The organism is Peribacillus sp. TE19612, from assembly GCF_056279465.1.
On sequence record NZ_JBWCCL010000002.1, the window covers coordinates 346,030 to 461,372 of the forward strand.

Sequence of the window (115,343 nt, forward strand, 5' to 3'; positions counted from 1 at the left end):
CTGGTGCAACAAGAATTGGAGCGAGTGCAGGTGTCTCCATCGTGAAGGGCTTAACAGCTGATTCCGATTATTGATTTTGTAAGGACCGTATAATTCCCTAAAATAAAGCAGGCGGAGAAAAATGAATTATTTTTTCTCCGCCTGTTTTTTATTGATTCCAAAAATAATTCAACTGGCAATTTCCCTTGCCCGTGTATTGGCTTATTTCTTCCATAAAAAAGAGGACCTGTATCATTTTTGGAACCCATACATTCAAAAATAAGTTTATTGTGGATTTAATAGATATTAGGAGGTATCAAACAGGGAGTTAACATGCTTATATTAAATTGGGTTTTCATTTTGAATGGTAAAATTTTACACTTCAATAACCGTTTTATTTATAATGGCAGTAACTGCTTTTTATCTAACATCATTCTCTAATGAAAGTTTGCTGATTTTGATAGTAGCTGTTGTATTATTGAGTGGTTTGAGGTTATTTAACCATAATACTAATTATAGATTAGCTGAAATCGGTTACCGCCCCTAATATCTATGCGTTTAGGTTATATATATCTTATTTATGGCTGTCCCATAGTCAGTTGCCAATGACTTTTGGACAGCCCTTATTTTTTTAAGTGTGGCCGATGCACCAAAAGAATGAGGTTGGAGAATCGCCGTGCGAATGGCAAGACGGCCAAAGAAGTCAAGATATTGAAAATGACACTGGCATGCGCGAGCTGTGTCCCTTTGTTTTCGGTGAAATAGGCAGCCGTACTTTCGAGGATGTCCACAAAAGGCAGGAATGCGGCAACCCCGATGATGTTCAGCCAAATATGTGCATAAGCTGTGAAGGCAGCTTGTCTACCAGAACCGATGCTGGCCATGTATCCGGTGATGCAAGTGCCGATATTCGATCCGAGCATGATGATGATTGCCGAGGACACGGATAACTCCCCATTCATCAAAAAACTCATGGCTATCCCGATGGTTGCAGAACTGGAGTGAATGAGTGCCGTCAATAATAACCCGGCAATCAGGGCATAACTCATATGGCCCTCTATGTACTGGATAAGCGTTTGTATGGATGGATAGGCTGCAATCGGTGTCGAAAGCGTTTTAAAACCGCTCATCGCCGCGAAGATGGCCGAGATTCCGATCAGGGACATTCCTAGGCTTCTCGGCAATGCTTTTGGCATGAAGCAAAGGAAAGCGCCGCTTACGACACCGGGAATGATCCAGCGATCCAAAGAGAAAGTCATGAACTCTGCTGTAAAGGTGGATCCGATATTCGTTCCAAGAATAATCCCGATTGTTTGCGGGAATGTTAAGCTTCCTGCGGAAACAAGGCCGACCGTCATGACCATGACCGCCGAGCTGCTCTGCAGGATCCCGGTAAAGATGGTTCCGGCCAAGAAGCCTTTCCATGGCTTATCCGTAACCTTTGAGAGAAATGTTTTTAATGCTGCACCGGACATATTGAACAGTCCGATTCGTAAAACTGACATACCTGCCAGAAATATCGCAATGAATAAAATGAATAAAAATAGCTCATGCATGACTGTCACCTCATAGTAAGCTTATGGCCATTTAACAGGGGACATGCTATAAATTGGAATTTCATGCAAGTTGAATCATCGCTTAGTGAAAAATTATGATAATAACACGATTATATTCAAAATAAGTTTGATTTTATTGGTTGACCTGCTAAAGATGATATATTATAATTGTTTAGTACATGTATAACATGTTGACAACTTGAGTTAGTGTGTTGTTTTCGGAGGGAGGGAAAGAGATGTCTAAAACCGTCGTTCGTAAAAACGAATCGCTTGAAGATGCTCTTCGTCGTTTCAAACGTACTGTATCTAAAGCAGGATCGCTTCAGGAAGCTAGGAAGCGTGAATTTTATGAAAAACCAAGCGTAAAACGTAAGAAAAAGTCTGAAGCTGCAAGAAAACGTAAATTCTAAGAGAGGGTGGAAAGATGAGTCTTCTCGAGCGTTTAAATAATGATATGAAACAAGCGATGAAGAACAAGGAAAAGGACAAACTATCTGTTATTCGGATGCTGAAAGCTTCTATTCAAAACGAAGCCTTGAAGCAGAGACAAGATTTAACAGATGATGAAGAATTGACAGTGCTCTCTCGCGAATTAAAACAACGCAAAGACTCCCTCCAGGAGTTTGAAAACGCAGGTCGTTCAGATCTCGTGGATAAAGTCCGCACCGAACTAGTATACGTAGAGGCATATATGCCTCAGCAACTTTCAGAAGAAGACATTTCTAAAATCGTTAACGAAACGATTTTAGAAGTCAATGCAACATCCAAAGCAGATATGGGCCGAGTTATGGGAGCTTTAATGCCTAAAGTTAAAGGTAAAGCGGATGGTTCTCTAGTTAACAAATTAGTACAACAACATCTATCTTAAACTCTAAACTTAAAACTCGAAACCTAACCGCAGGCAAATTGCCTGTGGTTTTTGTGTATTTCATGAATTTTATGCGTATATTATTGAAACGAAGCCCAAGATAATTGTCGCACTTTTAATTTTATTTGCTTTTTTTGAAACCTTTTTCATATACATACGTAATAACTAAAGAACAGGGTAAAGGGTTGCTTCAATTGCTCCTTATTCGAATTTTAGTTACGGGCTGAATTTACTGGTAAGTTCCTGGATAATGGGACACTTACCGCGTTTAATACGGGAAAGGGGGCGTTCCGTTGAAAATTTGGCGTTATTTATCTGTACTCCTATTTGGATTGCTGTTCACCATGTCTTCCTTTGGTGGAGCGACGGTATCTGCAAACGAGAAGATCGTTTACCATGTACCCATTGAAGAAACGGTGGAAAAGGGACTCTCGGCCTTTTTGGAACGAGCACTGACCACTGCTAAAGCAGCAGATGCAGATCTTGTCGTTTTCGAGGTGAATACCCCTGGAGGTGCTGTGGATGCAGCAGGGGAAATTGCAAAGTTACTGGCGGATTCACCAATAAAGACAGTTGCCTATGTCAATAACAGGGCTTTATCTGCAGGGGCATACATTTCTTTAAGTGCGGATGAGATCTATATGGTTCCGAGTGCCACCATGGGATCTGCAGCTGTGATTGATTCAACAGGGAACGCTGCAAGTAAGAAAGCGCAATCTTATTGGTTGGCTGCCATGAAGACTGCTGCTGAACAAAATGGACGTGATCCCATATACGCCCAGGCGATGGCGGATGTTGACATCGATCTACCCGAATATGGAGCGGAAAAAGGGAAGTTGCTGACATTTACAGCCGAACAGGCAAAAAAGGCTGGGTATAGCGAAGGCACTGTCTCTGGAAAAGCGGAGCTGTATAGTATACTTGGGGTTGAAGATGCTGATATTCGGTCAATCGAAGAAAGCTTTCCTGAGAAGCTAGCCCGCTTTTTGACCAACCCGATCGTCGTTCCCATTTTATTAACGATAGCGGGAATCGGGATTGTGATGGAATTGTTTTCACCCGGCTTTGGAATTCCGGGCGTAATTGGAATCACCAGTCTTGTCTTATTCTTCTATGGTCATCTTGTCGCCGGTATCACCGGATACGAATCGTTAGCGCTGTTCATCATTGGGGTCATTCTCGTACTAATTGAATTTTTTATCCCAGGGGGGATTATCGGGCTGCTCGGGTTTACAGCGGTAGTGGGGAGTCTATTTCTCGCGACAGGTGATCCGGTCCATATGACGATCTCCTTGCTAATTGCGGTCACCGTATCCATTTTGGTATTCATCCTACTTGTAAAGGTGTTTGGAAAACAGATGAAATTTTTCAGGAAAATGATATTAACCGATGCAACAAAAACGGAACAAGGATATGTCAGCAATCCGAATCGTTTGGATTTATTAGGTGTAGAAGGGAAGGCCCTTACAGATTTGAGGCCTTCAGGAACAGCTTTGGTCAAAGAAGAAAGAGTGGATGTCGTGACCGAAGGAAGCTTTATTTCCAAAGGTTCGACAATCATTATCGTTAAAGTTGAAGGATCAAGGGTAGTCGTCCGGGAAATTCCGGATTCAAATTAAAATTAAAGGATACAGGAAGGATGAATCATTAAGTGATAACTTCAGGAACGGTATTTATTGTACTGGCAGTGATTGCTGCTATCATCGTATTGGCAGTGTTTTTCACATTCGTACCAGTCATGCTATGGATTTCCGCTTTAGCGGCAGGAGTCAAAATCAGTATATTTACATTAGTTGGGATGAGGCTTCGCCGTGTTATACCAAGCAGGGTCGTCAATCCCCTTATCAAGGCCCATAAGGCTGGAATCAATGTTTCAACGAATCAATTGGAGAGCCATTACCTTGCAGGCGGTAATGTCGATCGAGTGGTGAATGCATTAATTGCTGCAGAACGCGCCAATATCACGTTACCTTTCGAACGGGGTGCAGCCATTGACCTTGCCGGTCGTGATGTATTGCAAGCCGTTCAAATGAGCGTTAACCCGAAAGTGATCGAAACTCCATTCATCTCAGGTGTAGCGATGAATGGTATTGAAGTGAAAGCAAAGGCAAGGATCACGGTCCGGGCCAATATTGAACGCCTGGTCGGTGGTGCCGGTGAAGAGACGATCATTGCCCGTGTAGGGGAAGGGATCGTATCGACGATCGGTGCTTCGCAAATGCATACGGATGTACTGGAACATCCCGATTTGATTTCAAGAACGGTTTTATCGAAAGGGTTGGATTCAGGGACGGCATTCGAAATTCTTTCCATTGATATTGCTGAAGTGGATATCGGTAAAAATATCGGGGCCATATTACAGACGGACCAAGCCGAAGCCGATAAGAAAATAGCCCAGGCAAAGGCCGAAGAACGACGTGCGATGGCTGTTGCACTTGAACAGGAAATGGTTGCCCGTGTTCAGGAAATGAGAGCGAAGGTTGTTCAATCCGAAGCGGAAGTTCCGCTGGCCATGGCCGATGCACTTAAAAGCGGAAACCTTGGAGTGATGGATTATATGAATATCCAAAATATCACGGCCGATACGGATATGCGCGGTTCCATCAGTAAAATATCCGAAAATCCAAAAGATAACAACAATAACCATAATAATAATTAGGTCAGGGAAGGAAGGTCTTTAAATGGGAGATTTTATTGATTTCTTTCTCAAGAACCCATTCCTTATCATTGTCTTGATCGGTATTTTAACGTCCATGTTAGGAAAGAAAAAACAGCCTCAAGATCCTAACACCCCTCCGAAAAAGAAATGGCAGGAGGTCATGCAGGAGCTTCAAGGTGAAATGCAGCAAGGGAATCAGCAGCAAACGCCTGCACCTGCTCCTGTAAGGAAAGTCGAACAGCAGGCAGCACAGGCTGCAGAAGTGATCGATGAGACGACGAACGAAGCGAACAAAAGGATTGCGGAGCTTAGACGGCTGCAGCAGAAGTACGATCAAGAGCGTTTGTATCAAAAAGCGAAGGCAGATCAACTTACTTCAACGATTGCTGATAATAACAGTCCGGTCTATCGCAAAGGACCTTCTTTTGGCAAAAAGCAGCTGATTGATGGCATCATCATGTCAGAAGTGCTGGGACCGCCAAGGGCGAAGAGAAGTCTTCAGAGGTCCAGAAGGTGATTCGGAGCTCCGGGCTTTTTTAGACCTTCATTAAATGAGCATGAAAAAATAGACTTTCATTCACTTATAATTTTGTGCTAGAACCCTCTTTCATTTCATACATTGAGATGAAAGGGGGTTCTTTTTTATGGCACGCAATTGGGGAAAAAAAGTGAAACAGCTTATGACCAAAACAATGGACCTTCCGCAAGATGTCATGATGGACCTGCCGCGAATTACAATGATCGGACAATTACATATTTATATTGAAAACCATCGTGGCTTATTGGCTTTTACAGACAGCGAAGTACGATTGATGCTGAAAAATGGGCAGTTGCTGATAAAGGGAAATGCCTTTGTCATAAAGACGATTTTGCCGGAAGAAATCATGCTCGAAGGCAAAATTGACAAGGTTTATTTTATCAATGAATGATCCCGGGAGGTCTCCATGAAAAACCAATGGACAAACTATTATACAGGCTATGTAAAGGTGAAGGCTTATGGAAAAGGTGCAGAACGGTTAATTAATATGCTGACGAGAAGGGGGCTTCATATCTGGGAAGTGAAGCGTGTCGGAAGTGAAGCCCTGATTTTCCATATGGATATCAGGGATATCCCCAAACTACGTCAGGTCATGCGTAAGAGTGATTGTAAAGTAAAGTTCATGCAGGGAAAGGGTTTCCCTTTCCTGATGAAGAGAGTCATGAAAAACAGCGGGTTTTTAGCGGGGATGATCGCTTTCCTGCTATGTATATTTGTACTTTCCAACATGGTATGGGGCATCGAGGTTCAAGATGCCAAACCGGCAACCGAGCATGCCATCCGGAAAGAATTGGACAAGATGGGCGTGAAAATCGGTAAAGTGCAATTCTTTGTTGATGATGTGGATACGATTCAGCGTAAGCTGTCGGACCGGATTGGTGCATTGACATGGGTGGGGGTCGAGCTAAAGGGAACGACATATCATTTTCGGGTTGTGGAAAAACGGCAGCCTAAAGAGGTCGAGAAAACATCTCCACAGAATTTGGTAGCATCAAAAAAAGCGATCATCGCTGATATGTTCGTTGAAAAAGGACAATCTATTGTTAATGTGAATGATTATGTAGGAAAAGGACAACTTCTTGTTTCAGGATTGATTGGTAAAGAGGATAAACAGGAAATTGTATCCGCAAAGGGAGTAATAAAAGGGAAAACGTGGTATAAAGCGAAAGTGGAAGTTCCGTTAAAAACCAAGTTTTCTGTTTTTAACGGAGATGAAACCAGCAAGCACTTTTTGAAAATGGGGGGCTTTTCCCTTCCGGTATGGGGCTTCAAGGATCCGGGATATGAAAAACAGGAAAAGGAAACGACAGTGAGGCCTTTTCACTTTCTTCAATGGGAACTGCCGATTTCTTATAAACAAGTGACCTTAAGGAGCAAGGAAGATATTGTACGAAGCTATACGGAGAAAGAAGCGGTGGAGGAAGGCAGGAAAATGGCTAAAGCGGAATTAAAAAAACATTTAAACGAGGAAGATGAAATCGTCGAAGAAAAAATTTTGCACGGAAGCATGGAGAATGGTAAAGTTAAATTGTCTATACATTACCAAGTTATTGAAGATATAGCGATTGGACAGCCAATCATTCAAGGAGACTAACGAATGGCAGATGATGTGAAAGTAATTAAGCTCGAAATCGAATCACCCAATGAAGCGATCGCGTTATTGGGCAATGGGGATTCAAATGTAAAAGTGCTTGAAGAGGAACTTGGCATTTCCGTCATAACCAGAGGTGAAGCGGTGAGTGTTGCCGGGGATATCGAGCGGGTAACGATGGGGGAAGAGATCCTCAAGGCATTATTGACTGTAGTCAGAAAAGGAATTGCAATCAGTTCCAGAGATGTGCTTTATGCAATTGAATTGGCAAGAAAAGGCACATTGGAGTATTTCGGTGAATTATATGATGAGGAAATCGCCAAAACGGCTAAGGGGAAATCCATTAAAGTCAAAACAATCGGGCAGAGATACTATATCCAGGCAATTAAGAAACAGGATCTTGTATTTGGAATTGGGCCTGCCGGAACCGGGAAGACCTATCTTGCTGTGGTGATGGCCATCAATGCTTTGAAAAATGGACATGTAAAACGGATCATCCTGACACGGCCTGCCGTCGAAGCAGGGGAGAGCCTTGGTTTTCTGCCTGGTGATCTGAAGGAAAAGGTAGATCCTTATCTAAGGCCGCTGTATGACGCTCTCCATGACCTCCTAGGGATGGAACAGACGCAAAGGATGATAGAGCGCGGAACGATCGAAATAGCTCCCCTGGCTTATATGAGGGGCCGTACGCTTGAAGATGCCTTTGTCATATTGGATGAAGCCCAGAATACGACGGAAGCCCAAATGAAGATGTTCTTGACCAGGCTTGGTTTCGGATCGAAAATGGTCATTACGGGAGACCGGACCCAGATTGACCTTCCAAAAGGCATGAAGTCAGGTCTTGTCCGGGTAGAAGAGATATTGAAGAATGTTAAAGGCCTTTCCTTTGTTTATTTTGAACAAAGTGATGTAGTAAGGCATCCGCTTGTCGCTAAAATCATTACTGCTTACGAGCAGGCGAAGTCATAAGAAAAAATCCGCCATTTCAATCGGCGGATTTTTCGTGATGTGTCTAAATGACGAACTTTATGGTGAAAAAGTGGATATGAAATGACAGAACCTTTACATTTATCAATACGAAGGTGAAAATTCATATGAAAACTGTTATGATTTTACATATCTAGAATAATAAACATCATTTTTTTAGGAGGACCTTCCTTGAATCGTATCCAGAAATTTTTCACTCAAATAAAAGGGCTGTTGGTCCATCGTTTTTTTCAAGTGCTTTTGTTCATCATACTTGGTTTGTTTGCGTATGGTTTAATGTTCTCCAATGTGAAGCCGGAAAGGGTTCAAGTAGAGCTTTTTAAGCCTGCGGAACAAACGATCCGATCAACCAAAACTGTGGAAGATACCTATAAGACGGAACAGGAAAAAGAAGAGATTTCAAAACAGGTGGCGGATGTTTATTCTTTAAAAAAAGAATATGCCAAAAATAAAGTCGATCTGATTTCATCCATTTTCGATTCAGCGATTGAGGTGAATAAAGAAACGGACCCCGATGAAGATCATAATGAAGATGGGGATAAAAAAGAGACCGTAAAGACGGATGCTCAAAAAGTTTCGATATTAAAAGAAAAATTGACTGATGAAGTGAATAAAAATATCGAGGAATCCGTTTTCCTTGCATTAGTGCAGGCGGATGAAGATGAGTTGAAAATAGCGAAGGATTCGACCATTACGGCAGTGAATAATGTGATGAGCTCCCGAATCGCTGCAAGTGACGTCGAAAATGCCAAGAAAAAGGTTGTAGAGGAATTAGGGTATATGAGCATTAGCGGCGATATGAAAAAAGCCTCTACTTCCCTTGCGCGTACGGCAATCATTCAGAATGTATTTTTCGATAAGGACAAAACCGAGGAACAGCGAAGGAAAGCGGTTGAAAGCGTGGAGCCAATCAGGATCCTTCAAGGTCAGATCATCGTTGAAGAAAATCAGTTAGTGGACAGAGATGTATATAGGCAGCTTGAACTGGCAGGCTTCTTAAATACGGAGTCTACCATTTACCCGTATATCGGCCTGCTGTTATTCATATTCCTGACTTTTGCCGCTTTTTATTACTATTTCTACTATTCCGTTTCCAAAAAGGATAACAAGTACAATCAGTTATTGATCTTCAGTCTTGTCTTTATCCTTTCAATGGCTACCATGAAAACGGTCAGCATACTGGCAGACCTGAAAAACTCGAACTTGGAATACATTTTTCCGGGTGCCATGGCGGCGATGCTCATCAAGATATTATTGAATGATAGGTTAGCGGTAGCGATGATCATATTGTTAGGTTCGTATGGTACGATTATATTTAATGGTGATACACCTGGAAATCTGGATTTCTCGATGGGGCTTTATATCATTTTCGGGGGATTGACGGCAATCATTATCCTATCCAGGCCAAATTTCAAATCAAAGGTGCTGGTAGCGGGGCTGCTATTGTCTTTAATCAATATGGCATTTGTTTTTTCGCTCATCTTTATTATGGACAGCCATTATACTAGAATGGAGTACTTGTATTATGCTTCTGCTGCCATAGGTTCTGGAGTGGGTGCAGCCGTTTTGACAATGGGCTTGTTACCGTTTTTCGAGGCTGGTTTCGGGATTTTATCATCGATTAAGCTTATCGAGCTCGCGAATCCCAATCATCCGTTATTGCGGAAGATCTTGATTGAGGCTCCGGGGACATATCATCATAGTGTAATGGTCGCCAATTTGGCGGAATCAGCTTGTGAAGCCATCGGCTCGAATGGCTTGCTGGCAAGGGTCGGCAGTTATTATCATGATATCGGTAAAACGAAGCGGCCGCACTTCTTCATCGAAAATCAGATGAGTGAAGAGAACCCGCATGATCGGCTTCAGCCGGAAACGAGCAGGGATATCATCATTTCCCATGCTGTAGATGGCGGGGAAATGCTGCGCAGTCACAAATTCCCGAAAGAGATTGTGGATATTGCAGAGCAGCATCATGGGACCACATTATTGAAATTTTTCTACCATAAGGCAAAAAAACAGGATGAGGCCACACTCGAGGCGGCCTATCGATATCCCGGGCCGAGGGCGTTAATGAAGGAAGTGGCCGTCATCGGCATAGCCGATAGTGTGGAAGCTGCAGTGAGATCGATGAAGCACCCAACTCCGGAGAAGATTGAAGAGCTGGTAAGTTTCATCATTCAGGACAGGATTTCTGATGGTCAATTTGATGAATGTGACATTACTATGAGAGAATTAAGTATCGTGAAGCATTCCTTATGTGAATCGCTGAATGGTATCTTCCACTCCAGGATTGAATATCCGGAGCCGGATAAATTAGGACAGAAGGTGAAAGAATGATTTTAGCTATCGATTTAATGGATGAAACGAATGAAGTAACGGAGGAAGCTCAGCAGCTTGTTGAAAGCATTCTTCAATTTGCGGCAAGAAAAGAAAACATTGAAAAAGACACCGAGCTGTCTGTTTCATTTGTAGACAATGATAGGATTCGGGAAATCAATAAAGAATATCGTCATAAAGATTCAGCTACAGATGTCATTTCTTTTGCGCTTGAAGAAATGGGAGAAGATGAAGTGGAAATTGTCGGAGCGGAAATGCCCCGCATGTTAGGGGATATCATCATTTCCATTGAACGCACGAAAGAACAAGCTGAAGAATATGGTCATTCATTTGACCGGGAACTTGGATTTTTAGCACTGCATGGTTTTCTTCATTTATTGGGATTCGACCACATGAATGAAGAAGATGAAAAGGTGATGTTCACAAAACAAAAGGAGATCTTGGAAGAATATGGACTTTCAAGAGAAGGATAAAAAAAGGTATCCTTTATTAAAAAGTTTCTCTTTTGCCTGTCAGGGAATTTTGGAGGCTGTTCGGACTGAACGCAATATCAAGATTCATTTCGCGTTAACGGCAATCGTCGTATTCTTTGGTTGGCACTTCTCATTGAATGGGATGGAGTGGCTTTTCATTTTGGCGGCCATAGCCGGTACGATTACGTTGGAGCTCGTTAATTCCGCGATTGAAAGGGTAGTGGACCTGGTAACGGACCAAATCCATCCGCTTGCCAAGCAGGCAAAAGATATTGCAGCCGGAGCTGTATTCATATATGCTATATTTTCTATAATAGTTGGATTGATTATCTTTTTGCCTAAGGTTGGCCTGTAGGTTGCCGAAATGGTACTCAATTTGAAAGGAAGATGTGAATTGAATACAAAAGAATTGATTGAGGAAGCTAAAAAAGCAAGGGATAAAGCTTATGTGCCTTACTCCAAGTTTAAGGTGGGTGCAGCCCTTTTAACCGCTGATGGAAAGGTCTATCATGGTTGTAATATAGAAAATGCTGCATACAGCATGTGTAATTGCGCCGAAAGGACAGCTTTATTCAGCGCTTATGCCCATGACGATAAAAAATTCACCAAACTTGCAGTCGTGGCGGATACCGATGGTCCCGTCGCTCCATGCGGGGCATGCAGGCAGGTTATTTCAGAACTGTGCGAAAAGGATATGCCGGTCGTTTTGACCAACTTACATGGGGATATAAAAGAACTAACAGTACAGGAATTGCTTCCAGGAGCTTTTTCACCGGAGGATTTAAATGGATAAACTATTTGACGATACACAAGTAAAAGGTTACAAATCAGGTTTCATTTCAATAATTGGACGACCTAATGTAGGAAAAAGTACATTTCTGAATCGGGTCATCGGTCAAAAGATCGCCATTATGAGTGATAAACCGCAAACTACAAGAAATAAGGTCCAGGGTGTACTTACGCAAAACGATTCACAAATGATTTTCATCGATACACCCGGCATTCATAAACCAAAGCATAAGCTTGGCGACTTCATGATGAAAGTGGCAACGAATACATTGAAGGAAGTCGATTTGATTCTCTTCATGATCAATGCGACTGAAGGATACGGACGCGGGGACGAGTTCATCATCGAAAAACTTCAATCCGTAAAAACGCCTGTTTTCCTGGTCGTAAACAAAATCGATGCGATGCATCCAGATGATTTACTTCCGATCATTGAAAAATACCAACAGCTTTACCCTTTTGCAGCAGTCGTTCCGATTTCTGCGCTTGAAGGAAATAATGTGGATACTCTGCTTGAACAAATCAAAGAGCATCTGCCTGAAGGTCCCCAGTTCTATCCAGCTGACCAAGTGACCGACCATCCGGAACGTTTTATCATTTCCGAATTGGTCCGCGAGAAGGTACTGCACCTGACACGGGAAGAAATTCCACATTCAGTGGCTGTTGTCATCGATTCAATTAAAAAAATGGACAATAGCGACACCATCAATGTCATGGCGACTATCGTTGTCGAACGGGATTCACAAAAAGGCATTGTCATCGGAAAGCAAGGGAAAATGCTTAAAGAAGTCGGCAGCCGTGCCAGGGTGGATATCGAAAACCTATTGGGTTCTAAAGTTTTCTTGGAACTGTGGGTGAAGGTACAGAAGGATTGGCGTAACAAAGCAAGCCAGCTTCGCGATTATGGCTTCAATGAAAGCGAATATTAATTAACAAAATTTACGCATCATGAAAGTTAGGAAAACGGTCAAGCTAATCATATGGTCGGATATTCATATTGCTAGTTAAAAATGAAAGGTGGGCTTTATATGTTGGATTTTACCTGGGAATTATTCTCTGAAACAGGTAATGTGGACACCTATTTGCTGTTTAAGGAGATAGAAGTCGAGAGACAGGAAAGACACTTGGGATTGAATGATGAGCTAGCAGAAATTGATTTTCCTGTTTCATAGGTTAGCCTTGGCGAGCATGGGTGGTGTCTTGGTATGCTCCAAAAATGTGAGGGCATTGTCATAAGGCGAACTGCATATGGAGAAAATAACAAAATCATTACTATATATACCCGTGAGCTAGGGAAAATTGGCGTCATGGCGAGAGGGGCCAGTAAACCTAACAGCAGGCTTTCAGCCGTCACACAGCTTTTTTGCTCCGGGTATTTTCTTGTAACCACATCAACCGGACTCGGCAGTCTTCAGCAAGGCGAAATGGTCGATTCACTCCGTTTCATAAGGGAGGATCTTTTTGCCACCGCTTATGCTTCATATATTGTTGAATTGCTTGATAAAAGCGTCGAGGATAAGAAACCGAATCCATATTTGTATGAATTGCTTTCGCAAACTTTGCATTACATAAACGAGGAATATGACGCGGAGGTTTTGACATTCATTTTTGAAATGAAGATGCTGCCCGTCAATGGGATTAACCCAGTGCTGAATCAGTGTGCAGTATGTGGTGAAACGGAAGGGGAATTCTCTTTCTCGCTTCGGGAAGCGGGCTTTATCTGTCACCGCTGTCTGGGGAAAGACCCTTATCATTTTAAAATTTCACCTGCAGCCGTCAAATTGCTTCGGATTTTTTATTATTTAGATTTATCAAGGCTCGGAAACATTTCCGTCAAGCCTGAAACGAAAAAAGAACTGCGGAAGATCATCGATGCATATTATGAGGAATATTCCGGTCTGCTTTTGAAATCAAAAAAGTTCCTGAAACAGATTGATACGATGAAAGATATGTTTTAGGTCCTGACCTATTGACATTCCATGCTAGTTTGTATAAAATTCTAATCATCAAAATAAGAAGATTGCGTTGATGGAAAAGAGTATCTGTCATTCTCCATAAAAAGCGAACCCGGGACGGTGGAAGCCGGGATATGGATTTACAGGGAAGGGCGTTTCCGGAGCATGTTGCTTTGAAAAGAGGCCGTTTTGTAAACGGCAATTAGGGTGGAACCGCGGGTATACTCTCGTCCCTATGCATTTCGCATAGGGACGGGAGTTTTTTGTTTGCCAAAATGTAATGGGTTTCCGACCTTTAATCTTAAAAAGCCGTTTAAATAACCTGGAGGTGTACGATGAATATTCAAAATATGATTTTAACGTTACAAAAGCATTGGTCTGAACAAGGCTGCATATTGATGAATGCTTATGATGTCGAGAAAGGGGCAGGAACGATGAGCCCATACACGTTCCTGAGAGCCATTGGACCGGAGCCTTGGAGCGTGGCTTACGTAGAGCCTTCCCGCCGTCCTGCTGACGGTCGTTATGGTGAGAACCCTAATCGACTGTATCAGCATCATCAGTTCCAAGTGATCATGAAGCCGTCGCCTGACAATATCCAAGAGTTGTATTTGGATTCATTACGTGCTTTAGGGATAAATCCGCTCGAGCATGATATTCGCTTTGTGGAGGACAATTGGGAAAATCCATCCCTAGGGTGTGCCGGACTCGGTTGGGAAGTGTGGCTTGATGGAATGGAAATCACGCAATTTACATATTTCCAACAAGTGGGCGGCCTTGAGTGTAAACCGGTTTCCGTGGAAATTACATACGGGATCGAACGTCTCGCCTCTTACATTCAAGATAAGGAAAACGTATTTGACCTAGAATGGACAGATGGATTCACTGTTCGCGACATATTTGGTCAGCCGGAATACGAACATTCGAAATATACGTTCGAAACCTCCGACCTTGACATGCTTTTTCAGCTTTTCACGATGTATGAAAAGGAAGCGCATCGACAAATGGAAGAAGGACTTGTACATCCTGCGTATGATTATGTTTTGAAATGTTCCCATACATTTAACCTTTTGGATGCCAAAGGTGCCATCTCGGTGACGGAAAGAACGGGTTATATTGCCCGGTGCCGTAATTTAGCGCGTAAGGTTGCCAAAACCTTCTATGAAGAGCGGGAAAAATTAGGCTTCCCGATCCTGAAAGTGAAAGGGGATAATACAAATGAGCAAGCGTGATTTGTTATTGGAGATTGGATTGGAAGAGCTGCCTGCCCGTTTTGTGACAGCATCAATGAAACAGTTGTCAGATAAAGTGCAGCAATGGCTAACGGAAAAAGCGATAGAATTCGGGACGGTTGAAGCTTTTTCCACACCAAGACGTTTGGCCGTATTGGTGAAGGACGTGGAAGAATCCCAAAAGGATATCGAAGAAGAGGCAAAAGGTCCGGCCAAAAAAATCGCGTTGGACAGCGAAGGCAACTGGTCTAAAGCAGCATTGGGATTCGTCAGGGGTCAAGGCATGACTTCAGAGGACATTTATTTTAAAGAACTCAAGGGTGTGGAATATGTCCATGTGAATAAATTCATAAAAGGACAGCAGACCGTTCAGCTTTTATCTGAGCTTGCTGAAATCATCAGCGGCATGACGTTCCCGAAAAATATGCGCTGGGCCAATCAGGAGCTCCGCTTCGTCCGTCCGATTAAATGGCTGATTGCCTTATTTGGCAATGAAATAGTGCCATTCAGCATTGCTGATGTGGAAACGGGCCGTGAAACAAAAGGACATCGTTTCTTAGGCAATAGCGCCAGCATCGAGCAGCCGCAATGGTACGAAGATACGCTGAAAGAACAATTTGTAATGGCAGATCCAGATAAACGCCGGCAAGTTATATTGGATCAGATTAAAGAGCTTGAGCAGGAGAAAGGCTGGATCATCCCTGTCGATGAAGATCTGCTTGAAGAGGTAAATAATTTGGTAGAGTATCCAACGGTGTTATTTGGACATTTTGAAGAAGAATTCCTTGAGCTTCCTGCTGAGGTACTAATCACATCAATGAAGGAACACCAACGTTATTTCCCAGTTAAAGATCAGGAAGGGAACTTGCTTGCTTACTTTGTAACCGTGCGCAACGGCGATGACCGCCATTTGGATAAGGTTTCTAAAGGTAATGAAAAAGTATTGCGTGCCCGCTTATCGGATGCAGCATTTTTCTATAAAGAAGATCAGAAAAAAGAGATTTCGGATGCTTTGAAAAAGCTTGACAGCATCGTTTATCATGAAGAAATCGGTACATTGGCCGAGAAAACTGCCCGGGTAACTGAAGTGACCGGTGCCCTTGCGGATGCTTTGAATTTAAAGGCGGAAAAAGAAATGGCGCTTCGTACAGCGGCAATTGCCAAGTTCGATTTGGTAAGTAATATGGTTTATGAATTCCCTGAATTGCAAGGGTATATGGGTGAAAAATATGCTCTCTTAAAAGGGGAAGCCAAAGAAGTGGCCGCAGCTATCAATGAACATTATATGCCAAGGCATGCGGATGATGATGTACCGCCTTCAGTCATTGGCGCGGTTGTGAGTTTGGCTGAAAAAATTGATACTTTGTCTTCGTTCTTCGCTATTGGCGTCATTCCGACAGGTTCCCAGGATCCTTACGCATTAAGAAGGCAGGCGAGCGGTGTCGTCCAAATTCTAGCTGAGAAGAAATGGAATATTTCATTAGAGGAGCTTATTGTTTTAGGTCTTAAAGGACCGGAATCAAAAGGTATCTTAAAACGTGATCTTGAAGAAGTTAAAACGGACATGTTCACATTCTTTAAAGCTCGTGTCAAACACATGCTTCAAGAACAGCAAATCCGTTACGATTTGATTGACGCAGTTTTGTTCAATGAGATCGGTTATATCCACTCAATCGTGGAACGTGCACATGTATTGGATGCGAAGAAAGAAGAAGCAGGCTTTAAGGAAAGCCTGGAAGCTTTAAGCCGGGTCATGAACATTGCCGTAAAATGTGACAATCAGGTGACAGTCGATCCTGCTGCCTTTGAAAATGATCAAGAAAATGCGTTATATGTAAAATATCAAAAAGTGGCAATGCGTTATATGGAATCTAAAGATGAGAATGAGCGGTTTGAAGAGCTTGTTTCGCTTCAATCGGAAATAGAGTCATATTTCGAGAATACAATGGTCATGGCAGAGGATGAAGCAATCCGCAACAACCGTTTATCCTTAATGAAGGAAATCAGTGATTTGGTTGCAGGTTTTGCTGCCATGAATAAAATCATCCTTACATGATCGAAAGGGTGTATGGTATCGGAAACCCTTTGAATATGGGTTTCCGATTTCTTAAAAAGATAAATGGTCAATAAATAGGACAAAAATGCCCTAATTATATTATTTAGTATATAATTATTAAATGAATAACTTTTGTTACTTTACTCTGCGAAAGCAGTGGGGTGGTGATTATAATCCAATTGAATAAGCGTCAGGAACAAATTTTACAAATTGTAAAAGAAAACGGACCGATTACTGGAGAACATATTGCGGATAGATTGAATCTTACCAGGGCGACACTTCGCCCGGATTTAGCGATTTTAACGATGGCAGGTTTTCTTGATGCCCGGCCCAGAGTGGGGTATTTCTATACAGGCAGGTCAGGGACACAGCTTTTGACAGATAGCCTTAACCATCTTTATGTACGGGACTACCAATCGATACCTGTCGTCGTTGACGAGGGCATTTCCGTATACGATGCAATCGTCATGATGTTTTTAGAAGATGTCGGAACAATGTTCGTCGTCGATAAGCATGCATTGCTTGTTGGTGTCTTATCAAGGAAAGACTTATTGCGTGCGAGTATTGGGAAACAAGAGCTTAACTCCATTCCAGTCAATATCATCATGACTAGGATGCCCAATATTACAATGTGTTCAAAAGAAGATCTTTTGATTGATGTTGCAAAAAAACTGATTGATAAACAAATCGACTCATTACCGGTCGTCAAAGACACAGAAAAGGGCTATGAAGTAATTGGAAGGATTACAAAAACCAATATTACGAAAGCATTCGTAGCTTTGGCTGATGAAGGCTATTAGGGGGCTTGCAAAAGGAATGACGGAGAATATGAACGGTTCTATTATATATGTTGTATCGGATTCAGTAGGGGAAACAGCGGAATTGGTCACAAAAGCCGCTGCAAGCCAGTTCTCGGGATCTGCTTTTTCAATAAAGAGAATTCCGTATATTGAAGATGAACAAAACGTGGATGAAGTGATATCACTGGCTAAGTTGGACGGGGCTATCATTGCTTATACTCTGGTGAAGCCAGCTATTAGAGCGTATATGAAAGCACAGGTCGAGAAAGAAAACCTGGCTGCTTATGACATTTTAGGGCCGCTCATGGACATCCTTCAGGAAAGGGCGCCAAAAGGGCCGCTTAATGAACCTGGTCTGGTAAGAAAGCTGGATGATGACTATTTCAAGCGTGTGGAAGCCATTGAATTTGCTGTAAAATATGATGATGGACGTGACCCTCGCGGCATTTTACGCGCAGATATCGTCCTTGTGGGTGTTTCACGCACTTCCAAAACGCCATTATCACAATATTTAGCCCACAAACGCTATAAAGTGGCGAACGTACCTTTAGTGCCTGAAGTGGAACCGCCAGAAGAGCTGTTCCTGGTACCTCCTGAAAAATGCATTGGTTTAAAGATCAGCCCGGAAAAGCTGAACCATATTCGTAAAGAACGATTAAAGTCTCTTGGGCTCAATGATCATGCCATTTACGCAAATGTGGAGCGCATAAAAGAAGAATTGACATACTTTGATACAATCATATCAAGGTTGAATTGTCCTATCATTGATGTAACCAATAAAGCTGTTGAAGAAACAGCCAATTTGATCATCAATATCCTTCAAAATAAAAACCGTTGATCCCTAAATTAAGGCAAATCAAAATGTGAGCTAGACACTTTATGTGTCAGCTCACATTTTAATGCCAAGGTCAAATAAGGGATTAATAAGAATAAATTCAAAATAATTACATAAAATTCCTCTTAGTTTCCTCGTGCAAATCCATTGATTTGCATGAAAACACATTCGGAATTTAAATGTTGGCATCTTCTAATTAAATAGACTATAATAAAAAATTGTGAGAAAAAAGTAATCTTAAGGTTTAGACTTAATTAATAAGGAATAAACTAAAGGTTAATGAGATGTCAAGGTTTTTATCATAAAAATAATTCGACATGTTCCGTATAATTCAGGAGGGGCTGGTCTTTTTCAAGGCAAATGAGGTGCTTTCACTTGAATAAACAGGTATTCTTTGAAGAATAATGTTTGCTCCTTTAGAGGGAACGCTCTGAATCAATGCTGGAAATTCACCATATCTTCATAAAGTTTAGGGGAGAAAAAGGATTATGCAGAAAGATGTAGAATTAGAAGGTATGAATAATAAACCTACGATACACGTCGATGCCGATGCATGCCCGGTGAAAGACGAAATCCTTCATTGTGCAAGTTTGCACGAAATTGAAGTCTGTTTTGTTGCATCATATAAAAATATGATGAATAACCCTGAAGGTAAATGGGTATATGTCGATGCAGACAAAGAAGCGGCAGATCTTTATATAGTAAACTCAGTAAAAAAGGGTGATATTGTCGTTACTGCAGATATTGGTTTGGCTGGGACACTGCTTCCTAAAAACGTTTATGTCCTTTCGCCAAGGGGAAAAGAATACACGGAAGAGAATATTTTCATGCTCTTGGATATGCGTTATCAGTCGGCTAAACTCCGCAGGCAGGGTAAGCATACGAAAGGGCCAAAAGCATTCACAAAGGAAGATCGTATATGTTTTACAAATAAACTTATGAAAACATTGTCGAACTTTGCAGGGAATTAGGAAACAGTATCGAATAAGAAACTATCACCAATATTGCAAGGTGGAAAAATGATAAATGGCCGTATAGAAGATGAGAAAATTAATCAAATTCGTGAAGCTGTTGACATTGTTGATTTAATTGGGGAGTATGTCCAGCTGAAGAAGCAGGGACGCAATTACTTTGGCCTATGTCCTTTTCATGGTGAAAACTCGCCCTCGTTTTCCGTTTCAACGGAAAAACAAATCTTTCACTGTTTCGGTTGCGGGGCAGGCGGAAATATTTTTACCTTCTTAATGGATATAGAAGGCTACAGCTTTGTGGAATCTGCAAAAGTTTTAGCTGAAAAAGGAAATGTTCCTTTGGAAGTTGAAATCAATAAGGATTCCAAGCGTTCCAACATGCCGGCAGGCGCTCAGCAAATGGTTGAAGCCCATGACCTGCTGAGGAAGTTTTATCATCATCTCCTCGTTAATACGAAAGAGGGGCAGGATGCTCTCGAATATTTACTTAAACGAGGGTTTACTGAAGAGACGATAGAAAAGTTCCAAATTGGCTACTCTTTGGATTCATGGGACTTCGTGTCCAAGTTTCTTTTAAAACGCGGGTTTCCAGCGGAATACATGGAGCAGGCAGGGCTTATTATTTTCAGGGAAAAAGACGAGTCATATTTTGACCGTTTCAGAAATAGAGTCATGTTTCCAATTATGGATCATCAAGGAAATACGATTGCGTATTCAGGAAGAGCGATGGGGGACGATGAGCCCAAATATTTGAATAGTCCTGAAACGCCAATCTTTAATAAAAGTAAAACTTTATATAATTTCCATCATGCAAGACCACACATACGTAAGAAAGAACAAGCAGTCATTTTTGAAGGCTTTGCCGATTGCATTTCAGCAGTTGGCGCAGGTGTGGAGAATGCGGTCGCTACAATGGGCACTGCCCTGACGGACCAGCATATCCAGCTTTTAAAAAGAAATACTGACCAGATACTTATTTGCTACGATTCGGACTCAGCGGGATTGAACGCTGCCAATCGTGCAGTTAATATGCTACAGGACCATGAGTTTTCCGTGAAAGTCGCTCTCATGCCTGATAACCTGGACCCCGATGACTACATAAAGGAATTCGGTGAAAAAAGCTTTGTTTCTGAAGTAATAGGGGCCAGTTTAACCTACATGGCATTCAAAATGCATTATTTGCGTCGAGGGAAAAATGTAAATAATGAAGGAGATCGAATTCAATATATCGAAGAAGTCCTTAAAGAAATTTCGCGATTGCCAAATGCAGTGGAGAGGGATCATTATCTCCGGCAGCTATCCTCTGAATTTTCCCTTTCATTGGATGCGCTGGAACAGCAGCAGCGTCAGGTGTTCTTTACGGAACGCAAGAAGGGGACATTGCCTCAGCCAGCAGCCCAAAAGAAAATGGCCCTGCAGTATGAGCATAAGTTAAAGCCTGCTCACCATAATGCTGAAATGAAGTTGATTGCCCATATGCTGAAAAGCAGGGATATGACTTTCAAAATTCAGCAGTTGCTTGGGCAAACGGTCTTTCATGTAGATGAACATCAGGCAATCATCACCTATTTATATGCGTTCTATGAAGATGGACACGAACCGGATACAAGCTTTTTCCTTACTTATTTACCGGATCCAAACTTGAGAAGGATCGTTTCGGAAATAGAAATGATGTCAGTGAATGAGGAAGTTACCGATAAAGAACTGACCGATTGTATAAATCAAGTGTTGAAATATGAAAAGTTGTTAAAGATAAAAGAAAAACAAGTTGAAGAAAAAGATGCAGTTAGACGAAGTGATTATGTCACTGCTGCACAAATTGCCATGGAAATCATTAAATTGCGTAAAATGTTGTAGTCGTTTAGGTGTAAGTCCTGGAAGGAGGGGAACTAATGGCTGAAAAACCAGCACGTTCCAAACAAGTTGATAATGAATTTAGCCTTGAACAGGTGAAAGAAAAATTACTAGAGCTAGGTAAAAAACGAGGCTCTTTGACTTTAGAAAAAATCGCTGAAATGATTGGCGGTTTTGAGTTGGATTCCGATCAAATGGATGAGTTCTATGAGGTGTTAGCAGAAAACGGCGTCGAAATACTCACTGATGGTGAGGAAGACGAAGATGAAGATGATCCAGATGAGAAGAAACTTGCAAAAGAAGAAGAGTTTGACTTAAATGATTTAAGTGTTCCTCCTGGCGTAAAAATTAATGACCCAGTACGCATGTATTTAAAGGAAATTGGTCGGGTCGACCTTTTATCGGCAGAAGAGGAAATCTCTTTGGCGACGAGAATTGAAGATGGAGATGAAGAAGCGAAACGCCGTTTGGCAGAAGCTAACCTACGTCTTGTTGTCAGTATCGCCAAGCGTTATGTCGGACGCGGAATGCTTTTCCTTGATTTGATTCAGGAAGGTAATATGGGACTTATCAAAGCTGTGGAAAAATTTGATTATCGCAAGGGATTCAAATTCAGTACGTATGCAACATGGTGGATTCGCCAAGCGATAACCCGTGCCATTGCCGACCAAGCAAGAACGATCCGGATACCGGTGCATATGGTGGAAACCATCAATAAATTGATTCGTGTCCAAAGACAGCTTCTTCAGGATTTAGGACGTGAACCTTCACCGGAAGAAATTGCGGAGGATATGGACCTGACTCCCGAAAAAGTTCGTGAAATCTTGAAAATAGCTCAGGAGCCTGTTTCATTGGAAACGCCAATAGGTGAAGAAGACGATTCACATTTAGGTGATTTCATTGAAGATCAGGATGCGACTTCCCCATCGGAGCATGCAGCATATGAACTATTGAAAGAACAGCTTGAAGACGTATTGGATACTCTTACTGACCGTGAAGAGAACGTCTTGAGACTTCGCTTTGGACTTGATGATGGCCGCACCCGTACACTTGAAGAGGTAGGTAAAGTGTTTGGGGTCACCCGCGAGCGTATCCGTCAAATCGAAGCGAAGGCGCTGCGTAAACTGAGACATCCAAGCCGCAGCAAACGCTTGAAAGATTTCCTTGAATAGAATATATGCCCTTAACAGAGCCCTCTTTGAATGCCCAGCGTTCGGGAGCGGCTCTTTTTTTTATTTCGATGTAAAAATATCCTATTAGGAACAATAGTTATCCATTTTTCCAAATAACAGAAACAAATTTAAGACGTTAAAAAGAAGATCATCATGAGGATGTGAGATTCATGGATGAAATGAGAAAGAAAATCATCATTCAAGAAATATACTCCTGGAAAGAAAGTCGTATGCTTCCGGAGCAATATTGTAATTACCTGCTTGCATTATACGGTCAAGGTGAACTTCCGCCATCAAAATCGAATGATGAGACCGCGAGCAAAAAAAACGACATCTTTTTCGGAATGTTGATTGGAACCTGTTTTGCATTTATTGTATTTTTGAATTATTTTACTGAAATAACCATAAGAATGCAAATGCTTATGACAACAATTTCAATACTTGTCTTTGGGCTGGCAGTCCGCCGCTTAAAAGGCAGGAAGGTCATTTTTCAGATGGCGTTGATGGGGATGGTACTATCATTGCTTTTATTAACTGTCAGTTTGGCGGAATTCATGGCACCCGGCAAAGCGGGTATCCTTTATATTTTCTTATTCATTAATTGCGGGCTCTGGATTTTATTGGGCAATAAGCTGAAGCTGCTCCATTTTTCCATAGCGGGAAGCCTTGGGGCACTGGTCACTCTTTACTTTTTATTAATAGGACATTCCAGCGGTTTTAAATAATGATTTTTGGGTATTATGAAACATATGTAAGAAAAAGTAAAATTGTTTGGAAATATACATAAGTTTTTGACAATTTTAAGAAATTATATAATATCTTCTATTTTTGGGCTTTTACTTGAAACTCTTTTCAAGTAAAATAATATATAGTTGTTTGTATATAATATTAAATATGGTAAGTTTAGGTTCTACATAGGGGAGGAAATACTATGAATCGCAATCCAGTAATGCCTTTTATTATTATCATGGTTTTTGGTATTGGACTTATGTTTTTACTTTCGTTTAAAGGTTTGGGTGATGCCAAAGATCTTGCTAAGGAAAAAGAGGGCGGCGAAAAGACAGAAGAAACAGAAAGTGCCTCAGCATCACCTGAGGACATTTATAAGCAAAACTGTATCTCTTGTCATGGTGACGCCTATCAAGGCGGTGTCGGGCCTGCGCTAAAAGGAGTTGGCGATCGCCTGTCGGTGGACGAGGTTAAAGACGTGATCACTAATGGACGAGGTGCAATGCCGCCAGGTTTAGTCGAAGAACAGAACATTGACGCCATGGCCGAATATATTCATGGACTGAAATAATTCATGAAACTGACTCAAGAAATCGTTGGAAAGCGAACTTTTTGAGTCAGTTTTTCATTTATTCAGAAAAGGAAGAATCCAGATGGCAGTTTTTCTTTTGCCCATGATAGAAAGGACCCTATTTCTCCTTTCTGTAATTTTTCGATTGAACTTGGTATAATCGAATGGGAAAGTAATTATAGCAAGACATTATTTGAATTAAGAGAGTTGATAAATATGAATCATGAAAAACTATCGATGAGATTAGAACGTGTTGCCATACATATACCAAAAGGAAGCATCCTAGCAGACATAGGATCAGACCATGCTTACTTGCCGTGCTATGCGGTGACAAACGGCTTGTGTGACAGCGCCATAGCAGGTGAGGTTGTAGAAGGACCCTATCAGTCAGCACGCAAGCAAGTGGCAATGACGGGTCTTGGAGACAAGATAGAGGTCCGTAAAGGAGATGGGCTTGAAGTATTGAATCCCGATGAAGCGACATGCATTACGATTGCAGGCATGGGAGGGACTTTAATATCAAGTATATTGGAAAGCGGAAAAGCGAAACTCGGCAAGGCAGAAAGGCTAATCCTTCAGCCTAATGTCGGTGCAGCGAATGTTCGCAGCTGGCTAATCGAAAACGGCTGGGAACTTTGTGGAGAGGAGATCCTTGAGGAAGATGGGAAAATCTACGAGATCTTAATTGCCAAAAAAGGAGACCCGCTCCGCCCATATGGTATAAACAAGCAAACGGGCCTCACTTTCGGTCCATTCTTAATAGAGCAATTCAGTGATATTTTCATAAAAAAATGGCAGCTTGAAAAAAAACATCTGGAGAGAATCATCGAACAATTGGATGAAAGCGGAAGAAGCGGACTGGAAACGAAGCGCAATGAATTGAAATCCCAAATTTCAGTAATCGAGGAGGTGCTAAAAGGTTGAAGACAGTGAATGGTCACAAAATCATTGAGATGTTTGAACAATTCTCCCCAAAGCATTATGCAATGGAGGGAGATCCAATCGGGCTGCATGTCGGGCAGCTAAATAAGCCGGTTACTAAAGTGCTGATTGCCCTTGATGTGCTGGAAGAGGTTGTAGACGAAGCGATTGAACATGGCGTGGAATTGATCATCGCCCACCATCCGTTAATTTACAGACCAATGAAAAGGATTGATACAAACACAGCTGGAGGCCGCATCATTGAAAAGCTGATCAAACATGATATCGCTGTTTATGCTGCACATACCAATTTGGATGTTGCTAAGGGCGGAGTGAATGATTTACTTGCCGAAGCGCTTCAATTGCAGGACACAGAGGTATTGATTCCAACCTATGAGACAGCTCTTAAGAAATTGGTCGTATATGTTCCAAAGACCGACGAACAAAAGGTGAGGGAAGCCCTGGGCAAGGCAGGGGCCGGAGCGATCGGGAACTACAGCAATTGTTCGTTTTCAGGGGAAGGTACCGGACGCTTCTTGCCAGGTGAAGGCAGTGAACCGGTTATCGGCTCTAAAGGAAAGCTTGAAGAAGTAGCTGAAATGCGGATTGAAACGATATTCCCGGAAAATATCGAGAAGAAAGTGCTAGCTGCGATGATTAAAGCCCATCCATATGAAGAGGTTGCTCACGATATATATAAACTGGAGAATAAAGGGGAGTCACTTGGCTTAGGAAAGATTGGTGTACTTGCCGAAGAAATGACACTTGAACAATTTTCCGAACATGTGAAGCGGACACTCGATGTTGAAAAGGTGCGTGTCGTTGGAGATCTGCAAAGTCCGATAAAAAAAGTGGCCGTTTTGGGCGGAGACGGCAATAAATACTTTACGACAGCAAAATTCAAGGGTGCCGATGTTTACGTTACAGGTGATATGTATTACCATACAGCCCATGACGCGATGATGATTGGATTGAATATCGTCGATCCCGGCCACAATGTTGAAAAGGTGATGAAAAAAGGGGTGGCACGACTTCTTGAAAGAACGTGCCGCGAAAAGAACTACGATGTGGAATTCATTCCATCCAGGCTGAATACAGACCCATTCCGCTTCATTTGATAAACACGAAAAAGGCAGCCCTAGTGGCTGCCTTTGTATTTGTGCAATCATTTCTTCACTTTAATTTTAGGTAAAATTTTATGCAATGGCGTTTTCTTTTCGGTATTCCAAGTCGATTCATCATTTGCTTTATATTGTTCTAGAAATGCGATAACTTCCTTCGTGATCGGCGTTGGTGTAGAAGCCCCCGAAGTGACGGCAACCGTTTCTGCATCTTTTAGCCATTCAAGGTTCAGCTCGGAAATGTCAGCGATTCGATAAGCTCTCGTGCCGGCAATCTCTTGGGACACTTGTGCAAGACGGTTTGAATTATTACTCTTAGGGTCTCCGACAACGATTAATACATCTGCTTCGCCAGCTTGCTCGGCAACGGCTTCTTGACGAACCTGTGTCGCTAAACAAATTTCCTTATGGACTTCGGCATGTGGAAACTTTTCCTTGACCTTATCCATGATATCCAAAACATCCCATTGGCTCATCGTTGTTTGATTGGTGACGATGATCTTATCACTATTCAAAGTCAAGGCTTCCACATCTTCATCCTTTTGAACCAGGTGAACGACATCGGGAGCAACTCCGACAGCACCCTCAGGTTCCGGATGGCCTTTTTTGCCAATATAAATGATTTGATAGCCTTCCGCTTGTTTTTCCCGAATTAAGTCATGTGTTGCTGTAACATCGGGACATGTTGCATCAAGCGTCACAAGCCCTTTTTTCTCAGCGATCTTCCTGATCTCAGGTGAAACGCCGTGAGCAGTAAAGATGACGGTTCCGCTGTCCACCTGTTCGATGATATCGTTGCGGTTGCTGCCGTCCAACGTGATGATGCCTTCTTCTTCAAACGCATCCGTCACATGTTTGTTATGCACGATCATTCCTAAAATGTAAATGGGACGTGGCAAGGTTTTATCTAAAGCCGCATTTCGGGCGATGACCATGGCATCGACAACGCCATAACAATAGCCGCGCGGGGAAATTTTAATCACTTTCATCTATGTGTCCTCCTTCAAGGCAAGAAACTCTCACTTTTTATACCTTTCTATTATATAAGACCATAGATGATATTACAAAACATCATATTTACATAAAATCAGTTATTGGTAAATTTTTTGTAGCTCTTAAATATAAAGCTTTGGACCTGAGGATCTTTTCCTTTTGGTTTCGGGACGAACTGGGGCGGTGGGGTTAGCTTCTATAGCTTTTTCTTTTTTCTTCGAATCCGTTTTTACCTCACTGTTTTCTTGTGCCCCAACCGCGGGCTCGCTTTCAACGGAAGCTCCCTCGTCCTTGGTCTCATCGGCTGATGATATGCTTCGGAAAACTTTCCACATGGAAGGCAGGTTTTTAATCACTGGTCCGTATTGTTCCACCATAGGCGTGAATTGTTCCGCCGCTTGCAACACCTTTTGCGTGTTGGAAAGCATATTATTAAGGGAATGGGGGTTTTTTAATGTTTCTAAGATACCGCCTCCGCTGCTTCTTGAAGAACTTTGGTTAGTGGAACCCGCTGGCGCAAACAAATTTGGAGAAGCTGCTTTTTGTTTCGACTTACCGAGTATTTTTGACAATAACCCTTCTTTCTTTGCTGGCGGCATTTCCTGCCGCTGCTGTTGGTTGAAAGGGCCGCGGAAACCTTGAGGTCCCTGTGGCACCTGCTGTCTGTTTGGAATCATCGGCCGCTGCATCTGCTGATAAGGATGGGGAATTTGCGGTGACTGCCTGAATGGAGCAGGGGGCTGCTGCCTCCTTCGGCCATTGGGTGGCGGAAAACCGGGTCCGGGTTGACGATTTCTATTTGGGAACATAGGTTTCACCTCCTCAGATATTATATGCTGGTGTTATCTTCTATATAAATTATGCAACTCGACAAAAAAGGTTTGAGGAAAGAGTGACTGGGCAGTTGTGAAGTAACCGGAAAGAAGGTAAGATGGTAACGGTAGTCTTTTAGCTCCATGTCTGCGGGGGATACGCTATGACCAGGACAGGGGCTTTTCGTTTGCAAGAGTCCATTTTAAGAGAACTAACCTCAGCGCTTGCGCTTTTGTGATTAGAGTGAATGGGGATATCGGAAAAGGTGTGACATTCCTATTGGGGGACAATCCCTATTTTCTTCATGAGCAACCCAGGCGCTTGCGCTTTTTGTGTAATCCAGCTTCAGCGCCTAGCTCGATGTGAAAAAGAGGATTGCCCTCACAAGGCAAAAAGCGCCTTATGGGACAATCCCTATTTTCTTCACGAGCAACCCAGGCGCTTGCGCTTTTTGTGTAAAATTTATTATAATAACAGGACATGTCTTATGACTGACAGGATAAAGGGGTTTTTTGATGAAACAAAATCAATTTGAACGATTTAATTTGAAAAGCTACATTCTAGATGCGGTTCGTACTTTAGGGTTCGATAAGCCGACGGAAATTCAAGAGCGCGTGCTTCCGTCGCTTTTAAAGGGAAGTAGCTTAATTGGACAGTCGCAGACAGGTACAGGAAAGACACATTCCTATTTGCTGCCGATCATGAACAGGCTTGATGCTGGTAAAAATGAGGTTCAAGCGATTATTTCCGCACCAACCCGTGAGTTAGCGAACCAAATCTACAAAGAAGCTTTGAAAATTGCTGACCATTTCCCTGAGGATGAGCAGATTCAAGTCCGTTGTTTCATCGGTGGTACTGATAAACAGCGAATGATCGATAAATTGAAGACACAGCCGCAATTGGTAATTGGTACGCCGGGCCGGATCAAGGACTTGGTTGAAGCCCAGGCATTACAGGTGTATACAGCAAAAATGCTTGTGGTCGATGAAGCGGATCTTATGCTAGACATGGGATTCATAGAAGATGTCGATTTATTTGCATCACGTATGGCTGAAAAAATTCAAATGCTTGTCTTTTCGGCAACCATCCCAGAAAAATTGAAGCCGTTTTTGAATAAATATATGGAGAATCCAAAGTATGTACAGGTAAATCCCAAACAGGCGACCGCTTCGAAAATCGAACATGTTCTCGTACCGCTTCGCCACCGGAACAAAGAGCAGTTACTTCATGACATCATCGTTCGTTATAATCCATATTTGGCGATCATTTTCACGAACACAAAGAAAATGGCGGACCATGTGGCTAATTCCTTGATCGAAAAAGGGTTGAATGTCGGCCGTATTCATGGGGATTTAACGCCTCGTGAGCGTAAAAAAATGATGAAGCAAATCAATGATTTGGAGTATCAATTCATCGTTGCGACTGATCTGGCTTCCCGTGGAATCGATATTGAAGGTGTAAGTCATATCATTAACTATGAATTGCCTTCAGATTTGGATTTTTATATCCATAGGACGGGAAGGACGGCTCGTGCAGGATATTCAGGCATTGCCACTACCATTTACGATACTTCCGATGAAGATGCATTGAACCGCCTTGAAAAAATGGGCATCGAGTTCCGTGATGCCGATATCCAAAACGGTGATTGGGTTGATATCGACGAGCGTAATAAACGGAAAAACCGTAAAAAACAAAAATCTGATATCGATGTTAAAGCGAGCAGGCACATTAAGAAGCCAGCTAAAGTCAAGCCAGGATACAAGAAGAAAATTCAACGAGATGTGGAAAACTTTAAAAAACGCGAACGTCGTATACAGAGAAAGAAATAGGGGAGAAATCAGATGCTGAAGATTGGATCGCATGTTTCAATGAGCGGGAAAGGTATGCTTCTTGCTGCGAGTCAGGAAGCGGCTTCGTATGGCTCCAACACATTCATGATCTATACAGGGGCCCCTCAAAACACAAGACGTAAAAAAATCGAGGATTTAAATATCGAAGCCGGAAGATTGCATATGGAGGAAAATGGAATCAGTGATATCGTCGTCCATGCTCCGTATATCATTAATATAGGAAATACCACGAATCCAGCCACATACGAACTTGGAGTCAACTTCTTACGCAGCGAAATCGATCGGACCGAAGCGATTGGTGCAAGGCAGATCGTACTTCATCCAGGTGCGCATGTTGGTGCTGGAAGTGAACTGGGAATCAAGAGAATCATCGAAGGTTTGAATGAAGTGCTGACTGCCGACGATAAAGTTCAGATTGCCCTTGAAACGATGGCGGGTAAGGGTTCCGAATGTGGCAGGTCTTTCGAAGAGCTGGCGATGATCATTGATGGTGTGACCCATAATGAAAAATTATCGGTTTGCTTCGATACTTGCCATACTCACGATGCCGGATATAATATCATCGAGGATTTCGATGGAGTACTGAATGAATTTGATAAAGTGGTCGGTGTTGACCGCATCAAGGTACTTCACATAAACGATAGCAAAAACGAACGCGGCACGCGTAAGGACCGCCATGAAAACATTGGTTTCGGTCATATTGGTTTTAAGGCTTTGAATGATATTGTCCACCATCGGCAATTAAGCTCTGTTCCTAAAATCCTGGAAACACCTTATGTAGGGGAAGACAAAAAAGACAAAAAGGCCCCATATAAATTCGAAATTGATATGTTCAAGAATAAACAATTTGAAGAAGATTTATTGGAAAAGATCAGATTCCAATAATCACAAATAGAAAGGGACGATTCATCGATATGAAGATGAATCGTCCTTTCATTTTGCATTTGGATTAAGTATGCTCAAATAAAGACTGTCGTCAGCAGGCTTGTAATCTTTAAAAATTGGATGTAAGGTTGTTGAAGAGGGATTCTATTTCCCTGGCCGTGCTTGCTCCGGCAACTTTTGTAATTTGACCAAGTACGTTCTGTCTTTGACGTATATCAAAAATGTTAATATTTTTGCCGGCTAGAAGTGCAGTAATATCCTGTGCTTGTTTTTGAGTGAGTGCAACCTTATGCTGTTTAGCAAGGGAAAGCAATTCATCGGGGCGTATACTGTTGATTTTATGATTGACCATCATTTCAAATAATTTCAAACGATCTCCTCCTTTGTTAAAACATATGAAGGAAGTGGGCGTATGTGAACATGAAACTTTGTTTGATTACGAAATTGGTTCAGATAACATTTTTTTGTGATTCAAGGCATATCGGCACTTGTTCGGAGGACCGGATTCTTTACATCTGAACTTCTTTGATTTATACTAACGATTGTTAATCGTAATGATTCTTAAAAAATAGGTGATCTCTTTGGATAATGTAGTAAACCCCATAGTTAAATTTGAAGATATATCTTACAAATATACAAAAGATCTGGTGCTGGAACATGTTTCGCTTGAAATTCCCCGAGGGGCATTCCTAGCTATCGTCGGGCCGAATGGATCCGGTAAATCAACGCTTTTGAAGTTGCTGCTTGGTCTGTTCAAGCTCCAAAAGGGGAAAATTGAAATATTCGGTGAAGACATTCGGCGATTTAAAGATTGGCAAAAGATCGGGTTCGTTTCCCAAAAGGCGAATTCCTTCAACTCAGGATTCCCTGCCACTGTATTTGAGGTGGTTCAGAGCGGTTTGACCAAAAAAATAGGCTTATTTAAGTTCGCTGGCAAAGAGGATAAGCAAAAGGTGAAGAAGGCTCTGGAATCAGTGGACATGCTGGAATATCAAAACCGCAATATCGGGGAATTGTCCGGAGGCCAGCAGCAGAGGGTATTCATTGCCCGTTCACTGGTCAGCGAGCCGGAATTGATGATATTGGATGAGCCCACTGTTGGCGTTGATTCAAAAAACGTCCACCAATTTTATGAAATGCTTGAGATGTTGAATAAAAAATTAGGAATAACCCTGATTTTAGTAACCCATGATGTTGGTACTGTGACCGATAAAGTCACACATGTCGCCTGCTTGAATAAAAAGCTTCATTTTCATGGGGATGCCTGTGAATATAATGAGTTGGATGAAGGTGAACTCTCGTCCATTTATGGACATGGAGTCCAATTTTTAAATCATGATCATTAATATGTTTTGGAGGATAGCCCAATGATATCGGGGATATTGCAATTTGAATTTTTGCAGAACGCATTCTTGACCGGAATCATCATCGGAGCGATTGCGCCATTAGTGGGCGTTTTTGTCGTGGTAAGGCGGATGTCGATGATTTCCGATGCGCTCAGTCATGTAGCGCTTGCTGGTATAGCGTTCAGTTTATTGCTGCAGAAGAGCTTTCTATCTTTAGCAGGATTGAATCCACTTTATATTGGAATGGCGTTTTCTGTAGGTGGTTCATTATTCATTGAAAAATTAAGAGGGGTGTACAAGCATTACCAAGAGCTTGCAATCCCGATCATTATGTCCGGCGGCATGGGTCTTAGTGTCATCTTCATATCCATTGCTGATGGTTTCAATACCGATTTATATGGTTATTTATTCGGCAGTGTCAGTGCCGTCAGCCGGGCGGACTTGTACGTCATTTTGGCAGTGGGGCTAGTCGTAGCCTTGATGCTCACTTTACTGTATAAAGAATTATTTCTGTTATCATTTGATGAAGAGCATGCAAAAGCGTCTGGAGTCCCTTATAAAGCGATTCATTTTATTTTTATTGTCATGGTCGCATTGGTTATTGCCGCTTCCATGAAAATCATTGGCATATTACTTGTTTCTTCGCTCATGACGCTCCCGGTAGCAGCCAGTCTCCGCTTTGCTAAGGGCTTTAAGCAGATGATTGGTTATTCGGTATTATTCGGTGAAGTTTCCGTCATAGGCGGATTATTCTTATCATACAACCTTGACCTCGCTCCCGGCGGGACCATTGTAATAATAGCTGTACTAATTCTCATCTTGTCAATTTTGTTTGATAAGTGGAAAAATCGATAGATGGGGTGATGTATTTTGAACGTAACTACTGCCATGCAACTTTTAAAAGATAAAGGTTTTAAGCATACAGGAAAGAGGGAAGAAATGCTTCAGCTTTTCTCTTCCAGCGATAAATATTTAACGGCCAAAGATGTATTGGAGAATATGAAACAGGATTATCCAGGTTTAAGCTTCGATACGATTTACAGAAATCTTTCATTATTTGTCGAACTGGGCATCTTTGAAGCGACCGAGTTGGAAGGGGAAAAGCGTTTTCGTTTTACATGCGGTCATTCTTCCCACCATCACCACTTCATCTGTTTGAACTGTGGAAAAACGAAAGAAATTGAATTGTGCCCGATGCAGGAACTTCAGGAAAGCTTGAAGGACTACGATGTTTCGGGGCATAAATTTGAAATTTACGGACGCTGTCCTGCATGTAGCGTATCTTTGGAAGCATAAAAACCATTGACCTCAAGTCAATGGTTTTTTCTTGTCTCATTTTATAGTTGCCGGTTCCCCTGACATCCATTGATTCACCCAGGCAGAGGCTTCTTGCCAATTGTTGACCCGAATCACCCTTTCAGGCACGGGATCTTGGTTGTAAGGGGTATTAAATAAAATCACGGGTATTTTACACTCTTCTGAAATCGCCACTGCATTATCGTGCTTGTCCTCCAAAAAGAGATCGACTTCGAATTTTTTGGCTGCAGCAATCTTATCGTGTGAACCTACAAGCTCTATATGATCATATAGGACTTGATTACTCGTGAACCAATTCTTCGTTACATCCAATAAACGGGAGCCCCTGGCACTGATGAAATAAAGGTTGGCTTGTTCTGTCCATTTTTCCAATACATCTTTCGCACCCTCAGCCAATAATGATTCGGAATAGATGAGCGGCTCGGTCTCGATGAACCATTTAGTGAAATCTTCTTTTGGAACATTCACGAAAGGCAATAAGTCATATTCGGTTATGTCTTCATAAGCTAAATTTAGTTGAAATGCTTTATTTAAAAAGGGAACCATGGAATCAGGTCTTGTGACAGTCCCGTCTATATCGATGCCAAAACGTTTTTTCATGATGAATCTCTCCTCATTTTCAATACTTGTAATAGTGTAACATATCCAATCATAGCTTTGGTAAAAACCCGTATTTATTTCCAAGACATGAAACCATTTTCACGATGGGTTCCTGCGATTTTTACATACACTATAAATGCTTCACAAACGAAAGTGAGGGATGCACGAATGGAAAAAGATCAATACTCCAGTATTGACGATGAAATGCAATTGGCAAAAGAGGGCAGTGAACCATCCGTTGTGGATGATCAGCATCATGAGCGGTATTATAATGAAGATACACCTGAAGATGACAGACGATATGAGAGCCGTGGGACCATAACCAATTTGGATAACCGGTATCAGGAAGAAACGTCTGCCGAGATTTCAACACCGCCTCAGCGAATCAGGTCATATAAAAATGATGAGCCTGCAGAGGATAATGGTTTAGGGGGAGTGGCATCAAGAGGAAAAGCGATTGGTGTCATAGCATTGATCATCTCCATTTTATCGTTATTCATGATGCCTTTCCTTTTAGGGATTGTGGGTATCATTGTAGGAATAGTGGCCAGAAGCCGGGGATCGAACCTGGGTACTTGGGCCATCGGCATAGGTGCTGTCTCCATCATCGTTGGCATATTTATCGCACCGTTCTTTTAGCATCATTAAACCCTTTGATGTCATTTACATCAAAGGGTCTTTCAAATGATAAAAAACAAAAAATCCCGATAATGAAAATTCGGGATTCTTTGTTTTATTTATTTAGTAAAGCTGCAGCAGCAGCTTCGGCTCTTTGTTTTTCATAGTACTCTTCAGCGATTTTGTCAATTTCCTTTTTCAGTTCCTCGACCATCGTCTCTTCAGGCACTTTACGTACGATTTGTCCTTTTCTAAACAGTAAACCTTCACCGCGGGCGCCGGCTATGCCGATATCAGCCTCACGGGCTTCTCCAGGGCCATTTACCGCACAACCAAGCACTGATACCTTGATTGGTGCTTTAACCGTCTGGATGTACTCTTCAACTTCATTGGCGATGGAAATTAAATCAATCTCGATTCGACCGCAAGTTGGGCAGGAAATTAAAGTGGCCATGTTGGAAGCTAGGCCGAATACTTTTAGAAGCTCCCTTGCTACCTTCACCTCTTCGACGGGATCGGCACTTAAGGAAACACGAATCGTGCTTCCGATACCCTGACTTAGGATGGCACCTAGTCCGGCAGCGCTTTTTACTGTTCCGGAGAACAGTGTACCTGATTCCGTGATCCCAAGATGTAAAGGATAATCGAATGCTTTTGAAGCTTTTTCATATGCCTCGATTGCTAAATTCACATCGGAAGCTTTCATCGAAACGATAATATCATGAAAATCCAGATCTTCTAGGATCTTGATATGGTGTAAAGCACTTTCCACCATTCCATCAGCAGTCGGGTAGCCATATTTCTCGAGGATTTTCTTCTCTAGAGAACCAGCATTGACGCCGATGCGGATTGGTATTCCTTTAGCCTTCGCAGCTTTCACGACTGCTTCCACCTTTTCACGGCGTCCGATATTACCAGGGTTTATCCTGATTTTATCCGCTCCGCCTTCGATTGCCTTCAGAGCAAGCTTGTAATCGAAATGAATATCGACTACAAGAGGGATGTTAATCCGTTTTTTTATCTCAGAGATTGCGTCAGCTGCCCTTTCATCCGGACAGGCGACGCGTACGATTTGACATCCCGCTTCTTCAAGACGAAGGATTTCTGCAACCGTTGCTTCAACATCATGTGTTTTGGTCGTTGTCATGCTTTGTACTATAACTTCATTATTGCCGCCAATCGTTAAGTTTCCGACTTTAATTGGCCGCGTTTTGGTGCGATGTATGATTTCACTCAAGTGGAATTCTCTCCTTTAGGAAAAAATCAGTTTTGATTTTTAATTTGTTTCTCTGAAATATTGTATCAATGTACATACCGCTTGACAAGGAAATAGGACGCATAATCTTTTTTCAATAAGTGACATTTCCTATTTCAGGATATATTTGGTGCTTGGAAATCCCCTTTAGTGTGTTTGTGAAGGCACAAATCCCCATTTGAAAGTTATTTATAAACGGGAATTTTATAAGTTTTGCCAATCTGCATATTTTCGGGCTTCAATCCTTCATTCAAACTTTGAAAGTCAGAGATGATCGTTTCGATTGGGTGATTGGATTCGCCTTTTCCCTTTTCAACGATGGAGAGTAAGGTATCCCCAGGTTGCATGGTGATTTCTTTATAAGCGGCAGATGGTGCGGATGCAGGCTGGCTGGCCGGCACGGCCGGTTCGCCAGTAGGGGCAGGTGGATGGGAAGCCGGCAGGGTACCCGTAGTCAAATCAAAATAAATAATAAATAAAGTGAAACAGAATGAGATAAAAAGCAGTAGCCGTTTCAATTTTCCATCCTCCCAAGCTTGTCTTTAATTCATCTATACTTGGAGGGGGCAAAAAATATGCCTAAAAATGGGCGATTTTTCAAATGGAATGTGAGAGTGGCCATTCAAATTGTCTATTTCAGTTGAGTAACATCCTTATTATTTGAATGATTGCTGAGAAAGGAGCGAATTTCCTTTTGGGTCAGACCACTCTTTTTTGCCTCCAATATGAGTAACAACCACTGTACATCAATATGACTCTCCTTCACGTCTATCACCTCTTAAATACTATTTCAATCATAAGTATAGTAATAACTTGGTGAGTATTTTGTCGAATTAAGTAGATATAAAAAATGATGACTGTAGTCATATGAGGGAAAGGCAAGGATTGCCCGGTTTTGTGCAAAAGCAAAAAGAGCCGGACCGAGGTGGGGCCGGATCTTATTTAACTTCAATTTCCCATCTTATTGGCTGATGTTTCTTTAATGGATAAATATAACATCATTAATGTAACAAACCAGCTAATGATGGAAGCGAATGGTACAATTGCTTGAAAAGCATCCATGATGGTGAAGAATATGGTGGCAAGAGTTATGCTGTATGCACTAATTCTCCAAAGATGCCTGTAGGAAAGTGGACGGCCAAGAGCATTTTTGAAAAAAAGACCGAAAGCAGCAATGATTGTCACTTTAATGAAGATTCCGCTAGTAGTAAACAGGTATAATATGAGTAGAAGCAATGGAAGGATGATCGGCAGCACAGATTCAACTGAATCAAGCCAAGTGGAAATTTCCTGATTATCTCCCTCCAGAACTGAATAAGGAGAGGATTGCACATTGCCTCCGGATACGAAAACTAGTTCAGACTTCAAAAGTGCGACAGCCTCATCAGCTTCTGCAGCTACCTTTTCCGGGGTCAAGGCTCCCGTGCCATCCACAAAAATTTGATATCCGTTTTTATTCAGGCTAAATGGCTCATCTTCTTCAGTCGTCAACGTGCCATTTTTGATTTCAAATGCCGGTAAGTCTTCGGATACTGTTTCGTGCATGGCATCTATCCCGTCAACTATCATTGTACCGAAATAATAAGCTGAAGGGAGAAAGGCGATGAGACTTATAAAGAAAACGTATAAAATCGTTTTCCCGATACCTTGGTTTTGAAAGGAAGCGATATCTTTAGGGGAAAATATGCTAACCCATAGTTGTTTGAATATGTTCAATGTTTTCAGCACCTATCTTTATAAGATTCCTAACCAATTTTAACTATATGGGAAAAATAAAACAACCTGTATTCAGCTTCATTGGTTTCAAACAACAGTAATGAGGTAATTATGGAGAGATAAATCAAATTATAAATTAAATGAGAAAGGGGCTTTTGAGATATAGACACACTATTTTGGATAATAATCACCCTCATGTTCATAATGGGATTTGTCGGTCTGATTTTTCCAATCATCCCAAGTGTTTTGTTCATTTTTGGCGGAATATTGTTATATGGACTTTTTTATTCTTTTGAACCTTTTGGCTGGTTTTTCTGGACGGTCCAAATTTTATTCGTCATCCTTTTATTCGCAGCCGATTATATTGCCAACATGGTCGGGGTCAAAAAGTATGGCGGCACGAAAGCGGGGATATGGGGCAGTACGATTGGGCTCCTGGTCGGGCCATTCGTGATTCCATTCGTCGGAATTCTGATAGGTCCATTCATCGGGGCATTCCTGGCAGAGATCCTGGTACATAAACAAGACCCTATTACTGCTTCCAAAATCGGCCTAGGTTCCGTTGTAGGCTTTATAAGCAGCGTAATCACAAAAGGCATCATTCAGCTTCTGATGATAGGATATTTTATATTCGTGGTATTCTCATAGGAAAAATAATCGAAAAATGAAAAATTGAGGCATATGGTTTGAAACGGTTACAAAAATTTGATACTCTATTGCTAGCGAGCTTTAGGTATCTTTCGAGAACTGAAGCCCTCAAAAAAACAGCTTACATAGGGAGGAATTTTATTATGGCTTTTGAACTTCCACAATTACCGTATGCATATGATGCATTAGAACCACACATCGACAAAGAAACAATGAACATTCACCACACTAAACATCACAACACATATGTGACAAACCTGAACAATGCGCTTGAAGGCAACCAAGAACTTCTAAGCAAAAGCGTAGAAGAAATCGTCGCTAACCTTGACGCAGTACCTGAAGCTGTTCGTACAGCTGTACGCAACAATGGTGGCGGACACGCTAACCACACTTTATTCTGGGAAATCCTTTCACCTAACGGCGGCGGACAACCAACTGGTGAATTAGCGGATGCCATCACTTCAAAATTCGGAAGCTTTGACAGCTTTAAAGAAGAGTTCGCTAAAGCGGCTACTACTCGTTTTGGATCTGGCTGGGCTTGGCTTGCAGTCAACAATGGCGAGTTGGAAGTAACAAGTACACCTAACCAAGACAATCCATTATCAGAAGGTAAAACACCGCTACTTGGATTGGACGTTTGGGAGCATGCTTACTACTTAAACTACCAAAACCGCCGTCCTGAATACATCAATTCTTTCTGGAATGTTGTAAACTGGGATGAAGTTGCAAAACGTTACAGCGCTGCAAAATAATTTTAATCAACTAACAAAAGACGGGAATTCCCTTTTCAGGGAAACCCGTCTTTTTTTGTTTCTTTTATCCGAACGGGAATATGAAAGAAAAACAAATAAAGGCAACTCGTATTGCTTGTTTCGATGAAAGAAACTCACGGAGTAAAAGCTGCGAATTTAAGAGAAACGCACAAATTCACGAGTAAAATCATCAAATTCACGAGTAAAAGCTCAAAACTCACGAGTAAATGCCCAAAACTCACGAGTAAAAGCCCGAAATTCACGAATAACACTCCAATTCCAGAGTAAAAGCTCAAAATTCACGAATAAAAGCATCGATTGACGAGTAAACACCCCAATTCATGAGTGAAAACTCGAAATACACGAGTAAAAGTCCGAATTCACGAGTGAACACCCCAAATTCATGAACATCCCCTTCGTCTCCCAGTCGAAGAGTTTTCTTTATACTGTTACTGTTCAAGTTCAGAAGGAAAACAGTATAAGTGCAACTGCTTCTCTGTCATCGCCAATCGAAGAGTTTTCTTTACACTGTTCTTGATTTAAAAGGAAGGGCTTTAAGGAAAACAGTATAAGTGCAACTACTTCTCTGTCATCGCCATCCTGGCTCGCCAATCGAAGAGTTTTCTTTATACTGTTCTTAATATTAATTGAGAGTGCTTTTAAGGAAAACAGTATAAGTGCAACTGCTTCTCTGTCATCGCCATCCTGGCTCGCCAATCGAAGAGTTTTCTTTACACTGTTCTTAATTTTAATTGAGAGTGCTTTTAAGGAAAACAGTATAAGGGCAACTACTTCTCTGTCATCGCCATCCTGGCTCGCCAATCGAAGAGTTTTCTTTATACTGTTCTTGATTTAAAAGGAAGGGCTTTAAGGAAAACAGTATAAGGGCAACTACTTCTCTGTCATCGCCAATCGAAGAGTTTTCTTTACCTTTTTTTACATAAATTCTTTTGTTTTTTCAAACACTAGAGTGGAATTTAAAGGAGAGTTAAAACAATGGGTATTTTAGAGAGATGGTTGGGTGAAGCGGGCGGGAAGAAGGATTTGCACCTCCTTTTGTTTATTGGCGGGCTGTACAGCCTAAGTATTGCTTTATCCAATACATTCGTTAATGTGTACTTGTGGAAACAATCCGGTCAAATTGTTGATATTGCCGTATATAATCTAACCGTGGTGCTTTTTCAACCGCTTACTTTTGTCTTTGCCGGCAGGCTCGCGAAAAAGGTTGACCGAATCATTGTTTTGCGTCTGGGTGTTATCTTTTTGGCCCTGTTTTATTTATCGGTCCTATTGGTCGGCACACGGGCAACGGATTTCCTTTGGTTGCTTGGTGGGCTGTTAGGAATCGGTTATGGGTTTTATTGGCTTGCCTATAATGTCTTGACTTTTGAAATAACTGAACCGGAAACCAGGGATTTCTTCAATGGGTTTTTAGGGATTTTATCATCCATTGGGGGAATGGTCGGTCCGATTCTTTCAGGGTTCATCATTTCGAGGCTTGAGAAATTCACGGGATATTCCATTGTATTCGGGCTGTCTTTGCTATTGTTTTCCGTTGCGGTTTTTCTTAGCTTTTCGTTAAAAAGACGTCCGGCTCATGGCAGGTACTGCTTCTTTAGGATATTGCAGGAACGGAAAAATAATCGGAATTGGCTCTTGATCACTCGTGCTCACTTTTTTCAAGGGATACGAGAGGGCACATTCATGTTCATCATTTCGATTACCGTTTTCATTCAGACGGATAGTGAACTTGCGTTAGGGAGCTATGGTCTGTTAAATTCGGCCATATCATTCGTTGCGTATTTTTTTGCTTCCCGATATATAAAACAGCCGATGCGCAAAAAGGCGATACTTATTGGAGGAATCCTGTTGTATGCAGGGGTCTTATTGATTGCATTTGATGTCACATTCGGGAAGCTTCTCATTTATGGGGCAATTGTCGCAACCGCTTATCCTATTCTTTTGGTCCCTTATATATCGTTGACCTATGATATTATAGGCCGGGCTTGGAAAGCAGCGGAAATGAGGATTGAATATATCGTTGTCCGGGAATTGTTCGTCCATATTGGAAGGATTGTATCCATATCAGTATTCATACTTTCCGTCATGTTATTCGACCTAAAGCAATTACTGCCGATTTATCTGTTGATCGTCGGGGCAGGGCATACCGTGATATATTGGTTTGTACGGAAAATCGATATCATTGACCAAGATTGAAAAGAGGCCTTAGAGGCCTCTTTTCAATATACATGACTTACGGTTGTAGGATTTATGAGCCGTAAGTCACTTTTTATGTAAAGTTCGTTAGATGTTTAATATTTCTAGAACACTAAGGTAGAAAAAAAGACAAATGTTCTATAGAATAGTATAGGATCTATTATGACTATGTAAAAAGGATGTGTGGCTTAGTGTGAATAAAAAGAAAAAGAAAAAGACGCATGTGCCTTTCAGATTGAATATTCTTTTCTTTTTAGTGTTTGTTTTGTTTTCCGCTTTAATTTTACGCTTGGGTGTTGTACAGATTGTTTATGGTGATGATTACCGGCGTGAGATTGAAAGAACAGAGGAAGTGACCGTGAATAATTCGGTGCCCCGTGGGAAAATGTATGACCGTAATTTAAAACTTATGGTCGATAACCAACCACTGGATGCAATTACATATACACGAAAGCAAGGTACGAAACAAACAGAAATGGTGGAAACGGCTGAGAAACTCGCGAAGTTGATCGAAAAGGAAACAGACAAAGTGACTGAACGCGATAAAAAGGATTTTTGGATTTTGAAGAATCCAAAGCTGGCCGAGAAAAAGATTACTGATAAAGAGCGGAAAAAAGTGGAAGAGGGCGAGATGGAAGAAAGTGATTTGTATAAGCTTCAGATTGATCGGATTACTGAAGAAGAAACAAAGCTTTCGGAAAAGGATCTTGAAGTTCTTGCCATCTATAGGGAATTTGCAAGCGGATATGCCCTTACCCCGCAAATTGTGAAAAACAAGAAAGTAACAAAAGAAGAATTCGCCAAGGTGAGTGAAAACCTTGATTCGCTTCCAGGGGTCGATATATCTACAGATTGGGATCGTTTTTATACATATAATAAAACACTTAAATCTGTATTGGGTAAAGTTTCCTCATCTGAAGAAGGGTTGCCTAGTGAAAGCCTGGACTACTACCTCGCACGTGATTACAGCCGGAATGACCGTGTAGGTAAGAGTTATATTGAGGCGCAATACGAAGATATCCTTCAAGGGCAGAAAGCGAAAGTAAGGAATGTGACCGATAAATCAGGAAATGTCGTCGATTCCGAAGTGATTTCTGAAGGTTCGCGAGGAAAAGATCTTATATTGACAGTTGATATGGATTTACAGCTTGCTACTGAGGAAATCATTGAAAAGCAATTGATTGCCAAGAAAAAAATGGGTAACACCAAATTCTTGGACAGGGCCTTTGTCGTCATGATGGATCCCGATACAGGGGAAGTGTTGACGATGGCTGGCAAGAAATATGAGAAGGACCCAGAAACGGGGAAATCCTCCATTGAGGACTTCGCATTAGGAAATATCACGACTTCCTATACGATGGGTTCTGCGGTTAAAGGTGCTACGGTTTTAACCGGTTATCAGCAAGGTGCGATCCAGCCTGGTACGTACTTTTACGATACGAAGTTGAGAATCAAAGGTACACCGCCCAAAGGTTCATATAGTGACTTCGGGAACATTAATGATTTGACCGCATTGAAAGTATCTTCGAACGTTTATATGTTCAGAACGGCCATTAATATTGCGGGTGCGCATTATGTGCCGAATGAACCTTTGAACATTAGTTCAGGCGCGTTTTCAACCATGAGGAATTCATTTGCCCAGTTTGGCTTGGGAGTCCGCACGGGAATTGATCTTCCTAATGAAATGAGCGGATTCAAAGGTTCCGAAGTATCTCCGGGTAAGCTGCTTGACCTTGCTATCGGACAGTATGATACGTACACACCAATGCAGCTCGTGCAATATGTTTCAGCGATTGCGAATGGCGGTAACCGCATGAAGCCGCATATGGTTAAGGAAATCCGCGATCCGGTTGATAATAATGAGGAATTGGGACCTGTTGCCGAAGACGTTTCACCGACTGTCCTTAATCGTCTTGATATGAAGGAAGAATGGGTTGAACGTGTTCAGAACGGTTTTGAGAAAGTTGCGATGGAACGTGGCGGAACGGCTTATACCTACTTTGGGAATAAATCGTATACAGTGGCAGCTAAAACCGGGACGGCGGAAGCATTCTATGACGGCCCGAACCGGATGAATTATAGCGAGCCCCAAGAAACGATGAACATCACGCTTGTTGGCTATGCCCCTGCTAAAAATCCTGAGGTCGCTTTTGCGGTCGTTGTGCCGTGGGCATATCAAGGACATACGGGCCATAGCATGAGTAAAGAGATAGGTGAAGAAATCATGGATACTTATTTCGAACTGAAAAAAGAACGGGCTAAGAAGGAAAATACCGAAACCTCGACTGATTTGAAGGTGGAGAATGGTAAAGACGTTCAAAAAGAGCAGGCTGAAATAAGAAATAGTCAGGAAAATGAATAAAAAGTTATAAAACACGCTTCTGGGTTAAACCAGAAAGCGTGTTTTTTTGTTCATAAAATAAAATTGCTCAGTGATGCTATCAGTATGCCTCGAGATTTGCACTTTCCCTTTATGAAAGAAATTTATAATTACTTCAGTTGGAGTAATTTCCCGCACATGTAAATCCCCCTTAGGCACAAAATAAGAGAGTGATTTAAAGACTTTGACTACCTTTACAAAATAAACACAATTATTTACTGAATATTTACAAATGCTTTAAACGGAATTTACAGTCTGAAAGTATGATGTGAGAGTAGGACAAAATATTCATATAAAATTCTTAGGGGGATTTACAAATGAGACGTTTCAAATTTATGGCTATGACCGCAGTAATGGGTGGAGTAATCGCAGTGACAGCTGGATGTGGATCTAATGATACTTCAAACAGCGGTAAAGGAAATGAAGCGGCTTCAGATCAACTCAAGGGCGAAGTTATTACGGATGGTTCTTCAACGGTCTTTCCGATCATGGAGGCAGTTGCGGAAGAATATATGGCTACACAGCCTGATGTGAAGGTTTCAGTGGGATCGTCAGGAACAGGTGGGGGATTCAAGAAATTCATCGCTGGTGATACGGACCTAGCCAATGCATCCCGCCCGGTGAAAGAAGAAGAAACTGCCTTACTTGATGAAAAGGGTGTTGAATATACAGAATTGAAACTGGCATTTGACGGTATTTCGATCGTTGCCAATAAAGATAATGATTTCATCGATTCACTAACAGTTGAAGAACTTCAAAAACTGTGGATTGATAATGGAAAGGTGAAGAAATGGTCTGATATACGTCCTGAATGGCCGAACGAAGAAATTAAATTCTACTCTCCGGGAACAGATTCAGGAACATATGATTATTTCAATGAAGTGATCCTTGAAGAAAAACCAATGGTGGAAAATGCTACGCTTTCAGAAGACGATAACGTTCTTGTACAAGGTGTAGAAGGTGATAAAAATGCGATTGGATTCTTCGGTTATGCCTACTACTCTGAAAATAAAGATAAGTTAAAGATCATTTCCATCGACAACGGCAAAGGTGCTGTAGAGCCAACGCATGAAACGATTAAAAGTGGGGAGTATGCACCATTGTCACGTCCACTTTACACATATGTAGCTAATAAATCGGTAGCTGAAAAAGAACAAGTTGCAGATTATACTCAATTCGTCATTGAAAATGCAGGAGAGCTTGCAGAAGAAGTGGGTTATATCAGCCTGCCGGAAGAAGAGTACCAGAAAGATCTTGATAAATTGAAGGAATTGGAAAAATAAACGATATTACAGGCTATTGAAATCCCGCCTTGACTCGATTAAGGCGGGGGTAACAGCTTGTAAATCCAAATATTGCGTGTCTGAAATGGAGGATGCAAGTTGGAACTTAGAAAAACAGAAACCTATTCTGTACAGCAAATGATTCTGGAAAAGAAAAGTAAGAAAAAAATCAATATGGAAAAAGTCATTCCTAAGCTTTTGTTCCTTACGGCGGCAATTTCCGTTTTTACTACAATCGGGATCATCCTGACCCTTATATTTGAAACATTCATCTTTTTTGACAGAGTATCCATCGTCGAATTTTTTACGGAAGCAAAATGGCTGCCATTTGCATCTGCACCTTCCTATGGGATTATGCCCCTTATTGTTGGAACGTTGAAGATAACAGTCATAGCAGCGGTGGTTGCAGTTCCAGTAGGTCTTGCAACAGCCATTTTCTTGAGTGAATATGCATCAGAGAAAACACGGAGAATCATCAAGCCGATTTTAGAAGTTTTAGCTGGGATTCCTACTATCGTTTATGGCTTTTTTGCCTTAACTTTTGTAACACCGGTTTTGCGGGATTTATTTCCTTCCCTTGACATGTTCAATGCCCTGAGTCCTGGAATCGTTGTAGGTATCATGATCATGCCGATGATAGCTTCTTTGTCGGAAGATGCCCTAGTATCAGTACCGAAGTCGATCCGTGAAGGTGCGTATGCTTTAGGAGCAACGAAACTCGAAACGACAATTAAAGTGGTATTGCCAGCAGCCATTTCTGGAATTGTGGCATCCATCGTTCTTGCTTTATCCAGAGCGATCGGGGAAACCATGATTGTGAGTGTTGCCGGTGGCTCAACCCCAAATATGAGCATGGATGTCACTTCATCGATTCAAACGATGACCGCTTATATCGTTCAGGTCAGTTCGGGGGATGCAGGGTATGGGACAACGATTTACTACAGCATATATGCGGTTGGAATGACACTGTTCGTCTTTACGCTTATCATGAATTTACTGGCGCAGTTCATCTCTCGCAAGTTCAGGGAGGAATATTAAGTCATGAAACTGATAAACAAAAGTCATGTTGCAAAAAAAATGCCTGCTAGGCTTGCTGTTAACACGATTTGTAAAGGATTATTCTTCTTGGCAACATTGGTTGGCCTCCTCGTATTGGCCATCTTATTTTATCGGATATTCACTCAAGGAATTGGTAGTCTGAATGGGGATTTCCTTCAGAATTTCGCTTCCAGGAAACCTGAAGAGGCTGGTATAAAGGCAGCGCTGATCGGTTCAATATGGTTGATGGTAGTGGTGGCCCCGGTTTCCCTGCTGCTCGGTGTTGGAACGGCCATTTATTTAGAGGAATATGCGAGGAAGAATTGGATCACCACTTTTATCAAAGTGAATATTTCCAATCTGGCAGGTGTCCCGTCAATAGTATTTGGACTACTGGGCTTAACGGTTTTCGTTCGTGCTCTTGCCTTGGACCGGTCCATATTGGCAGCGGGCCTGACCATGAGCCTACTCGTTCTCCCGGTCATCATAGTCTCTGCACAGGAGGCCATACGTGCCGTACCTCGTGATTTAAGGGAAGCTTCGTTTGGAATGGGTGCAACAAAGTGGCAAACCATTTTGAAAGTGGTCCTGCCTGCTGCGATACCTGGCATTTTAACTGGAGGAATACTTGCTTTGTCACGGGCAATCGGTGAAACGGCGCCATTGGTGGTGGTTGGCATACCAATGTTCATCGCCTTTTTACCTCAAACGGTCATGGATACATTTACAGTGCTGCCAATGCAAATTTATAATTGGACATCTCGCCCGCAGGAGGAATTCCAGCAGGTTGCTGCCGCGGGAATCATCGTTTTACTCATCCTGTTAATATTCATGAATTCAATAGCCGTTATGATTAGAAATAAATTCCAGAAAAGATACTGATAGGAGGAAGGAAGCATGAATATGACCTTAACGAGAGAAAAAGAGTCACCGGCTATCGAAATCGATAATGTCGGATCAGCTGCCTTGACGGAAAAGGTGTATGAAACATCCAATCTTAATTTATGGTATGGAGAAAACCATGCTTTGAAAAATATTAATCTGGATATGCACCAAAATGAAGTGACGGCCATCATAGGGCCTTCAGGATGTGGGAAATCCACCTACATTAAAACATTGAACCGAATGATAGAACTAGTCCCGGATGTGAAAACGACAGGACAGATTAAATATAGGAACAGGAATATCCTTGATCAGTCCTATAAGGTGGAAGATTTAAGGACACAGGTGGGGATGGTCTTCCAAAAGCCTAATCCCTTTCCTAAATCCATTTATGAAAATGTTGTATATGGACCAAAGATCCATGGAATTAAAAATAAAAAAATTCTTGATGAGATAGTCGAAAAGAGTTTAAAAGGGGCAGCCATTTGGGATGAAGTGAAAGACCGTCTGCATGAAAATGCATATGGACTTTCAGGTGGACAGCAACAGCGCCTTTGTATTGCCAGATGTTTGGCAATCGAACCAGATGTCATTCTAATGGATGAACCTACTTCTGCCCTTGATCCGATATCCACGTTGAAAATAGAAGAATTGGTCCAGGAACTGAAAAAGGATTTCAGCATCATCATCGTTACCCATAACATGCAGCAGGCAGCACGTATCTCTGATAGAACAGCCTTCTTCTTAAATGGGGAAGTCATCGAATATTCTGATACAAATACCATCTTCTCTAATCCGAATGATAAAAGAACAGAAGATTACATTACCGGACGTTTCGGTTAAGAGAAAAGGAGATGCGATAATGATCGTTCGTGAAAATTTCGAGCTTCAATTGAAAGAGCTGCAAGAGAAAATCGTGAAGTTGGCTAATTTAGCTTCAGGTGCCATATCAAAATCATATGCCGCACTGGAAAGCAATAATGTAGATGAGGCTCTTGAAGTTATTGATGATGATACAATAGCTGATTTACTGGAAGAGGAAATAAATGACTTTGCGATTTTACTGATTGCTAAGCAACAGCCGGTTGCGATTGATTTAAGGCGTATCATTGCTGCCATAAAAATCGCCTCGGATATTGAAAGGATGGCGGACTTTGGTGTGAATATCGCCAAATCGGCGATCCGAATCGGTGACCAGCCATTTATTCTGCCTTTAACACCATTAAAGCAGATGCATGATATTACATTAAAGATGATTCGACTTTCAATAGAAGCATTTGAAAAGGAAGATGTTGTTCTTTCAAGAGAAATCATTGAAATGGATGATGAGGTTGATCGCTTTTATGGAGAAATGATTCGAAGTCTCCTTCGCCTTTCAGATGAAAAAAACCTTCAGCAGGTTACGCAGCTTTCCCTAATTGCTCGATATTTGGAAAGGACAGCGGACCATACAACGAATATCGCAGAGAATATTTATTTCCTTGTAAGAGGGAGATATATCAGCAGGAATGAATGAACCTATCCTAATTGAAAAAAGAGAGGCTTTTTCTCGGACATAGTCCATTTAAAAGTCTCTCTTATTCATTAATGTGTCAAAGTATTGGCCAATTGTCTATATGTCATATTATTCGTTACAACAAACTCGCCGATTTGTATTTTTTTCGAGAAATCCCGGTCATTCATGTACGCTTCAAATTCAGCAGCTTCATCGATGATTTTTTCCTTGGAAAGGCGATCGGCAATCTCGGCTGTGGTCATATTCGTTTTCACTTTAATTGTATAGGTGACGATGGAAGGTGCCTCTTTTGAAGCTTCCTTCTCCATTAAAACCGGATCCTTTGGTTGGACGGTCTTTTTAGCTTCCTCGGTAGGAAGTGTAACGACGAATCCCTTCTTTACGAGCAATTCCTTAGCTTCCCCCGCAGTGGGAGTGGTGCCTTCGAACTTTCCGGTGCCATAATAAAAGGCAGCGAAGATTGTTGTTGTAAAAATGATGCCGGCGGAAAGACCTTGCAGTCTTGCTTTGTTCATTTTCATTCACCCCGCAATCTTTGCTGCTCGATCACTGAAATGGTTTGTTCCTTCGTTAACGAGGATTGTCTAGCGATCTGGTCCAAAGTGAGACCTTGACTATATAAAGATAGAACCTGGCTTTTTAGAATCTCATGTATGGGTTCGATATCATTGGAAGTGACAGTTGATTGCTCCTTTACAGAGGGAACAGGGGCGTCCTGGATAACGAATTCCTCTTCAAGAACCTTCACCTTCTTCTTTAATTGGTAGATATCCTGCATATACGTTAGTGTCATCTGTTCTAAATCTTCTTCTAATTTGGCAACTTTATCTTTACCGAAAAAGGAAATGATGAGAAGGACGATCGCTAATGAAAAAAGAAGGACGATAAGTGTTTCCATGTTTTCACCTCAGAAGCTAATTTTCGACAATATACTTATATTTTAAACATATTCGAAAAAAATTGGGGGATTTTCATATTTTTATATTTTCGGAAGTAGGCAGTAAACTTTATTTATTGTCTGTTTTTTTTCAAATATTGTCGAAAAGCGATGTGACCGTCGTTGATGAAAAAAAATTAGGCATGAAAATGGGAAAAAAACCTTTGAGAGATAACGTACATAAAATTCGACAAAATGTGTTTATTGTCCATCAGCCAATTCAGTGCTAACATAAAGATAGAATAAATCGAAAAAACCAAATATTTTGAATTGTTAAAAATCAATGAACCTATAAGAAAATGGTGTGCAGAATTTAAAGTGGATAGTTTCACTGTCAGCGCCTAACGATAAGTAATATAAAGATAAAAGAAGGGGAAGGGATGATTATATGAATTCGCTATTCGCTTATATGCCACAGGATAACCAGGAATTATTTCGTAAGGGATTAAAGGCTGGATTATGGATGGATGAGAGTTTTGATTGGTATCCTGAGGAGGATATGATGAGTCATCCTAATGGAGAGATCCGGACACTTTCACAGACGTATACCCAAGGGCAGGTGACCTTTTCGAAGTTCACGATCAGAAATACCTCATTCGAGACCAAGCGCCCAAAAGTGTTTTTTCACTATGAAAACGCTTTCGAAAGGCAGGCGGTGGCTTTTTACAGCCCGAATGAACGGGCGATTTTACATGTAGCCCCTCAATCGATTGCCTTATTGGGTGGATTGGTGAAAGGAAAAAGCATCTCTCAATATTGCATCCAAGGTAAGGGAAGCCTTTATCAAGAAGGATGCTTCAAATCATTGAAAGAAGGTCTCCTCGCTTATTCACCGCTCGCCAAAGGGGAAGTTACCAGTGTGTTTACGCTAGAAACGGAAATCTTACCGAAAGAATGTGTGGAAGCTGTGGCTTGGGTCATTCATGCCGAAACGAAAGAAGAAGCGAAAGTTATAAATAATCAACTCCTCCTGACGATGCAAAACGTAAACAATTAAGAATACGAAAAAGTTATGTTGGATTTCCCGAAAAACATACTAGCAATTCGCATTGAATAATGATATTATAGAAAAGTCCTATGTGAAAATGTCAATATGTTTGGAGGGAAATACACAATGCGCGTGAATATTACATTAGCTTGCACTGAATGTGGAGACCGTAACTATATTTCTAAAAAAAATAAACGTAACAATCCAGACCGTCTTGAGCTTAAAAAATACTGCTCAAGAGAAAAACGCAGCACGACTCACCGTGAAACAAAGTAAGCAACAGGATTTTTCCTGTTGTTTTTTTTATGCATTTTTTAAGTCCTTCTTTTCTCTCTTTCCTTTAGTGAATATTTTCACCAGAATGCACGAATGATTCGGCGATTTCCGACACCGTATTTTCGTAAATGGACAAATATTATGAGATAATGATAGAAGTAGACTAAAGGAGTCGGAAGAGATGAGAGAAAACAAGAATAAGCTCCGTCAAGAAGTTAGGTCCCGTTTAATGGAGCTGACTAAAGAGGAACATGAAGAACTATCCAACAGAATCGCTGAAAACTTATTTGCATTGGAGGAATGGAAAAATGCTGATACCATTGGCATCACCATCTCCATTCCGCCTGAAGTCCCAACGGTACGGATCATCGAACAAGCATGGAGCGAAGGAAAAGTAGTGGCTGTACCAAAATGTGATCCTGAAAAAAAGACAATGGAATTCAAAAAAATTTCGTCCTTCAATCAGCTCGAGTCTGTTTATTACGGATTGCTGGAACCAGTGGCTGAAACAGTCAAGGCCTGCAAAGAGGAATTGGACGCATTGATCGTACCCGGCCTTGCTTTTAACAAGGAAGGGTATCGCCTAGGCTTTGGAGGGGGCTATTATGACCGTTTCCTATCTAATTACCGAGGAGATACATTGGCCCTTACATACGAGCTTCAATTAATGGATGAACTCCCGATAGAGGTACATGATCTAGCGGTGGGCATACTCATTACCCCATCCAGGGTTATACGCACGTACGCCCATTAAGAAGAAGTTCAATAATTATCACTTTTAGCTCATAAAAATCCTATCCTGTATCACACTATTGATAGGAGGGATTGTTATGCTTCGATTAATTATTCAAATTTTCTTGGTTGGTTTAGCTGTTTATGCAGGTTACAAAAACCGGTACCGCCTGATAAATGTTGCGCTGTCCAACGGCATACTGAGAAGATTTCTAGTGACTAAATCCTTGGATATGCCAATGTTCAGGGATAAAATGATGCAAAGCATGTTCACTCAGACTAAATGAGGATGCCGGCATTTTGAAAAGGGAACCTGACCAGGGGTTCCTTTTTTTATTTTTTAGGAGCGGGAAAACAGTCTCCTTTTTTACTTTTTACATGATTTCGTCTATAGTTTTAATTAAAGAACAGGAATTTTAGAAGCTTAAGTTTTATTGGAAAGTGGGGAAGGCATTGGGATTTAAAGAGGATTATTTTTTTTGGGAAACCATAAGGGAGTTGTCTGCCCATTACGATTATCGAATGATCACAGTCACGGAAAACCATCAGGAGATTTGGCTTGAGAGCGATAAGAATAAGGAGTTTCCAGTCATAAGACTCATCCGCCATGATTTGGATTGGGCTAATTGGCTGAAACGCGATATCGAGCGAACATTGCAGAATGGGGAAAGAATCCGAAGGAAATTATACAAAAAGCCCATAAACATATTAAGTATCTATGTTAGTAAATTCGCCCCGGTCGATGATCACGACTTTAGTTCACGGGTGGCCTCCTTTAAAAAAACGAATGTCAACACGTTCCTTCTAACTTGTGAGAACTTTCATGTTTCGCTGCAAAACCTTGAACATGTTTTGAAAAAACCACTTTCAATTCAAGTTCTTGAGGAAAATGAAATAGATGAGGAAAAGGTTCTTACAGTAAAGAAGAACGCCATCTCGGAGTCAGTCAAAAAGGCTAAGGCCGAACAGAAGGTATTTCAAAATGCCAATAAGCCAATCTTTACATATATATTCATGGCGGTACAAATAGCAGTGTTCATCTTGATGGAGTTTAATGGGGGCAGCACCAATTCCAAGATTTTGATTGAGTTTGGCGCTAAATTTTCCCCTTATATCATCCAAGGGGAATGGTGGCGGTTCTTTACACCGATGATCGTCCATATTGGGTTCATTCATTTACTGATGAATACATTTTCGCTGTATTTGATTGGTGCTGAAGTTGAAAGGATTTATGGTAATGCCAGGTTCCTTTTCATCTATATATTCGCTGGTTTCGCTGGAACCCTAGGCAGCTTCATCATGACCCCGAACCTTTCCGCAGGAGCGAGCGGAGCCATTTTTGGCTGTTTTGGGGCACTTCTGTACTTTGGCATCGTCTATCCGAAATTATTCATGCGCTCGATGGGCTCATCGGTGATCGTGTTGATCATCATTAACTTAATATATGGTTTCACCGTTTCGGGAATTGACAATGCAGGGCATATCGGAGGTTTGATCGGAGGGTTCTTGGCCGCTGGAGTGGTCCATCTGCCAAAATCCAGGAATATCTTTCGGCAGCTGGCTTTTCTGATCGGGACGGTAATACTGACCTATTCCCTGCTGCAATTTGGATTCAATCATCAGGAAAGTGCAGCTATCGATGATAATACCATGGCAATGCTGGCCCAAAAGTATATTGATGATGATGAAGAAGATAAGGCGGAAGAGATGCTATTCAAATATGTGGAGTCAAATCCTGATGCACCGCTATCGCTCTTTATGCTCGGAAATTTATCTTTTGATAAAAAGGACATAGACAAGGCCAGGGATTATTATGAAAAAGCATTTGAAAGTAATCCGGATTTGCATGAAGCCCATTACAATCTTGCCTTGGTCTACATGAATCTCGAATCATTCGATCAAGCTAAAGAGCAAGCTGATAAGGCTATTGAGCTTGCCCCGGATAATAAGTCATACACTAAACTACTGGAAGAAATCGAAAAGCAACTATAACTCTTGACGCAGCATGATTGGGGTACCGTCTTTCAGGGTAAACAAGACTAGTATTTCCCTTTGATTCTTCGCCATAAGCAATAGGGGGATGGTGCTACCTTGTGGACTCACAGTGGAGCCATCCTCCTTTTTTACTCCCAACACATAATTTTTATATAGTCCTTCCCATAGTTTTCCCACAATTTCTTCCCGTTTGAATTGGGGGAAGGCAGCAAGCCATTGATTTTTCTTTGAAGGCAGATCTGTTAAAGAAATGATTTTGTACTGATCGAGATTAACCTGAAAGGCTTGCCCGGCTTTCTCCAAACCATTTCGAACCGTTTGATCTGTCAAGCCGTCCAGCGTTTTTTTCCACTGAATCTGTTCTTCTGAAAGGGGGCGGTGGAAAAATTGAAAAACCGGTGTCGTTACTGTATAGAGTTTATCTTTACTGAGCTGCTGGGCACTGGTGAAAATGGTGTCACTTGGATGAACCTCGGCATAATGAAACGTTACAGCTTCATAACGCCCACTCTCGGATTCTTTATATTTCGCTTTTTGAGAGAGTTCTTGTTTATTTTGGCGCCAATTTTTTAAAGCTCCAGCCAATTTTCCATTTTTGTATAAAAGCGATACGTCCTGACGTAAGTAAGCAGGCTGGTCCAACGTAGAATCCACCCTCCAAGTGATGGTATAGGTGGAATTCCCGGTACCTTTAGGTGTCAGGTTGGTGGAAGCATGTTCAAAATGGAGCGAGGAATCGATGGGAAAAAAAATGATGGTTTCCTCTGTCCGTTTATGATTTGATAAATAAAGGATGACAAAAATGGTGGTTAAAACCAAAAAGACGGTATACTTCAATTGTACTTTCATTTTTCCCCTCCGTTTTCACGCGTGATGAATGGTTTAAAATCATTAAGCTGTTAAATCAAATCAAAGGAGTCCACATTCTTGATATTTCATCATATGAATACAGTTGGACATGTATGAGGGGGATGGGGAAATTATCAAAAGAGGAAATGGGCGCTTGTTACAAAGGTGCGGATTCGATATACTTTCCTAAAGAAAAGAGTAAAGAGGTTTACTATGAAAACATATTATGATCTTCAACAATACTTGAAAAGATTTGGTACATTTATCTATATTGGCGATCGCTTAGCCGAGCTTGAACTGATGGAGGCCGAAATAAGGGAACTCCACCGTATGCAGATGATGGATACGAAAGATTATCAAATGGCGATTCTTTTAATCAGGCAGCAATTGTCTCTTGAAAGGGAAAAACAGAAAAAAAATTGATAAAAAAGGTGAGAATGATGGAAAAGTGGCTGATGGGTGTGGATTTAGGCGGTACAACTACCAAACTGGCTTTAATCAATTTATACGGAGAGATCATTCATAAATGGGAAATCAGCACGGACATCTCCGAAAAGGGAAAATACATTACGATTAACATAGCCAAAGCAATTGATGCGAAGCTCGTGGAACTTAATGAACCGAAGAGTAAGATAGTAGGGATAGGAATGGGTGCTCCCGGTCCTGTGAAATTTGTTAACGGTTCCATATATGAAGCCGTCAATCTTGGCTGGAAGGACTATCCTTTAAAAGATTTATTGGAGGTGGAGACAGCTCTTCCAGCTGTGATCGATAATGATGCCAATATGGCAGCTTTGGGAGAAATGTGGAAAGGTGCCGGTAATGGAGCCAAAGACCTTGTTTGTATCACTCTCGGAACGGGTGTAGGAGGCGGAATCATCCATAATGGCCAAATCGTCCATGGTACCAGTGGAGCTGCTGGGGAAGTAGGGCATATAACGGTCGTAACGGACGGAGGGGCACCATGCAATTGCGGCAAGACTGGTTGTTTGGAAACGGTTGCTTCGGCAACGGGAATCGTCCGTATGGCTTTAGAAGCCTTGAATGCCGCCGATGAAAAGTCATTGCTTCAGCAGAAAGTAGAAGAGGGGAATACGGTTACTTCCAAACTGTTATTCCAATGCGCTGCAGCAGGTGATCCCTTGTCCAAAGCTGTGGTGGATAAGGTAGGCAATTACTTGGGGCTGGCACTATCACATGTTGGGAATGTCATGAATCCAGATAAAATCGTCATTGGCGGGGGCGTTTCACAAGCGGGGGACATTTTGCTTGATACCGTTCGTTCTGCATTCAAAAAGTATGCATTCAAACGGGTTAGTAAATCAACGAAAATCAGCCTGGCCACTCTAGGCAATGATGCAGGGGTAATAGGTGCAGCCTGGCTCATTAAAAGCCAAATGAATACGTGATTCCATGCTGCCCTCTGGCAATCAGGGTAATAAGAAAAAAAGATGGATCTTCAAAGATGGTTCCCCCCTCTTGAGGGGGAGAACCATGACCCATTATTGAGGCGCTCTGGATCGCAGCTCCAGCGCTTCTTCGATGAGGAGGGACCAGGATTGAAAAGGGTCTTCAAAAAACAGGGATATTCATTGTTTTGGGTCGTATTGATTTCACTTTGGCTTAAAACATATATCGCCTATAAAACAAGTTTTAAGATAGATATTGATAATTGGATCCAGGAGTTCATACTATTCATCAATCCTGTCAGTTTCCTTTTACTTATACTTGGCGTGAATCTATTTTTAAAAGAAAATGGACGGACGGCATACTTATTGATCATGAGTTTTTTCATCACCTTCGTCCTCTTTGCCAATCTTGTTTTTTTTCGCTTTTTCAATGATTTTTTAACCATTCCCGTTCTTTTTCAAACGAGCAATATGAACGACCTTGGAAGCAGTGTACATGAATTGATCAATCCGAGTGATCTATTGTATTTTGCCGATATTCTGTGCTTGATGCTTCTTCTGAAATACAAACCAAAAACATTCCATGAAAGTCGATACAATCCCCAGGACCGTAAATTCTTTTTGTTAATGGCTTTAGGAGTGACATTTTTTAACTTGGCTTTAGCGGAAGCGGCGCGTCCTGAACTCCTGACAAGAACGTTTGACCGCGAAATCCTCGTTAAGAATATCGGTACGTACCATTATCACCTCTATGATGCAATATTACAGACGAAATCCTCAGCTCAACGTGCACTTGCTGATGGCAGTGAATTGTCGGAAATTGAAAATTATGTCCGTGCCAATCAAAAAGAAGTTAATGATGAACTTTATGGTCTGGCAAAAGGCAAAAATGTGATTCTTATATCATTGGAATCCACTCAAAGCTTTGTCATCAATAAAACTGTCAACGGGGAAGAAATCACTCCTTTTCTGAACCAATTCATTAAAGATAGCTATTATTTCAATAACTTTTATCACCAAACTGGCCAGGGGAAAACATCCGATTCAGAATTCATTATTGAGAATTCCCTCTATCCTTTAGGTAGAGGTGCAGTATTTTTCACTCATGCCCAAAATGAATACAAAGCCACACCTGAAATCTTAACGGAAAAAGGTTACTATACGGCTTCCTTGCATGCCAATAATAAAAGCTTTTGGAATCGTGACATAATGTACGATTCTCTTGGGTACCAACGGTTTTATGATAGTGATGAATACAAAGTGTCTGAAGGCAATTCCATCAATTGGGGTTTGAATGATAAATCGTTCTTCAAGCAATCAATTTCTCACTTGAAAAGGATGCCTGAGCCTTTTTATGCCAAGTTCATAACGTTAACCAATCATTTTCCATTTACTTTGAAAGATGAAGACCGGACATTGGAACCTTACGATTCGAATTCCAAAACATTGAATCAGTATTTTCCGACCGTACGTTATACCGACGAAGCCTTGAAACAGTTTATCGGCGATTTGAAACGTAATGGATTATATGAGGATTCCATCATTGTTCTATACGGAGACCATTATGGAATTTCTGAAAATCACAACTCTGCCATGAGCCAGTTCCTTGGGAAGGAAATTACGCCTTTCGAATCGATCCAGCTTCAGCGTGTCCCGCTCATCATACATGTCCCCGGACAGAAGGGAAAAACGATTTCCACCGTTGCCGGCCAAATTGATGTAAGGCCGACTCTCCTTCATTTATTGGGAATTGAAAATGATGATTATATTGAATTCGGCAAAGATCTATTTTCCGAAGAAAAATTAGAATTCACCGTTCTTCGCGATAGCAGTTTCATCACGAAGGATTACCTCTATACGATGGATACCTGCTATGATAAAAAGACCGGAGCGGCGACTGCAAAGGATTCATGTGAGAAGTATTTGGAAAAGGCAAAGAAGGAGCTTGATTACTCCGACAAAATCATTTACGGGGATTTGCTCCGATTTTATGAGCAGCCTTGAAAAAGGAAACCTGGTGCAATCCTGGTTTCCTTTTGATTCTTTATTGGAATTGAAGCAGGTATAGAGAAACAGTTGACCTCTCGTGATTCTTCCGCTTATTCTTGCCAATTATGACGTGTCACTACTTTTGATGATCTTTTCTTTCCGTACATTGTGCTCAAAAAAGAACTTGTTGTGCAATTATGTTTCGGTGATTGATACTCACTATTATAAGTAACTTGGTAATCGCAGGTGTTTTATAAGCTGCACGTGCGACAACAGCTTCCGGTTTTCCAACTCTTCCAATCAACTTTTTCGCTATAGAATTTTAGGATATTCCTGCCATATCTCGTGTTACTATCGTGCCGACCACAAACTAAAGTAATCATTTCAAGCCGATATCAAGTTTTAATACTAAAAAAAAGACGGTAGACAATCGTGTCCTATCTAAAAGTTAAAACAAAGTTGATTGGAACGCAAGGTGCGAGACTCCTGCGGGAAAAACGTGTCCAGGGGAGACCCCGCAGGCGCAAAGGCGCCGATGTGGCTCCCGGACCGCCCGCGGAAAGCGAGTGCCTGAAGAGGAAATCGACGTTCAAATTGCACAAACCCTAAAAAACTGTAGGTGATTTTCAGCGAGTTTGTCTACTGATACTTGGCGCAATCCAGGTTTTTTCGCTTTTTCAGGGAAATCAGTACCCCTTACATTTATGAAACAAGAGACTTCCTGAACATCTTTCTGTTTTTCCCTTCATAAAGATAAAACAATGAAAGGGGCGGAGGCTGAATGAAAGTTGTGAGCAGAAGCGGGGATGATTTGGCATATTACAGTCAATTGTTCCAAATTCCCCGGGTTTTGATTGAGGATGCCAATCCGGCCATTACTGGCGGTGTTTTGCCAAATGGCATCGAAGTACAGATACCTGGATACATTGTTCAGCAAGAGTCCCGGTTAGATATCGAGTTTGCCGAAATCGCTTTACAATATCACCTGCCAATCGATGGGATAGTATTATTGAATCAAGATGGACAAAAGCCTTTTTCCGTACCCATCCGGGTGATGAATCCCGTGATAGTCACCGACAAGCCCTACGAATATCAATCACTTCTTGACGATCTTGATGTTCTATCTTGTCATTACCCCTTTATTAAGGTTGAATCGGTCGGAAAGAGTGTGTTGGGAAAAGAACTCCTTGAGGTAAGAATCGGTCAAGGTGAAAAAATCATACATTATAACGGTTCATTCCACGCTAATGAATGGATCACTACGGCTGTTTTGATGAAATGGCTGAATGATTTTCTGCTGGCCGTAACGAATGATCGTACACTTTGCGGAATGGACTGTATGCCGTACTACCGGGATATGTCCATTTCGATGGTTCCAATGGTGAATCCGGATGGAGTCGACCTTGTCCTAAAGGGGGAGGAGGCGGCAGAGGGGAAGGTTGATGTTTTAAAAATAAATAATGGCAATCCTGCCTTTTATGCTTGGAAAGCCAATATCCGCGGTGTAGATCTGAATAACCAATATCCTGCTAACTGGGAGGTTGAAAAGCGCAGAAAGATTCCAAAAGCCCCTGCCCCGAGGGATTTTCCAGGAGAAACCGCATTATCAGAACCAGAAGCATTGGCCATGAAGGAGCTGGCAATAAGACGGAATTTTGAAAGAGTGCTTGCACTTCACACCCAGGGAAAAGAATTCTATTGGGGATATGAGGGACATGAACCTGAACAGGCAGCGAATGTTGCGAGGGAGTTTGAGGAGCGCAGCGGATATCGGGCCGTAAAATACGTTGATAGCCATGCTGGGTATAAAGATTGGTTCATTCAGGAATTCAAACGCGGTGGATTTACAATCGAACTGGGAAAGGGCATCAATCCGCTTCCGCTATCCCATTTGCCTGGTATATATGAAGATTCCGTCAAGATTTTGATGGCAGGACTATATATGTGATGCATTCCCCTAAGGAATATACTTCCAAAAAAATATAAGATCATTATCCGCCACATTTTCTCTTTTTTACTTTATAATGAAAGAGAGTAAGGATTCGATTGGTTAATCCTTACTCTCTTTCTAATGTCTCGCTCACATATGCCAGGCGTTTTAGTTTTGAAGTGGGAGGTGTGTGGAGATTAAAGTATCCAAAGCAGCACTTTGTATGCGGCTTTCCATTTGTAAGATGTTGTGTTTCGTCCCATTATTTATCTCCACTATCCTTCTTATCTCGGCTTGTGAGCCTTCCAAGGACCTTAGTAAACCCGTAAATGATTCGGAAAAAGAACACTCCCAATCTAACCAGGAAACTTCAGTAAGCAATTTAAAGGTCCCGACCGCAGAAACGGAAAAAATCGAAGCCATTTTTGGATGGCTGGATTCAAAAACCATTTTATATTCTGTGAAGCGGGATGGTAATGAATTATCCCAGTTGATGGCATGGAATTTGGAAACGAATGAAACTTCCGTTTTCTATCAGCCGGCTTTTGCGTTTTCTGAAGTATCGATCAGTCCGTCTGGTACGCATATTTTGTTGTCGTCCTTTACCTCATCGGATAAAGCATCAATCACAATACTCGATAAAACGGGGAATCCACTGTATTCCGTGGCGATCCCAGCCTATGAATTAGCTTATGAGTGGAATTCATTTAAAGATGGCCGGTTGTTTGTATCGAGCTTTTATGAAGATTGGACATACAGCAGTTATGTATTGAATCCAGATGAACAAACTATGGAAACTCTGGACTTTCCGCAGCCCTTTGCTCAATGGGCAAGTGAAAATGACTTGATGTTTTTGGATTGGGACAAAGAAGAACCTGCTTTGACGGCTCCCCTAGAAAAAAAAGCGCTGCATGGGGATGGGGCAGACAGCCTTATGCTCGATGTCATTCACTTTAAAAAAATGAAGCAAGCGCTGATGACGATTCAAGTGGAGACAGAAAAACAAGATCGGGGTACATATGCATTTTATGATCCAACAAACAAGCCGATCCACTCTTTTTCCGTGCCACTATTGAAAAGCTTTTCAGATTGGGTCATTCCATCCTATGATTTCATTGAAAAAAACAAGGAATTCATAACGTTTATTCCTAATGAATCAAAAGATGCGGACCAATATGAGGGAAGGTTTACCTTAACTAAATTAAATTGGGAAAAAGGCACACAAGAAGAATTGATGAAGGACATGGAAAATGAACCATTAAGCTGTTCGCTTGATGGCAACTTCTGCTTATATGGATATCAATTTGAGAAAATCATTGATATGAAAACCCATCAAATACAAAGATTGTTCAAACAAACATGATAACCTAAAACAAAAGCTCGCCGGATGGCGAGCTTTTTTCTTCAATGGGCAACAGGAAAACCGCTGTTGATGACTGTCATGACAGTGAACCAGCCAAACACGACTGCACTGCCGGCTGCAAAAATGAATCCTAAGAAGTTTCTCTTTTTTAATGAGGTAAACACAGCTGCTACTCCTAATATAGCCACAAGTCCGAAAACAACCATTAATATCATGTCAAAACCCCCTTTTTTCGTAATGAATACCTAATCCCTAATAATATACCCAGAGAATAAAGCAACTACCAAAAATATGTAGAAAAGATTGCATTTGTTAATATCTTAATATTTTTTCAATTATTTGTCGAGGTTTAATAGGTGACACTTCTATGACTTGAGTAAACTGGATTAACATTAGCAGCTTAATTAGTGTAAGATAAAGATAGAAAATCATATTGGAGTTGATGGAAATGAAATGGACACAAATTCCTCTAGGCCCGCTGCAAACGAATTGTTATGTAGTTTCCGATGGACAGGATTGCATCATTTTCGATCCGGGTGAAGAGCCGCAGAAAATCATACAATACATACAAACAAAAAATTTAAAGCCTTTAGCGATTTTATTGACACATGCACATTTTGACCATATCGGTGCTCTGGATGCTATTCGGGACCATTATGGAATCCCTGCATATATTCATGAAAAAGAGGCCAAGTGGCTACTTGATCCCGCTTTGAATGGTTCTCAAAACTGGTTCCCTGAAAGTCCAATGCGAATGAAGCCTGCCGATCACATCTTGGCAAATGAGCAAGAGCTTACTATTGGAGGATTCACTTTCGAAGTATTCGAAACCCCTGGACACTCACCAGGGAGCGTTTCGTATTATGTGAAGGACGAACGTCTCCTCTTTTCTGGGGACGTCTTGTTCCAAGGAAGCGTTGGCAGAACCGATTTAATAGGCGGAAGCGAGTCATTGCTCTTAAATAGCATTGAAAAGAAGCTACTGACACTTTCTGATGATGCTATCGTTTTTCCAGGTCATGGCCCTGTCACGACGATTCTGGATGAAAAGAATACTAATCCCTTTTTGAGATAATTACTTTTTCAGGTGCCGCTATGGCACCTGTTTTTTTAAGTTCTTAATTATGTGAAAATATTGAAATGGGTCAATTCCGCAACTATACTGAATATAAAAAAACAGGGTCTTCCCCAATGTGCATTTTTGAACCTCCTCTGAAGTAATATTATTAAATTCATTTTGTGGATGCACTGTTATAACTGCGAGATGAAATTTGAACATTTTGTGAACTTTAAATTTGTTTTCTGTATGAATGTCGTTAAAAAATTTATTTACTGTGTTTTATAATAAGATGGAAGATCATGGAGACGGAGGCTATTGTGTTGAAAAATCATTTAAAGGAATTGATTGCAGGAAGCCCGCAAAAAAGAATCTCCTATAATGACTATATGGATGCTGTTTTATATACGCCGAATATAGGCTACTATGCACGTGCAAAAGAGAAGATTGGCCCAAGAGGGGATTTTTATACGTCTGGCAATGTTGGGGATGCATTTGGGAGATCACTGGCGAGATGGTTCGTATATTTGATAAAAAGATGCGGAGTTTCACCAAGAATCATCGAGGTCGGGGCAGGGGACGGTAAACTGGCGTATGACATCCTCGTTTACATAAAAGAAACGGAACCGCAGATATGGGACTCTTTGACTTATATTCTTGTGGATGGCAGTCCATTTCATAGAAAGATTCAGCACGAACGTTTAGGGATATTCAAACAGGCAGTTTCTGCTGCCAGTATAGAAAAATGGAAGAATGTAAATGGAATCGTCTTTTCAAACGAACTTTTCGACGCGTTGCCTGTGTATGTCATTGAAAAGTATAAGGGAGCCTTGGTAGAGGTATTCGTCACTGAAAAGGAAGGCGATTTGGTAGAAGAGAGAGAACCTTTGGACAACCCTGACATTCTTTCTTACCTTACTGAACGAAAAATCACCTTAAATGAAAAACAACGATACGAAGTTCCGCTAAACATGATCCGCGAATATGAGAAGATCGTTTCCTGTATTGAATCGGGTATTCTCCTTACAATTGATTATGGCTATACCGATAGGGAATGGAAGGAGCCAGCTCATCTTCAAGGGAGCTTGAGGGGCTATTATCGGCATCAAATGATTAAAGATGCACTTATGTATCCTGGTGATATGGATCTGACGACACATATCCATTTTGACACATTAATCGAGATTGGAAAAAGAAAGGATCTTTCCAATCGAGGGCTTTTTCTTCAAAATGAATTCTTGCTTAAAGCAGGGATACTAGAGGAATTGAAGGACCATCAAGGAACTGATCCATTCTCGAAAACGGCAAAGCGTAATCGGGCAATCCGGGGGCTAATCGTTCCTGGGGGATTTAGTGAACATTTCAAAGTGTTGCTTCAATCGAAGAATTTAGCAGATGATGTAAGGATCTTTCCTGAATGGTGACAAGTAAAAACCCATGAATCAAAATTCATGGGTTATGTAATATTGCTTGTTCTTAATGCGCAGCACCCGGAGTCATCATAAATACGCTCCAGTAGGAAAATCCTGCAAAGAAAACGGTAAGATAGGCGCCGAAAACATAAATATACATGCGCTCAGATAATTTCAAATAACTTAAAAGTACAAAAAAGATCGTTTGTGCAAAGAAAAGCAAAGACGTTTGATGCATATGGCCAAGATAAAAGAAAATGGCCATAATTCCTGTCCAAAATCCACATACTCTGAACATGCGTTCCATCCGAATCCCTCCTTATGTCTAGTCGTGTACATTCTAAATAATTATAAATGAAATTGTAAGGTAATGTAAAGGATGCCTTTTGTTTCTATGTGAGAACCGAAGCCTGGTATGAGCATGCTGCACAATTGGACATCATATTTTCTATTTCCACAATATTGACATTCTCAAACAAGGCTTCGAACATACCTTTTAAAAATGAATTATGCATGGAGCAGATTGTTCCTGGCTCGACTTCAGTAACTTCCTTAAACGGGCAATTGAAGATACGGAAGGATATTTTATTTTCTTCTTCGCTTGCTTGTATTTCGGGAGATAACCCTGCAATGGTAGCCGCATTTTTAAGCATGTTGACTTTTTCCGCAAAAGCAAGCCGATCTACCGATGTCGAGTTCAGGGCTAGTTGCTGATTGATCAATTCCTCCCCGAATACTTTTCCCGTTTCATAAAGAGCCTGTTTTCCTTGTTCCCCTAATGTCATCATAGACTGGACGGCAATCTTTGCAAGCAGCTGATAATTCCTATATGGAAAATGAAGCTGTATGACTTTGTCAGATAATCGATAAAGTCTGCTTGGGCGACCGCCTTTCCCGGTCTTTCGGGAATTCGAGGTCAACATATCGATATCCTCAAGTTTCGACAAATGTAGACGGGCAACATTTGGATGGATGTTGAATGAATCGGCGATTTCCTGTACCGATACATCACCATGGTTGTTCACTATATGCTGATATATATAATATCTGGTGGGATCAGCTAACACGTTTGTTATTTTTAACGTTTGTTCCATTACACCCTCCTGCTATTCCATAGTTTACCTATGTCCATTATAATGCAGGCAGAAAAAAATGGAATAAGAGAAAGAGTAAACACTCTTTAGTTTAAAAAACGTTCACATTTAAAACGGTTTTATAAAGCAAATATGTATACATTAATTATACAAATGTTATACAATGATTGTATAGACTATAAATGTATACAAAATGTGAACGGGGAGTGATTAGTATGCCACAGTTAACTTTCTTTTCGTATCCAAGTTGTACATCTTGCCGCAAAACAAAAAAATGGTTAAGCGCCAATCAAGTTTCCTTCGATGAGCGACATTTATTCAGAGAGACTCCAACTGTAGCAGAGTTGAAAAGAATTCTTGAATTGACATCGGAAGGACTTGATGAAGTCTTGGCGACAAGAAGTGAAGCATACAAAGACTTACAAGTTAATATTGACGAAATGATGCTTTCTGATGTCATCCAATTATTAACAAAAGAACCGAAGTTATTAAGAAGGCCCATTCTCATAGACGGGGAAAAACTGGTCATTGGCCATAACGTAGATGCATTAAGAAATTTGGTTTCCCGGAGGCCTGATTTGAAAATGAGCATGTGAGATGATTCTCGAAGTTTTTTCGGGAATTTTTTTTTATTCTAAAGCAGGAATTTGTCGTGGATTGTCGAATCAATACAACAAGAAACATAGGAGGTGATGAATGAATTGATATCGATTGAAAAGACCGCAGAAAAAATACTAACCCGTGCCATCGTGGAGTCGGCATCGGATATCCACATTTTTTTTCGCGGAGAGGGGCCTCTCATCCAATTCAGGATAGACAATAAGCTTGTTCCCCAGGAAACATTATCATTTTTTGAAGCTGAAAGGCTGATCGCTCATTTGAAGTTCCTTGCCTCGATGGATATAGGCGAGAAAAGGAGGCCCCAGAGTGGCGCCATCACTATCAATTTGGCTAACCAGGTGGTCGGACTCCGCCTTTCCACTTTACCCACTGCCCATCTCGAAAGTTTGGTCATCCGCTTAATACCCCAACAGAATATCCTTCCTCTAGAACAGTTATCCTTATTTCCAAACACCGTTCAAAAATTGATTGCACTCCTGAAGCATTCCCATGGCATGCTCATATTTACCGGCCCGACCGGCAGTGGGAAAACCACGACATTATATTCCCTGCTTCACCACGCCCATGAGATGATCAATCGAAATATCATTACACTTGAAGACCCCATTGAAAATGTATCTGAAAAGGTATTGCAAGTCCAAATCAATGAAAAGGCGGGCATTACGTATTCCGTCGGCCTAAAAGCTGTTCTGAGGCATGACCCGGACGTGATCATGGTTGGGGAAGTCAGGGATGCAGAAACTGCCAAAATCGCAGTCCGTGCCGCATTAACCGGTCATTTGATACTAACGACCATGCATACGAGGGATGCCCAGGGCGCCATCTCCAGATTACTGGAATTTGGTGTCAGCTTACTTGAGATTGAACAGACTTTGATTGGCGTGACAGCGCAGCGGCTTGTTGAATTGCGATGTATTCCGTGTAAAGGGGACAGTGCTTTAGCTTGCAAAATGACTGCGAGGAATAAAAGGGCAAGTGTATATGAATTGCTATATGGAAAAAGTCTGGCTGAAGTACTCCGGATAATGGGAGATGAAAAAGGAAAGGCAACGGTCAGCTATCGCCAATTAAAGGATGAAATCGGAAAAGCGGTTGCGATGGGCTATGTGGATGCTCAGGAATATGAACGGATGGTATACCATGAAACCAAAAAGTAAATGGAAGGTAAAAGAGCAGGCGGTCTTTATTTCGAAGCTAGGTGAATTATTGAATCATGGTTATCCTTTGGCGGAAGCTTTACATTTTCTTGAGTTTCAGGAATCAAAGAAAAAAGCGGAAGACTTCACTCAGGCTATAGCTGATTTAAGGAACGGCTACCCGTTGCACATGGTGCTGACCCATCTTAATTTTCATCCGCAGCTTGTAAGTTATATATTTTATGGAGAACAATATGGCGACCTGGAACGGTCGTTGAAAGAAGGAGGGCGATATTGGAAGAAAAGAATCGAGGATATGGATAAAGTAAAAAAGTTAATGATGTATCCCGTATTCTTAGTCTTTTTTGTAAGCATCGTTTTTTATATTCTTCAGAGTGTTCTCCTTCCCAAATTCCAGACCATCTATTTCACCATGGATGTCGATCAGCATATCCTCTTAAGATTAATGTCAGCCTCCACGTTCATTCTTCCAGCACTCCCCTTCTTATTACTCGGATTGCTCCTATTCTTGTATGCACTCAAACGGTTTTGGTTCAATGGATTATGCCCATTAAGGCAGCGAAGGATATTGATGGGAATTCCGATATTCGGGACGTTCATCAAATTATACGAAACTTATTTTTTTGCAAACCAATTCAGTGGCTTGCTTTCCGGAGGGCTGTCGATTAACGATAGCATCAAATTATTCTCGATAAATCAACAGCAGCCTTTTTACCAAAAACTTTGCAATATCATCAAAGATGATCTGATCGAGGGCAGATCACTTGAAATGATTTTTCGGGAGCTCCCATATTTTGATGGGAATTTACCGGTGGTCGCTGCAAATGGTCAAAAATACGGCAGGCTTGATGCCGAGTTACTTCATTACAGTCGTTTTATACTGGAGAAAATTGAAGAGAGAATGAATGCAATCTTGAAAATCATTCAGCCTTTAATGTTTTCTCTGATAGGTCTTTTGATCGTGTCCATTTATTTGGCGGTTTTGCTGCCGATGTTCTCACTGCTCGAAGGTTTATAGGATTTCATTTTTGTATTCCGGAGGTGAAAATGCCCGAAGGTCATCTGGTATTCAGATGCTTCAGGAGCATGATGATATGTTGAAGAAAGTGATGAATGAACGTGGTTTTACACTAATTGAAATGCTTATTGTTTTACTGGTGATATCCATCCTTTTGATTATAACAATCCCCAATATCACGAAAAACCAATCCACAATCCAGTCTAAAGGATGTGAAGCTTTCGTGAAGATGGCCCAAGCACAGGTGCAGGCTTATGAAATCGATAATGCTAAACTGCCCGGAAGTATCGATGAATTGGAAAGTCAAGGCTATCTCAAACAGACTTCCTGCCCAAATGGGGATGAAATTAGTTTGGATAGTAAAGGAAAGATAACGGTCGTTGAGTAGGAGAGAAGTGAATATACGGCATTCCGATGGTGGGTACACACTATCTGAAACCCTTATTGTCCTCGCTATTTTTGTACTCCTTATTTCCATCGGTCCTAATTTATATCCCAGCTTCACTAAAGGAATGGAAAATAGGCTATTTCTTTCTCAATTCCATGAAGATCTTTTCTATGCTCAACAGTATGCCATCAGTCATGAGAGCTTGATTTACCTCCACATTGATAATACCAAAAAGGTTTATACCGTTTCGTCTTATAAGGAGGGGATCGTTTTAGAGAGAAGCATACCAGAGGATATACAGTTTTTAAGCGGCACTTTGGGGTACAGCTTCCATTTTAATCAATATGGAAATGCTTCCAAAGCCGGAACGATTATGATTGACACGTCAAAGGGAAAGTACAAGCTAGTGCTCAATATCGGTAAAGGGAGGTTCCGGATTGAGAAATTGTAAAGGGTACGTCTACCTTGAACTGATGGCTGCATTTTCCGTTTGTATATTACTGGTCCTTGCCATTTTACCAATGCTTGAAGAGGTATTGACGGATCGGAAAGATATTTCCGTAAGGACAGAAGCCCACCATTTATTATATGAAAGATTGACGGCGTTCATGGATGGGGAGATTCAGGCAGTTGGTCAGGAAATCATTTACAAAAAAAGAAGCTTTGAATTGGTTTGGAAGGACCATGGGGATTTCCCGGGAATGATTGAAGGGTGTGTACGCTATGAAGATGAAACGGGTAATTGGGAATCCATTTGTGATGCTGCAAAAAAATGATGGCTTTACGATGATCGAATTGCTTTTTTCTTTATTGATTTTAATGACGACGTCGCTTTTTGTTCTGCAGCTCTTCTCAATCATTCACACCCAGATGAGGTCCGTTGATAAATTGCATCCTAAAGAGTGGGAGGTCTTTACCATGCAAATGAAGCAGGAGGTCCGGAGTTCCAAAGCTCAGGATGTAATGGGAAATAAATTATATTTGCTTTCAGGTGAACAATTATCATCGCTGGAACAATATGAAGATAAGGTACGAAGACGAGTGGATGGTATGGGGCATGAGGTCATCTTGCAGAACATTTCGGAATTCCGGGTCGATAAGGATGGCAGTGTCATTGTTATAAATATAACGGATAAAGCAGGGACTACTTTCAGTCGAAGATTTCATCCCTTCTTTAGGAATGATACGAAAGTCGATGAATAATCAAAAAGGAGTCGTTTTCCCGATGGTCATGATTGTGGCGAGTGTTTTCATCATGTTCACGATACTAATGATCGACCAGTTTATCATTGATAAAAAGTTTTATAAAGAAGTGGAAGAGTCGCTAGTGGCCGACCATCTTGTCCATCTAGCCATCAAGGATGTGACGGCAGAGTGGGGCGAAGAGATCCCGAAAGTCATCCAGGGGGAAAAATCATATCCCAATGGTGTGGTGCGATATTCCTTAATGAAGCAAGAAGGCCCTTACGTCTATATCGAGTTTTCTTCCAAAACTAAAAATGATCGAGAGGGAAGGGTCATCATTCAATACGATAAAGAAGCGGGGGAAGTGAAAGAATGGTTGGAGAAGCAAGCTGTGTAATAGCAAAACGACAGGTTCACGTGTTCAGGGAGCAAGGGAAGGAATAAAAAAAGCGTAAACCGGACATACTTTGCGTAGGGTGATGATTTTATATGTCTACAAACGCTTATATTAAATATCTGACGCAGCAGCTTGTTGAGTATTTCAATCTGACGAAAAAAGAACGAAAAGAAAAACGCCGTCACAGAAAAGAGGATAAAAACCATGGTATGTCCCATTGGTTTGGCATTGTCCCTTTTGCTTTGTCGATGTTTGTAAGGAAAACGATCAAAAAGTAAAACAGATGTCCTGAACTTTGGACATCTGTTTTTTTGTTCTTCACTTATCCCAACGCCCTATCTGAAAGGTAAAATAATCCTCCGTTGATGATGGATATTCTGATGTTGGGTTCATATTGTGCTTTTAGTGCTTCTTTTTCGGTATAATAGCTCTCACTTTTTTCGTCCATATCCTTGTAAAAATGCTCCAATAAATTCAAGTCATTCTGCCAGCGCAGCATTGCCTCCTCCGCCCAGGAATGGTCATCATCCTCGAAACTGGTTCTGATGTATGTATCCAGTCTTGCCAATCCACTCTTGGGCATGATCAGAGGTGAAAGCGTAAAGGAGTAATCCGGTATTTTCGGGGTGACGTTAATCGGTAAAACCCGATGGTGAAACCCTTCCATTATTTCACCCGAGATTAAATTCAATCCGATTGACATGAAAGTATCTTTTTTGCGGTCGCATTGATACGATATTTTCACATTCAAGGTCAGCCAAGGAAACAAAGGATTATTTCTGCCTTTTGATGGAGGTGTATTCTCAAAAAGTCTAGTATACCCTGCCAGCTTTTTGGTTGATTGAATAATCTGGTGAAGGCGAGGGGAGCCAAAATGAATCATTTCTCCCTTTAAATCGGATGGAGCTTGTTCTGGGTCGGTAATGAAAGTGATCTGTGCCGGGTTCGGAACACCTCCTGTTTTTTCTAGATAATGCCAATAAAAGGGTCTGTTCATTAATTCCTTATCCATTTCAATCGTCAATTGCACTGTAAGGTGGGTTGGTGCATTATCCAGTATTTCACAATCGTTGGCTTTAAAGAAAGTGTTTAAAAAATCATGAATTTCCCGTTGCTGCATGAACCTCACCTTCCTTCATTGATTGAGCGAATTGGATCAATGATGAAAAATTATCCATCTTGATTTTCATTTCGCCCTCTGTTTTGGACTCGCCGACCACATCAATTAAATATTCTTCAATGTTGTTAATATCCAGTTTGGTTAGAATATCATCCAATTCACCGATTACTTTTTCAAATAAATTTATTTTTTCGTATAGTAACTTCAGTATATGTTCTTCAACTGTATTTTTCGTGGCAAAGTTATAAATCATCACATCTTCTTCCTGACCAAGGCGGTGGATCCGTCCAATTCTCTGTTCAAGCCTCATTGGGTTCCATGGCAGGTCAAAATTAATCAAGTGATGGCAAAACTGAAGGTTTATCCCTTCCCCGCCAGCTTCTGTTGCGATTAATACCTGAATATTCTTTTGGAATAATTCTCGCATCCAGTCTTTCTTTCCGCGCTTAAAACCGCCCCGGAAAGGAACAGAAGAAATTCCATTCTGCTGTAGGTACCATTGGAGATATAGTTGAGTCGCCCTATATTCCGTAAAGATAATTACTTTGTCATCAATTTTCTTGATCAGTTCCAAAGCTTTTTCAGCCTTTGAGTTCTGGACCGTTTCATTCACTTTAGTAAATAAATCATCAAGCTTTGCCAAAAAATCAGGGGAAGGCTGATCGTATTTATCTCTCATATTCTTTAATGTATAAAAGACAGCCTCTCTGCTGCTGCATGCTTCCCTTTGGAGAGTGAGAGCCGAAAAGGCGCTTCCTTTTGATCCATCCGAAATTGGCTTGAATTTGGAAACAGCATCATACAATGCTTGTTCCGTTGGAGAAAATTCAATGGTGATGGTTTCCACATGCCGTTTTGTCCATTCAATGCCAGTATCGGCCCGCCGGTTTCGAATCATGACAGTGTTGACCAGTTCCTTTAGGTGTTCATCTTCAATTATGTTCCGGCCTTTCCCTTTATACTTTTCAAAAAAGAGTGAAGCATTTCCCAAGTGGCCCGGTTTCAATAACGAAACGAGGTGGAATATCTCCTCGACTTTATTTTGAATCGGAGTGGCTGTCAGGAGTAAACAAAATTTCTTTTTCAGATTTTGGACGAATTCATAGTTCTTCGTCTTATTATTTTTAAGTTTATGAGCTTCATCAATAATGATGAAATCATATTCCTGAGTAAAGATGATATCTCGATGTGGAGCGCGTTTCGCTGTATCAATGGATGAAATGACCACATCACAGGAGTCCCAGACATAACTTTTTCTCTGAACGACTGCCGGAATATGAAACTTGGTATTCAATTCAAATGCCCATTGTGTGACAAGGGAAGCCGGAACAAGGATCAATACTTTTTTTACAAGTCCCCTAATCATATACTCTTTTAGGATCAAGCCTGCTTCAATTGTTTTTCCCAGCCCTACCTCATCAGCCAAAATGGCTTTTCCATTCATCTTTTCCACTACTTGCTTCGCCGCTTCCAATTGATGGGGAAGCGGGGTTAACTGAGGAAGGTGCTTGGGCGCCTGTAAACCTTCAAAATCAGGGATGATAAGATTTTCCTCCATTTGAACCGCCAACTTATAAAGCTCCCAATTTCCCCATGGACCGTCATTTTCCATCTTTTGCAGAAACTCGTCATTCCATTCAGAATTGAAGGATATATTGATTTTCATAGAAATAACTCCCTCTTAAATCATAATTTCCTTAATATAAGGTCAAAACCCGAACATTTCATATGTGAAGTAAGATAAATATTTCTCTTCAAAAGTTATTGCAGAGATAAGTTTCTTAGGGTAGGATATAAGTATATTTAGAAAATTCCAATTTCCAAACGCTGCAAAGAATGTTTGTACATCGATTTTGCAGTTCGCGTTTTCTTAGTATGGGCTATATGCTCCTAATTTATCCAAGATTACCGAGGAGATCAGTTAAACGGTTTCTGAAGTTTTAGGAGAATTGGCAGAGAATGCATTCCATTTATGTTCAAAGGTTTTACCGATGCTGGGGGCTTATTCGCTTCCTTTCAATGGTAGACCATTTATATGCGGGTGAAGATAAGGGGAGAGACTACGGATGTAGCGCCGAAGGAGCAAACTTAGCAGTGAATCTCTCAGGCAAAAGAACTCTTATTGGACGCAACTCTGGAGAGCGCCGCCCGTTATGGGACGCGGCCACCAAAGGGGAAAACCTATTACATAGGTAAACTTTCAGGTTTCAGGACAGAGAAAAAGCTCAAACGGGCTTTCTCTGTCCTTTTTTGTGCTTTTTTCACATCATGAATCAGGATGTATCTGATGCGTAATGACAAGAAGCTTTTGATAATGAAGCCAATTAATTTTTAAAAAAATCTGAAGGGGGTCATTTTTTGACCAATTTAAAAAGAACACCACTATTTGAGGTTTATCGTGAATACGGAGGTAAAACGATTGATTTTGGCGGCTGGGAACTTCCTGTCCAATTTTCGGGTATAAAGGATGAACATGAAGCCGTACGGACAAAAGCGGGGTTATTCGATGTTTCCCATATGGGGGAAGTCGATGTTAAGGGGCCTGGGAGCCTTTCCTTTTTACAGAAGATGCTGACCAATGATATATCAAAGCTGCAACAGGGCGGTGCCCAATATACCGCCATGTGTTATGAAAACGGAGGCACGGTTGATGATCTTATCGTGTATAAAAGGGCTGAGGACGACTATCTGCTCGTGGTCAATGCAGCGAATACAGAAAAAGATTTCAATTGGCTGCAAGCTAATTTAACGGAAGATGCCCAAATTACGAATGTATCAAGTGACTATACACAGCTGGCACTTCAAGGACCAGCTGCAGAGAAGATATTACAAAAACTATCAGGAAGTACTGACTTAAGTGAAATTGGATTTTTCAGGTTCAAGGATAATGTCATGATTAACGGTATCTCCACGCTGGTATCCCGTACTGGATACACTGGTGAAGATGGTTTTGAGATATATAGTGACAGTAAAAATGGCCCTGCCCTTTGGAAGGCGATTATGGATGCCGGTAAGGAAGAGGGGGTTCAGCCGATTGGTTTAGGTGCTCGTGATACTCTGCGTTTTGAAGCGAAACTGCCGCTGTATGGGCAGGAGCTTTCAGCGGACATCACCCCGATAGAAGCCGGGATTGGTTTTGCAGTAAAAGTGGATAAGGAAGTTGATTTTTTCGGGAAAGCCGTTCTTGCTGAGCAAAAGGAGAAAGGGGCTCCCCGAAAGCTTGTGGGAATTGAAATGATTGACCGTGGCATTCCACGTCATGGGTATAAGGTCTACAGCGGTGATGAAGTCATTGGCGAGGTCACGACTGGTACCCAATCGCCAACATTGAAGAAAAACGTTGGATTGGTACTTATCGATAAGGAATTTTCGGTTCTGGATGCGGAAGTCGAAGTGGAAATCCGTTCCAAACGTTTGAAAGCCGTTATAATACAAACACCTTTTTATAAAAAACCACGTAAATAGAGGGGAATGGTCATTAGATGAAACATCGTTATTTACCTATGACAGAGCAAGATAAACAAGAAATGCTGGAAGCGATAGGGGTATCCACTGCTGAAGAACTTTTCAATGATATCCCTGAAAGCGTTCGTTTTCAAGGAGAATACGATATCAAGCCTGCTAAATCGGAACCTGCATTAATGAAAGAATTATCAAGGCTTGCTGCAAAGAATGCGGACCTTAAAAATTATGCTTCCTTCCTTGGTGCGGGTGTCTATGACCATTACGCCCCGGTCATCGTCGATCATGTTCTTTCCCGTTCTGAGTTTTATACGGCTTATACACCGTATCAGCCTGAAATTTCACAGGGCGAGCTTCAAGCAATCTTTGAATATCAAACGATGATATGTGAATTGACGGGCATGGATGTGGCTAACTCCTCCATGTATGACGGCGGGACGGCGCTGGCTGAAGCAGCGATGCTTGCTTCAGGACAGACAAGGCGGAAGAAGATTCTCATTTCAGGAACCGTTCATCCTGAATCAAGAGAAGTTGTGAAGACATATGCGAAAGGGCAACGCGTGGAAGTGATCGAAATTCCTCATGAAGACGGTGTGACTGACTTAGCTGCTTTAAGGGAATTGGCGAATGATGACATTGCAGGAGTGATCGTGCAATATCCGAACTTTTTTGGCCGGATCGAGCCATTGAAAGAAATGGAAGAAATCATTCATGGCGTCAAGTCCATGTTTATCGTTTCCAGTAATCCGCTTGCATTGGGAGCTTTGACATCCCCTGGTGCACTCGGTGCAGATATCGTAACGGGGGATGCTCAGCCATTCGGCATTCCAGCGGCATTCGGTGGACCTCATTGTGGATATTTTGCGGTTACCAATAAATTTGTACGGAAAGTTCCGGGCAGACTCGTCGGTCAGACGGTTGATGAGAATGGAAAAAGAGGGTTTGTACTGACGCTTCAAGCTCGTGAACAGCACATTCGCCGTGACAAAGCCACATCCAACATATGTTCCAATCAAGCTTTGAATGCCTTGGCAGCTTCTGTTGCAATGACCGCGCTTGGGAAAAAGGGTGTCAAAGAAATGGCCGTGCAAAATATTCAAAAAGCACATTATGCGAAAAAAGCAATTATGGCAAAAGGGGTGGAAGTGATATTCGACGGTCCTTCGTTTAATGAATTTGTCATTAAACTGCCTGCTCCGTTTTCAGAAATCAATAAAAACCTTTTTGAAAAAGGGATGATCGGCGGCTTCGATTTAGGGACGGTTTATCCTGAATTGAAAGACCATATGCTGGTTGCGGTAACTGAACTAAGAACAAAAGAAGAAATTGATGCACTTGCGCAGGAATTGGGGGATCAACATGAATAATCAAGATCAATCACTCATTTTTGAAATCAGTACTTCCGGCCGGATCGGGTACAGTCTGCCAGAAATGGATGTTGCAACTATTCCGCTCGAAGAAATTCTTCCTGCCGACTACATCCGTGAAGAAGAGGCAAAGCTTCCTGAGGTGTCCGAACTGGATATCATGCGTCACTATACTGCACTTTCCAAACGGAATCATGGGGTGGATTCGGGTTTTTATCCACTGGGTTCATGCACGATGAAATATAATCCGAAAATAAATGAAAATGTGGCACGCTTCAACGGTTTTGCCCATATCCATCCATATCAAGATCCCGCTACTGTACAAGGAGCATTGGGACTATTATTTGATTTGCAGGAACACTTAACGGAAATCACCGGGATGGACCAAGTGACATTACAGCCTGCAGCAGGTGCCCACGGTGAATGGACAGGATTGATGATGATTCGCGCTTTTCACGAAGCGAATGGAGATACAGAACGGACGAAAGTGATTGTACCTGATTCGGCCCATGGTACTAATCCTGCCTCTGCCACTGTTGCCGGACTAGAAACGATTACAGTTAAGTCCGATGAAAATGGGTTAGTCGACCTTGAAGATTTAAAACGTGTTGTCGGACCTGATACGGCGGCCTTGATGCTGACGAACCCCAATACATTGGGATTGTTTGAAGAAAATATTTTGGAAATGGCACAACTTGTCCATGACGCAGGTGGGAAGCTTTATTATGATGGAGCCAATCTGAATGCAGTCCTATCAAAAGCACGACCGGGTGACATGGGCTTTGATGTGGTTCATTTAAATCTCCATAAAACATTCACAGGCCCGCATGGAGGCGGCGGCCCGGGTTCTGGTCCTGTAGGTGTGAAGTCCGACTTGATTCCTTACTTGCCTAAACCTCTTATAGTCAAGCAAGGTGAGCAATTCGTCCTTGATTATGATCGTCCGCAATCCATTGGCAGGGTAAAACCATATTATGGTAATTTCGGAATAAACGTGAGGGCATATACGTACATCCGTTCAATGGGTCCTGATGGCCTTAAAGCCGTCACAGAGAACGCGGTCATCAATGCCAATTATATGATGCGTAAGTTGGAACCTTATTTTGACTTACCATATAATCGTCATTGTAAGCATGAATTCGTATTAAGCGGACGCCGGCAAAAGAAATTGGGGGTAAGGACTCTCGACATAGCTAAAAGATTGCTGGATTTCGGGTATCATCCTCCAACCATTTACTTCCCGTTGAACGTCGAAGAAGGAATGATGATAGAACCGACTGAAACCGAGTCAAAAGAAACGCTGGATGCGTTCATCGATGCGATGATCCAGATTGCCAAGGAAGCGGAAGAAACTCCGGAAATCGTTCAGGAAGCTCCGCATACAACCGTTATAAAGCGGCTTGATGAAACTCTTGCTGCCAGAAAACCCGTTTTGCGTTATCAAGCCTAGATTAGTAGCTTACACGAAAAAAATCCCTGCCATCCGGCGGGGATTTTTCATGTTTATGTAAGATTCCATTAAAGTCCAACAGTTGACTTTCTTTTACTTGAGCTATGGAATTAAAAAGAGCCCATGCCGAGATGGGGTCTTATTTCTTTGCTTTGATTTTCCCGGTCCACATCTTGAAACCGCCCTTTAAGTGAAAAAGTTCCCTGTAGCCCTTTTTGTATAGCATGGCTGCAGCTCTGCCGCTGATGATTTCGCTTTGAGCATACAAATATACAGGCTTGTCCGGCCTAATTTCGACCAAGCGGGTTTTCATTTGAGTCATAGGGATGTTTCTTGCGCCTAAGATATGACCATTTTCGAAATCATTCGGTTCCCGCACATCGATTAGCTGCACTTTTCTGTAGTTGGCGATAAATTCGTCCTGTGTTAGTGTTTTAACGATTTTACGCTGGCGGTACCAATTAAAAAGTGAATACGCAATAACCACTCCTAGGATGATGAGCAGTGTATATAATATTTCCAAACATAAAAACTCCCTTCTACCTTAACGAATACAGACAATCTTTATTATATAATTGCTTTACCCAATAATCAAAAAGAATTTTCATCAAATTCTTCATGACTTGATAGCACTTTCTTTTTTAGAGTGTTAAAGTCTGTTAAACTACTACATGTGAGTTTTTTGTGGGGGATTGAAAAACGTCTATCGAAACGAGGGGTAAGGATGACTAAAGAAAAATGGGGTTTTATAGATTCGGGGTATTGTTCACCGGCTTTTAATATGGCGCTGGACGAAGCCCTGTTAAACTGGCAAAGCAAAGGGGAAATTCCGCCGATCATACGCTTTTACGGCTGGGATCCAGCGACATTGTCGATCGGTTATTTTCAAAAGGCAGAAGCGGAGATTGATCTGGAAGAGGTCAAAAGGCAGGGCCTTGGTTTTGTTCGCAGGCCGACAGGAGGACGAGCGGTACTGCACGAACATGAATTGACTTATAGTGTAATCGTTCCAGAATCCTATCCGGGAATGCCAACCACCGTTACTGAAGCTTATCGTGTCATTTCTGAAGGAATATTGATGGGGTTCAGGAATCTTGGATTGGATGCTTATTTTGCCGTGCCTCGAAGCGAACAGGAAAAAGCGGCTTTAAAATCGCCCAGGTCTTCCGTCTGCTTTGATGCACCTAGCTGGTATGAACTGGTCGTTGAGGGCAGGAAGGTCGCTGGCAGCGCTCAAACCAGGCAAAAAGGCGTCATCCTTCAGCACGGGTCCATTTTGCTTGAGCTTGATGATGATAAGCTCTTTAGCGTATTTAAATTCTCAAATGACAGGGTTAAAGAGAGAATGCAAAAAAACTTAAAAAACAAAGCTGTGGCCATGAATGACATTGCCGGGAGAAAGATAACCATCCCTGAAGCGAAAGAAGCTTTCGAAAAAGGTTTTGCCGAAGGACTTTCGGTCGATTTAGAGCCATATGTCCTCACCGAAAAGCAATTGCTGGAAGTGAAGGCGATTGCAGAAAGCAAATATGAAAGCGATGAATGGAATTTCATGAGATAGAGGAAGCATAATTAGAGTGGATAATAAAAAGTTTTTTCAGATTTGTTTGACCGAATAACACATCCCTTGCAGGGATAAGCCCTAAAAGGGATGGGGAAAAAGCAAGGTCCAAATTAATTGAAATCTGATGAAAAATTATTGTAAATCGACATTTTCCTCCCTTTTGCTAACTATATTAATTGATTTAACGTTTGACAAAATTAAAAGTTATTCAAAACAAACACAATATATAGTAGTTGAAATATTTAATGCGACACTATATGTTGATTTTTGGGTTTCGCTATGATAGATTTAGGGTACTTGTTAAGCGAAACGGACATGTAAGGCTACATAAGGATTTTTGCGGCAGCAAGAACGGATCATGAAACATATAAAGGAGAGGGAATTATGTCGGTTGTAATAAAAGAAGCTTTAAAGGTTGATCTAGAAAGGTTGAATAAGGATATTTCTTTATTTCCCCAGGTTCACCCTGTAACTGCTGATATGAAAATGGCGCATAAGGGAGTGTCCCGTCTAGTCATGCTTGACCGCTATTCTTTTAAGGATACTGAAAAAATCACACTCTCGGCAGGCGATTTCGTCGTGTTGACGATTAAGGAAGATCCGAAATTCCCGGCAAGGGGTCTCGGTTACATCGTTGAAATTGATTGGGAAACCAAAAAAGCCAAGGTATTGGTGGATGAAGAATTCCGTGGCGTATTGGATAATCCGGAAGAAGTCGAGACGGGAATTGTAAACCGTCCGTTGGATATAATCGAAAAGCCGCTTGAAATATACTATGAACAAATTGCGAAACGTAATGCAACGGGATTGGCATCAGTGGAAACCACGGAAGAAAAAAGAACGGAATGGTTCAATAAATTCTATGAAGAATTAAAGAACCTTAATTTCGTCCCGGCAGGCCGAGTATTATACGGTGCAGGTTCCAATACGGATGTTACTTATTTCAACTGCTATGTAATGCCATTCGTACCGGATTCACGTGAAGGTATTTCAGAACACAGGAAACAAGTGATGGAAATCATGAGCCGCGGCGGCGGAGTGGGTACGAACGGATCGACACTGCGTCCAAGAAACACTCTGGCAAAAGGGGTAAATGGAAAATCCTCGGGTTCAGTGTCATGGCTTGACGATATTGCAAAACTGACGCATCTTGTTGAACAGGGCGGCAGCAGACGAGGCGCGCAAATGATCATGCTTGCTGATTGGCATCCCGATATTGCAGAGTTCATCATTTCCAAAATGCAAAATCCAAGGATCTTGCGTTACCTAGTGGAAAACACTAAAGATGAAGCCATAAAGAAATATGCGACGGATAAATTGAAATTCACGCCGCACACGGAACAGGAAACGGCTATGTATCAAGGGATCATCAATTATAAGGAGATTCCTGGCCAAGGCGGGTTCAGCGAGAAAATCATTAGGGATGCAGAGGAAAAGATCCGTACAGGCGGAACGTACAGTGTTCATAATTCGGATTTCCTGACTGGAGCCAATATCTCTATTTGCCTGACTAAGGAATTTATGGAAGCGGCTGAACAAGATGCGGAATATGAATTGCGTTTTCCTGATGTTGAAAGCTATAATGCCGAAGAAATGGCCATTTACAATGAAGAATGGCATAATGTCGGTGATGTTCGCGAATGGGAGAAAATGGGCCATAAAGTCCGTGTTTACCGTAAAATCCGGGCTAAAGAGCTTTGGAACTTAATAAACATTTGTGCAACATATTCTGCTGAACCAGGTATTTTCTTTATCGATAATGCTAATGAAATGACGAATGCCAAAGCATACGGTCAACAGGTCGTAGCCACGAACCCTTGTGGAGAACAGCCATTGGCCCCATATTCAGTATGTAACCTTGCGGCTGTCAATCTGGCTGAAATGGCTGATAAAGAAAGCAAAACGGTTAATTTCGAGAAACTTAAGCAGACAGTTGAAGTCGGTGTGCGCATGCAGGACAATGTCATTGACGCAACTCCTTATTTCTTGGATGAAAACAAAAAACAGGCACTGGGCGAGCGACGGGTTGGACTTGGTGTAATGGGTCTGCATGACCTGTTGATCTACTGTGAAACGGAATATGGCTCTGAAGAAGGAAATATCCTGGTTGACAAGGTGTTTGAAACGATTGCGACCACAGCTTACAGGGCTTCAGTGGAACTTGCTAAAGAAAAAGGCAGTTTCCCGTTCCTGATCGGGTCAACGGACAAAGAAACCAATGAGCTTAGAACACGTTTCACACAAACAGGATTTATGGAAAAAATGCCGGAAGATATCAGGGAAAGTGTTGCTGCACATGGTATCCGTAACTCTCATTTATTGACAGTGGCTCCTACGGGAAGTACAGGAACGATGGTTGGGGTATCAACAGGTCTTGAACCATATTTCTCCTTCACGTATTTCCGCAGCGGCCGTCTTGGTAAATTCATTGAAGTTAAGGCTGACATTGTACAGGAATACTTGGATCGCCATCCAGAAGCCGATACAGAAGAGCTTCCAAAATGGTTCATTTCCGCTATGGAATTAGCTCCAGAAGCACATGCTGATGTTCAATGCATCATTCAACGCTGGATTGACAGCTCGATCAGCAAGACGGTCAATGCTCCAAAAGGATATACTGTCGAACAAGTTGAAAAGGTATATGAACGTCTATACAAAGGCGGAGCAAAAGGCGGAACGGTATATGTGGATGGCAGCCGTGACAGTCAGGTCCTTACGCTCAAAGCGGAAGAAAACCAAATGGACGAGCAGCTTGAAATGGATGAATTGACAGATGTGGAAGAAAAGAAAAAAGTTGTATTGGTCGATACGATAAATGAGCTGCGTTCGACGAATGTTACAATTGGTTCGGAAGTGGGTAACACTTGCCCCGTATGCCGTAAGGGTGAAGTTCAGGAAATGGGCGGATGCAATACGTGCACGAATTGCGGAGCGCAATTGAAATGCGGGCTATAAGATGATGCAAAGGAAGTCGTTAAGTATGCTGCAAAGCTATCTTAACGGCTTTTTTTTAGAGTCATTAATCCAGGCCAGTGACAGTCTGTTCAATTAAATATCAATAAAGAAGACCGAATCATCGTAAATTCGGTCTTCTTTTCACGTTCAATCAACCATTTTCATTTTGCTGCCCTATTTCCTTTTCGGCTAGATATTGGTTGCCATCTTTCAATACCGAAAATTCATCGACAGAGTCTCCCGGTATATTCCTTGGATTTGGAAATTTATTATCTGTTTGGACGGTGATCGTTTGTTTTCCCATTCCATTTGTCAAGAAGTCTCGTTTATTAGCCATATCGCATCTCCTTCATTTTGAATTTCCAAGTAAAAACAATCATGAGGATAAAAGAATAAAGAAAAACTATCCTTATGAATTAGATTGTGTAGTTCGATTGAAAGTATGAACAAATCGAAAAAAGAATGGAGATCGAAATGAAACCATTTATGCCACAGTTAGTATATATCGAGCCGAGGGCATTGGAATACCCGCTTGGCCGGGAATTGAAGAAGAAATTCGAAGATTTGAACATTGAAATCCGTGAGACCACATCGCATAACCAAATTAGGGATCTTCCTGGAGAAAATGATCTGCAAAAATATCGTGTCGCCAAATCGACACTCGTGGTAGGAATCAGAAAAACATTGAAATTCGATTCTTCAAAGCCATCTGCTGAATATGCCATCCCTCTTGCTACAGGGTGCATGGGGCATTGTCACTATTGTTATTTACAGACGACACTCGGATCAAAGCCATATATTCGGACATATGTGAATCTTGACGAGATTTTCGAGGCAGCCGAAAAATATATAAATGAGAGAAAGCCTGAAATTACCCGTTTTGAGGCAGCCTGTACATCGGATATCGTCGGAATTGATCATTTGACACATTCGTTAAAAAGGGCAATAGAGTATTTTGGGAAAAGTGAATATGGGGTTCTTAGATTCGTCACTAAATTCCATCATGTCGATCATCTGTTGGATGCTGAACATAATGGAAAAACGAGATTTCGCTTCAGTATAAATTCACGTTATGTGATAAAGAATTTTGAACCCGGGACTTCGAGCTTCGAAGAACGGATGGAAGCGGCACGTAAAGTGGCAGGTGCCGGATATCCCCTGGGTTTTATCGTAGCTCCAATATACCGTCATGAAGCATGGAAGGAGGGCTACCATGAATTATTCGAACGGTTGAGTGAGGCCTTAAAAGGGGTGGATATCCCTGACTTGACTTTCGAATTAATCCAGCATCGGTTCACTGGTCCAGCAAAAAAAGTGATTCAAAAAAACTATCCGAAAACAAAATTGGAACTGGACGAAACGAAGCGTAAATATAAATGGGGCCGATATGGAATTGGTAAATATGTTTATCAAAACGAGGAAGCGGCAGAACTGGAAACGACCATTCGTGGGTATATAGCGGAATTCTTCCCGAGAGCAGAAATTCAGTATTTTACCTGAATCAAGGCAATTTTCTTTTTAAAACTGTCATAAATCGCTCTAATCCTGCTTAGAAATGTAAAGACCGGATTAGGGGAGGGCAGCTATGATTATTGACGGCGTTTTTTCCGGAGGCGGGATTAAAGGCTATGGTTTAGTGGGAGCCCTGCAGGAATTAGAAGAAAAGGGATTTGTATTCCATCGAACAGCAGGTACGAGTGCAGGATCCATAATTGCAGCATTCGTAGCGGCTGGGTACACGGGAAAAGAAATGGAAAAGTTCTTTCTTGATATAGATTTAAGCGGCCTGCTGGATAAAAGGCGTGGTCTTTTGCCTATCCCATTTGCCAAATGGCTTCTTTTATACTGGAAACTGGGCCTTTATAAAGGCAACGCCTTGGAAGCATGGGTCGCCGGTAAACTTGCCGAAAGGGATGTAGTCACCTTTAAGGATGTTCGGCCGAAATCACTCCGTATCATAACCTCTGACATTTCAAATGGAAAATTGGTCGTACTGCCTGATGATTTGCCGAATTATGGAATAGACCCGAGTGCTTTTCCAGTGGCAAAGGCAGTAAGAATGAGTTGCAGCATTCCTTATTTCTTTGAGCCAGTCAAACTTAATGTCGGAAAAAGCAAGTTCCTTTTTGTTGATGGAGGTGTGTTAAGCAATTTTCCAATGTGGTTATTCAATTCAGATCATGTTAGAAAGGAAAGACCGGTCATTGGCTTGCGGTTAAGCGTCGATGAGATATGGAAACCGCATGAGGTGGACAATGCGGTCGAATTGTTCTCCGCACTATTCAAAACGATGAAAGATGCCCATGATGCACGGTATATTTCCAAGAAACACGTCCATAATATTGTATTCATCCCGATGAAGGGAATTTCTGCAATGGATTTTAATCTGGATGATGAAAAAAAGGGTGAATTGATCAATAAAGGCAGGCAATGTACGAAAGAATTCCTTAAAAAATGGACTTATTGATGTTAAATAAAAAAATCGGGCTCTTAAAAAGAAGCCCGATTTTTCTTTTTATTCTTTTTCCCTTCGATGACGGTTAAGTGACTATCCGTTTTCTTTCTCCATTTTATTTTCTTTGATGATTTTGCTGCAGAGAAGCTAGCCACATTATCCTTTTTCGAAGTTCGGTTTTTTAGCCTTTTTTTCGATTGGCGGGCAGCCTTTCGGAATGCTTGCTGCTCTTTCTTAACTGGTTTTCCCTTTGTTAATCCGGTATAAATCATATAAATAATCCCTGCGACAATGGCTATTATGAGAATGTTTCTAAAAAAGCCAATCGGGTCATTAAATAGTCGGCTCAATAGTCCGAGGACTCCGAGGGCGATGATTCCGTATATCATGAAAGATATGAAACGTTTCAACAAAGACACCTCCTTAAGAGCATCATAAGCATTTTTAGCTTATTTTAAACATTCTAATTGTTAAATATTTGAAAAAAATGAAGATCATTCATTTAGTTAGTATATGATTTTTCATCATCAAAATGTGTATAGATGTTTTACACAATTACATCCGATTCTAAACCTTTTTCGGTCTCTTTTTCCATCCTCAACAGTTCTTGGAAGGATGCCAATGCGACTTCGACTTGATCATCGGTAGGGGCTTTGGTTGTCAATAACTGAAGCCAAAGGCCGGGATAGCCAAGGTAACGCAGGATGGGAGTGTCCCTTACTTTGTTAGTCAACTGCAAGACTTCGAATGCTATGCCGAGCACGACGGGGATAAGCAAAATGCGATTGACGACACGAACCCATAGCGGATCCGTTGGTACAAGAAGATAGACAAACATCCCTACAATGACAGTAAATAAAATAAAACTGCTGCCACAGCGATAATGAAGGCGGGAACTTGCCTGCACATTCGCAACCGACAATTCTTTTCCGCTTTCAAAGCAATTGATCACCTTATGCTCTGCTCCGTGATACTGAAAGACCCGCTTGATTAATGGCGTCAAGGAAACTACATAAATATATACGAGCAGTAAGATCAGCTTGAACAAGCTTTCCACTAATACCTGAGCCGTATGGCCACTGAAAATGGGTTCTGTCAATTTTGCGAGGAAGACAGGAATCAAGGTGAAAAGCAATTTCCCAAAAAGGAAGGAGATCACACCGATCACGGCAACACCTAGCCAAAGACTTAATTTAGAGGGGTCTTTCGTTTCTTTTTTCGTTTCGACCTCTTTTTCCCCGTCTTCTTCTTCATACTGTTCAGTTGAAAAGTTAAGATGTTTCGAACCGGTGGCACTTGACTGAAGCAGTGATACGATACCCCGCAGAAACGGTATTTTTTTTAAGCGGTTTACAACAGGTTTCGATTCACGCGGCAGATGATAATATACAATCGTCGAATCTTTGCGGCGTACCGCAGTGACTGTGTGATGTTTGCCACCGAACATGACGCCTTCCACTACAGCCTGCCCTCCATAAACGGGTTTTTGAACCTCAGACATTTCTACACCAACCTAATAGTTATTCACGTAGCTCTCTCATGGGTGCTAACATGTGTATTATCAAGCATCACAAGGGTTTAAGGCGGTCCTCCAAAATGGAATGGAAGCTTTACCCCCTGCAATTGCTTTTTGAATGTTGAATCACAGGAAGGTATTATCCTGTGTACATTATAAATTTCAACAGAGGAAGGAGATTTTCCTCTGAAAAAAGCAGATTATTTATGATTTAATCATACAGAATTAATCACAAAACCTCTAGTGATTCTCCTCCCCAATAATAAAAAAAAATAGTTCTATTTAACAAAGGGCATACTACGTAGCGGAGGTGTTTGATATGTCTTCTAATGAAAATGGACAAATTCAACAGGAATATCAAAGCATGTTAATCTACAATGTACTTGCTGTCGGTTTTGTAGGGGGGGCTTTAGCCAGTTTTATCGGAATTCTAGCCCATTATGTTAACTTTATGGATTTTAGCCCAAAATTCATACTGACTTCGTGGTCAAATATGACCTGGATCGATCATTGGCTTGGTACGGTAATGACCATGATTATATTCGGAATTCTATCCGTGGGGATCGCTTTTATATACTATAGCCTCTTTAAAAGGATGAAGAGTATTTTTCCGGGTATTATTTTGGGGGTGATCTGCTGGGCTTTGCTTGTATTTGTCCTGAAACCGATGTTCATCGATTTGCCAACCTTTTATAAAATGTCAGCAAATACAATTATAACAAGTGTATGCATTTTTATTATATACGGTCTTTTTGTAGGGTTTTCTATATCATACGATCATCAGGAATATTTACGCTATAAAAACAAGGCCGAGAAGCAATCGGAAAGCTGATGGCTTCTTGGTTGTAAAAAAGTAGTAAGACAATTTGTAATTATGATAGAATGTTCATGGAAAGCATTCTTTTAACATGAGCAGGTGTTTGATGATGACAAAAATCTTACTAATCAATGGTCCGAATTTAAATCGCTTGGGGAAGCGGGAACCTGCACATTATGGATCCTCGACGCTTGCGGATGTGGAAGCGCAATTAATGCTGCAAGCACAAGGGGTAAATGTGGAATTAACCACTTTTCAAACTAACCATGAAGGAGCGATTATCGACAAGCTCCATTGGTCAGAGGATCATGGGATCGACGGGATTATCATTAATCCTGGGGCTTTTACTCATTATAGTTATGCGATTCGTGATGCAATAGCCGGAATTGATGTTCCAGTGGTGGAAGTGCATATTTCGAACATACATGCCCGTGAAAGCTTTCGACATGAATCAGTGACCGCTGCGGTATCGGCGGGACAGATTGTCGGCTTGGGGATACACGGTTATGAATTGGCGTTGCAGGCGATCACAAAGATTGCAAAGGGGGAAATTAAATGAATAAACTAATGCGCTTAAGAGCCTCGATGGAAAAGGTGGGCATTGATGGTTTTTTGATCACCAGTACATATAACCGCCGATACATGACCAACTTCACGGGAAGTGCAGGCGTTGTCCTCATTTCCCAAAAAGAAGCTAAATTCATCACTGATTTCAGATACGTGGAACAAGCGGGCAAGCAGGCACCGGACTATGAAGTCGTTCAACACAAAGGAACCATCATCGAAGAAGTCGGCAAGCAGGCTAAAGCGATGAATATCGGCAAGCTGGGTTTTGAGCAAGAGCACCTGACTTATGCTACATATAAAGCTTATGAAGCGGCCATTGATGGCCAACTTTTGCCGGTGTCTGGGGTTATTGAGAATTTACGCTTGATAAAGACTTCATCAGAGATTAAGATATTAAAGGAAGCGGCTGCTATTGCTGATGCTGCGTTTACGCATATACTGGATTTCCTGCGTCCAGGGATTTCGGAACTGGATGTATCCAATGAACTTGAATTCTTTATGAGGAAACAAGGGGCAACTTCTTCTTCCTTCGATATCATAGTAGCATCCGGAATAAGGTCCGCACTTCCGCATGGAGTGGCTACTGATAAAATCATCGAAAAAGGCGATTTTGTCACATTGGATTACGGGGCATATTATAACGGGTATGTGTCTGACATCACTCGGACATTAGCGGTTGGCAAGCCAAGTGAAGAACTTATTAATATTTATGACATTGTTTTAGAAGCTCAACTGAGAGGAATGGCTGGGATCAAACCCGGTATGACTGGCAGGGAAGCGGATGCACTAACTCGAAATCTAATTGAAGAAAAGGGATATGGGCAGTATTTTGGACATTCGACCGGACATGGAATTGGCCTTGAAGTTCATGAAGGTCCAGCATTATCCTTTAGGTCTGATATCATTTTAGAACCAGGTATGGCTGTAACCGTTGAACCGGGCATTTATTTACCGGGCGTAGGCGGAGTGCGGATTGAAGATGATACAATCGTTACAATTGACGGTAACGAAGCACTTACTCATTCAACTAAAGAGTTAATCATTCTGTAAACATGTACATGTAGGAGGACAAATTTATGATTTCTGTAAACGATTTTCGCACGGGTGTTACGATTGAAGTAGATAATGGAATTTGGCAGGTTATCGAGTTCCAACACGTTAAACCTGGTAAAGGTGCAGCTTTTGTACGTTCTAAACTTCGTAACCTTCGTACGGGTTCAATCCAGGAGAAAACATTCCGTGCTGGTGAAAAAGTTGCTAAAGCACATATCGAAAACCGCAAGATGCAGTACCTTTATGCAAGTGGAGACAGCCATGTATTCATGGATAACGAAACATATGACCAAATCGAGCTCCCGGCTTCAAGCATTGAACGTGAACTTAAGTTCCTAAAGGAAAATATGGAAGTACATATCATGACTTTCCAAGCGGAAACACTTGGTGTCGAGCTTCCAAACACAGTGGAACTAGAAGTGGCGGAGACAGAGCCTGGAATTAAAGGCGACACTTCTTCAGGCGGCACGAAATCAGCCGTACTTGAGACGGGCCTTTCGGTTCAAGTGCCATTCTTCATCAACCAAGGTGACAAACTATTGATCAATACAAATGAAGGTTCTTACGTATCACGTGCATAAATGAAAGAAGGCCGAGATTAATTTCTCGGTCTTTTTTTTGTCTTTTTTAGATCCAGGAAGGTATAAAAAATCAATAAATGGTCCGTTTCTTTAATAGCCTGTCATCATTGCGGGCTTGTCGGCATATATTTTATTGAAAGTGGTGTATACAGGAGGATTGTCAAAATGGAAACGATTCTTTCTTTTTTACCGAAAAGTTTATACGAGCAACTCCGCGGTATGACACCGATGATGATCGATAAGATGGAAGAACTGCGAATTCGGGTTGGAAGGCCGCTTGAGGTCATTGTAGGGGGGGAACCATACTTTTTTTCCTATGAAGTGACCCATTCGGATGCAGATCAATTATTGAATAATATAGGTCAATTTTCGTTATATACGCTTGAGGAAGAATTAAAGCGAGGATATATAACCATAGCGGGCGGACACCGGGTGGGGCTTGCTGGCAAGGTGATCCTGGAAAATGGTTCGGTCAAAGCGATCAGGGATATTTCCTCATTCAATATTCGGGTTGCACGTGAAAAAATAGGTGCAGCTGAACCTCTCACTTCATATTTATATGACGGGGAATGGCAGCATACCATGTTGATCGGTGCTCCGCAAACGGGAAAAACGACCATATTACGTGATATTGCAAGAATGATATCCAGTGGTAATGAAAAACTCGACATTGCCCCTCAAAAGGTGGGGATAGTGGACGAGCGCTCAGAAATTGCCGGATGTGTGCATGGAGTGCCACAGCTCGAATTCGGAACAAGAGTTGATGTTCTCGATGGATGTCCTAAAGCGGAAGGGATGATGATGATGATCCGTTCGATGTCCCCGGATGTATTGATCGTGGATGAAATAGGCCGCGAAGCGGATACGCAGGCTGTGCTGGAAGCCGTGAATGCAGGTATTAAACTCATGATAACCACGCATGGCCATACACTGGATGAAATCAAGAAGCGACCCATTATCGCTGAAATATTAAAGCAAAACATCTTTGAACGCTTTATTGAATTAAAAAGAAGTAAATCCGGTAGGAGGAGCTACAAAGTCCTTGATGCAGCAGGGGTTCCCATTTACTTGGGAGAAAGAGTGAACCCGCATGTTTAAGTTAATAGGAGCAGCGATAATTATTATAGCGACGACTTGGGCAGGTTTTGAAGCGGCGAAAAAATTAAGTATGAGGCCTCGTCAACTGAGACAGCTGAAAGTCGCCATGCAATCGCTTGAAGCTGAAATCATGTTCGGTCATACACCTTTGAAAGAAGCGGCAAGGAAACTTTCTAAACAGATGGCCAAACCTTTGTCCAGCTTTTTCGATACATTTGCAAATCGACTCGAGTCAGGTGAAACCACCGTCAAAGAAGCATGGGATGATAGTTTGAAGAAAATATGGCAATCCCTTGCTTTAAAACAGGGAGAATTCGAGATTCTTTCACAGTTTGGGGAGACGCTTGGGAAAAGCGATAAATATCATCAGCAAAAGCAAATCATGCTAACGATGGCACATCTGGAACGGGAAGAAACCGATGCACTCGACCGCCAGGGGAAATATGAAAAAATGATGAAAAGTCTTGGTTTTTTATCAGGGCTATTATTGATTATCTTGCTGATGTAGGAATATGTGGGGGGAATGAAAATGGGCATTGACGTGGACATCATATTTAAAATAGCGGGTGTGGGGCTTGTAGTGGCATTTCTTCACACGATACTCGATCAGGTTGGGAAGAAGGAATATGCCCAGTGGGTGACACTTTTCGGATTTATCTATATTTTATTCATGGTTGCTTCTGTAGTAGAGGATTTATTTCAAAAAATTAAATCTGTATTTCTATTTCAGTAAGGGAGGGATTCGCGATTGAAATCATAAAAATCGTGGCCATTGCCCTAGTTGCCACCTTTTTGGCACTGATCGTCAAAGAGCAAAAACCAAATTTAGCATTCCTGCTTGTTGTTTTTGTAGGATGCTCCATTTTTCTTTTTTTAGCTGACAAAATATACGAAATCATTTTAATGTTAGAAAAAATTGCAGTTAATGCGAATGTAAATACCGTGTATCTAGAGACCATTTTAAAAATAATCGGAATTGCCTATATTGCAGAATTCGCTTCCCAAATTACAAAAGATGCAGGGCAAGGTTCGCTCGCTTCCAAAATAGAATTAAGCGGAAAAATCTTGATTCTTGCCATGGCGATTCCGATTTTGACGGTCATTATCGAAACGATTCTACAGATGCTCCCAAGTTAATGGATTACTCCTACTAGTCAATGAGGTGAATGTATGAAGCAGCGGATGCCTTACTTATCCATACTATTCGTTTTACTCTTTTTTTTGCATGCATCTATTGGACAAGCTGCCGAAAATCCAGAAAATGGTGAAGTTGATCAAGAACCGATCATGCAGTCCGAACTGGTACAAGCCCAAATAGAAAGGCTGGGCGTCGATGAGCTCAAACAATATTGGGATGACATCGTTACGGAATATGGAGGATTCTTACCGGAAAGCCAGAAAGGGAGCTTCATGGATTTTGTAAGCGGCGATAAGAAATTTTCTTTTGATGAATGGATTAAGGGAATCACAAAATTCATTTTTCATGAACTGCTCGTGAATGGAAAGCTGCTGGGGTCACTCATTTTATTAACCGTTTTCAGCATGTTCCTCCAGTCTTTGCAGAATGCGTTCGAGCAAAGCTCCGTAAGTAAGGTCGCTTATGCAATCGTTTATATGGTGCTGATCATTTTGGCACTTAACAGTTTTCATGTGGCGATTGAATATACAAAAGATACGATAGATTTGATGATTTCCTTTTTAATGGCGCTCATCCCTTTACTCTTGGCATTGATAGCTGCTTCAGGCGGACTTGTATCGGCAGCCTTCTTTCATCCGGTATTGATGTTTTTGATGAATACAAGCGGCATCTTGATTCAGTTCGTCGTCCTTCCGTTATTATTCTTTGCAGCGATTTTAAGCATAGTCAGCACGTTGACCGAACATTACAAAGTGACTCAGCTGGCACAACTTCTCCGTAATTTTGCCATCGGGATCCTTGGAGCATTCATGACCATATTCCTTGGTGTGATCTCCGTTCAGGGAGCATCCTCAGCTGTAGCTGACGGAGTGACGATCAGGACAGCCAAATTCGTGACAGGTAACTTTATACCGGTCATAGGGCGCATGTTTACCGATGCAACGGATACGGTCATTAGTGCCTCCGTCCTTTTGAAAAATACAGTGGGATTGTCAGGCGTCATCATTCTCTTGCTGATTACCACATTTCCCGCCATAAAAATCCTGATGATTTCTTTTGTCTATAAATTGGCAGCGAGTCTTTTGCAGCCGCTGGGCGGAGGACCTGTAATAAAATGCCTTGACATTATAAGTAAAAGCATGATTTATATTTTCGCCGCATTGGCCATTGTCTCACTCATGTTTTTTTTAAGTATCACGGTAATCATCGCCTCTGGAAACATTACCCTGATGGTTCGTTAGAAAGGAGGAGGACTTGGTGAGTTTTTTAGCTGGCTGGGTATCCAACATCATCATATTTGTACTGCTGGCTACTGTGATCGATATGCTTCTGCCGAATTCAGCTTTACAGAAGTATGCCAAAATGGTTATCGGGCTTTTACTGATTGCAATCATCATCAATCCTATATTGGGATTATTCAATAAGGATTTCGATGATATTCTCACTGCGGCCACTAGTGAATTTGAGGATCAGAAAAAAAAAGATTTAGGAAATTTGACAGAAATGAAGAAAAAAGAAATACAAGCTACCCAGGGTGCATATATTTTAAAACAAATGGCTGTTGACTTACAGGCAGAAGTGGAAGAGGAGCTGATGGCGGATTATAACATGAGGATTAGTTCAATTGATGTAGGGGTCAAGAATGAGGAAGAGCCGGGTGTTGATGATCTGCAGAACATAACCATCTCATTGGAAAAGGCAGAAGGGAAAGAAAACTCGGAGATAGAGGCAGTAGCGAAGGTTGATATCAATACAGATAGCCCATCCACTTCGAATGATGCCAATCTGGATGCTGTCAAAAGGTTTCTGGCAACAAGTTGGTCTGTTGATGAAGAGATCATTGAAATCGCCGGGGAAAGGAAGTGACTGAGTATTGAACAAAGACAAAGGTCCATTATCCTGGCTGCAAAAACTATTAAATAAAGACCCTGACCAAAAAGAGCCTAAGGAAAAAAAACCTTCCCTGTATGTCTATGCTCTAATAGTTGTCCTTTTGGGATCGGGAATCATGATGGCCGGGAATTTGTTAACCACCAACAAGACGGGACAAACATCTGAAGTGACGACTGTATTCAATAATGATAAACAGCAGGAAGAAGATGAGGATGTTGAAACATTCGGCCAGAAGAAATCAGAATTCAAGACTACAAAAGACTATGAAATATATTTACAGAATGAAATGAAGGAAGCGCTAGAATCCATCGCAGGCGTCCAGGATGTGAAAGTCGTAATCTACGTCGATGCATCCGAGAAAAAAGTATATGAAAGAAATAAAGTCACCCAAAAACAAGTCACTGAAGAAACCGACCAGGAAGGCGGCAAAAGGACGGTCGAAGACACATCCGTTGATGAACAGCTAGTTTTGGTCAAGAGCGGTGAAAAAGAAGGACCGATCATTTCGGAAACGAAAAAACCTAGTGTACGAGGAGTCCTGGTAGTCGCTAAAGGGGCCGAAAACATTCAAATAAAGAAGTGGATCATCGAGGCTGTCACACGCTCACTTGATGTACCGAGTCACAGGGTTTCTGTCATGCCTAAAAAATAAGGGGGAAAATCTACATGTTATTAAAAAAACAAACCGTTTGGTTATTGACTATGCTAAGTCTGGTCGTTGTGCTTTCAGTCTATTATTTAACCGCTCCTGAAGAAAATGCCGCCGATATGACGGCAACAGAGCAAATGGAACAGGAAGAAAATAAAACAGAAAGCAAAACAGAGAACAAAGCAGTGACAAAAGGGGAAAATAAAAGTGAAAAAGAAACTTCCAAAAATACAGAAGGTTCCTCTGTAACCATTGCATCTGGAGATGAGTTCGAATCGTTAAGGATGCAGATTGAAGATGAACGGGCGAAGCTGAATGAAGAATTGACTGCAAAGATGGGCAACACAGAATTATCAGCTGAAGAAAGAGACGAGGCTTATGCAAAAATCGAACAATTAAGTGAAACGAAAGTGAAAGAAAATATCATCGAAAACTTAATTGTTGCCATGGATTATAATGCTGCTCTGGTCCGGGTTGACGGAACGGATGTAAAGGTGAGTGTCAAGGCGGATAAACAAACGAAAACAGAGGCCAATAACATTATCCGCCTCGTAAGGAAAGAAGTGAGCGATGCACAAAATGTAGTGGTCGATTTCCAACCGGAAAAGTAAACACACATACAGAAAAAAGTGACTGATACAGAACAGTTCAACATCATAAAAATTTGAAAGCCCCCTTAATAAAAAAATGGGAGGCTTTTTATTATGATTTTTTTAACTATCTAACAAACCTGGAAACTTTAGAGGAAAAGTTTTTTTATGTCGATTGGAATCAGGAACTCAAATAGAAATGGTGATAATGGTCATCCGTAATATTCTAGAAAAGTAATTACAATGGATATTATGGCTGGTTTTCCAGGAATGAAATGCAAAATTCAAGAGAAAGCGTTAAGGTGCCCCAGTTGATAAATATTCACAATATTATAATAAAGGTGTAAGATAGAAGTATGGATATTCAGTAACAATTAATCTATCATTGAATTTGTATAAGCTAATATTGTATGATGTTAGAAGCTGGTCATAAACTTTTCAATTTTCTTAGGGAAACAATATTTTGAGAAAGTGAAATATCTGTTATAATACAGATGAGGTTTGTAGTCAGTTTATTCGCATTCGCGTAAAGAAAGCGGCTACTTTGTGCAGTATTGGACAAAGTAGGATAAGCTAAGGGTAGGGTTACATAAAATATTATTGCCTCACAAACTCATATTAAATTAGACAAGGGGTGCCACAAAATGAAAGTGCAAGAAATTCGTGAAATTATTAAGTTAGTCGATCAATCAAATATCGGTGAATTCGTTTTCGAAAATGAAGGAACGAAAATTAAATTGAAAAAAACCGAAACGGGTACAGTATTACACCAAGCAGCAGTTGCTCCAGATGTTGTTCAAGCCAATGCAGCTGTAGAGGTCAAGCCCGCAGCGGCCCCTGCCCCTGAAGTACCGAAAGCTGTTGAACCTGCAAAACCGGCTGCTGCCGTCACTGAACAGGAAAATTTACATAAAATCACTTCCCCGATGGTAGGGACATTCTACCAATCTCCTGCACCGGATTCACCTGCATACGTAAAAGCAGGCGATAAAGTAACGGGGGATTCCATCGTCTGCATCGTGGAAGCCATGAAACTTTTCAATGAAATCGAAGCTGAAGTAAGCGGTGAAATCGTGGAAGTCCTTGTAAAAGAAGGTCAGCTTGTAGAATATGGTCAACCATTATTTTTAGTAAAGCCGGAATGAGGAGCTGTTTCTAAATGATTAAAAAGGTATTAATTGCCAATCGTGGGGAAATTGCTGTCCGAATCATCCGGGCATGCAAGGAATTAGGAATCGAGACTGTTGCTGTCTATTCAGAAGCAGATAAAGAAGCATTACATGTTCAAATTGCTGATGAAGCATATTGCATCGGCCCTAAATTATCAAAAGACAGTTATTTAAATACAACCAACATTATCAGCACAGCCAAGAAAACGGGATCCGATGCAATTCATCCGGGATATGGTTTCCTAGCTGAAAATGCCGACTTTGCCGAGCTATGCCATGAATGCAATATCATTTTCATCGGTCCTAGCCCCGAAGCGATCAATAAAATGGGAACAAAGGACGTAGCAAGGGAAACCATGCGCAAAGCTGGTGTACCGATCGTGCCAGGTTCTAAAGGCATAATCAAAGATACGGATGAGGGTGTAGCACTAGCTAATGAAATGGGCTACCCAGTCATCATCAAAGCTACTGCAGGCGGAGGCGGTAAAGGTATCCGCGTCGCAAGGACGGAAGAAGATCTCATTAAGGGCATTAACATCACGCAACAGGAAGCCGCGACGGCATTCGGGAATCCTGGCGTGTATATTGAAAAGTTCATCGAGGACTTCCGTCACGTTGAAATACAGGTCATGGCAGATAATCATGGCAACGCCATCCATTTAGGTGAGCGTGATTGTACGGTCCAACGACGTTTGCAAAAACTTGTTGAAGAAACCCCGTCACCGGCGTTGGATGGTGAAATACGTGCGGAAATGGGGCAGGCCGCTGTGACGGCTGCACTTGCCGTAAACTATTCAGGTGCCGGAACAGTAGAATTTATTTATGACTATGTGAATAGAAAATACTACTTTATGGAAATGAATACCCGTATCCAGGTTGAGCACCCAGTTACAGAAATGGTAACGGGCGTGGATTTGATTAAAGAACAGATCAAAGTTGCTTCAGGCAACAAACTATCGCTTTCGCAAGAGGATGTCACTTATAACGGATGGTCTATCGAATGCCGGATCAATGCCGAAAATCCAGAAAAGAATTTCATGCCTTCCGCAGGTAAGATTCAAATGTATTTACCTCCAGGCGGCTACGGAGTTCGTGTTGATTCTGCGGCATACCCTGGGTACTCCATACCGCCGTATTACGATTCCATGATCGCTAAATTGATTGTCCATGCACCGACTAGAGAAGAGGCGATCGAGAAGATGAAACGCGCCTTGGGTGAGTTTGTCATTGAAGGGATCAGTACCACAATTCCTTTCCATATTAAGTTGCTTCAGCATGAACAATTTGTTTCCGGAGAATTTAATACCAAATTCCTTGAAATATATGATGTAATGAACTCATAATGTAAAGGAAGACAGGAGGTGCTTTTGAATGAGTGAAATGGAAGGCCAATTACTCGAAATGAATGATTATAATAGTGGGCTGGGCAAAGTGGAGATTGCGCCTGAGGTGATAGAGGTGATTGCGGGTATCGCTGCATCGGAAGTTGAAGGTGTTGCACATATGCGCGGGAATTTCGCTACGGGTGTTGTTGAAAAGCTTGGTAAAAAGAACCACGGTAAAGGTGTTAAAGTGGACTTAACGGGAGAATCCATCAAAGTCGAACTTTATTGTGTCATGAAGTTTGGTGTTTCAATTCCGAAAGTTGCTCAGGAAGTGCAAGATAACATTCGTGAAGCTTTGTTGAATATGACCGCTATCGACGCTGGCGAAGTGAACATTCATGTAGTGGGCATTGCGTTTGAAAACGCTAAACAAGAAGCGGATTACGAACAAGAAGTGTAAGTGGGCTTCATTCGATTCACACCTGCAAAAACCCGGCAAAAAGCCGGGTTTTTGTTTTTTTGAATGGAAACTCGAAGATACCCGTTTTTGGAGCCTGCTTATAATATTAAATTTAAATGAGCATAATAAGGCGGTGTCTGGAAATTTCCCTTTAATTCAAGGGTGATTTCTGTTAGAGTGTAAAAGGTGAAATATGAGCATGAAAGCTAGGCAAGAGCTTTTTGACACTTTCAAAAAGTATGGGACTGTGTTGGCCGTTTAATTGGAAAGTAATCTTGAATCAAGATATTGAATCTTTGGCCTTTAATTTAGTGGGATTTAGCTTGTTTTTATAAATAATATAGCGAGAATCTTAATATTTTTGAAAAAATGTTATTTAATGTTCGTTTGTTCTAGCATTTTCATATATAATAGTAGATGTAAAAGGAGTAAGATTATGAAAAGAAGAGAAGCCCGTGAAAAATCCCTTCAAGCACTATATCAGATAGATATTGCGAACTCGAATGCAGAAGAAGCAATGGAAAGCGTACTGGATGGTGCTCCCACTGATAATTATTTCAAGAAATTAGTAATGGGGATAACGGAAAATCGTGAACAAATTGATGGAATGATCAGGGACAATTTAGAGAATTGGACGTTGGAAAGACTGGCGAACATTGATCGGAATTTACTGCGGATCGCGGTTTATGAAATGGTTCACAGTGAAGATGTTCCTGTAAGTGTTGCAATGAATGAAGCTATTGAAATTGCTAAGAAATTCGGTGATGATCAATCAAGCAGCTTTGTAAATGCCGTTTTATCCAAAGTAAAGGTGAAAAGCGGCAGCTAAAGCTGCAGCCTTGAACAAGGATTCTCTCAGCAATTTCTTTAGCAAAATTAACTTGGGAGGAATAAACACATGTCAGCTCAAATCATTAATGGTAAAGAAATTGCAGAGTCAGTTAGGCAGGAAATCAGTAAGGAAGTTCAACAGTTACGTGAAAAAAATATCGTTCCGGGTTTAGCTGTAATCCTGGTGGGTGACAATCAAGCATCTCAAACTTATGTGCGCAATAAGCAAAAGGCCTGTGAGGACTTGGGTATGCATTCCGTACTAATTAAAAAGCCTGCGGAACTCTCTCAGGAGGAATTAATTCAGAGCATTGCTGAATTAAACCAAGATGACAGCATTCATGGTATATTGGTGCAGCTGCCCTTGCCTGGACATATTCAGGAAAAGGCGATCATTGAAGCGATTTCCCCTGAAAAGGATGTAGATGGATTCCACCCGATTAATATTGGGCGGATGATGACGGGACAAGATGCATTTTTACCTTGTACTCCATACGGCGTCATGGTGATGCTTGAGTATATCGACTATGACCTTGAAGGTAAGCATGTTGTCATCGTAGGGAGAAGTAATATCGTCGGAAAACCAGCCGGACAATTGTTTTTAAATGCAAATGCAACCGTTACATACTGTCATTCACGGACAAAGGATCTTGCTTATTATACCAAGCAAGCCGATGTCGTTGTGGCAGCGGTCGGAAAGAGGGACACGATCACGAGTGACCATATTAAAGAAGGCGCAATCGTCATTGACGTCGGAATGAACAGGAATGATGAAGGGAAGCTTTGCGGTGATGTGGCGTTTGATGAAGTGAAAAATAAGGCTTCATACATTACACCTGTTCCTAAAGGCGTTGGTCCCATGACGATTACGATGCTTATGAAGAATACGGTCAAATCTGCTCAAAAAGCACTTGAATTAAACAAGCAAGCATTAAAAAGCTGAAAAAAACGTTAAATTATTTTAAAGAAGCGGACCTCTTGTTTTATAATAACGGGAGACCGCTTTTTTTCCATTCATGGATTTATGATAATCTATAGGTGAGTTTTCTTTATATCCGATTTCCATCGGAAGGAGACATTATATGAGCAACCAACAATATTTGAGTGTGTCGGCTTTAACGAAGTACATCAAAAGGAAGTTCGATGCCGACCCCCATTTGCAAAATGTATACATAAAAGGTGAAATTTCAAATTTTAAACAACATACAAGCGGACATATGTATTTTACTTTAAAGGATGAGAAGGCACGACTTCTCTCCGTTATGTTTGCCGCCAATAATAAAGGGATGAAATTCCTGCCTGAAAATGGCATGAAGGTACTTGTTAAGGGTGATATATCATTATACGAAGCTGGAGGACAGTATCAGCTTTATGTGAAAAGCATGGCCCCTGATGGTGTGGGGGATTTATATCTTGCTTATGAACAGCTGAAGAAAAAGCTGGAGGGGGCAGGCTTGTTTTTGGCCGAACACAAGAAGCCGATCCCGCAGTATCCTAAGTCTGTAGGGGTCATTACTTCGCCGACCGGAGCTGCATTAAGAGATATCCTGACAACCATCAAGCGGAGATATCCGATCGCCAGGATCATCGTTTATCCAGCACTTGTACAAGGGAATAATGCGGCTAAATCGATTGCCAAGGCAATTTCCATGGCGAACGCAAGGGCAGAAAGCGATGTTCTCATTGTCGGAAGGGGCGGCGGGTCGATCGAGGAACTATGGGCCTTTAATGAGGAGATAGTGGCTGAATCTATATATGATTCCGATATACCGGTAATTTCTGCTGTCGGTCACGAAACCGACTTTACGATTGCTGATTTTGTCGCCGATATGCGTGCTCCTACACCTACTGGTGCAGCAGAGTTAGCGGTTCCTCACTTGAATGAAATACTCGAACGCCTGATGAACCGCAAGAATCGATTGACCCGCTCCATTCAAGAAGCGGTGAATTTTGAACGAACCCGTTTAACCAGGATGGAGAGGTCTTATGCTTTCCGTTACCCACATAAAATGTACGAACAGAAGCTGGAACAACTAGACAAGACGATGGACAGGCTAGGGAGGACCAGCACGCGATATTTCATGAAAAAGAGAGATGAGCTGAATCAGCTGAACGATATTTTGAAAAAGCAGCATCCTGAACAAGCGGTGAAAAATGCGAAAGATGAACTGCAGCAGCATGCAAAGGTTTTACGGAGGGCCATGGAAGCCATCTATCGGCATAAATCTCAGCAGTTCGTCCATATTACAGCCACTTTATCTGCCCTCAGTCCACTAAAAATCATGGAACGGGGCTATGGATTGGTTTTTGCTGAGGATGAGACATTAGTGAAAAGTACACAGCAAGTATCAAAAGGGGATAGAATAGCGGTTTCGATAAAAGATGGAACTCTTGAATGTGAAATTAAAGAAATTAAGGAGCGGATTGAATCATGACAAAAAAACAGGAAGCTACATTTGAAGAAGCGATGGAGAATCTCGAAAAAATTGTAGAGCAGTTGGAAGAAGGCGATGTGCCCTTGGAAGAAGCCATTTCGATATATAAACAAGGAATGGATTTATCAAGGCTTTGCCATTCAAAGCTTAAGGCAGTTGAAGATCAGTTGACTCAAATTTTACGCGAAGATGGGGAACTTGAAAACTTTGCTGTACAGGAGGAAGATTGACATGGGTACGGCGTCCTTTGAAATGTTTTCTAATGAATATAAGGCAATTATAGAACGGGAAATCGTCGAATATGTCAATAAACTTAAAGCCCCGGCAGTAGTCAAAGAAGCCATGATCTATTCACTGCAGGCAGGGGGTAAACGGATTCGCCCATTATTGGTCTTTGCGGTTTTGGAGGCCTTTGGAAAAAGCTTGAGGATAGGGATTCCAGCAGCGGCTGCCATTGAAATGATTCATACATATTCTTTGATTCATGATGACCTTCCGGCAATGGATGATGATGATCTCCGCCGCGGAAAACCGACCAATCATAAAGTGTTCGGTGAAGCGGTGGCCATACTGGCAGGTGATGCGCTTCTTACTTATAGCTTTCAATTGGTGACGGATATGATCGATCCCGAGGTCACGGCTGAAATGAAGCTGAACCTTGTAAGTGAAATTGCGAAGTCTGCCGGAGCCGAAGGAATGGTTGGGGGTCAAGTTGCCGATATGGAAGGTGAGAATAAACAGCTGACCCTTCAGGAATTGGAGTATATTCATGAACATAAAACAGGGAAGTTATTGACTGCAAGCATCCTTTCCGGTGCTATATTAGCAGGGGCGAGTGAAGAACAGCAACTGCATTTACGTGACTTTGCATACCACCTGGGGCTTGCTTTTCAAATTCGCGATGATATTCTGGATATTGAAGGGTCAGTCGAGTTGATCGGCAAGCCGGTTGGCAGTGATGTGGGGAATCATAAAAGCACATATCCTTCTTTACTAACCCTTCAAGGGGCAAAGCAAAAGTTGGAACATCATATAGAACTTGCCCATGCCGCTTTAGGAAAAACAACCTTACAAACGGGTTTGTTGAATGAACTAACTGATTTAATTGCGAACCGTAATCATTGATTGTGGCTAAATTTGTTATCAATTGAGGTTTTGTGGTATACTCATTGTGCAAAAATATGTGAAAATCAAAATGAATTTTTTAATTGAGATACGTGATAAAATAGGTATAATAAGCCGCCGAAATCACCTGGGTGTTGGCGGCTATTTTTTAACTTAAAACCAATTTTTCGGTCAAGTCTTCCATAGCCCTCTTTTATGAGGCTTTGTTTATGCTATCAACCGAAAATGACAGAAAGTGAGTGGTCCTGTTTGGATCTTCTATCTATAAAAGACCCTTCTTTTTTGAAGAAGATGAATAATGAAGAACTCGTCGAGTTAAGTGTGGAAGTACGGAAATTCCTTGTGGAAAAATTATCGGTGACCGGTGGGCATATTGGTCCCAATTTAGGTGTCGTCGAGTTGACCATTGCCTTGCATAAAGAATTCGACAGTCCGAATGATAAAATTTTATGGGATGTCGGACATCAATCCTATGTCCATAAAATCCTGACTGGCAGAGCAGGGGAGTTCGACACCTTAAAGAAATATAAAGGTCTTTGCGGTTTTCCTAAAATGATTGAAAGCCCCCATGATGTTTGGGAAACCGGTCACAGTTCGACTTCCCTTTCAGCTGCAATGGGGATGGCGGCTGCCCGTGATATCAAAGGGGAAAGCAGCTTTATTTTGCCTGTAATCGGAGACGGTGCCCTAACAGGGGGAATGGCGCTTGAAGCGTTGAATCATATCGGTGATGAAAAAAAGGACATGATCGTTATCCTGAATGATAATGAAATGTCCATAGCCCCCAATGTAGGTGCCTTACACACGATATTGGGAAGGTTGCGGACAGCAGGTAAATATAACTGGGCAAAAGATGAATTGGAGCTGCTTTTGAAAAAAATTCCTGCAGTCGGTGGTAAACTTGCGGCTACAGCTGAACGCTTGAAGGATAGCATGAAGTATTTATTGGTATCAGGAATCTTTTTCGAAGAACTCGGATTCACATACCTTGGACCAGTAGATGGACATAATTATGAAGAATTGCTTGAGAATTTAAGATATGCCAAGAAAACGAAGGGACCGGTCCTGCTGCATGTCATCACGAAAAAAGGCAAGGGATATTCACCTGCCGAGTTGGATACAACCGGGAATTGGCATGGGACAGGCCCATACAAGATAGAGACAGGCGATTTCGTGAAATCCCCTAGTAAGGGTCCTGCTTGGAGCGCTCTCGTAAGCGATACTGTCAGCAGGCTAGCCCGTGACGATGAGCGGATTGTCGCGATTACACCTGCAATGCCCGTAGGTTCGAAATTGGTGGGCTTCTCTCAAGAGTTCCCAGAGCGTTTCTATGATGTAGGGATTGCCGAGCAGCATGCTGCAACTTTTGCAGCCGGATTGGCAACGCAAAAAATGAAACCATTCCTGGCTATATATTCAACCTTCCTGCAAAGGGCTTATGACCAGGTGGTGCATGATATTTGCCGTCAGAATTTGAACGTATTCATAGGAATCGATCGTGCCGGATTGGTTGGTTCCGATGGTGAAACGCATCAAGGCGTTTTCGACATTGCTTTCTTGCGCCACGTACCGAATATGGTGCTGATGATGCCGAAAGATGAAAACGAAGGCCAGCATATGGTCAATACGGCCTTAAACTATAATGATGGTCCGATTGCGATGCGTTTCCCTCGTGGGAATGGTTGGGGAGTTGAGATGGATGCTGAATTACAGCAGATTCCGATCGGTTCGTGGGAAGTTCTTAAAGAAGGAACGGATGCTGCCATCTTAACGTTCGGCACAACGATTCCCATGGCTCTTGAAGCGGCAGAACTGCTCGAGAAAGAGGATTATTCAGTGAAGGTGGTCAATGCCCGGTTCATTAAGCCTTTGGATGAAAACATGCTAAGCAGTCTCCTTGGTGAAAAAATGCCTATCTTGACAATAGAAGAAGCGGTTCTTCAAGGTGGTTTTGGTAGTTCTGTTCTTGAATATGCTCATGATCAAGGATTTTATGGGGCAATTATAGATCGAATGGGGATACCTGATTATTTCATTGAACATGGAAGCGTCGATGAACTTCTTGAAGAAATCGGTCTGACGACTGAGACAGCCATCAAAAAGATTAAAATGATAACACCCAAAAAAGAAAAAAGGGCCTGAAAATATGAAAGTGATGAAAGAAAGAGTGGATGTATTACTTGTAGAACAAGGCTTGGCCGATACACGTGAAAAAGCGAAGCGTATGGTTATGGCAGGCCTTGTCTACGCGAATGAAGAGAGATACGAAAAACCGGGGGAAAAAGTGCCGGTCGATCTCGAATTCACGATCAAAGGAAAAGTCATGCCTTACGTTTCAAGAGGCGGTCTTAAACTTGAGAAGGCATTAAGGGAATTCGATTTACAAGTGAATGGAAAAATACTGCTTGATATCGGATCATCAACTGGCGGGTTTACGGATTGTGCTTTGCAAAATGGCGCCATAATGTCTTATGCGCTTGATGTCGGCTATAATCAACTTGCCTGGAAGCTTAGGCAGGATGAGCGGGTAAAAGTAATGGAAAGAACCAATTTCCGTTATGTTACACCCGCCGATCTCGACGGGGAGATGCCAAACTTTGCAAGCATTGATGTTTCCTTCATCTCGCTTACGTTAATTTTACCGGTGCTAAAGACCTTGCTCGTCCCGAATAGTGATGTCGTTGCCTTGGTTAAACCGCAATTCGAAGCCGGGAAGGATCAAGTGGGTAAAAAGGGGATTGTTCGCGATCCCAAAATCCATAAACAAGTGTTGGATAAGATCATTTCTTTTTCTTTAAAGGAAGGCTATGATATCAAGGATGCCTCCTTCTCACCGATTACCGGCGGTGATGGAAACATTGAATTCTTACTTCATTTACACTGGCAAGGGTCGAAGGAAGATGGAGCATTATTGCTTTCGAAAACGGTTGATGACATCGTTGGAGAGGCCCATGCCCAATTTAAAAAAGAATAGCTGGAACTTTGTATGGCTCCTTTGGCTGAACGGTTGGCTAAAGGAGCTTTTTGACTATACATTGTCGTCATGAACTTGAATCATTTATGGGTGGATACATAAAATAGGTAAGTGCAAAAATTAGACTTGTATTCATTTTAGAGAAAAAGTTGTACAATTGCATAAAAATCCGATAACATTAATATTAGCCACTTAGTAAAGCGGCCTATTTGCACGTACTGATGATACCGAGGCAAATTGGGCAGCTTGCTTAAAGTAAGAAATGAAAGTGATACCATTACCATTAAATGAGCAACAGTTGAGAAGAGGTGCTTCTACTTATGAATAAAGGACAACGACATATAAAAATAAGGGACATTATAACGAATAATGATATCGAAACACAGGATGAGTTAGTTGAAGAATTGAAATTAGCTGGATACAATGTAACTCAAGCCACCGTTTCAAGGGATATTAAAGAGCTTCACCTTGTAAAAGTTCCTTTAACGGATGGAAGGTATAAATACAGTCTGCCGGCCGACCAACGTTTCAATCCACTTCAAAAATTAAAGAGAATCCTTGTCGATGCATTTGTACGCATTGACTCAGCCAACAATTTGCTGGTTATGAAGATGCTCCCGGGTAATGCCCAGGCCATCTGTGCATTGATTGATAATTTAAATTGGCAAGAAATACTCGGGACGATCGGCGGCGACGATACATGTTTAATTATCTGCCGTTCTGAGGAAGATGCAAAGATCATTTCCGGCAAATTCTTGGACATGCTCTAATAATGTTGTGAGGTGACCTAGTTTGTTAACAGAACTATCGATTAGGAATTTTGCGATCATAGACAGCCTGTCCGTTTCATTTGAGAAAGGCTTGACGGTCTTGACAGGAGAAACAGGGGCAGGGAAGTCAATCATAATAGATGCCGTTCATCTCTTGGTTGGGGGCCGTGGTTCTGCAGAGTTCATTCGGCATGGTGAGTCGAAGGCTGAAATAGAAGGACTATTCCAAATTGAAGATGAAAAACACCCGGTCTTTGCCAAAGCGGAAGAGTTTGGCCTGGATATGAATGATGGGATGGCGATACTTCGAAGGGATATCTCACAGAGCGGTAAAAGCGTTTGCAGGGTAAATGGGAAGCTGGTAACGATTTCCACATTACGTGAGATAGGGCGGACATTGATAGACATCCATGGTCAGCATGAACATCAGGAATTAATGGATGAACGACTCCATCTTCCGCTGCTCGATCAATTTGGCGGTGAAAAAATCGCATCTGCACTCACTGAATACCAAAAGCTATATAAACGTTATGAAACGGCTTCTAAACAATTGAATGGTTTGAGCCAAAATGAACAGCAAATGGTCCATCGCCTTGATCTGATCCAATTTCAATTCGATGAAATCCAAAAAGCTGATTTGAAATTACGCGAAGATGAAGAATTGATGGAAGAACGGAAGAAAATTAATAATTTCGAAAAAATCCATGAAGCGCTGCAAACCAGTTATAATGCTTTAAATGGCGAGCAGCATGCAATTGATTGGCTTTCCGTAGCCATGAATAATTTGGAGGAAGCGGCAGGGCTTGATGAAGGTTTAAAGCACAGCTCTGAAACCGTTTCAAATAGCTACTTTCTGCTCGAAGAGGCTGTGTCAAACATCCGGGACCAATTGGACTCTTTGGATTATGATACAGAACGTGTGGAATTCATTGAAAGTAGACTTAATGAAATAAATCAATTAAAGCGTAAATACGGGCGGACCATCGAGGAAATCCTGGAATATGGGGCCGCAATTGAAGAAGAAGTCGAAAAGCTGCAAAATAGGGAAACCCATATCGCGAAGCTTGAAAAGGAAATGAAATCCATCAAGGCAGATCTAATCGTCGAAGCAAAGAATCTGTCTGAACTTCGCCAGAAATTCGCTCAGCAGCTAACCAAAAAGATTCATCAGGAATTAAAGGATTTATATATGGAAAAAACAATTTTCGAACCTCATTTCCTTCAGACAGCCTATACTTTCGATGAATTGTCAGATAGGGGCATTAATCAGTCAGGGCTGGATTCAATGGAATTTTATATTTCCACCAATCCAGGTGAACCATTAAAACCTCTTTCTAAAATCGCATCTGGTGGAGAACTGTCGAGGATCATGCTGGCTTTGAAAAGCATTTTCTCCAAGCATCAAGGCATAACGTCCATTATATTTGATGAAGTGGATACAGGTGTAAGCGGACGGGTTGCCCAATCCATTGCCGAAAAGATCTATAAAGTGGCAACTGGATCACAAGTATTGTGCATATCCCATTTGCCTCAGGTGGCAGCCATGGCGGATACTCACCTTTTCATAGCGAAAAATGTAAGGGCCGGACGCACGAATACCTCGGTCAAGCCGCTAATTGAAACTGAAAAAATAAAAGAAATTGGCAGGATGATTTCGGGAGTAGAGATTACGGACTTGACGAAACAACATGCCAATGAATTAATTCAGCTGGCCAAAAGGCTGAAGATTACATCTTGATGGGCCGGTAAGAACATTATTTGAACTTATCATAAGCATTCATTGTAAAGCTATCCAAAAACGGATAGCTTTTATTTTTTCCACCTGTTATAAATGACTGTCATGAGGGCTAAATTAAAGGTGTAGCCATAAAGTTTCAGAGAGCGAGGAGAGTGAATGGATTGAAATTTATATGGATAAACAGGATCATCGGTGGAATTCTCCTTGTTTCGCTATTAACATTAGGGTTATACCAGCCATCTCGTGAATATTTTTTAATTCCAAATCATCTTGTACTATTTGAAGGAAGTCAATATAGTATTTCCAAATCATTGCCTGTTTCTGCAAAAGCTTCGGGAACCAGTGATGGAATTTCACTTCATGATGAACAAGCTTCGATTACGCTTGGTGCTGAGAAACCAGGTACGAATGAAGTGTTACTCGATGTAGCAGGCTTGCCTGCCAAAAAGGTCGACATCAGGGTGTTAAAAGACTTTAAGGTCATGCCTGGAGGCCAATCCATTGGAGTGAAGCTTAATACTCTTGGGGTGCTCGTAGTGGGTCATCATCTTATTGATACGGCGCAGGGGAAAAAATCACCGGGAGAAAAAGCGAAAATTGAAATCGGTGATATTATTACAGAAATCAATGGTCAGACGATAAAGAAGATGGGGGATGTAACCCCTTTTGTTCAGCAGGCAGGTGAAAAGGGTGAGGCGTTGAAAATTGTCATTAACCGTGATAATGAAGTCCTTCATAGTACCTTATTACCGCTAAAAGATAAGAATGAAGGAACTTACAAATTGGGTTTGTATATCCGTGATTCGGCAGCTGGTATCGGAACGATGACGTTTTATCACCCGGATTCAAAAAAATATGGGGCGTTGGGACATGTCATATCCGATATGGATACAAAAAAGCCAATTGTTGTCAAGGACGGACAGATCGTTCAATCGACGGTCACATCCATCGAAAAAGGAAGCAATGGTGATCCGGGAGAAAAATTGGCACGCTTTTCTTCCAATAAAGAAAAAATAGGAAATATCAATCGCAATAGTCCCTTTGGCATTTTTGGGAAATTAAATCAAGATTTTAAAAATGGAATTAACGACAAACCACTCCCCATCACCCTTTCCCATGAGGTAAAGGAAGGGCCAGCAAAAATCCTTACAGTGGTGGATGGTTCTCAAGTGGAGGAATTCGATGTAGAAATCGTCAGTTCCATCCCACAGAAGTTTCCTGCAATCAAAGGAATGGTCTTAAAAGTGACGGATAAAGAATTGCTTCAAAAAACGGGTGGGATCGTTCAAGGTATGAGCGGCAGTCCTATCATACAAAATGGGAAATTAATCGGTGCAGTCACCCATGTATTCGTTAATGATCCTACAAGTGGGTATGGAGTCCATATCGAATGGATGTTAAACGAAGCCGGTATAAATATATACGACAAAGATAATTATGAAAAGGCAAGCTAAGAATCCGGGTATCCTTTTGGATGCCCCTTTTTAATGGAAAATTATGATTAGCATAGGTTTGGGTCGGAATTAATTTTGATTTCTTCAAAAAATAGAGGTTTTTTTGGAACGATGTGATAAAATGAAAACGATATGAAGATTTTTCGACAAACGGTTTATTCCAATAGCAAACGAAGTCGAAAACAAGAGATATCCGGAGAATAATATTGAATTCCTTATATTTTTTCAAAAATAAAAGGAATTTAGTTTCCATTGTCGAAAAGTTCAATTACAATAGAATTTAGTCATATAGAAAAAAAGACCAATTGTAGTTGAGGAGGAAATCAAGCGTGAAAAAAATTAAGGTGTGCGTTGTAGATGATAATAGAGAACTTGTTGGCCTTCTGGAAGAATACATTTCTGCACAGGAAGACATGGAAGTGATTGGGGTGGCACATAACGGTCAAGATTGCCTGGGTATGCTAGAAAGCGTTGATCCGGATATTTTGATCCTCGATATTATCATGCCTCATTTAGATGGGTTAGGTGTACTTGAGAAACTTCGTGAAGTAAAACGGGGTGCCATGCCTAATGTGATAATGCTTACTGCCTTTGGTCAAGAAGATGTAACGAAAAAAGCAGTTGATTTGGGTGCGTCTTATTTTATCCTGAAACCATTTGATATGGAAAATCTGGCCAATCACATCCGTCAGGTAAGCGGTAAAGGGCAGGCGGTTTTAAAAAATCATAGTCAATTTAGCTATCGTCCCCAAAATGAATCCAAACCGAAGAACCTTGATGCAAGCATCACCAGCATCATTCACGAGATTGGAGTGCCTGCACATATTAAGGGCTATTTGTATTTAAGGGAAGCCATATCTATGGTATATAATGATATTGAACTATTGGGTTCCATCACCAAAGTTTTATATCCGGATATCGCAAAAAAATACAATACTACGGCCAGCCGAGTTGAACGTGCTATCCGGCATGCGATTGAAGTGGCTTGGAGCCGTGGAAATATAGAATCCATATCATCTCTTTTCGGCTATACCGTAAGCATGACAAAGGCAAAACCTACAAATTCCGAATTCATTGCCATGGTTGCCGATAAGCTGCGCCTCGAACATAAAGCTTCTTGACAGGGGTAGGAACGTTGATTTGACGCAATTTGGACGGGAATTTAACCGTGAATTTATCGCTATTCCGATAAACCTTCCGGTGGAATACCAATAAAGACTGATCGTATTTGGCGGATGAATGAACACGGCATCTTTACGAGTCAGTATATAGGAAAATTCCGCAGTCGTCCAAACTGGGCGGCTATTATTTTTGCGTAGGGGCTGGTATTCATGTCAATCCGTAATCGATTGAAAGAAATACGTCATGACCATCGTATGTCCCAAACGGAATATCAGTTTTACCCCTGCGAATAAGAGACAGGTGAACCTTCGCTTGGCAAAGCGATGCTCATCAGGAAGGTTTGGAATGATGGTCAACGAAATCATTGATAGGGAAGAATCATGACGTCCATTGTTGGGCGTTTTTTTATGCTTTCGGCTTGCCGCTCCGTTTGAATTTTTTTGGATAAGGCACTTCCATACACTCGTCTATACGCACTGCAACACTGTTGTTATGGCGGCTATTTTAATTTTCGATTCAGTTGCAGAATCAACTCAGTTAGTAAAATGGACTTATATGAGCGATAAAGCTGGTGTAATAGGAATCCGGAAACCTGATAAGAAACGTTGGGAGGGAGAGAGCGCGAGGGAGGATGGGGAGTATTCAAATATCCGAGATGAGCGAAATGTTAAAAATGTAGAAGAAACTCGTTAAAAAAGGTGCATAGTTTAATCTTAAGATATAAAGTTCAGAGGCGCAAAACATATTGGAGGTTGTCCATTTTGGACAATCTTTTTTTGTATGTATTGGAACGGATATTTTAAAACTAAACTTATGATATTTTTTGGTGGAATTTCTTTATTTATAGACGATGACTGAGGAATTGGGAAAACAAAATATGTTTTAGATTTAAATGAATCTGAATGAGACTTTGCTTTATATAAATCAAAAAAATTAAAGGGGGAAGCTTGATGTATATGAAAGACAATTGAGCGATTAGCAAAATTGTCAATATGAACAAACAAGAAATCAATTCGAGAGGGTATGTCTCAAGGACGAAAAACGGAAGTCAAACATGGATATGCTTGAACCAAAAGGGCAATTACGATTTCCGGATATCCGCTTGCAAATCAATAGCTTGGAAATGAAGTGGAGTGATTTGAGGAAAGGAACCTTCTATGCAGAAAATAATCACCTGCGTTTTGATTGTAGAATTGATCTAGATGAAAATAATTTGCTGTTACTGTTCATAGAATCGGTGTATAACAATTTTTGAGAGAGGCGGCGTTTCATCATGACCTTAATCTTTGCACATCGAGGCTCTGCAGGAACTCATCCGGAAAATACGATGTCGGCGTTCAAGGAAGCTGCCCGTGTCGGTGCGGACGGAATTGAAACGGATGTCCAGCTCTCGAAAGATGGAGAAGTGGTCATCATCCACGATGAAAAGCTCGATCGGACCACGAATGCCTCGGGGTATGTAAAAGACCGGACCTTAAAGGAGTTGAAAACCCTTAATGCGTCCGCAACCCATAAGGGTAATTTTGGCAAACAAAAGATTCCCACACTTGAAGAACTGTTTATTTGGCTTAATGATAATCAGCTTTTTTGCAATATTGAATTGAAAAATACGGTTTTTCTGTATCCAGGCTTAGAAGAGAAAGTCATCCGGCTCATCCGTACCTACGAAATGGAGGAAAGGATAATCCTTTCTTCTTTCAATCATTACAGTTTGGTCAATTGCCATCGATTGGCACCTGAATTGGAAACGGCACCGCTATATAGGGATGGCCTGTACATGCCGTGGATATATGCAAAGGCAATAGGCGGAAGTGCAATTCACCCAAATATCCGGGCTGCCCCTGATGCACTCATTCAATCATCGGTTAGTATGGGTGTTCCTGTAAGGCCCTATACCATTAATGAAGAAACCGAGATGAAGCGGTTATTCAAATTGGGGTGCAGCGGCATCATAACCGATTTCCCCGAAGCAGCGGTACGGGTCAGAGAAGGTTTGGAGTCAAGATAAAGAAAGAAGGTGCCATAAGAGGCACCTTCTTTCTTTTTGCGTTTAAAATTTATTGAACCTGCTCTGGACCTTATTTTGTTTTCGATCTCGATGTAGGACGAAGCCGGCGATAAAGGCTATTCCGCCTATCGTAATGAGCAGTCCTATTAAAAATTGCAGCCAAAGGAATGGATAGGGAGACTGTAAAATACCGAACACCATGTCCCTCATTATTTTTATGCCATAGGCAGCAAAGGCACCGGGGATAAAAAGAATCAAAAAAGCGATTAAACGTTTCATGCAGTCAAATCCCTTCCGAAAATTCCGTCTTTAAAAAATGATAAAGGATATAAATTATTTGTCAAGTAACGGGAATCTAGATAATGACTGGGAGTTGGCGGCTGTTTTTAAAGGGGGCCGATATGGTAAAATGGTGTGGAGTATGAAAAAAATTGCAGGGAATGATCTATTTAAAGGGGAAATTATTTCTTAAGGGGGATGGCTGATGCAAAAGGTCATGATAGTAGGGGGAGGAGTAGGAGGGACGACCGTGTTGAAACTCCTATCGGAAAGTGAAGTGTTCTCCATTGTTTGTATGGCTGATACGAATGAATCCGCTGAAGGGATGCTTGCTGCGAAGGAACGAAAGATTCCTACTGTGACTAATTGGAGCATGGGATTGGAGTGGGATTTGGACATCATATTTGATACGACCGGTGACCCGTCTGTCTATAAAAAGATAAAAAGGGACATGGGCGAACAAACGATTCTCATTCCTGGAAGTGTCGCCCTCATTATGACTAAGTTGTTTGAAGAGAAAAATCGTTTAATAAGTAAATTGGAGAATACCTCCGCAAAAATGGATTTGATCCTTAATACGACCAGTGAAGGGATGGTGGTGATTGACCATGAAGGATTCATCATCATGTTCAATGATAGTGCGGAACGTGCTTCAGACACAAAGCGCGAGGATCTGATTGGGAGACATATCAAAGATTTCATCCCATCAACAGGATTGCTGCGAGTGATGCAAACGAACCAAAAAGAAGTGAATCAGGAAATCACCCTTGGCAATGGGATGGAACTCATAACGACAAGGATACCTTTGGTGAATGCCGATAAGGAAATCATAGGGGCTTTTGCTGTGTTCAGGAATAAAATGGAAGCTGTGCAATTGGCGGAGCAGATCACTGATTTAAAAGAGATACAGACGATGCTCCAGGCAATCATTCAATCCAGTGATGAAGCCATATCTGTTGTGGATGATCAAGGAAGGGGGCTTTTGATCAATCCGGCATATACAAGAATCACTGGCTTAACAAAGACCCAAGTGATCGGTAAGCCGGCTTCCATCGATATATACGAAGGCGAAAGTATGCATATGAAAGTGCTTCAGACAAAAAAACCTGTTCGTGGTGTCAATATGCGTGTCGGCCCAAAACACAAGGAAGTGATCGTGAATGTTGCTCCAATCATTGTGGATGGGTGCCTGAAAGGAAGTGTTGGCGTCATTCATGATGTATCGGAAATTCAAGCCTTGACCCACGAACTTAATCGGGCAAGACAGATCATCCGGACATTGCAGGCTAAATATTCCTTTGATGATATAATTGGGGCTTCCGAAGAGATGAAGCTTCCCATTGAACAGGCGAAATTATCGGCAAGAACACCAGCTACTGTCTTATTAAGAGGGGAATCAGGGACGGGCAAAGAGTTATTTGCACATGCCATCCATAATGCGAGCGATAGGAAGTTCAATAAATTCGTTCGGGTAAATTGTGCGGCCATCTCGGAATCATTACTTGAAAGTGAACTATTCGGTTATGATGAAGGAGCCTTTACCGGGGCAAGCAGGGGCGGAAAGGTCGGTTTTTTTGAAGAGGCAAATCAAGGGAGTATCTTTTTGGACGAAATTGGTGAATTGCCAGCCAACATTCAAGCTAAATTACTGCGGGTTTTACAAGAAAAGGAAATCGTCAGAGTGGGGGGGACGAAGCCGATCCCCATCAATGTCCGGGTCATAGCCGCTACGAATATCAATCTTGAACAGGCCATCGCAAACGGATCATTCAGGGAAGACTTATATTTCAGGCTGAACCGCATGCCTATTTTCATTGCTCCATTAAGAAAGAGAAAAGAAGATTTGAGAGAATTGGCGGAGCATTTGATTAATAAAATCAATCAGGAGTATGGACGGAGCATAGAGGGAATTACAGCAGCAGCTATACATAAGATGCAAATCTACAACTGGCCGGGAAATGTAAGGGAACTGGAAAATATCTTAGGACGGGCAATCATTTTCATGAAATTGAACGAGACAATCATTGATATCCATCATATTCCGGATTTTATCGAAGAGATTCCATTAAAACAACAAGAGAAATTATTAATGAAGCCTTCCGGCTACGTATCGGGGAAACCGCTCTCGGAGATAATAGACCAGTATGAAGCCGAAATCATTCAGCAAGCGTTCCACACCCACAAGGGAAATAAAACACTTACGGCAAAAGCGCTGGGGATTTCAGTTAGAAATCTATATTATAAAATGGAAAAACTAAAACTGTGAAAAATTTTGCATGCAATCATTTGCACACTGTGAAAAAAATGCGTGGAATTTTCTGATTTATTTTAATTTAAGCGAGACTCCACTTCTGACATGAAATTTTTTTGAATTTGTTATAGGCTATAGTTGCCCAACATATTAACCAGCATGTCCTTTTTTTGGATAAAAAGATGCTGATTATGTATTTTATTGGCATGTTATTTGCATATTTAAAGGTGCATGGGTTTCTCAAGGGAACCATTCCCCATGGGGAAAATATCATGTGAGTAGCGGATTTTTATTTAAAACGAACGTAGGAACAAGTAAGAATGAGGAGAAATTCAGTAGTCTCATATCTGACATGTATTAAACATCTAGGGAGGATTCCTTTATGGAAATTTTTAAATATCTTGAGAAGTATGATTACGAGCAACTGCTATTCTGTCAGGATAAACAATCGGGTTTGAAAGCGATTATTGCCATTCATGATACAACATTAGGGCCTGCGCTTGGAGGCACAAGGATGTGGACGTATGCATCTGAAGAAGATGCCATTGAAGATGCCTTAAGGCTTTCGAGAGGAATGACATATAAAAACGCCGCTGCCGGCTTGAATTTAGGCGGGGGGAAAACCGTCATCATCGGCGATCCGCGTAAGGATAAAAATGAAGAAATGTTCCGTGCATTCGGAAGGTATATCCAAGGGCTGAATGGCCGTTATATAACAGCTGAAGATGTAGGTACAACGGTTGAGGATATGGATCTCATTCATGAGGAGACGGATTTTGTCACGGGGATTTCCCCAGCATTCGGTTCTTCGGGTAACCCTTCCCCAGTAACGGCATATGGGGTATACCGCGGTATGAAGGCTGCTGCAAAAGAGGCATTCGGAACTGATTCCTTAGAAGGCAAGGTGGTTGCAGTCCAAGGCGTCGGGAATGTTTCTTATAACTTATGCCGTCATCTTCATGAGGAGGGCGCCAAGCTTATCGTTACGGATATCAATAAAGAAAGCGTGGCCCGTGCGGTTGAATCCTTTGGGGCGACTGCAGTGAATCCAGATGAAATTTATGGAGTCGAATGTGATATCTATGCACCTTGTGCATTAGGGGCTGTCATAAATGATCAAACAATTAATCAAATCAGGGCGAAGGTCATTGCAGGTGCTGCGAATAATCAATTAAAGGAAACTGTTCATGGCGATCAAATTCATGAAAAAGGGATTATATATGCTCCTGATTATGTAATTAATGCAGGGGGAGTCATAAACGTGGCCGATGAGCTTTTAGGGTATAATCGGGAAAGAGCCCTTAAGAAAGTGGAAACGGTTTATGATACAATTGAAAGAGTCATCGAGATTGCAAAACGTGATCAAATCCCAACTTATAAAGCGGCGGATAGGATGGCAGAGGAGCGAATTGCTCGCATGAGGAATTCAAGGAGCCAATTCCTGCAAAATGAAAAACATATCCTGAATGGAAGAAAATGAATGTAATTTTACAAGATTAGATTCCTGTGTTTTTTTAAATAAACACAGGAATTTTCAACATGGATAACGTAATAAACATAGGGCAAGTAAAAATGGTGACAAATTGTATGTATTTGTGAGGAGGAGTGGTTTTGGCTGAAGAATTTGACCTCGTTATCCTCGGAGGAGGAACAGGCGGGTATGTGGCGGCAATAAGGGCTGCTCAATTAGGATTGAAAACGGCTGTCGTGGAGAAAGGCAAGCTCGGCGGAACGTGTCTACATAATGGCTGTATCCCTTCGAAAGCACTTTTAAGGAGTGCGGAAGTTTATCAGACTGCAGTGAAAAGTGAGGAATTCGGTATTGTTACCGGGGATGTAAAGGTAGATTTCCTTAAAGTGCAGGAAAGAAAGAATAAAGTGGTCGATCAACTCTATAAAGGAGTTCAGCACTTGATGAAACAGGGAAAGATAACGGTTTATGAAGGGTTAGGGCGTATACTTGGTCCTTCTATATTTTCACCGATGCCTGGGACAATTTCCGTGGAAATGAATGATGGCACTGAAAATGAAATGCTCATCCCCCAGAATGTCATCATTGCCACCGGATCGCGTCCGAAGACACTGCCCGGTTTAGCGATTGATGGGGAATTGGTGCTTACATCGGATGAAGCTCTAAAGCTTGAGAGCCTGCCAAAATCGATGATTATTGTAGGCGGTGGAGTTATCGGCATTGAATGGGCTTCGATGCTCAATGATTTTGGTGTGGAAG

At 41.5% G+C, this 115,343-nt stretch carries 124 protein-coding genes, 2 riboswitches and 1 other annotated feature (2 of these 127 only partly in view); of the genes, 101 read left to right on the plus strand and 23 right to left on the minus strand.

Going from position 1 to position 115,343, the window contains the following annotated elements; all coding sequences use genetic code 11:
* Nucleotides 1–74, plus strand: partial view of a deoxyribose-phosphate aldolase gene (gene deoC, locus ACZ9AO_RS04960; RefSeq protein ID WP_048682875.1) — the 3' end only. The gene continues 598 nt to the left of window position 1, outside the view; only the last 74 of its 672 coding nucleotides appear in the window; its start codon lies off the left edge, out of view; its stop codon occupies nucleotides 72–74.
* 528 nt (nucleotides 75–602) lie between these two features.
* Here the strand turns inward: deoC and ACZ9AO_RS04965 are convergent.
* A complete protein-coding gene (locus ACZ9AO_RS04965; RefSeq protein WP_048682881.1) occupies nucleotides 603–1,535 on the minus strand; it encodes a Na/Pi symporter in 933 nt (310 codons plus the stop codon).
* Between the two features lie 236 nt (nucleotides 1,536–1,771).
* Here ACZ9AO_RS04965 and rpsU point away from each other — a divergent pair, with 236 nt between their 5' ends.
* The 26 genes from rpsU (at nucleotide 1,772) to ACZ9AO_RS05095 (ending at nucleotide 25,988) form a co-directional block, all read left to right on the plus strand.
* The gene (rpsU, locus tag ACZ9AO_RS04970; protein ID WP_028391853.1) at nucleotides 1,772–1,945 is read left to right on the plus strand and encodes a 30S ribosomal protein S21; all 174 of its coding nucleotides are present in this window, start codon (nucleotides 1,772–1,774) and stop codon (nucleotides 1,943–1,945) included.
* A 14-nt stretch (nucleotides 1,946–1,959) separates the two neighbouring features.
* Entirely contained in the window at nucleotides 1,960–2,403 is a 444-nt protein-coding gene (locus tag ACZ9AO_RS04975) for a GatB/YqeY domain-containing protein (protein ID WP_034308521.1), read from the plus strand.
* Between the two features lie 299 nt (nucleotides 2,404–2,702).
* The gene (locus tag ACZ9AO_RS04980) at nucleotides 2,703–4,022 is read left to right on the plus strand and encodes an NfeD family protein (RefSeq protein ID WP_476108645.1); all 1,320 of its coding nucleotides are present in this window, start codon (nucleotides 2,703–2,705) and stop codon (nucleotides 4,020–4,022) included.
* Between the two features lie 56 nt (nucleotides 4,023–4,078).
* On the plus strand, nucleotides 4,079–5,062 hold the full coding sequence (floA, locus tag ACZ9AO_RS04985; RefSeq protein ID WP_370023731.1) for a flotillin-like protein FloA: 984 nt from the start codon (nucleotides 4,079–4,081) through the stop codon (nucleotides 5,060–5,062).
* A gap of 22 nt (nucleotides 5,063–5,084) precedes the next feature.
* Nucleotides 5,085–5,579, plus strand: coding sequence for a hypothetical protein (locus ACZ9AO_RS04990; protein ID WP_063594186.1), 495 nt, complete (start codon nucleotides 5,085–5,087; stop codon nucleotides 5,577–5,579).
* A 127-nt stretch (nucleotides 5,580–5,706) separates the two neighbouring features.
* Complete coding sequence (gene yqfC, locus ACZ9AO_RS04995) at nucleotides 5,707–5,991, plus strand: sporulation protein YqfC (protein WP_034308511.1); 285 nt, start codon at nucleotides 5,707–5,709, stop codon at nucleotides 5,989–5,991.
* A gap of 15 nt (nucleotides 5,992–6,006) precedes the next feature.
* Complete coding sequence (gene yqfD, locus ACZ9AO_RS05000; RefSeq protein WP_476108590.1) at nucleotides 6,007–7,194, plus strand: sporulation protein YqfD; 1,188 nt, start codon at nucleotides 6,007–6,009, stop codon at nucleotides 7,192–7,194.
* A 3-nt stretch (nucleotides 7,195–7,197) separates the two neighbouring features.
* Entirely contained in the window at nucleotides 7,198–8,160 is a 963-nt protein-coding gene (locus ACZ9AO_RS05005) for a PhoH family protein (RefSeq protein WP_034308506.1), read from the plus strand.
* 189 nt (nucleotides 8,161–8,349) lie between these two features.
* The gene (locus ACZ9AO_RS05010) at nucleotides 8,350–10,515 is read left to right on the plus strand and encodes an HD family phosphohydrolase (protein ID WP_048685713.1); all 2,166 of its coding nucleotides are present in this window, start codon (nucleotides 8,350–8,352) and stop codon (nucleotides 10,513–10,515) included.
* Nucleotides 10,512–10,988, plus strand: coding sequence for an rRNA maturation RNase YbeY (ybeY, locus tag ACZ9AO_RS05015; protein ID WP_251539639.1), 477 nt, complete (start codon nucleotides 10,512–10,514; stop codon nucleotides 10,986–10,988). The genes ACZ9AO_RS05010 and ybeY overlap by 4 nt, the downstream gene beginning before the upstream one ends.
* Nucleotides 10,966–11,343, plus strand: a complete 378-nt coding sequence (locus tag ACZ9AO_RS05020; protein WP_063594184.1) for a diacylglycerol kinase family protein — start codon at nucleotides 10,966–10,968, stop codon at nucleotides 11,341–11,343. The genes ybeY and ACZ9AO_RS05020 overlap by 23 nt, the downstream gene beginning before the upstream one ends.
* A 39-nt stretch (nucleotides 11,344–11,382) precedes the next feature.
* Nucleotides 11,383–11,781: a cytidine deaminase gene (locus ACZ9AO_RS05025; RefSeq protein WP_048685709.1), complete on the plus strand. Its 399-nt coding sequence runs from the start codon at nucleotides 11,383–11,385 to the stop codon at nucleotides 11,779–11,781.
* Entirely contained in the window at nucleotides 11,774–12,703 is a 930-nt protein-coding gene (gene era / locus ACZ9AO_RS05030; RefSeq protein ID WP_034308493.1) for a GTPase Era, read from the plus strand. Before ACZ9AO_RS05025 ends, era begins: the two co-directional genes overlap by 8 nt.
* Before the next feature lie 99 nt (nucleotides 12,704–12,802).
* Nucleotides 12,803–12,946: a YqzL family protein gene (locus ACZ9AO_RS05035; protein WP_476108591.1), complete on the plus strand. Its 144-nt coding sequence runs from the start codon at nucleotides 12,803–12,805 to the stop codon at nucleotides 12,944–12,946.
* Nucleotides 12,947–12,979: 33 nt separating this feature from the next.
* The gene (gene recO, locus ACZ9AO_RS05040) at nucleotides 12,980–13,732 is read left to right on the plus strand and encodes a DNA repair protein RecO (RefSeq protein WP_034308490.1); all 753 of its coding nucleotides are present in this window, start codon (nucleotides 12,980–12,982) and stop codon (nucleotides 13,730–13,732) included.
* Between the two features lie 58 nt (nucleotides 13,733–13,790).
* Nucleotides 13,791–13,967, plus strand: a binding site (T-box leader).
* 97 nt (nucleotides 13,968–14,064) lie between these two features.
* On the plus strand, nucleotides 14,065–14,961 hold the full coding sequence (gene glyQ, locus ACZ9AO_RS05045; protein WP_476108592.1) for a glycine--tRNA ligase subunit alpha: 897 nt from the start codon (nucleotides 14,065–14,067) through the stop codon (nucleotides 14,959–14,961).
* Nucleotides 14,948–17,017 carry a glycine--tRNA ligase subunit beta gene (glyS, locus tag ACZ9AO_RS05050; RefSeq protein ID WP_476108593.1) on the plus strand — a complete coding sequence of 690 codons (2,070 nt, stop codon included), beginning with the start codon at nucleotides 14,948–14,950 and terminating at the stop codon, nucleotides 17,015–17,017. Before glyQ ends, glyS begins: the two co-directional genes overlap by 14 nt.
* 161 nt (nucleotides 17,018–17,178) lie before the next feature.
* Complete coding sequence (gene ccpN, locus ACZ9AO_RS05055) at nucleotides 17,179–17,817, plus strand: transcriptional regulator CcpN (protein WP_034308483.1); 639 nt, start codon at nucleotides 17,179–17,181, stop codon at nucleotides 17,815–17,817.
* A gap of 28 nt (nucleotides 17,818–17,845) precedes the next feature.
* On the plus strand, nucleotides 17,846–18,655 hold the full coding sequence (locus tag ACZ9AO_RS05060; protein WP_048685721.1) for a pyruvate, water dikinase regulatory protein: 810 nt from the start codon (nucleotides 17,846–17,848) through the stop codon (nucleotides 18,653–18,655).
* A gap of 512 nt (nucleotides 18,656–19,167) precedes the next feature.
* Nucleotides 19,168–19,623 (plus strand): YaiI/YqxD family protein, encoded by a 456-nt coding sequence (locus ACZ9AO_RS05065; protein ID WP_048685719.1) that lies wholly within the window; start codon nucleotides 19,168–19,170, stop codon nucleotides 19,621–19,623.
* Nucleotides 19,624–19,674: 51 nt separating this feature from the next.
* Nucleotides 19,675–21,480, plus strand: coding sequence for a DNA primase (gene dnaG / locus ACZ9AO_RS05070; protein ID WP_476108646.1), 1,806 nt, complete (start codon nucleotides 19,675–19,677; stop codon nucleotides 21,478–21,480).
* Between the two features lie 35 nt (nucleotides 21,481–21,515).
* A complete protein-coding gene (gene rpoD / locus ACZ9AO_RS05075) occupies nucleotides 21,516–22,649 on the plus strand; it encodes an RNA polymerase sigma factor RpoD (protein WP_034308477.1) in 1,134 nt (377 codons plus the stop codon).
* 170 nt (nucleotides 22,650–22,819) lie between these two features.
* On the plus strand, nucleotides 22,820–23,374 hold the full coding sequence (locus tag ACZ9AO_RS05080; RefSeq protein WP_251539637.1) for a hypothetical protein: 555 nt from the start codon (nucleotides 22,820–22,822) through the stop codon (nucleotides 23,372–23,374).
* A gap of 206 nt (nucleotides 23,375–23,580) precedes the next feature.
* Entirely contained in the window at nucleotides 23,581–23,949 is a 369-nt protein-coding gene (gene cccA / locus ACZ9AO_RS05085) for a cytochrome c550 (protein ID WP_034308472.1), read from the plus strand.
* A 216-nt stretch (nucleotides 23,950–24,165) separates the two neighbouring features.
* On the plus strand, nucleotides 24,166–24,873 hold the full coding sequence (locus ACZ9AO_RS05090) for a tRNA (adenine(22)-N(1))-methyltransferase (protein WP_063594180.1): 708 nt from the start codon (nucleotides 24,166–24,168) through the stop codon (nucleotides 24,871–24,873).
* Nucleotides 24,870–25,988 (plus strand): Nif3-like dinuclear metal center hexameric protein, encoded by a 1,119-nt coding sequence (locus tag ACZ9AO_RS05095; RefSeq protein WP_202186373.1) that lies wholly within the window; start codon nucleotides 24,870–24,872, stop codon nucleotides 25,986–25,988. Before ACZ9AO_RS05090 ends, ACZ9AO_RS05095 begins: the two co-directional genes overlap by 4 nt.
* Before the next feature lie 47 nt (nucleotides 25,989–26,035).
* Here ACZ9AO_RS05095 and ACZ9AO_RS05100 read toward each other — a convergent pair whose 3' ends face one another.
* Nucleotides 26,036–26,980 carry a 4-hydroxy-3-methylbut-2-enyl diphosphate reductase gene (locus tag ACZ9AO_RS05100; RefSeq protein WP_476108594.1) on the minus strand — a complete coding sequence of 315 codons (945 nt, stop codon included), beginning with the start codon at nucleotides 26,978–26,980 and terminating at the stop codon, nucleotides 26,036–26,038.
* A 126-nt stretch (nucleotides 26,981–27,106) separates the two neighbouring features.
* Nucleotides 27,107–27,793 (minus strand): VrrA/YqfQ family protein, encoded by a 687-nt coding sequence (vrrA, locus tag ACZ9AO_RS05105; RefSeq protein ID WP_476108595.1) that lies wholly within the window; start codon nucleotides 27,791–27,793, stop codon nucleotides 27,107–27,109.
* 519 nt (nucleotides 27,794–28,312) lie between these two features.
* Between vrrA and ACZ9AO_RS05110 the strand changes: the two genes are divergently transcribed.
* Together ACZ9AO_RS05110 and ACZ9AO_RS05115 are read left to right on the plus strand one after the other, a co-directional pair.
* On the plus strand, nucleotides 28,313–29,626 hold the full coding sequence (locus ACZ9AO_RS05110; protein WP_063594177.1) for a DEAD/DEAH box helicase: 1,314 nt from the start codon (nucleotides 28,313–28,315) through the stop codon (nucleotides 29,624–29,626).
* A 12-nt stretch (nucleotides 29,627–29,638) separates the two neighbouring features.
* The gene (locus ACZ9AO_RS05115; protein WP_476108596.1) at nucleotides 29,639–30,532 is read left to right on the plus strand and encodes a deoxyribonuclease IV; all 894 of its coding nucleotides are present in this window, start codon (nucleotides 29,639–29,641) and stop codon (nucleotides 30,530–30,532) included.
* Between the two features lie 109 nt (nucleotides 30,533–30,641).
* Here the strand turns inward: ACZ9AO_RS05115 and ACZ9AO_RS05120 are convergent, their stop codons facing one another.
* Nucleotides 30,642–30,902, minus strand: coding sequence for a DUF2624 family protein (locus ACZ9AO_RS05120; protein WP_048677987.1), 261 nt, complete (start codon nucleotides 30,900–30,902; stop codon nucleotides 30,642–30,644).
* A gap of 211 nt (nucleotides 30,903–31,113) precedes the next feature.
* On the opposite strand from ACZ9AO_RS05120, the gene ACZ9AO_RS05125 reads away from it, so the two are divergent.
* From ACZ9AO_RS05125 to ACZ9AO_RS05135, 3 genes are read left to right on the plus strand one after another with little or no spacing between them, the layout of a single operon-like run.
* On the plus strand, nucleotides 31,114–31,878 hold the full coding sequence (locus ACZ9AO_RS05125) for a metal ABC transporter ATP-binding protein (RefSeq protein WP_251539635.1): 765 nt from the start codon (nucleotides 31,114–31,116) through the stop codon (nucleotides 31,876–31,878).
* Between the two features lie 21 nt (nucleotides 31,879–31,899).
* The gene (locus tag ACZ9AO_RS05130; protein ID WP_251539634.1) at nucleotides 31,900–32,733 is read left to right on the plus strand and encodes a metal ABC transporter permease; all 834 of its coding nucleotides are present in this window, start codon (nucleotides 31,900–31,902) and stop codon (nucleotides 32,731–32,733) included.
* Nucleotides 32,734–32,748: 15 nt separating this feature from the next.
* Nucleotides 32,749–33,174, plus strand: a complete 426-nt coding sequence (locus tag ACZ9AO_RS05135; RefSeq protein WP_034308449.1) for a Fur family transcriptional regulator — start codon at nucleotides 32,749–32,751, stop codon at nucleotides 33,172–33,174.
* A gap of 36 nt (nucleotides 33,175–33,210) precedes the next feature.
* Here the strand turns inward: ACZ9AO_RS05135 and ACZ9AO_RS05140 are convergent, their stop codons facing one another.
* Nucleotides 33,211–33,795, minus strand: coding sequence for a 5' nucleotidase, NT5C type (locus ACZ9AO_RS05140; RefSeq protein WP_476108597.1), 585 nt, complete (start codon nucleotides 33,793–33,795; stop codon nucleotides 33,211–33,213).
* A 168-nt stretch (nucleotides 33,796–33,963) separates the two neighbouring features.
* On the opposite strand from ACZ9AO_RS05140, the gene ACZ9AO_RS05145 reads away from it, so the two are divergent.
* Entirely contained in the window at nucleotides 33,964–34,434 is a 471-nt protein-coding gene (locus ACZ9AO_RS05145; protein WP_063594173.1) for a hypothetical protein, read from the plus strand.
* Nucleotides 34,435–34,528: 94 nt separating this feature from the next.
* Here ACZ9AO_RS05145 and ispG read toward each other — a convergent pair whose 3' ends face one another.
* The 4 genes from ispG to ACZ9AO_RS05165 all read right to left on the minus strand — a co-directional run bounded on the left by ispG (nucleotide 34,529) and on the right by ACZ9AO_RS05165 (nucleotide 37,384).
* Complete coding sequence (ispG, locus tag ACZ9AO_RS05150) at nucleotides 34,529–35,641, minus strand: flavodoxin-dependent (E)-4-hydroxy-3-methylbut-2-enyl-diphosphate synthase (protein WP_187050875.1); 1,113 nt, start codon at nucleotides 35,639–35,641, stop codon at nucleotides 34,529–34,531.
* 212 nt (nucleotides 35,642–35,853) lie between these two features.
* On the minus strand, nucleotides 35,854–36,186 hold the full coding sequence (locus ACZ9AO_RS05155) for a type IV pilus assembly protein FimV (protein WP_048677989.1): 333 nt from the start codon (nucleotides 36,184–36,186) through the stop codon (nucleotides 35,854–35,856).
* Between the two features lie 113 nt (nucleotides 36,187–36,299).
* Nucleotides 36,300–36,443, minus strand: coding sequence for an anti-repressor SinI family protein (locus ACZ9AO_RS05160; RefSeq protein ID WP_082162761.1), 144 nt, complete (start codon nucleotides 36,441–36,443; stop codon nucleotides 36,300–36,302).
* A 173-nt stretch (nucleotides 36,444–36,616) separates the two neighbouring features.
* Complete coding sequence (locus ACZ9AO_RS05165) at nucleotides 36,617–37,384, minus strand: DUF1189 domain-containing protein (protein WP_476108598.1); 768 nt, start codon at nucleotides 37,382–37,384, stop codon at nucleotides 36,617–36,619.
* A gap of 195 nt (nucleotides 37,385–37,579) precedes the next feature.
* On the opposite strand from ACZ9AO_RS05165, the gene ACZ9AO_RS05170 reads away from it, so the two are divergent.
* Nucleotides 37,580–38,032 carry a DUF456 domain-containing protein gene (locus tag ACZ9AO_RS05170; RefSeq protein WP_285856444.1) on the plus strand — a complete coding sequence of 151 codons (453 nt, stop codon included), beginning with the start codon at nucleotides 37,580–37,582 and terminating at the stop codon, nucleotides 38,030–38,032.
* A 143-nt stretch (nucleotides 38,033–38,175) separates the two neighbouring features.
* Nucleotides 38,176–38,784: a superoxide dismutase SodA gene (gene sodA / locus ACZ9AO_RS05175; RefSeq protein WP_034308436.1), complete on the plus strand. Its 609-nt coding sequence runs from the start codon at nucleotides 38,176–38,178 to the stop codon at nucleotides 38,782–38,784.
* Nucleotides 38,785–39,246: 462 nt separating this feature from the next.
* On the opposite strand, the gene ACZ9AO_RS05180 is transcribed toward sodA, so the two are convergent.
* Complete coding sequence (locus tag ACZ9AO_RS05180; protein ID WP_476108599.1) at nucleotides 39,247–39,606, minus strand: hypothetical protein; 360 nt, start codon at nucleotides 39,604–39,606, stop codon at nucleotides 39,247–39,249.
* Between the two features lie 174 nt (nucleotides 39,607–39,780).
* On the opposite strand from ACZ9AO_RS05180, the gene ACZ9AO_RS05185 reads away from it, so the two are divergent.
* The 7 genes from ACZ9AO_RS05185 to phoU all read left to right on the plus strand — a co-directional run bounded on the left by ACZ9AO_RS05185 (nucleotide 39,781) and on the right by phoU (nucleotide 48,100).
* Nucleotides 39,781–41,001 carry an MFS transporter gene (locus tag ACZ9AO_RS05185; RefSeq protein ID WP_251540985.1) on the plus strand — a complete coding sequence of 407 codons (1,221 nt, stop codon included), beginning with the start codon at nucleotides 39,781–39,783 and terminating at the stop codon, nucleotides 40,999–41,001.
* 193 nt (nucleotides 41,002–41,194) lie between these two features.
* Nucleotides 41,195–43,363 carry a peptidoglycan D,D-transpeptidase FtsI family protein gene (locus tag ACZ9AO_RS05190; RefSeq protein WP_476108600.1) on the plus strand — a complete coding sequence of 723 codons (2,169 nt, stop codon included), beginning with the start codon at nucleotides 41,195–41,197 and terminating at the stop codon, nucleotides 43,361–43,363.
* A 335-nt stretch (nucleotides 43,364–43,698) separates the two neighbouring features.
* A complete protein-coding gene (locus tag ACZ9AO_RS05195) occupies nucleotides 43,699–44,664 on the plus strand; it encodes a PstS family phosphate ABC transporter substrate-binding protein (protein ID WP_063594168.1) in 966 nt (321 codons plus the stop codon).
* A gap of 138 nt (nucleotides 44,665–44,802) precedes the next feature.
* Nucleotides 44,803–45,702 (plus strand): phosphate ABC transporter permease subunit PstC, encoded by a 900-nt coding sequence (gene pstC, locus ACZ9AO_RS05200; protein ID WP_214773967.1) that lies wholly within the window; start codon nucleotides 44,803–44,805, stop codon nucleotides 45,700–45,702.
* 3 nt (nucleotides 45,703–45,705) lie between these two features.
* On the plus strand, nucleotides 45,706–46,584 hold the full coding sequence (pstA, locus tag ACZ9AO_RS05205) for a phosphate ABC transporter permease PstA (RefSeq protein WP_063594167.1): 879 nt from the start codon (nucleotides 45,706–45,708) through the stop codon (nucleotides 46,582–46,584).
* Nucleotides 46,585–46,605: 21 nt separating this feature from the next.
* Nucleotides 46,606–47,427, plus strand: a complete 822-nt coding sequence (pstB, locus tag ACZ9AO_RS05210; protein WP_048682195.1) for a phosphate ABC transporter ATP-binding protein PstB — start codon at nucleotides 46,606–46,608, stop codon at nucleotides 47,425–47,427.
* A 19-nt stretch (nucleotides 47,428–47,446) separates the two neighbouring features.
* Complete coding sequence (phoU, locus tag ACZ9AO_RS05215; protein WP_048682139.1) at nucleotides 47,447–48,100, plus strand: phosphate signaling complex protein PhoU; 654 nt, start codon at nucleotides 47,447–47,449, stop codon at nucleotides 48,098–48,100.
* A 68-nt stretch (nucleotides 48,101–48,168) separates the two neighbouring features.
* On the opposite strand, the gene ACZ9AO_RS05220 is transcribed toward phoU, so the two are convergent.
* The gene (locus ACZ9AO_RS05220; protein ID WP_476108601.1) at nucleotides 48,169–48,615 is read right to left on the minus strand and encodes a hypothetical protein; all 447 of its coding nucleotides are present in this window, start codon (nucleotides 48,613–48,615) and stop codon (nucleotides 48,169–48,171) included.
* Nucleotides 48,616–48,617: 2 nt separating this feature from the next.
* Nucleotides 48,618–48,998 carry a hypothetical protein gene (locus tag ACZ9AO_RS05225; protein ID WP_251540978.1) on the minus strand — a complete coding sequence of 127 codons (381 nt, stop codon included), beginning with the start codon at nucleotides 48,996–48,998 and terminating at the stop codon, nucleotides 48,618–48,620.
* Between the two features lie 427 nt (nucleotides 48,999–49,425).
* On the opposite strand from ACZ9AO_RS05225, the gene ACZ9AO_RS05230 reads away from it, so the two are divergent.
* From ACZ9AO_RS05230 to ACZ9AO_RS05250, 5 genes are all read left to right on the plus strand, one after another.
* Complete coding sequence (locus ACZ9AO_RS05230) at nucleotides 49,426–50,034, plus strand: hypothetical protein (RefSeq protein ID WP_034308418.1); 609 nt, start codon at nucleotides 49,426–49,428, stop codon at nucleotides 50,032–50,034.
* A gap of 117 nt (nucleotides 50,035–50,151) precedes the next feature.
* Nucleotides 50,152–50,301, plus strand: coding sequence for a 50S ribosomal protein L33 (gene rpmG / locus ACZ9AO_RS05235; RefSeq protein ID WP_028391797.1), 150 nt, complete (start codon nucleotides 50,152–50,154; stop codon nucleotides 50,299–50,301).
* Nucleotides 50,302–50,482: 181 nt separating this feature from the next.
* Nucleotides 50,483–51,055 (plus strand): 5-formyltetrahydrofolate cyclo-ligase, encoded by a 573-nt coding sequence (locus ACZ9AO_RS05240; protein WP_476108602.1) that lies wholly within the window; start codon nucleotides 50,483–50,485, stop codon nucleotides 51,053–51,055.
* A 76-nt stretch (nucleotides 51,056–51,131) separates the two neighbouring features.
* Nucleotides 51,132–51,320, plus strand: a complete 189-nt coding sequence (locus tag ACZ9AO_RS05245) for a hypothetical protein (protein WP_034308414.1) — start codon at nucleotides 51,132–51,134, stop codon at nucleotides 51,318–51,320.
* Between the two features lie 166 nt (nucleotides 51,321–51,486).
* The gene (locus ACZ9AO_RS05250; protein ID WP_476108603.1) at nucleotides 51,487–53,025 is read left to right on the plus strand and encodes a rhomboid family intramembrane serine protease; all 1,539 of its coding nucleotides are present in this window, start codon (nucleotides 51,487–51,489) and stop codon (nucleotides 53,023–53,025) included.
* Here the strand turns inward: ACZ9AO_RS05250 and ACZ9AO_RS05255 are convergent.
* A complete protein-coding gene (locus tag ACZ9AO_RS05255) occupies nucleotides 53,020–53,877 on the minus strand; it encodes a hypothetical protein (RefSeq protein WP_251540965.1) in 858 nt (285 codons plus the stop codon). The two genes, ACZ9AO_RS05250 and ACZ9AO_RS05255, sit on opposite strands and share 6 nt — an antisense overlap.
* Nucleotides 53,878–54,090: 213 nt before the next feature.
* Between ACZ9AO_RS05255 and ACZ9AO_RS05260 the strand changes: the two genes are divergently transcribed.
* The 5 genes from ACZ9AO_RS05260 to ACZ9AO_RS05280 all read left to right on the plus strand — a co-directional run bounded on the left by ACZ9AO_RS05260 (nucleotide 54,091) and on the right by ACZ9AO_RS05280 (nucleotide 60,568).
* On the plus strand, nucleotides 54,091–54,300 hold the full coding sequence (locus ACZ9AO_RS05260; RefSeq protein ID WP_053535705.1) for a YqgQ family protein: 210 nt from the start codon (nucleotides 54,091–54,093) through the stop codon (nucleotides 54,298–54,300).
* A 14-nt stretch (nucleotides 54,301–54,314) separates the two neighbouring features.
* On the plus strand, nucleotides 54,315–55,286 hold the full coding sequence (locus ACZ9AO_RS05265) for an ROK family glucokinase (RefSeq protein ID WP_476108604.1): 972 nt from the start codon (nucleotides 54,315–54,317) through the stop codon (nucleotides 55,284–55,286).
* Between the two features lie 150 nt (nucleotides 55,287–55,436).
* Nucleotides 55,437–57,290 carry an LTA synthase family protein gene (locus ACZ9AO_RS05270; RefSeq protein WP_476108605.1) on the plus strand — a complete coding sequence of 618 codons (1,854 nt, stop codon included), beginning with the start codon at nucleotides 55,437–55,439 and terminating at the stop codon, nucleotides 57,288–57,290.
* Between the two features lie 766 nt (nucleotides 57,291–58,056).
* Nucleotides 58,057–59,223, plus strand: coding sequence for a M14 family metallopeptidase (locus tag ACZ9AO_RS05275; protein ID WP_476108606.1), 1,167 nt, complete (start codon nucleotides 58,057–58,059; stop codon nucleotides 59,221–59,223).
* 172 nt (nucleotides 59,224–59,395) lie between these two features.
* Nucleotides 59,396–60,568, plus strand: coding sequence for a YqgU-like beta propeller domain-containing protein (locus ACZ9AO_RS05280; RefSeq protein ID WP_289350429.1), 1,173 nt, complete (start codon nucleotides 59,396–59,398; stop codon nucleotides 60,566–60,568).
* Nucleotides 60,569–60,609: 41 nt separating this feature from the next.
* Here the strand turns inward: ACZ9AO_RS05280 and ACZ9AO_RS05285 are convergent, their stop codons facing one another.
* The gene (locus tag ACZ9AO_RS05285; RefSeq protein WP_034308396.1) at nucleotides 60,610–60,783 is read right to left on the minus strand and encodes a DUF2759 domain-containing protein; all 174 of its coding nucleotides are present in this window, start codon (nucleotides 60,781–60,783) and stop codon (nucleotides 60,610–60,612) included.
* A 233-nt stretch (nucleotides 60,784–61,016) separates the two neighbouring features.
* Here ACZ9AO_RS05285 and ACZ9AO_RS05290 point away from each other — a divergent pair, with 233 nt between their 5' ends.
* Together ACZ9AO_RS05290 and ACZ9AO_RS05295 are read left to right on the plus strand one after the other, a co-directional pair.
* A complete protein-coding gene (locus ACZ9AO_RS05290; protein WP_476108607.1) occupies nucleotides 61,017–61,643 on the plus strand; it encodes an MBL fold metallo-hydrolase in 627 nt (208 codons plus the stop codon).
* A gap of 305 nt (nucleotides 61,644–61,948) precedes the next feature.
* Nucleotides 61,949–63,049 (plus strand): class I SAM-dependent methyltransferase, encoded by a 1,101-nt coding sequence (locus ACZ9AO_RS05295; RefSeq protein ID WP_476108608.1) that lies wholly within the window; start codon nucleotides 61,949–61,951, stop codon nucleotides 63,047–63,049.
* A gap of 52 nt (nucleotides 63,050–63,101) precedes the next feature.
* Here ACZ9AO_RS05295 and ACZ9AO_RS05300 read toward each other — a convergent pair whose 3' ends face one another.
* Complete coding sequence (locus ACZ9AO_RS05300; protein ID WP_034308393.1) at nucleotides 63,102–63,344, minus strand: DUF2626 domain-containing protein; 243 nt, start codon at nucleotides 63,342–63,344, stop codon at nucleotides 63,102–63,104.
* 85 nt (nucleotides 63,345–63,429) lie between these two features.
* A complete protein-coding gene (locus tag ACZ9AO_RS05305) occupies nucleotides 63,430–64,131 on the minus strand; it encodes a helix-turn-helix transcriptional regulator (RefSeq protein WP_251540935.1) in 702 nt (233 codons plus the stop codon).
* 215 nt (nucleotides 64,132–64,346) lie between these two features.
* Here ACZ9AO_RS05305 and ACZ9AO_RS05310 point away from each other — a divergent pair, with 215 nt between their 5' ends.
* From ACZ9AO_RS05310 to ACZ9AO_RS05350, 9 genes are all read left to right on the plus strand, one after another.
* Nucleotides 64,347–64,727: a Spx/MgsR family RNA polymerase-binding regulatory protein gene (locus tag ACZ9AO_RS05310; RefSeq protein ID WP_048682187.1), complete on the plus strand. Its 381-nt coding sequence runs from the start codon at nucleotides 64,347–64,349 to the stop codon at nucleotides 64,725–64,727.
* A gap of 96 nt (nucleotides 64,728–64,823) precedes the next feature.
* Entirely contained in the window at nucleotides 64,824–65,909 is a 1,086-nt protein-coding gene (gene comGA / locus ACZ9AO_RS05315; RefSeq protein WP_375541173.1) for a competence type IV pilus ATPase ComGA, read from the plus strand.
* The gene (gene comGB / locus ACZ9AO_RS05320) at nucleotides 65,893–66,927 is read left to right on the plus strand and encodes a competence type IV pilus assembly protein ComGB (RefSeq protein ID WP_476108609.1); all 1,035 of its coding nucleotides are present in this window, start codon (nucleotides 65,893–65,895) and stop codon (nucleotides 66,925–66,927) included. Before comGA ends, comGB begins: the two co-directional genes overlap by 17 nt.
* Before the next feature lie 76 nt (nucleotides 66,928–67,003).
* Nucleotides 67,004–67,315 carry a competence type IV pilus major pilin ComGC gene (comGC, locus tag ACZ9AO_RS05325; protein ID WP_048688337.1) on the plus strand — a complete coding sequence of 104 codons (312 nt, stop codon included), beginning with the start codon at nucleotides 67,004–67,006 and terminating at the stop codon, nucleotides 67,313–67,315.
* Nucleotides 67,316–67,322: 7 nt separating this feature from the next.
* Nucleotides 67,323–67,766, plus strand: coding sequence for a competence type IV pilus minor pilin ComGD (comGD, locus tag ACZ9AO_RS05330; protein ID WP_048688291.1), 444 nt, complete (start codon nucleotides 67,323–67,325; stop codon nucleotides 67,764–67,766).
* Nucleotides 67,753–68,091: a hypothetical protein gene (locus ACZ9AO_RS05335; protein WP_251540924.1), complete on the plus strand. Its 339-nt coding sequence runs from the start codon at nucleotides 67,753–67,755 to the stop codon at nucleotides 68,089–68,091. Before comGD ends, ACZ9AO_RS05335 begins: the two co-directional genes overlap by 14 nt.
* The gene (comGF, locus tag ACZ9AO_RS05340; protein WP_081088666.1) at nucleotides 68,039–68,518 is read left to right on the plus strand and encodes a competence type IV pilus minor pilin ComGF; all 480 of its coding nucleotides are present in this window, start codon (nucleotides 68,039–68,041) and stop codon (nucleotides 68,516–68,518) included. Before ACZ9AO_RS05335 ends, comGF begins: the two co-directional genes overlap by 53 nt.
* Nucleotides 68,511–68,897 (plus strand): competence type IV pilus minor pilin ComGG, encoded by a 387-nt coding sequence (comGG, locus tag ACZ9AO_RS05345; protein WP_476108610.1) that lies wholly within the window; start codon nucleotides 68,511–68,513, stop codon nucleotides 68,895–68,897. The genes comGF and comGG overlap by 8 nt, the downstream gene beginning before the upstream one ends.
* Before the next feature lie 92 nt (nucleotides 68,898–68,989).
* Nucleotides 68,990–69,175, plus strand: a complete 186-nt coding sequence (locus ACZ9AO_RS05350) for a YqzE family protein (RefSeq protein ID WP_048688303.1) — start codon at nucleotides 68,990–68,992, stop codon at nucleotides 69,173–69,175.
* A gap of 44 nt (nucleotides 69,176–69,219) precedes the next feature.
* On the opposite strand, the gene ACZ9AO_RS05355 is transcribed toward ACZ9AO_RS05350, so the two are convergent.
* Both ACZ9AO_RS05355 and ACZ9AO_RS05360 read right to left on the minus strand, forming a co-directional pair.
* A complete protein-coding gene (locus ACZ9AO_RS05355) occupies nucleotides 69,220–70,017 on the minus strand; it encodes a YqhG family protein (protein WP_476108611.1) in 798 nt (265 codons plus the stop codon).
* On the minus strand, nucleotides 69,995–71,683 hold the full coding sequence (locus ACZ9AO_RS05360) for a DEAD/DEAH box helicase (protein WP_476108612.1): 1,689 nt from the start codon (nucleotides 71,681–71,683) through the stop codon (nucleotides 69,995–69,997). Before ACZ9AO_RS05360 ends, ACZ9AO_RS05355 begins: the two co-directional genes overlap by 23 nt.
* Before the next feature lie 375 nt (nucleotides 71,684–72,058).
* Nucleotides 72,059–72,146, plus strand: a riboswitch (glycine riboswitch).
* Between the two features lie 3 nt (nucleotides 72,147–72,149).
* Nucleotides 72,150–72,235: riboswitch (glycine riboswitch) on the plus strand.
* 140 nt (nucleotides 72,236–72,375) lie between these two features.
* Here ACZ9AO_RS05360 and gcvT point away from each other — a divergent pair.
* From gcvT to gcvPB, 3 genes are read left to right on the plus strand one after another with little or no spacing between them, the layout of a single operon-like run.
* Entirely contained in the window at nucleotides 72,376–73,482 is a 1,107-nt protein-coding gene (gene gcvT, locus ACZ9AO_RS05365; protein WP_063575687.1) for a glycine cleavage system aminomethyltransferase GcvT, read from the plus strand.
* 17 nt (nucleotides 73,483–73,499) lie between these two features.
* Nucleotides 73,500–74,846, plus strand: coding sequence for an aminomethyl-transferring glycine dehydrogenase subunit GcvPA (gene gcvPA / locus ACZ9AO_RS05370; protein WP_251540919.1), 1,347 nt, complete (start codon nucleotides 73,500–73,502; stop codon nucleotides 74,844–74,846).
* Entirely contained in the window at nucleotides 74,839–76,296 is a 1,458-nt protein-coding gene (gene gcvPB / locus ACZ9AO_RS05375) for an aminomethyl-transferring glycine dehydrogenase subunit GcvPB (protein ID WP_063594101.1), read from the plus strand. Before gcvPA ends, gcvPB begins: the two co-directional genes overlap by 8 nt.
* Before the next feature lie 139 nt (nucleotides 76,297–76,435).
* Here the strand turns inward: gcvPB and ACZ9AO_RS05380 are convergent, their stop codons facing one another.
* Nucleotides 76,436–76,819 (minus strand): rhodanese-like domain-containing protein, encoded by a 384-nt coding sequence (locus ACZ9AO_RS05380; RefSeq protein WP_034308355.1) that lies wholly within the window; start codon nucleotides 76,817–76,819, stop codon nucleotides 76,436–76,438.
* A 201-nt stretch (nucleotides 76,820–77,020) separates the two neighbouring features.
* On the opposite strand from ACZ9AO_RS05380, the gene ACZ9AO_RS05385 reads away from it, so the two are divergent.
* Together ACZ9AO_RS05385 and ACZ9AO_RS05390 are read left to right on the plus strand one after the other, a co-directional pair.
* Nucleotides 77,021–77,857: a lipoate--protein ligase family protein gene (locus ACZ9AO_RS05385; RefSeq protein WP_048688324.1), complete on the plus strand. Its 837-nt coding sequence runs from the start codon at nucleotides 77,021–77,023 to the stop codon at nucleotides 77,855–77,857.
* 387 nt (nucleotides 77,858–78,244) lie between these two features.
* Complete coding sequence (locus ACZ9AO_RS05390; protein WP_048688328.1) at nucleotides 78,245–80,815, plus strand: vitamin B12-dependent ribonucleotide reductase; 2,571 nt, start codon at nucleotides 78,245–78,247, stop codon at nucleotides 80,813–80,815.
* A gap of 151 nt (nucleotides 80,816–80,966) precedes the next feature.
* Here ACZ9AO_RS05390 and ACZ9AO_RS05395 read toward each other — a convergent pair whose 3' ends face one another.
* Nucleotides 80,967–81,152, minus strand: coding sequence for a hypothetical protein (locus tag ACZ9AO_RS05395; protein WP_048688331.1), 186 nt, complete (start codon nucleotides 81,150–81,152; stop codon nucleotides 80,967–80,969).
* Between the two features lie 137 nt (nucleotides 81,153–81,289).
* On the opposite strand from ACZ9AO_RS05395, the gene splB reads away from it, so the two are divergent.
* A complete protein-coding gene (gene splB, locus ACZ9AO_RS05400) occupies nucleotides 81,290–82,315 on the plus strand; it encodes a spore photoproduct lyase (RefSeq protein WP_476108613.1) in 1,026 nt (341 codons plus the stop codon).
* Nucleotides 82,316–82,400: 85 nt separating this feature from the next.
* Nucleotides 82,401–83,282 carry a patatin-like phospholipase family protein gene (locus tag ACZ9AO_RS05405; RefSeq protein ID WP_375564911.1) on the plus strand — a complete coding sequence of 294 codons (882 nt, stop codon included), beginning with the start codon at nucleotides 82,401–82,403 and terminating at the stop codon, nucleotides 83,280–83,282.
* A 23-nt stretch (nucleotides 83,283–83,305) separates the two neighbouring features.
* Here ACZ9AO_RS05405 and ACZ9AO_RS05410 read toward each other — a convergent pair whose 3' ends face one another.
* Together ACZ9AO_RS05410 and ACZ9AO_RS05415 are read right to left on the minus strand one after the other, a co-directional pair.
* Nucleotides 83,306–83,680, minus strand: a complete 375-nt coding sequence (locus ACZ9AO_RS05410; protein ID WP_048677789.1) for an SA1362 family protein — start codon at nucleotides 83,678–83,680, stop codon at nucleotides 83,306–83,308.
* Nucleotides 83,681–83,817: 137 nt separating this feature from the next.
* On the minus strand, nucleotides 83,818–84,771 hold the full coding sequence (locus ACZ9AO_RS05415; RefSeq protein WP_251540917.1) for a DUF1385 domain-containing protein: 954 nt from the start codon (nucleotides 84,769–84,771) through the stop codon (nucleotides 83,818–83,820).
* Between the two features lie 334 nt (nucleotides 84,772–85,105).
* On the opposite strand from ACZ9AO_RS05415, the gene ACZ9AO_RS05420 reads away from it, so the two are divergent.
* The 28 genes from ACZ9AO_RS05420 to ACZ9AO_RS05555 all read left to right on the plus strand — a co-directional run bounded on the left by ACZ9AO_RS05420 (nucleotide 85,106) and on the right by ACZ9AO_RS05555 (nucleotide 110,583).
* A complete protein-coding gene (locus ACZ9AO_RS05420; RefSeq protein ID WP_476108614.1) occupies nucleotides 85,106–85,618 on the plus strand; it encodes a YqhR family membrane protein in 513 nt (170 codons plus the stop codon).
* Between the two features lie 94 nt (nucleotides 85,619–85,712).
* Nucleotides 85,713–86,162, plus strand: a complete 450-nt coding sequence (gene aroQ, locus ACZ9AO_RS05425) for a type II 3-dehydroquinate dehydratase (protein WP_251540996.1) — start codon at nucleotides 85,713–85,715, stop codon at nucleotides 86,160–86,162.
* Nucleotides 86,159–87,220 (plus strand): M24 family metallopeptidase, encoded by a 1,062-nt coding sequence (locus ACZ9AO_RS05430; protein WP_063594098.1) that lies wholly within the window; start codon nucleotides 86,159–86,161, stop codon nucleotides 87,218–87,220. Before aroQ ends, ACZ9AO_RS05430 begins: the two co-directional genes overlap by 4 nt.
* 26 nt (nucleotides 87,221–87,246) lie before the next feature.
* The gene (gene efp, locus ACZ9AO_RS05435; RefSeq protein WP_034308328.1) at nucleotides 87,247–87,804 is read left to right on the plus strand and encodes an elongation factor P; all 558 of its coding nucleotides are present in this window, start codon (nucleotides 87,247–87,249) and stop codon (nucleotides 87,802–87,804) included.
* A 165-nt stretch (nucleotides 87,805–87,969) separates the two neighbouring features.
* Nucleotides 87,970–88,902, plus strand: coding sequence for a stage III sporulation protein AA (spoIIIAA, locus tag ACZ9AO_RS05440; protein WP_251540916.1), 933 nt, complete (start codon nucleotides 87,970–87,972; stop codon nucleotides 88,900–88,902).
* A complete protein-coding gene (gene spoIIIAB, locus ACZ9AO_RS05445) occupies nucleotides 88,895–89,410 on the plus strand; it encodes a stage III sporulation protein SpoIIIAB (RefSeq protein WP_034308322.1) in 516 nt (171 codons plus the stop codon). The genes spoIIIAA and spoIIIAB overlap by 8 nt, the downstream gene beginning before the upstream one ends.
* Nucleotides 89,411–89,431: 21 nt before the next feature.
* On the plus strand, nucleotides 89,432–89,635 hold the full coding sequence (spoIIIAC, locus tag ACZ9AO_RS05450; protein ID WP_034308319.1) for a stage III sporulation protein AC: 204 nt from the start codon (nucleotides 89,432–89,434) through the stop codon (nucleotides 89,633–89,635).
* Between the two features lie 23 nt (nucleotides 89,636–89,658).
* Nucleotides 89,659–90,039, plus strand: coding sequence for a stage III sporulation protein AD (spoIIIAD, locus tag ACZ9AO_RS05455; RefSeq protein ID WP_223255841.1), 381 nt, complete (start codon nucleotides 89,659–89,661; stop codon nucleotides 90,037–90,039).
* A 33-nt stretch (nucleotides 90,040–90,072) separates the two neighbouring features.
* Nucleotides 90,073–91,281, plus strand: a complete 1,209-nt coding sequence (spoIIIAE, locus tag ACZ9AO_RS05460) for a stage III sporulation protein AE (RefSeq protein WP_034308314.1) — start codon at nucleotides 90,073–90,075, stop codon at nucleotides 91,279–91,281.
* A 16-nt stretch (nucleotides 91,282–91,297) separates the two neighbouring features.
* Complete coding sequence (gene spoIIIAF / locus ACZ9AO_RS05465) at nucleotides 91,298–91,906, plus strand: stage III sporulation protein AF (RefSeq protein WP_251540914.1); 609 nt, start codon at nucleotides 91,298–91,300, stop codon at nucleotides 91,904–91,906.
* Between the two features lie 7 nt (nucleotides 91,907–91,913).
* On the plus strand, nucleotides 91,914–92,585 hold the full coding sequence (gene spoIIIAG, locus ACZ9AO_RS05470) for a stage III sporulation protein AG (RefSeq protein WP_053535677.1): 672 nt from the start codon (nucleotides 91,914–91,916) through the stop codon (nucleotides 92,583–92,585).
* A gap of 14 nt (nucleotides 92,586–92,599) precedes the next feature.
* Entirely contained in the window at nucleotides 92,600–93,193 is a 594-nt protein-coding gene (locus ACZ9AO_RS05475) for a SpoIIIAH-like family protein (protein ID WP_251540913.1), read from the plus strand.
* A gap of 623 nt (nucleotides 93,194–93,816) precedes the next feature.
* Complete coding sequence (gene accB, locus ACZ9AO_RS05480) at nucleotides 93,817–94,317, plus strand: acetyl-CoA carboxylase biotin carboxyl carrier protein (protein WP_034308306.1); 501 nt, start codon at nucleotides 93,817–93,819, stop codon at nucleotides 94,315–94,317.
* 14 nt (nucleotides 94,318–94,331) lie between these two features.
* Entirely contained in the window at nucleotides 94,332–95,684 is a 1,353-nt protein-coding gene (gene accC / locus ACZ9AO_RS05485; protein ID WP_476108615.1) for an acetyl-CoA carboxylase biotin carboxylase subunit, read from the plus strand.
* A gap of 37 nt (nucleotides 95,685–95,721) precedes the next feature.
* Complete coding sequence (locus tag ACZ9AO_RS05490) at nucleotides 95,722–96,126, plus strand: Asp23/Gls24 family envelope stress response protein (protein ID WP_222620245.1); 405 nt, start codon at nucleotides 95,722–95,724, stop codon at nucleotides 96,124–96,126.
* A gap of 436 nt (nucleotides 96,127–96,562) precedes the next feature.
* The gene (gene nusB / locus ACZ9AO_RS05495; RefSeq protein ID WP_034308295.1) at nucleotides 96,563–96,955 is read left to right on the plus strand and encodes a transcription antitermination factor NusB; all 393 of its coding nucleotides are present in this window, start codon (nucleotides 96,563–96,565) and stop codon (nucleotides 96,953–96,955) included.
* Nucleotides 96,956–97,024: 69 nt separating this feature from the next.
* Complete coding sequence (gene folD, locus ACZ9AO_RS05500; RefSeq protein ID WP_063594095.1) at nucleotides 97,025–97,900, plus strand: bifunctional methylenetetrahydrofolate dehydrogenase/methenyltetrahydrofolate cyclohydrolase FolD; 876 nt, start codon at nucleotides 97,025–97,027, stop codon at nucleotides 97,898–97,900.
* Nucleotides 97,901–98,039: 139 nt separating this feature from the next.
* Nucleotides 98,040–99,392, plus strand: coding sequence for an exodeoxyribonuclease VII large subunit (xseA, locus tag ACZ9AO_RS05505; RefSeq protein WP_476108616.1), 1,353 nt, complete (start codon nucleotides 98,040–98,042; stop codon nucleotides 99,390–99,392).
* Nucleotides 99,389–99,622 (plus strand): exodeoxyribonuclease VII small subunit, encoded by a 234-nt coding sequence (locus ACZ9AO_RS05510; protein WP_251540911.1) that lies wholly within the window; start codon nucleotides 99,389–99,391, stop codon nucleotides 99,620–99,622. The genes xseA and ACZ9AO_RS05510 overlap by 4 nt, the downstream gene beginning before the upstream one ends.
* A gap of 1 nt (nucleotide 99,623) precedes the next feature.
* Nucleotides 99,624–100,517 carry a polyprenyl synthetase family protein gene (locus tag ACZ9AO_RS05515; RefSeq protein WP_251540910.1) on the plus strand — a complete coding sequence of 298 codons (894 nt, stop codon included), beginning with the start codon at nucleotides 99,624–99,626 and terminating at the stop codon, nucleotides 100,515–100,517.
* 249 nt (nucleotides 100,518–100,766) lie between these two features.
* Nucleotides 100,767–102,659, plus strand: coding sequence for a 1-deoxy-D-xylulose-5-phosphate synthase (dxs, locus tag ACZ9AO_RS05520; RefSeq protein WP_048681832.1), 1,893 nt, complete (start codon nucleotides 100,767–100,769; stop codon nucleotides 102,657–102,659).
* Nucleotides 102,660–102,663: 4 nt separating this feature from the next.
* Complete coding sequence (locus tag ACZ9AO_RS05525) at nucleotides 102,664–103,491, plus strand: TlyA family RNA methyltransferase (protein ID WP_034308281.1); 828 nt, start codon at nucleotides 102,664–102,666, stop codon at nucleotides 103,489–103,491.
* 320 nt (nucleotides 103,492–103,811) lie between these two features.
* Nucleotides 103,812–104,261: a transcriptional regulator AhrC/ArgR gene (gene ahrC, locus ACZ9AO_RS05530; protein WP_034308279.1), complete on the plus strand. Its 450-nt coding sequence runs from the start codon at nucleotides 103,812–103,814 to the stop codon at nucleotides 104,259–104,261.
* A gap of 22 nt (nucleotides 104,262–104,283) precedes the next feature.
* Nucleotides 104,284–105,999: a DNA repair protein RecN gene (gene recN, locus ACZ9AO_RS05535; RefSeq protein WP_048681817.1), complete on the plus strand. Its 1,716-nt coding sequence runs from the start codon at nucleotides 104,284–104,286 to the stop codon at nucleotides 105,997–105,999.
* Between the two features lie 161 nt (nucleotides 106,000–106,160).
* Nucleotides 106,161–107,453, plus strand: coding sequence for a SpoIVB peptidase (spoIVB, locus tag ACZ9AO_RS05540; RefSeq protein WP_476108618.1), 1,293 nt, complete (start codon nucleotides 106,161–106,163; stop codon nucleotides 107,451–107,453).
* A 329-nt stretch (nucleotides 107,454–107,782) separates the two neighbouring features.
* A complete protein-coding gene (gene spo0A, locus ACZ9AO_RS05545) occupies nucleotides 107,783–108,574 on the plus strand; it encodes a sporulation transcription factor Spo0A (protein WP_034308269.1) in 792 nt (263 codons plus the stop codon).
* 1,055 nt (nucleotides 108,575–109,629) lie between these two features.
* Nucleotides 109,630–109,830 carry a hypothetical protein gene (locus ACZ9AO_RS05550; protein ID WP_476108619.1) on the plus strand — a complete coding sequence of 67 codons (201 nt, stop codon included), beginning with the start codon at nucleotides 109,630–109,632 and terminating at the stop codon, nucleotides 109,828–109,830.
* An 18-nt stretch (nucleotides 109,831–109,848) separates the two neighbouring features.
* Nucleotides 109,849–110,583: a glycerophosphodiester phosphodiesterase gene (locus ACZ9AO_RS05555; RefSeq protein WP_251540904.1), complete on the plus strand. Its 735-nt coding sequence runs from the start codon at nucleotides 109,849–109,851 to the stop codon at nucleotides 110,581–110,583.
* A gap of 42 nt (nucleotides 110,584–110,625) precedes the next feature.
* Here ACZ9AO_RS05555 and ACZ9AO_RS05560 read toward each other — a convergent pair whose 3' ends face one another.
* Nucleotides 110,626–110,862 (minus strand): DUF2627 domain-containing protein, encoded by a 237-nt coding sequence (locus ACZ9AO_RS05560; RefSeq protein ID WP_251540902.1) that lies wholly within the window; start codon nucleotides 110,860–110,862, stop codon nucleotides 110,626–110,628.
* A gap of 205 nt (nucleotides 110,863–111,067) precedes the next feature.
* Between ACZ9AO_RS05560 and ACZ9AO_RS05565 the strand changes: the two genes are divergently transcribed.
* The 3 genes from ACZ9AO_RS05565 to lpdA form a co-directional block, all read left to right on the plus strand.
* Nucleotides 111,068–113,128, plus strand: coding sequence for a sigma-54 interaction domain-containing protein (locus ACZ9AO_RS05565; RefSeq protein WP_476108620.1), 2,061 nt, complete (start codon nucleotides 111,068–111,070; stop codon nucleotides 113,126–113,128).
* Nucleotides 113,129–113,495: 367 nt separating this feature from the next.
* Nucleotides 113,496–114,593 carry a branched-chain amino acid dehydrogenase gene (bcd, locus tag ACZ9AO_RS05570; protein ID WP_048679307.1) on the plus strand — a complete coding sequence of 366 codons (1,098 nt, stop codon included), beginning with the start codon at nucleotides 113,496–113,498 and terminating at the stop codon, nucleotides 114,591–114,593.
* Between the two features lie 131 nt (nucleotides 114,594–114,724).
* Nucleotides 114,725–115,343, plus strand: the 5' end (the start) of a protein-coding gene (gene lpdA, locus ACZ9AO_RS05575) for a dihydrolipoyl dehydrogenase (RefSeq protein ID WP_251540899.1). Its footprint extends 803 nt past the window's final position; only the first 619 of its 1,422 coding nucleotides appear in the window; its start codon is at nucleotides 114,725–114,727; the stop codon falls past the right edge of the window.

Coding starts and splice junctions, on each gene's coding strand:
- ACZ9AO_RS05035 (WP_476108591.1), top strand. CDS start 12,803: ATGTTGGATTTTACCTGGGAATTATTCTCTGAAACAGGTAATGTGGAC.
- pstB (WP_048682195.1), top strand. CDS start 46,606: ATGACCTTAACGAGAGAAAAAGAGTCACCGGCTATCGAAATCGATAAT.
- comGG (WP_476108610.1), top strand. CDS start 68,511: ATGAATAATCAAAAAGGAGTCGTTTTCCCGATGGTCATGATTGTGGCG.
- ACZ9AO_RS05515 (WP_251540910.1), top strand. CDS start 99,624: ATGGGTACGGCGTCCTTTGAAATGTTTTCTAATGAATATAAGGCAATT.
- ACZ9AO_RS05565 (WP_476108620.1), top strand. CDS start 111,068: ATGCAAAAGGTCATGATAGTAGGGGGAGGAGTAGGAGGGACGACCGTG.
- glyQ (WP_476108592.1), top strand. CDS start 14,065: ATGAATATTCAAAATATGATTTTAACGTTACAAAAGCATTGGTCTGAA.
- pstA (WP_063594167.1), top strand. CDS start 45,706: ATGAAACTGATAAACAAAAGTCATGTTGCAAAAAAAATGCCTGCTAGG.
- phoU (WP_048682139.1), top strand. CDS start 47,447: ATGATCGTTCGTGAAAATTTCGAGCTTCAATTGAAAGAGCTGCAAGAG.
- spoIIIAA (WP_251540916.1), top strand. CDS start 87,970: ATGGAAACGATTCTTTCTTTTTTACCGAAAAGTTTATACGAGCAACTC.
- ACZ9AO_RS04975 (WP_034308521.1), top strand. CDS start 1,960: ATGAGTCTTCTCGAGCGTTTAAATAATGATATGAAACAAGCGATGAAG.
- ACZ9AO_RS05430 (WP_063594098.1), top strand. CDS start 86,159: ATGAATAAACTAATGCGCTTAAGAGCCTCGATGGAAAAGGTGGGCATT.
- yqfD (WP_476108590.1), top strand. CDS start 6,007: ATGAAAAACCAATGGACAAACTATTATACAGGCTATGTAAAGGTGAAG.
- ACZ9AO_RS05420 (WP_476108614.1), top strand. CDS start 85,106: ATGTCTTCTAATGAAAATGGACAAATTCAACAGGAATATCAAAGCATG.
- folD (WP_063594095.1), top strand. CDS start 97,025: ATGTCAGCTCAAATCATTAATGGTAAAGAAATTGCAGAGTCAGTTAGG.
- ACZ9AO_RS05090 (WP_063594180.1), top strand. CDS start 24,166: ATGAATCATGAAAAACTATCGATGAGATTAGAACGTGTTGCCATACAT.
- xseA (WP_476108616.1), top strand. CDS start 98,040: ATGAGCAACCAACAATATTTGAGTGTGTCGGCTTTAACGAAGTACATC.
- ACZ9AO_RS05275 (WP_476108606.1), top strand. CDS start 58,057: ATGAAAGTTGTGAGCAGAAGCGGGGATGATTTGGCATATTACAGTCAA.
- comGF (WP_081088666.1), top strand. CDS start 68,039: ATGAAGATGAAACGGGTAATTGGGAATCCATTTGTGATGCTGCAAAAA.
- recO (WP_034308490.1), top strand. CDS start 12,980: ATGCTCCAAAAATGTGAGGGCATTGTCATAAGGCGAACTGCATATGGA.
- cccA (WP_034308472.1), top strand. CDS start 23,581: ATGAATCGCAATCCAGTAATGCCTTTTATTATTATCATGGTTTTTGGT.
- ACZ9AO_RS05550 (WP_476108619.1), top strand. CDS start 109,630: ATGGATATGCTTGAACCAAAAGGGCAATTACGATTTCCGGATATCCGC.
- ACZ9AO_RS05405 (WP_375564911.1), top strand. CDS start 82,401: ATGATTATTGACGGCGTTTTTTCCGGAGGCGGGATTAAAGGCTATGGT.
- splB (WP_476108613.1), top strand. CDS start 81,290: ATGAAACCATTTATGCCACAGTTAGTATATATCGAGCCGAGGGCATTG.
- ACZ9AO_RS05065 (WP_048685719.1), top strand. CDS start 19,168: ATGAATAATAAACCTACGATACACGTCGATGCCGATGCATGCCCGGTG.
- ACZ9AO_RS05115 (WP_476108596.1), top strand. CDS start 29,639: ATGCTGAAGATTGGATCGCATGTTTCAATGAGCGGGAAAGGTATGCTT.
- ACZ9AO_RS05265 (WP_476108604.1), top strand. CDS start 54,315: ATGATGGAAAAGTGGCTGATGGGTGTGGATTTAGGCGGTACAACTACC.
- bcd (WP_048679307.1), top strand. CDS start 113,496: ATGGAAATTTTTAAATATCTTGAGAAGTATGATTACGAGCAACTGCTA.
- ACZ9AO_RS05475 (WP_251540913.1), top strand. CDS start 92,600: ATGTTATTAAAAAAACAAACCGTTTGGTTATTGACTATGCTAAGTCTG.
- comGB (WP_476108609.1), top strand. CDS start 65,893: ATGAAACCAAAAAGTAAATGGAAGGTAAAAGAGCAGGCGGTCTTTATT.
- aroQ (WP_251540996.1), top strand. CDS start 85,713: ATGACAAAAATCTTACTAATCAATGGTCCGAATTTAAATCGCTTGGGG.
- ACZ9AO_RS05245 (WP_034308414.1), top strand. CDS start 51,132: ATGCTTCGATTAATTATTCAAATTTTCTTGGTTGGTTTAGCTGTTTAT.
- ACZ9AO_RS05310 (WP_048682187.1), top strand. CDS start 64,347: ATGCCACAGTTAACTTTCTTTTCGTATCCAAGTTGTACATCTTGCCGC.
- nusB (WP_034308295.1), top strand. CDS start 96,563: ATGAAAAGAAGAGAAGCCCGTGAAAAATCCCTTCAAGCACTATATCAG.
- ACZ9AO_RS05385 (WP_048688324.1), top strand. CDS start 77,021: ATGACTAAAGAAAAATGGGGTTTTATAGATTCGGGGTATTGTTCACCG.
- ACZ9AO_RS05170 (WP_285856444.1), top strand. CDS start 37,580: ATGTTCATAATGGGATTTGTCGGTCTGATTTTTCCAATCATCCCAAGT.
- glyS (WP_476108593.1), top strand. CDS start 14,948: ATGAGCAAGCGTGATTTGTTATTGGAGATTGGATTGGAAGAGCTGCCT.
- ACZ9AO_RS04990 (WP_063594186.1), top strand. CDS start 5,085: ATGGGAGATTTTATTGATTTCTTTCTCAAGAACCCATTCCTTATCATT.
- ACZ9AO_RS05390 (WP_048688328.1), top strand. CDS start 78,245: ATGTCGGTTGTAATAAAAGAAGCTTTAAAGGTTGATCTAGAAAGGTTG.
- vrrA (WP_476108595.1), bottom strand. CDS start 27,793: ATGTTCCCAAATAGAAATCGTCAACCCGGACCCGGTTTTCCGCCACCC.
- ACZ9AO_RS05490 (WP_222620245.1), top strand. CDS start 95,722: ATGGAAGGCCAATTACTCGAAATGAATGATTATAATAGTGGGCTGGGC.
- accC (WP_476108615.1), top strand. CDS start 94,332: ATGATTAAAAAGGTATTAATTGCCAATCGTGGGGAAATTGCTGTCCGA.
- ACZ9AO_RS05020 (WP_063594184.1), top strand. CDS start 10,966: ATGGACTTTCAAGAGAAGGATAAAAAAAGGTATCCTTTATTAAAAAGT.
- yqfC (WP_034308511.1), top strand. CDS start 5,707: ATGGCACGCAATTGGGGAAAAAAAGTGAAACAGCTTATGACCAAAACA.
- ahrC (WP_034308279.1), top strand. CDS start 103,812: ATGAATAAAGGACAACGACATATAAAAATAAGGGACATTATAACGAAT.
- ACZ9AO_RS05415 (WP_251540917.1), bottom strand. CDS start 84,771: ATGTCTGAGGTTCAAAAACCCGTTTATGGAGGGCAGGCTGTAGTGGAA.
- ACZ9AO_RS05285 (WP_034308396.1), bottom strand. CDS start 60,783: ATGATATTAATGGTTGTTTTCGGACTTGTGGCTATATTAGGAGTAGCA.
- ACZ9AO_RS05110 (WP_063594177.1), top strand. CDS start 28,313: ATGAAACAAAATCAATTTGAACGATTTAATTTGAAAAGCTACATTCTA.
- ACZ9AO_RS05225 (WP_251540978.1), bottom strand. CDS start 48,998: ATGGAAACACTTATCGTCCTTCTTTTTTCATTAGCGATCGTCCTTCTC.
- sodA (WP_034308436.1), top strand. CDS start 38,176: ATGGCTTTTGAACTTCCACAATTACCGTATGCATATGATGCATTAGAA.
- ACZ9AO_RS05100 (WP_476108594.1), bottom strand. CDS start 26,980: ATGAAAGTGATTAAAATTTCCCCGCGCGGCTATTGTTATGGCGTTGTC.
- spoIIIAB (WP_034308322.1), top strand. CDS start 88,895: ATGTTTAAGTTAATAGGAGCAGCGATAATTATTATAGCGACGACTTGG.
- ACZ9AO_RS05240 (WP_476108602.1), top strand. CDS start 50,483: ATGAGAGAAAACAAGAATAAGCTCCGTCAAGAAGTTAGGTCCCGTTTA.
- rpmG (WP_028391797.1), top strand. CDS start 50,152: ATGCGCGTGAATATTACATTAGCTTGCACTGAATGTGGAGACCGTAAC.
- ybeY (WP_251539639.1), top strand. CDS start 10,512: ATGATTTTAGCTATCGATTTAATGGATGAAACGAATGAAGTAACGGAG.
- ACZ9AO_RS05290 (WP_476108607.1), top strand. CDS start 61,017: ATGAAATGGACACAAATTCCTCTAGGCCCGCTGCAAACGAATTGTTAT.
- rpoD (WP_034308477.1), top strand. CDS start 21,516: ATGGCTGAAAAACCAGCACGTTCCAAACAAGTTGATAATGAATTTAGC.
- gcvPB (WP_063594101.1), top strand. CDS start 74,839: ATGAATAATCAAGATCAATCACTCATTTTTGAAATCAGTACTTCCGGC.
- ACZ9AO_RS05395 (WP_048688331.1), bottom strand. CDS start 81,152: ATGGCTAATAAACGAGACTTCTTGACAAATGGAATGGGAAAACAAACG.
- ACZ9AO_RS05255 (WP_251540965.1), bottom strand. CDS start 53,877: ATGAAAGTACAATTGAAGTATACCGTCTTTTTGGTTTTAACCACCATT.
- ACZ9AO_RS05080 (WP_251539637.1), top strand. CDS start 22,820: ATGGATGAAATGAGAAAGAAAATCATCATTCAAGAAATATACTCCTGG.
- efp (WP_034308328.1), top strand. CDS start 87,247: ATGATTTCTGTAAACGATTTTCGCACGGGTGTTACGATTGAAGTAGAT.
- ACZ9AO_RS05195 (WP_063594168.1), top strand. CDS start 43,699: ATGAGACGTTTCAAATTTATGGCTATGACCGCAGTAATGGGTGGAGTA.
- ACZ9AO_RS05510 (WP_251540911.1), top strand. CDS start 99,389: ATGACAAAAAAACAGGAAGCTACATTTGAAGAAGCGATGGAGAATCTC.
- comGC (WP_048688337.1), top strand. CDS start 67,004: ATGTTGAAGAAAGTGATGAATGAACGTGGTTTTACACTAATTGAAATG.
- ACZ9AO_RS05555 (WP_251540904.1), top strand. CDS start 109,849: ATGACCTTAATCTTTGCACATCGAGGCTCTGCAGGAACTCATCCGGAA.
- accB (WP_034308306.1), top strand. CDS start 93,817: ATGAAAGTGCAAGAAATTCGTGAAATTATTAAGTTAGTCGATCAATCA.
- rpsU (WP_028391853.1), top strand. CDS start 1,772: ATGTCTAAAACCGTCGTTCGTAAAAACGAATCGCTTGAAGATGCTCTT.
- pstC (WP_214773967.1), top strand. CDS start 44,803: ATGATTCTGGAAAAGAAAAGTAAGAAAAAAATCAATATGGAAAAAGTC.
- ACZ9AO_RS05185 (WP_251540985.1), top strand. CDS start 39,781: ATGGGTATTTTAGAGAGATGGTTGGGTGAAGCGGGCGGGAAGAAGGAT.
- era (WP_034308493.1), top strand. CDS start 11,774: ATGGATAAACTATTTGACGATACACAAGTAAAAGGTTACAAATCAGGT.
- comGA (WP_375541173.1), top strand. CDS start 64,824: ATGAATGAATTGATATCGATTGAAAAGACCGCAGAAAAAATACTAACC.
- ACZ9AO_RS05360 (WP_476108612.1), bottom strand. CDS start 71,683: ATGAAAATCAATATATCCTTCAATTCTGAATGGAATGACGAGTTTCTG.
- spoIIIAE (WP_034308314.1), top strand. CDS start 90,073: ATGAAGCAGCGGATGCCTTACTTATCCATACTATTCGTTTTACTCTTT.
- ACZ9AO_RS04965 (WP_048682881.1), bottom strand. CDS start 1,535: ATGCATGAGCTATTTTTATTCATTTTATTCATTGCGATATTTCTGGCA.
- ACZ9AO_RS05525 (WP_034308281.1), top strand. CDS start 102,664: ATGAAAGTGATGAAAGAAAGAGTGGATGTATTACTTGTAGAACAAGGC.
- ACZ9AO_RS05230 (WP_034308418.1), top strand. CDS start 49,426: ATGAATTCGCTATTCGCTTATATGCCACAGGATAACCAGGAATTATTT.
- gcvPA (WP_251540919.1), top strand. CDS start 73,500: ATGAAACATCGTTATTTACCTATGACAGAGCAAGATAAACAAGAAATG.
- ACZ9AO_RS05060 (WP_048685721.1), top strand. CDS start 17,846: ATGAACGGTTCTATTATATATGTTGTATCGGATTCAGTAGGGGAAACA.
- ACZ9AO_RS05130 (WP_251539634.1), top strand. CDS start 31,900: ATGATATCGGGGATATTGCAATTTGAATTTTTGCAGAACGCATTCTTG.
- ACZ9AO_RS05260 (WP_053535705.1), top strand. CDS start 54,091: ATGAAAACATATTATGATCTTCAACAATACTTGAAAAGATTTGGTACA.
- ACZ9AO_RS05140 (WP_476108597.1), bottom strand. CDS start 33,795: ATGAAAAAACGTTTTGGCATCGATATAGACGGGACTGTCACAAGACCT.
- ACZ9AO_RS05305 (WP_251540935.1), bottom strand. CDS start 64,131: ATGGAACAAACGTTAAAAATAACAAACGTGTTAGCTGATCCCACCAGA.
- ACZ9AO_RS05145 (WP_063594173.1), top strand. CDS start 33,964: ATGGAAAAAGATCAATACTCCAGTATTGACGATGAAATGCAATTGGCA.
- ACZ9AO_RS05355 (WP_476108611.1), bottom strand. CDS start 70,017: ATGCAGCAACGGGAAATTCATGATTTTTTAAACACTTTCTTTAAAGCC.
- ACZ9AO_RS05300 (WP_034308393.1), bottom strand. CDS start 63,344: ATGGAACGCATGTTCAGAGTATGTGGATTTTGGACAGGAATTATGGCC.
- ACZ9AO_RS05220 (WP_476108601.1), bottom strand. CDS start 48,615: ATGAACAAAGCAAGACTGCAAGGTCTTTCCGCCGGCATCATTTTTACA.
- spoIIIAC (WP_034308319.1), top strand. CDS start 89,432: ATGGGCATTGACGTGGACATCATATTTAAAATAGCGGGTGTGGGGCTT.
- ACZ9AO_RS05560 (WP_251540902.1), bottom strand. CDS start 110,862: ATGAAACGTTTAATCGCTTTTTTGATTCTTTTTATCCCCGGTGCCTTT.
- ACZ9AO_RS05350 (WP_048688303.1), top strand. CDS start 68,990: ATGTCTACAAACGCTTATATTAAATATCTGACGCAGCAGCTTGTTGAG.
- ACZ9AO_RS05005 (WP_034308506.1), top strand. CDS start 7,198: ATGGCAGATGATGTGAAAGTAATTAAGCTCGAAATCGAATCACCCAAT.